At 52.6% G+C, this 115,343-nt stretch carries 87 protein-coding genes (2 of these 87 cut by a window edge); 36 read left to right on the plus strand and 51 right to left on the minus strand.

The features are described from left to right. From FOA19_RS01675 to FOA19_RS01685, 3 genes are all read left to right on the plus strand, one after another. A protein-coding gene (locus tag FOA19_RS01675) for a S8 family peptidase (RefSeq protein ID WP_149089066.1) crosses the window boundary here: on the plus strand, window positions 1–854 show its 3' portion. The gene continues 814 nt to the left of window position 1, outside the view; 854 of the gene's 1,668 nt are visible here — the last part of the coding sequence; the start codon falls outside the window, past its left edge; its stop codon occupies window positions 852–854. A gap of 406 nt (window positions 855–1,260) precedes the next feature. Further along, window positions 1,261–1,554, plus strand: a complete 294-nt coding sequence (locus FOA19_RS01680; RefSeq protein WP_149089067.1) for a hypothetical protein — start codon at window positions 1,261–1,263, stop codon at window positions 1,552–1,554. Window positions 1,555–1,664: 110 nt separating this feature from the next. Continuing rightward, window positions 1,665–2,444 carry a porin family protein gene (locus FOA19_RS01685; RefSeq protein ID WP_149089068.1) on the plus strand — a complete coding sequence of 260 codons (780 nt, stop codon included), beginning with the start codon at window positions 1,665–1,667 and terminating at the stop codon, window positions 2,442–2,444. Between the two features lie 130 nt (window positions 2,445–2,574). Here FOA19_RS01685 and surE read toward each other — a convergent pair whose 3' ends face one another. Then, on the minus strand, window positions 2,575–3,408 hold the full coding sequence (gene surE / locus FOA19_RS01690) for a 5'/3'-nucleotidase SurE (RefSeq protein WP_149089069.1): 834 nt from the start codon (window positions 3,406–3,408) through the stop codon (window positions 2,575–2,577). A 130-nt stretch (window positions 3,409–3,538) separates the two neighbouring features. Here surE and FOA19_RS01695 point away from each other — a divergent pair, with 130 nt between their 5' ends. Continuing rightward, the gene (locus FOA19_RS01695) at window positions 3,539–4,258 is read left to right on the plus strand and encodes a hypothetical protein (RefSeq protein WP_149089070.1); all 720 of its coding nucleotides are present in this window, start codon (window positions 3,539–3,541) and stop codon (window positions 4,256–4,258) included. 144 nt (window positions 4,259–4,402) lie between these two features. Here the strand turns inward: FOA19_RS01695 and FOA19_RS01700 are convergent, their stop codons facing one another. Continuing rightward, window positions 4,403–5,221 (minus strand): pentapeptide repeat-containing protein, encoded by an 819-nt coding sequence (locus FOA19_RS01700; protein ID WP_149089071.1) that lies wholly within the window; start codon window positions 5,219–5,221, stop codon window positions 4,403–4,405. A 196-nt stretch (window positions 5,222–5,417) separates the two neighbouring features. Between FOA19_RS01700 and FOA19_RS01705 the strand changes: the two genes are divergently transcribed. The 7 genes from FOA19_RS01705 (at window position 5,418) to FOA19_RS01735 (ending at window position 12,362) form a co-directional block, all read left to right on the plus strand. Further along, entirely contained in the window at window positions 5,418–5,858 is a 441-nt protein-coding gene (locus FOA19_RS01705) for a DoxX family protein (protein ID WP_149089072.1), read from the plus strand. Between the two features lie 202 nt (window positions 5,859–6,060). After that, the gene (locus tag FOA19_RS01710; RefSeq protein WP_149089073.1) at window positions 6,061–7,812 is read left to right on the plus strand and encodes a M14 family metallopeptidase; all 1,752 of its coding nucleotides are present in this window, start codon (window positions 6,061–6,063) and stop codon (window positions 7,810–7,812) included. A gap of 39 nt (window positions 7,813–7,851) precedes the next feature. Continuing rightward, a complete protein-coding gene (locus tag FOA19_RS01715) occupies window positions 7,852–8,586 on the plus strand; it encodes an MBL fold metallo-hydrolase (protein WP_190300248.1) in 735 nt (244 codons plus the stop codon). 162 nt (window positions 8,587–8,748) lie between these two features. Continuing rightward, the gene (locus tag FOA19_RS01720) at window positions 8,749–9,114 is read left to right on the plus strand and encodes a BlaI/MecI/CopY family transcriptional regulator (RefSeq protein ID WP_149089075.1); all 366 of its coding nucleotides are present in this window, start codon (window positions 8,749–8,751) and stop codon (window positions 9,112–9,114) included. Between the two features lies 1 nt (window position 9,115). Then, on the plus strand, window positions 9,116–10,510 hold the full coding sequence (locus tag FOA19_RS01725) for a M56 family metallopeptidase (protein WP_149089076.1): 1,395 nt from the start codon (window positions 9,116–9,118) through the stop codon (window positions 10,508–10,510). A gap of 176 nt (window positions 10,511–10,686) precedes the next feature. After that, a complete protein-coding gene (locus tag FOA19_RS01730; protein ID WP_149089077.1) occupies window positions 10,687–11,589 on the plus strand; it encodes an ABC transporter ATP-binding protein in 903 nt (300 codons plus the stop codon). Beyond that, entirely contained in the window at window positions 11,586–12,362 is a 777-nt protein-coding gene (locus FOA19_RS01735) for an ABC transporter permease (RefSeq protein WP_149089078.1), read from the plus strand. The genes FOA19_RS01730 and FOA19_RS01735 overlap by 4 nt, the downstream gene beginning before the upstream one ends. Before the next feature lie 117 nt (window positions 12,363–12,479). Here FOA19_RS01735 and FOA19_RS01740 read toward each other — a convergent pair whose 3' ends face one another. The 9 genes from FOA19_RS01740 to FOA19_RS01780 all read right to left on the minus strand — a co-directional run bounded on the left by FOA19_RS01740 (window position 12,480) and on the right by FOA19_RS01780 (window position 22,732). Then, on the minus strand, window positions 12,480–13,181 hold the full coding sequence (locus FOA19_RS01740) for a hypothetical protein (RefSeq protein WP_190300249.1): 702 nt from the start codon (window positions 13,179–13,181) through the stop codon (window positions 12,480–12,482). Between the two features lie 275 nt (window positions 13,182–13,456). Further along, window positions 13,457–14,659, minus strand: coding sequence for a bifunctional 3,4-dihydroxy-2-butanone-4-phosphate synthase/GTP cyclohydrolase II (locus FOA19_RS01745; protein WP_149089080.1), 1,203 nt, complete (start codon window positions 14,657–14,659; stop codon window positions 13,457–13,459). A 383-nt stretch (window positions 14,660–15,042) separates the two neighbouring features. Next, window positions 15,043–16,197, minus strand: a complete 1,155-nt coding sequence (locus tag FOA19_RS01750) for a porin (RefSeq protein WP_149089081.1) — start codon at window positions 16,195–16,197, stop codon at window positions 15,043–15,045. A gap of 243 nt (window positions 16,198–16,440) precedes the next feature. Continuing rightward, the gene (locus FOA19_RS01755; protein WP_149089082.1) at window positions 16,441–17,745 is read right to left on the minus strand and encodes an ammonium transporter; all 1,305 of its coding nucleotides are present in this window, start codon (window positions 17,743–17,745) and stop codon (window positions 16,441–16,443) included. A 64-nt stretch (window positions 17,746–17,809) separates the two neighbouring features. Continuing rightward, complete coding sequence (locus FOA19_RS01760; RefSeq protein ID WP_149089083.1) at window positions 17,810–18,148, minus strand: P-II family nitrogen regulator; 339 nt, start codon at window positions 18,146–18,148, stop codon at window positions 17,810–17,812. Between the two features lie 686 nt (window positions 18,149–18,834). Continuing rightward, window positions 18,835–20,829 (minus strand): DNA primase, encoded by a 1,995-nt coding sequence (dnaG, locus tag FOA19_RS01765; protein WP_149089084.1) that lies wholly within the window; start codon window positions 20,827–20,829, stop codon window positions 18,835–18,837. A 211-nt stretch (window positions 20,830–21,040) separates the two neighbouring features. Then, a complete protein-coding gene (locus tag FOA19_RS01770) occupies window positions 21,041–21,586 on the minus strand; it encodes an META domain-containing protein (RefSeq protein WP_190300250.1) in 546 nt (181 codons plus the stop codon). A 46-nt stretch (window positions 21,587–21,632) separates the two neighbouring features. Continuing rightward, on the minus strand, window positions 21,633–22,103 hold the full coding sequence (locus FOA19_RS01775) for a hypothetical protein (RefSeq protein WP_149089086.1): 471 nt from the start codon (window positions 22,101–22,103) through the stop codon (window positions 21,633–21,635). Window positions 22,104–22,207: 104 nt separating this feature from the next. Next, window positions 22,208–22,732, minus strand: a complete 525-nt coding sequence (locus tag FOA19_RS01780) for an META domain-containing protein (protein WP_149089087.1) — start codon at window positions 22,730–22,732, stop codon at window positions 22,208–22,210. 206 nt (window positions 22,733–22,938) lie between these two features. On the opposite strand from FOA19_RS01780, the gene FOA19_RS01785 reads away from it, so the two are divergent. The 4 genes from FOA19_RS01785 to FOA19_RS01800 all read left to right on the plus strand — a co-directional run bounded on the left by FOA19_RS01785 (window position 22,939) and on the right by FOA19_RS01800 (window position 26,897). Then, window positions 22,939–24,042, plus strand: coding sequence for an Mrp/NBP35 family ATP-binding protein (locus FOA19_RS01785; protein WP_149089088.1), 1,104 nt, complete (start codon window positions 22,939–22,941; stop codon window positions 24,040–24,042). 4 nt (window positions 24,043–24,046) lie between these two features. After that, complete coding sequence (locus FOA19_RS01790) at window positions 24,047–24,316, plus strand: NifU family protein (RefSeq protein WP_149089089.1); 270 nt, start codon at window positions 24,047–24,049, stop codon at window positions 24,314–24,316. 171 nt (window positions 24,317–24,487) lie between these two features. Continuing rightward, window positions 24,488–25,765, plus strand: a complete 1,278-nt coding sequence (gene fahA, locus FOA19_RS01795) for a fumarylacetoacetase (RefSeq protein WP_190300251.1) — start codon at window positions 24,488–24,490, stop codon at window positions 25,763–25,765. Window positions 25,766–26,000: 235 nt separating this feature from the next. Next, window positions 26,001–26,897 (plus strand): flavin reductase family protein, encoded by an 897-nt coding sequence (locus tag FOA19_RS01800; protein WP_223808682.1) that lies wholly within the window; start codon window positions 26,001–26,003, stop codon window positions 26,895–26,897. Window positions 26,898–27,243: 346 nt separating this feature from the next. Here the strand turns inward: FOA19_RS01800 and FOA19_RS01805 are convergent, their stop codons facing one another. The 3 genes from FOA19_RS01805 to porX are packed head-to-tail and all read right to left on the minus strand — an operon-like array spanning window position 27,244 to window position 30,479. Then, entirely contained in the window at window positions 27,244–28,470 is a 1,227-nt protein-coding gene (locus FOA19_RS01805) for an alanine dehydrogenase (RefSeq protein ID WP_149090443.1), read from the minus strand. Beyond that, complete coding sequence (gene tsaE, locus FOA19_RS01810) at window positions 28,448–28,924, minus strand: tRNA (adenosine(37)-N6)-threonylcarbamoyltransferase complex ATPase subunit type 1 TsaE (RefSeq protein WP_149089090.1); 477 nt, start codon at window positions 28,922–28,924, stop codon at window positions 28,448–28,450. The genes FOA19_RS01805 and tsaE overlap by 23 nt, the downstream gene beginning before the upstream one ends. Further along, window positions 28,917–30,479: a T9SS response regulator signal transducer PorX gene (gene porX / locus FOA19_RS01815; protein ID WP_149089091.1), complete on the minus strand. Its 1,563-nt coding sequence runs from the start codon at window positions 30,477–30,479 to the stop codon at window positions 28,917–28,919. Before porX ends, tsaE begins: the two co-directional genes overlap by 8 nt. Before the next feature lie 143 nt (window positions 30,480–30,622). Here porX and FOA19_RS01820 point away from each other — a divergent pair, with 143 nt between their 5' ends. Both FOA19_RS01820 and FOA19_RS01825 read left to right on the plus strand, forming a co-directional pair. Then, window positions 30,623–31,861, plus strand: a complete 1,239-nt coding sequence (locus FOA19_RS01820; RefSeq protein WP_149089092.1) for an HD domain-containing protein — start codon at window positions 30,623–30,625, stop codon at window positions 31,859–31,861. 87 nt (window positions 31,862–31,948) lie between these two features. Continuing rightward, entirely contained in the window at window positions 31,949–32,362 is a 414-nt protein-coding gene (locus tag FOA19_RS01825) for a hypothetical protein (RefSeq protein WP_149089093.1), read from the plus strand. A gap of 321 nt (window positions 32,363–32,683) precedes the next feature. On the opposite strand, the gene FOA19_RS01830 is transcribed toward FOA19_RS01825, so the two are convergent. From FOA19_RS01830 to FOA19_RS01845, 4 genes are read right to left on the minus strand one after another with little or no spacing between them, the layout of a single operon-like run. Then, window positions 32,684–34,237 (minus strand): IPT/TIG domain-containing protein, encoded by a 1,554-nt coding sequence (locus FOA19_RS01830; RefSeq protein ID WP_149089094.1) that lies wholly within the window; start codon window positions 34,235–34,237, stop codon window positions 32,684–32,686. A 23-nt stretch (window positions 34,238–34,260) separates the two neighbouring features. Continuing rightward, window positions 34,261–35,424 carry a glycan-binding surface protein gene (locus tag FOA19_RS01835; protein ID WP_149089095.1) on the minus strand — a complete coding sequence of 388 codons (1,164 nt, stop codon included), beginning with the start codon at window positions 35,422–35,424 and terminating at the stop codon, window positions 34,261–34,263. Window positions 35,425–35,456: 32 nt separating this feature from the next. Beyond that, on the minus strand, window positions 35,457–37,142 hold the full coding sequence (locus FOA19_RS01840; protein ID WP_149089096.1) for a RagB/SusD family nutrient uptake outer membrane protein: 1,686 nt from the start codon (window positions 37,140–37,142) through the stop codon (window positions 35,457–35,459). Between the two features lie 18 nt (window positions 37,143–37,160). After that, the gene (locus FOA19_RS01845; RefSeq protein WP_223808683.1) at window positions 37,161–40,319 is read right to left on the minus strand and encodes a SusC/RagA family TonB-linked outer membrane protein; all 3,159 of its coding nucleotides are present in this window, start codon (window positions 40,317–40,319) and stop codon (window positions 37,161–37,163) included. A gap of 1,592 nt (window positions 40,320–41,911) precedes the next feature. Here FOA19_RS01845 and FOA19_RS01850 point away from each other — a divergent pair. Then, window positions 41,912–43,135, plus strand: a complete 1,224-nt coding sequence (locus FOA19_RS01850) for a glycoside hydrolase family 88 protein (protein ID WP_223808684.1) — start codon at window positions 41,912–41,914, stop codon at window positions 43,133–43,135. A 140-nt stretch (window positions 43,136–43,275) separates the two neighbouring features. Here the strand turns inward: FOA19_RS01850 and FOA19_RS01855 are convergent, their stop codons facing one another. From FOA19_RS01855 to FOA19_RS01900, 10 genes are all read right to left on the minus strand, one after another. Continuing rightward, window positions 43,276–45,507, minus strand: a complete 2,232-nt coding sequence (locus FOA19_RS01855) for a glycoside hydrolase family 3 C-terminal domain-containing protein (protein ID WP_149089098.1) — start codon at window positions 45,505–45,507, stop codon at window positions 43,276–43,278. Between the two features lie 50 nt (window positions 45,508–45,557). Then, on the minus strand, window positions 45,558–48,023 hold the full coding sequence (locus FOA19_RS01860; protein WP_149089099.1) for a T9SS type A sorting domain-containing protein: 2,466 nt from the start codon (window positions 48,021–48,023) through the stop codon (window positions 45,558–45,560). 237 nt (window positions 48,024–48,260) lie between these two features. Then, on the minus strand, window positions 48,261–50,678 hold the full coding sequence (locus tag FOA19_RS01865; RefSeq protein WP_190300252.1) for a glycosyl hydrolase family 95 catalytic domain-containing protein: 2,418 nt from the start codon (window positions 50,676–50,678) through the stop codon (window positions 48,261–48,263). A gap of 123 nt (window positions 50,679–50,801) precedes the next feature. Beyond that, window positions 50,802–51,458 (minus strand): GDSL-type esterase/lipase family protein, encoded by a 657-nt coding sequence (locus FOA19_RS01870; RefSeq protein WP_149089101.1) that lies wholly within the window; start codon window positions 51,456–51,458, stop codon window positions 50,802–50,804. Between the two features lie 85 nt (window positions 51,459–51,543). Continuing rightward, window positions 51,544–53,973, minus strand: coding sequence for a beta-galactosidase GalB (gene galB / locus FOA19_RS01875; protein ID WP_223808685.1), 2,430 nt, complete (start codon window positions 53,971–53,973; stop codon window positions 51,544–51,546). Between the two features lie 140 nt (window positions 53,974–54,113). After that, the gene (locus FOA19_RS01880; protein ID WP_149089102.1) at window positions 54,114–54,971 is read right to left on the minus strand and encodes a hypothetical protein; all 858 of its coding nucleotides are present in this window, start codon (window positions 54,969–54,971) and stop codon (window positions 54,114–54,116) included. Between the two features lie 118 nt (window positions 54,972–55,089). Continuing rightward, window positions 55,090–56,682 carry a RagB/SusD family nutrient uptake outer membrane protein gene (locus FOA19_RS01885; RefSeq protein ID WP_149089103.1) on the minus strand — a complete coding sequence of 531 codons (1,593 nt, stop codon included), beginning with the start codon at window positions 56,680–56,682 and terminating at the stop codon, window positions 55,090–55,092. Window positions 56,683–56,702: 20 nt separating this feature from the next. Beyond that, window positions 56,703–59,777 (minus strand): SusC/RagA family TonB-linked outer membrane protein, encoded by a 3,075-nt coding sequence (locus FOA19_RS01890; protein WP_149089104.1) that lies wholly within the window; start codon window positions 59,775–59,777, stop codon window positions 56,703–56,705. A 46-nt stretch (window positions 59,778–59,823) separates the two neighbouring features. Continuing rightward, the gene (locus tag FOA19_RS01895) at window positions 59,824–62,679 is read right to left on the minus strand and encodes a TIM-barrel domain-containing protein (RefSeq protein WP_149089105.1); all 2,856 of its coding nucleotides are present in this window, start codon (window positions 62,677–62,679) and stop codon (window positions 59,824–59,826) included. Between the two features lie 666 nt (window positions 62,680–63,345). Continuing rightward, window positions 63,346–67,524, minus strand: coding sequence for a hybrid sensor histidine kinase/response regulator transcription factor (locus FOA19_RS01900; RefSeq protein ID WP_190300253.1), 4,179 nt, complete (start codon window positions 67,522–67,524; stop codon window positions 63,346–63,348). 695 nt (window positions 67,525–68,219) lie between these two features. On the opposite strand from FOA19_RS01900, the gene lpxD reads away from it, so the two are divergent. From lpxD to FOA19_RS01920, 4 genes are read left to right on the plus strand one after another with little or no spacing between them, the layout of a single operon-like run. After that, window positions 68,220–69,242: a UDP-3-O-(3-hydroxymyristoyl)glucosamine N-acyltransferase gene (lpxD, locus tag FOA19_RS01905; protein WP_149089107.1), complete on the plus strand. Its 1,023-nt coding sequence runs from the start codon at window positions 68,220–68,222 to the stop codon at window positions 69,240–69,242. A gap of 31 nt (window positions 69,243–69,273) precedes the next feature. Beyond that, complete coding sequence (locus FOA19_RS01910; RefSeq protein WP_149089108.1) at window positions 69,274–70,668, plus strand: bifunctional UDP-3-O-[3-hydroxymyristoyl] N-acetylglucosamine deacetylase/3-hydroxyacyl-ACP dehydratase; 1,395 nt, start codon at window positions 69,274–69,276, stop codon at window positions 70,666–70,668. After that, a complete protein-coding gene (gene lpxA, locus FOA19_RS01915) occupies window positions 70,665–71,456 on the plus strand; it encodes an acyl-ACP--UDP-N-acetylglucosamine O-acyltransferase (protein ID WP_149089109.1) in 792 nt (263 codons plus the stop codon). The genes FOA19_RS01910 and lpxA overlap by 4 nt, the downstream gene beginning before the upstream one ends. Further along, entirely contained in the window at window positions 71,446–72,087 is a 642-nt protein-coding gene (locus FOA19_RS01920; RefSeq protein WP_149089110.1) for an ABC transporter ATP-binding protein, read from the plus strand. The genes lpxA and FOA19_RS01920 overlap by 11 nt, the downstream gene beginning before the upstream one ends. Window positions 72,088–72,367: 280 nt before the next feature. On the opposite strand, the gene FOA19_RS01925 is transcribed toward FOA19_RS01920, so the two are convergent. After that, entirely contained in the window at window positions 72,368–73,651 is a 1,284-nt protein-coding gene (locus tag FOA19_RS01925) for an erythromycin esterase family protein (protein ID WP_149089111.1), read from the minus strand. A 385-nt stretch (window positions 73,652–74,036) separates the two neighbouring features. Then, window positions 74,037–74,783, minus strand: a complete 747-nt coding sequence (locus tag FOA19_RS01930) for a DUF4197 domain-containing protein (RefSeq protein ID WP_149089112.1) — start codon at window positions 74,781–74,783, stop codon at window positions 74,037–74,039. Window positions 74,784–74,854: 71 nt separating this feature from the next. Between FOA19_RS01930 and FOA19_RS01935 the strand changes: the two genes are divergently transcribed. The 3 genes from FOA19_RS01935 (at window position 74,855) to FOA19_RS01945 (ending at window position 78,401) form a co-directional block, all read left to right on the plus strand. Continuing rightward, a complete protein-coding gene (locus FOA19_RS01935) occupies window positions 74,855–76,117 on the plus strand; it encodes a competence/damage-inducible protein A (RefSeq protein WP_149089113.1) in 1,263 nt (420 codons plus the stop codon). Between the two features lie 163 nt (window positions 76,118–76,280). Continuing rightward, the gene (locus FOA19_RS01940; RefSeq protein WP_149089114.1) at window positions 76,281–77,648 is read left to right on the plus strand and encodes a dihydrolipoamide acetyltransferase family protein; all 1,368 of its coding nucleotides are present in this window, start codon (window positions 76,281–76,283) and stop codon (window positions 77,646–77,648) included. A 207-nt stretch (window positions 77,649–77,855) separates the two neighbouring features. Further along, entirely contained in the window at window positions 77,856–78,401 is a 546-nt protein-coding gene (locus FOA19_RS01945; protein WP_149089115.1) for a hypothetical protein, read from the plus strand. Window positions 78,402–78,770: 369 nt separating this feature from the next. Here the strand turns inward: FOA19_RS01945 and FOA19_RS01950 are convergent, their stop codons facing one another. Both FOA19_RS01950 and FOA19_RS01955 read right to left on the minus strand, forming a co-directional pair. Further along, complete coding sequence (locus FOA19_RS01950) at window positions 78,771–81,404, minus strand: valine--tRNA ligase (protein ID WP_149089116.1); 2,634 nt, start codon at window positions 81,402–81,404, stop codon at window positions 78,771–78,773. A 444-nt stretch (window positions 81,405–81,848) separates the two neighbouring features. Beyond that, entirely contained in the window at window positions 81,849–82,199 is a 351-nt protein-coding gene (locus FOA19_RS01955) for a 4Fe-4S binding protein (RefSeq protein WP_149089117.1), read from the minus strand. Between the two features lie 125 nt (window positions 82,200–82,324). On the opposite strand from FOA19_RS01955, the gene FOA19_RS01960 reads away from it, so the two are divergent. Together FOA19_RS01960 and FOA19_RS01965 are read left to right on the plus strand one after the other, a co-directional pair. Continuing rightward, entirely contained in the window at window positions 82,325–83,344 is a 1,020-nt protein-coding gene (locus FOA19_RS01960) for an acyl-CoA reductase (RefSeq protein ID WP_149089118.1), read from the plus strand. A gap of 154 nt (window positions 83,345–83,498) precedes the next feature. Continuing rightward, a complete protein-coding gene (locus tag FOA19_RS01965; RefSeq protein ID WP_149089119.1) occupies window positions 83,499–83,801 on the plus strand; it encodes a hypothetical protein in 303 nt (100 codons plus the stop codon). A 137-nt stretch (window positions 83,802–83,938) separates the two neighbouring features. Here the strand turns inward: FOA19_RS01965 and FOA19_RS01970 are convergent, their stop codons facing one another. The 9 genes from FOA19_RS01970 to FOA19_RS02010 form a co-directional block, all read right to left on the minus strand. Next, window positions 83,939–84,802: a nucleoside phosphorylase gene (locus FOA19_RS01970; protein WP_149089120.1), complete on the minus strand. Its 864-nt coding sequence runs from the start codon at window positions 84,800–84,802 to the stop codon at window positions 83,939–83,941. A 140-nt stretch (window positions 84,803–84,942) separates the two neighbouring features. Continuing rightward, window positions 84,943–85,911: an oxygen-dependent tRNA uridine(34) hydroxylase TrhO gene (gene trhO / locus FOA19_RS01975; RefSeq protein WP_149089121.1), complete on the minus strand. Its 969-nt coding sequence runs from the start codon at window positions 85,909–85,911 to the stop codon at window positions 84,943–84,945. A 172-nt stretch (window positions 85,912–86,083) separates the two neighbouring features. Further along, a complete protein-coding gene (locus FOA19_RS01980) occupies window positions 86,084–86,716 on the minus strand; it encodes a NeuD/PglB/VioB family sugar acetyltransferase (RefSeq protein WP_149089122.1) in 633 nt (210 codons plus the stop codon). A gap of 172 nt (window positions 86,717–86,888) precedes the next feature. Continuing rightward, the gene (locus tag FOA19_RS01985; protein ID WP_149089123.1) at window positions 86,889–87,383 is read right to left on the minus strand and encodes a hypothetical protein; all 495 of its coding nucleotides are present in this window, start codon (window positions 87,381–87,383) and stop codon (window positions 86,889–86,891) included. Window positions 87,384–88,180: 797 nt separating this feature from the next. Then, window positions 88,181–89,482: a DUF2851 family protein gene (locus FOA19_RS01990; RefSeq protein WP_149089124.1), complete on the minus strand. Its 1,302-nt coding sequence runs from the start codon at window positions 89,480–89,482 to the stop codon at window positions 88,181–88,183. Window positions 89,483–89,635: 153 nt separating this feature from the next. Next, window positions 89,636–90,466 (minus strand): orotidine-5'-phosphate decarboxylase, encoded by an 831-nt coding sequence (pyrF, locus tag FOA19_RS01995; RefSeq protein ID WP_149089125.1) that lies wholly within the window; start codon window positions 90,464–90,466, stop codon window positions 89,636–89,638. Between the two features lie 199 nt (window positions 90,467–90,665). Then, window positions 90,666–91,319 carry a LolA family protein gene (locus tag FOA19_RS02000; RefSeq protein WP_149089126.1) on the minus strand — a complete coding sequence of 218 codons (654 nt, stop codon included), beginning with the start codon at window positions 91,317–91,319 and terminating at the stop codon, window positions 90,666–90,668. 37 nt (window positions 91,320–91,356) lie between these two features. Continuing rightward, complete coding sequence (locus FOA19_RS02005; RefSeq protein WP_149089127.1) at window positions 91,357–94,044, minus strand: DNA translocase FtsK; 2,688 nt, start codon at window positions 94,042–94,044, stop codon at window positions 91,357–91,359. 84 nt (window positions 94,045–94,128) lie between these two features. Next, entirely contained in the window at window positions 94,129–95,157 is a 1,029-nt protein-coding gene (locus tag FOA19_RS02010) for a quinone-dependent dihydroorotate dehydrogenase (RefSeq protein WP_149089128.1), read from the minus strand. A gap of 378 nt (window positions 95,158–95,535) precedes the next feature. Here FOA19_RS02010 and FOA19_RS02015 point away from each other — a divergent pair, with 378 nt between their 5' ends. The 4 genes from FOA19_RS02015 to FOA19_RS02030 all read left to right on the plus strand — a co-directional run bounded on the left by FOA19_RS02015 (window position 95,536) and on the right by FOA19_RS02030 (window position 97,531). Beyond that, window positions 95,536–96,069: a GAF domain-containing protein gene (locus tag FOA19_RS02015; RefSeq protein WP_149089129.1), complete on the plus strand. Its 534-nt coding sequence runs from the start codon at window positions 95,536–95,538 to the stop codon at window positions 96,067–96,069. After that, window positions 96,066–96,362 carry a TFIIB-type zinc ribbon-containing protein gene (locus FOA19_RS02020; RefSeq protein WP_149089130.1) on the plus strand — a complete coding sequence of 99 codons (297 nt, stop codon included), beginning with the start codon at window positions 96,066–96,068 and terminating at the stop codon, window positions 96,360–96,362. Before FOA19_RS02015 ends, FOA19_RS02020 begins: the two co-directional genes overlap by 4 nt. After that, window positions 96,335–96,706, plus strand: coding sequence for a hypothetical protein (locus FOA19_RS02025; protein WP_149089131.1), 372 nt, complete (start codon window positions 96,335–96,337; stop codon window positions 96,704–96,706). Before FOA19_RS02020 ends, FOA19_RS02025 begins: the two co-directional genes overlap by 28 nt. A 90-nt stretch (window positions 96,707–96,796) precedes the next feature. Beyond that, window positions 96,797–97,531: a DUF72 domain-containing protein gene (locus FOA19_RS02030; RefSeq protein WP_149089132.1), complete on the plus strand. Its 735-nt coding sequence runs from the start codon at window positions 96,797–96,799 to the stop codon at window positions 97,529–97,531. A gap of 138 nt (window positions 97,532–97,669) precedes the next feature. Here FOA19_RS02030 and FOA19_RS02035 read toward each other — a convergent pair whose 3' ends face one another. Further along, complete coding sequence (locus tag FOA19_RS02035; protein WP_190300254.1) at window positions 97,670–97,822, minus strand: hypothetical protein; 153 nt, start codon at window positions 97,820–97,822, stop codon at window positions 97,670–97,672. A 129-nt stretch (window positions 97,823–97,951) separates the two neighbouring features. After that, the gene (locus FOA19_RS02040) at window positions 97,952–98,986 is read right to left on the minus strand and encodes an LLM class flavin-dependent oxidoreductase (RefSeq protein ID WP_149089134.1); all 1,035 of its coding nucleotides are present in this window, start codon (window positions 98,984–98,986) and stop codon (window positions 97,952–97,954) included. 161 nt (window positions 98,987–99,147) lie between these two features. Between FOA19_RS02040 and FOA19_RS02045 the strand changes: the two genes are divergently transcribed. Next, a complete protein-coding gene (locus FOA19_RS02045; protein ID WP_149089135.1) occupies window positions 99,148–101,661 on the plus strand; it encodes a penicillin-binding protein 1A in 2,514 nt (837 codons plus the stop codon). A gap of 285 nt (window positions 101,662–101,946) precedes the next feature. Here FOA19_RS02045 and folB read toward each other — a convergent pair whose 3' ends face one another. From folB to FOA19_RS02060, 3 genes are read right to left on the minus strand one after another with little or no spacing between them, the layout of a single operon-like run. Then, on the minus strand, window positions 101,947–102,306 hold the full coding sequence (gene folB, locus FOA19_RS02050; protein ID WP_149089136.1) for a dihydroneopterin aldolase: 360 nt from the start codon (window positions 102,304–102,306) through the stop codon (window positions 101,947–101,949). A gap of 12 nt (window positions 102,307–102,318) precedes the next feature. Next, window positions 102,319–103,350 carry a DivIVA domain-containing protein gene (locus FOA19_RS02055; protein WP_149089137.1) on the minus strand — a complete coding sequence of 344 codons (1,032 nt, stop codon included), beginning with the start codon at window positions 103,348–103,350 and terminating at the stop codon, window positions 102,319–102,321. Continuing rightward, window positions 103,347–104,276, minus strand: a complete 930-nt coding sequence (locus tag FOA19_RS02060; RefSeq protein ID WP_149089138.1) for a WD40 repeat domain-containing protein — start codon at window positions 104,274–104,276, stop codon at window positions 103,347–103,349. Before FOA19_RS02060 ends, FOA19_RS02055 begins: the two co-directional genes overlap by 4 nt. 83 nt (window positions 104,277–104,359) lie before the next feature. Here FOA19_RS02060 and FOA19_RS02065 point away from each other — a divergent pair, with 83 nt between their 5' ends. From FOA19_RS02065 to FOA19_RS02080, 4 genes are all read left to right on the plus strand, one after another. Beyond that, entirely contained in the window at window positions 104,360–105,001 is a 642-nt protein-coding gene (locus FOA19_RS02065) for a 4'-phosphopantetheinyl transferase family protein (protein ID WP_149089139.1), read from the plus strand. 61 nt (window positions 105,002–105,062) lie between these two features. Next, entirely contained in the window at window positions 105,063–105,656 is a 594-nt protein-coding gene (locus tag FOA19_RS02070) for a redoxin family protein (RefSeq protein WP_149089140.1), read from the plus strand. 606 nt (window positions 105,657–106,262) lie between these two features. Beyond that, window positions 106,263–106,907, plus strand: a complete 645-nt coding sequence (locus FOA19_RS02075; protein WP_149089141.1) for an O-methyltransferase — start codon at window positions 106,263–106,265, stop codon at window positions 106,905–106,907. A 206-nt stretch (window positions 106,908–107,113) separates the two neighbouring features. After that, window positions 107,114–109,339 carry a LysM peptidoglycan-binding domain-containing protein gene (locus FOA19_RS02080; protein ID WP_149089142.1) on the plus strand — a complete coding sequence of 742 codons (2,226 nt, stop codon included), beginning with the start codon at window positions 107,114–107,116 and terminating at the stop codon, window positions 109,337–109,339. Window positions 109,340–109,990: 651 nt separating this feature from the next. Here FOA19_RS02080 and FOA19_RS02085 read toward each other — a convergent pair. The 5 genes from FOA19_RS02085 to FOA19_RS02105 form a co-directional block, all read right to left on the minus strand. Further along, window positions 109,991–111,334, minus strand: coding sequence for an MFS transporter (locus tag FOA19_RS02085; RefSeq protein WP_223808686.1), 1,344 nt, complete (start codon window positions 111,332–111,334; stop codon window positions 109,991–109,993). A 392-nt stretch (window positions 111,335–111,726) separates the two neighbouring features. Then, window positions 111,727–112,647 (minus strand): bestrophin family protein, encoded by a 921-nt coding sequence (locus FOA19_RS02090; protein WP_149089143.1) that lies wholly within the window; start codon window positions 112,645–112,647, stop codon window positions 111,727–111,729. 53 nt (window positions 112,648–112,700) lie between these two features. After that, complete coding sequence (locus FOA19_RS02095; protein ID WP_149089144.1) at window positions 112,701–113,162, minus strand: hypothetical protein; 462 nt, start codon at window positions 113,160–113,162, stop codon at window positions 112,701–112,703. A gap of 300 nt (window positions 113,163–113,462) precedes the next feature. Beyond that, window positions 113,463–114,848, minus strand: coding sequence for a HAMP domain-containing sensor histidine kinase (locus FOA19_RS02100; protein ID WP_149089145.1), 1,386 nt, complete (start codon window positions 114,846–114,848; stop codon window positions 113,463–113,465). Next, window positions 114,845–115,343: the 3' portion of a response regulator transcription factor gene (locus tag FOA19_RS02105; protein ID WP_149089146.1), read on the minus strand. 194 nt of this gene lie beyond the right edge of the window; the window shows 499 of its 693 coding nt (coding positions 195–693); the start codon falls outside the window, past its right edge — the gene reads right to left on this strand; its stop codon occupies window positions 114,845–114,847. Before FOA19_RS02105 ends, FOA19_RS02100 begins: the two co-directional genes overlap by 4 nt.

The raw sequence follows: 115,343 nt of genomic DNA on the forward strand, positions 1-115,343 counted from the left end.
CGCGGGCCATCATCAACGACAACCCACAATCCATTGCGGATAACAAGTACGGGAACAACGATGTGGTGGGCCCGCGGCCAACCCACGGCACGCCGGTGTCTGGCCTCATTGCGGGGCTGCGCGGCAACAACCTGGGCATTGACGGCATTGCCGAAGACGTGCAGATCATGGCGTTGCGGGCCGTGCCAGAGGGCGATGAGCGGGACAAAGACATCGCGCTGGCCATCAGGTACGCCGTAGACAACGGGGCCAACATCATCAACATGAGCTTCGGGAAGATTATGTCGCCGGAGAAGTCGTTTGTTGACGAGGCCGTGAAATACGCTGAGTCCAAGAACGTGCTGCTGGTGCACGCCGCCGGCAACGAGGCCACCGACAACGACAAAGTGACCCACTACCCCAGCCGCGTGCTCAACGACGGCTCCCAGGTTAAAACCTGGATTGAGGTAGGCGCCTCTTCCCGCATGCTGGGCAAAGATTTTGTGGGCGTGTTCTCCAACTATGGCAAGCAGACGGTTGACCTTTTCGCGCCCGGCGTGGACATTGTCTCCCTGGCCCCCGAGAACAAATACGGCAAAATGGACGGTACCAGTTTCTCCAGCCCTATTGTAAGTGGCGTGGCTGCGTTGGTATGGTCTCACTACCCAGAACTCACAGCGGCGGAACTGAAAGACGTCATCCTGAAATCGGCGACGGTGTACCCCAAAGAAACCGCCCTGTACCCTAACCTGGAAGGCGAATCCCGCAAAAAAGGCCGTTTCGCGGACCTATCCCGCACCGGCGGGTTGGTGAACGCTTATAACGCCCTGGTCCTCGCAGAAAAAACGGTGAACCAGAAAGCTCCCAAAAGCTAAGCCCCTGTCCAGAAAATAATAGCCAAAACAGAACGGCCTCTGATCTTGCAATCAGAGGCCGTTCTGTTTATAGGCCGTTTTTTGAAAGTAAAGCGGAAACAAGGCAACGCTCATAATGTCCATCACCCTGTTGCATAAAGGACAAACTCAGCTTACTTCTTTCCTGGAAAAATTCATTTCTGGTCTAACTTTCTAAAATAGAATCAAGAGCCTAAGGTCCAAACCGCTGGTGCTAGAAAGCTTGTCAATTTACATCCTAGGCTGCTTTAGCAGTCTTGGCTTAACCATACTTTTGCTTACTGGCAACCAGCTCAAAAAAGTTATAAATGCTTTTGTAGAAGAGAACTAAAGAAAGTCTATCTTTGTCTTACGCTCTACTAAACCCAGTAACTTTTATAACTATTGCATGAAACGTATACTCAAAAAAGTCATCAAACCCTTTATGCCTTCTTACGAGGTGGTAACCACTACCTACCAGGTTATCCCAGGTTTGCCTATCACTAAAAGACTATCTACCCACTCTTTTGAGAAAGGGGAATCTAAAGAAGCGAAAGAATTTTACGGCAAAGTGGTTTCCTCTGATTTTACCAAAAAACTGGCACCAGTGGAAGTGCAGCTGCGGGTAGCGGGCATCACGATCAAGAAAGCCCAGTACGGACCTATCGAGAAATTCAACAAAAAGAAAATCGCACAAAGCTAAAACCTTGAATCTCTGATTTGATTTTTCGTTTTCAGCGCCTTTTTCAAATACTAGCCTTGAAATAAATATTCTAAAAGAATAGCCCTTCCCTTCAACGGAGGGCTTTTCTTTTGCATCTGCATTCCCTCACAACTCAGACACAAAGCCATATAAATTATTCTATAAATAAAAGATTTACGCTCCTACTTCTTTCTCTTGCCTTTACCCTTGGATGCGCCTCGGCACAGGTGACCCTTATTCCAAAAGCGGGGGTTACTTTCAGCAGCTATACGTTTGAGCGCTTCCCGGAACAGAGAAACGAAGAAACATATAATCCGGGCATTGTAGCGGGAGTAGCACTAAACCTACCCTCCACTAAACTTCCGTGGTTATCCATTCAGCCTGAGATTAATTACCTGCAAAAGAAACACTCTTACCAAACGTTTGCCACCCTGCCTTTTTATCCTGAGGCGGAAATTTCCTTTATGGAGCAGAAGAAAACGCTTTCATATTTAGAAGTACCCATCTTGGTGAAAGCTACCCTCCAAAATGGGAAATGGTATGGGTACCTGAATGCGGGTCCTTCCGTAAGCTACGCCATTGCAGGTAAATTTGAAACAGGAGACGATAAATCGGAATATAATTTTAGCCAAAGCAATCGGCTGGAATTTAGTGTGCAGGGCGGCGGCGGTTTAGGGTTTACGCTAGGCGGTGGCACGTTGCTTTTAGATGCGCGGTTCAGCTTGGGTTTAACGCACCTTGATAAGGAGTACACTGGACCCATTACCATCAACATTCCGGGTGAGGAAGCTTGGACACCAACCATCCATTTGGACGCTGACCAAAAAAGCCGGGTGCTTAGTTTCACCGTGGGCTATGCGTTTCCTTTATCGGCAATTGCCTCAAAGTAAACAGCTTAGCGCCTAGCAGCCATCCTTATTCTGAACGGAACAATCTGGTGGCATCAAATGGTAGCACCAAACAAAAGGGCCGCTAACTTCAGTTTAGCGGCCCTTTTATTGCAAACAGGTCTAAACCAAATCAGCCCTCGGCGCGGCCGCTTTCCACGGTTTTGGAGCTTCCGGCCGGCTCTGCCTCGGGGTTCAGGTTCCAGTCATTGTTGAGCACCGTGATGGCGTAGTTGGAGGTCATATCAAACTGGCAGGGCACCACCGAGACGTAGTTCTGGGCCAGGGCGGCCTCATCGGTGTCCTCGCCTTTGTCATGGTTCACGAAATTACCAGTGAGCCAGAAATACACCCGGCCCTGCGGGTCTTTGCGCTCGTCAAACTCCTCTTCCCACTTGGCACGGGCCTGCCGGCAGACTTTGATGCCCGCAATGGGTTTGGCTGATTTCTTGGGAAAATTCACGTTCAGGGCCACGCCCGCCGGGATCCCGAACTCCAAGGCTTGGCGCGTGATCAGCTCCACGTATTCCTCGGTGTGCGAAAAGTCAATGTCATGACCGTAGTCGCAGAGCGAGAAGCCAATGGCGGGCAGCCCCTCAATGGCCGCCTCAATGGCCGCCGACATGGTGCCGGAGTACAGCACGCTGATGCTGGAGTTGGAGCCATGGTTGATGCCGCTCACCACCAGGTCTGGCTTGCGGTTCTTGAGCACGTGGTGCTTGGCCAGCTTCACGCAGTCTGCGGGGGTGCCGGAGCACTCGTAAGATTCCACCTCGGCAAAAGCCAGCGATCTGTCTAACCTCAGGGTGTTCCCGATGGTGATGGCGTGTCCCATGCCCGACTGCGGCCCGTCTGGCGCCACTACCACTACCTCTCCTATCTTCTGCATCACCTTCACCAGCGTATGGATACCGGGCGCGGTGATTCCGTCATCGTTAGAAACTAAAATTAAGGGCTTCTTCTCCATAGTCAGTTCATAGTTTGGAGCCAAATTAGTCTGTATACGGGCCATCGCCAAATAGAAACAGCCCAGATTACGTAAACGCTTGTGTTATCTGGGAAGAAACAGTACCTATGTTGTACGAAACCTGAATGCTATGAAAAAGACAATCCTTCTGTTTGGAACGCTGCTGGTGCTGGCGTCCTGCAAGCAAGATGCCTCCAACGCAAACGACAATAATGAGACGCAGCTAGAAGAAGCCGCTGGCGATGTGTCTGTCCAGGCCGGTGAGACAACCCAAAGCCCCGATGGCGCCGCCCCTGCCCCCGCCGTTTCTGAGCCCATGTCTGAAGAACCGCTGCCCGGTGCCCCATCCACGGCCTCCACGCCGCCCTCGGCCGCCAACCCCTTGTTCAACCTGACCCTGCAAAGCGGGCAGGCGGGCCGGGTAAAAATAGGTATGCCCATAGAAGAGTTGAAAAAAGTCTACGGCGAGACCAAGCTCCGGTCCATTGAACACTCCATTGAAGGCAATACCACGGCGGCCTACGAGGTACTGGGCGAACGCCACCGCCCCGACCTGCGCGTGGAACAGGAATGCGCCGGCCAAGCCTGCAAAGTGTCCCGCATCACGGTCCTGAACCCCGCCTTCAAAAGCCAGAGCGGCGTGGGAATTGGCAGCACCTTCAAAGACGTGAAATCTAACTTCAAGATCACCCGCGTGGCCCCCGGCGAGACCGGCTTTGTAGCCATCTCTGAGGATGTTAAAATCAGTTTCGTGCTGGATATGCGCGGCATCCCGTCGCAGCGGTGGGCCAAGATGAAGGTGAACGATGTCCCCAACTCCACCCTCGTTTCCGGGGTGATGCTCTACTAAGATTCTTCTGTAACTTTCAATAAGAGGCCCCGTGAAAGGAACCTACGCTTTGGCAGGTTCCCTTCACGGGGCTTTTGCTTTCCAGCCGTTTTCCGGCTCATTTCCAGAAAACAGGCCTGAAATAGGTCTTCGGCCACAGGCCGATTATCTGGTCATTTCCTCCAGCGCTGCGGCACTGAAAGACTTCTTGTTGAGTGAGGCATACTTTAGGTCCTGACCGCCTTTGAACGAGGCGCCTTTCCACTGCATGGGGTCAGAGAGTTTGGCGTACTTGAAGTTGGCCAGGCGGCTGAATACCGCGTTCTGGAAATTGCCGCCCTGCGGGAAAGAAGCATATTTAAAATCGGCCATTTCCCCGAAGTTGGTGGCTTTGAAGTCTGCCTTGGCAGGAAAGTTCACGTACTTGAAGTTGGCGACCTCGTTGAAATTGGCCTTCATAAAGTCTATCTCCCCGTTGAATTTGCTGTACTTGAAAAGCGCCTCGCGCTGGAATGTGCTGCCGGTAAAAGAGGCATCCTCCTTGAAGACCGAGTATTTGAAGGCGCTGCGTTTCTCAAAGGTGCATTTCTCAAAACGCACGTCTTTCTCAAAATTGGTGTTGTAGACCTCGTCTTTACCGTTCTGCACATTCACCTTGAGGCCATCGCCGTCTATGCTGTTAGGGTTGAAGTAGGCCAGCACGTCGCCCTTGAAGGTGCAGTTGGTAAAAGAAACCGGCGCAGTCACCGTACTGATGTATTCCTTGCTGTCGTATTTGCCGCCTTCGCCCTCCACTTTCTTCAGGGTTTTGTTCTGCAGTTGGGTCAGGTCCAGGTCACCTGTGATGGTGGCGTTCTGGTAAGAAACCACTTCGCCGCGGTTGATCTTGGCCAAAATCTCAGAAGCCGGAACAGAGGTTTGAGCCCAGGCCAGGGCTGGCAACAACAAAAACAAAAACAGCAGGTAATTCAAGCAATTAGACATAGCAATAAGGGTTATATGTTGGGATAAAGGTGAACGTTGCAGACTTCCAAAGCCCGTTTTGCGGCCGGGCACTTTCTACTTCTACAGACCAGAAAAATGCCTTATGGTTGCACCGGGCAAAGCCAACTTTCGCTGTTTTTTGCTTTCTCTCGTAAAACCGATTCAAAAACAGACATCCCCTAATCCGTTTTTACCCATGGCTCCTCTCCGTAATTATTATCCTTACCTACACGCTGGTCTTCTGCTGCTCCGCATCGGCATTGGGTTTATGTTCATTGTGCACGGCTGGCCCAAGATCACCGGCGGCAAGGAAACGTGGGCCATGGTAGGCGGCGCCATGTCAACGCTGGGCATCTCCTCTGGGGCTACTTTCTTCGGGTTCATGGCGGCTTTCGCCGAGACCGTGGGCGGTTTGTTCCTCATGCTGGGCTTCCTTTTCCGGCCTGTAGTGGTGCTGCTGTTCATTACCATGGTCATGGCCACCATCCACCACCTGGCCGCCGGAGAGGGCATCAACGGGGCCTCGCACGCCATAGAGTCCGCCATTCTCTTCCTCAGCCTGCTTTTCATCGGCCCCGGTCGATACAGCCTGGACGAAAAGCTCTTGGGCAACGCCTCCAAAAACCGCCTGTACTAAAAGGACGGGCCATCGGGCCGATTCTTCGTTTCTGGCTCGTTTTTCAAAAATACCTTGAAAACAAACCCTCGGGAAACCGAGGCAGGGACACCTGTTGCCCAAGAATTCCACTGGCTGTAGCACACAAGGCGGCAGTTGGCTTTTCCTTTTCTCCCGCAGAATGGCTAACATTACCCCTTTAATTTACCTCGCGTTACCCCACATGCTCTTAACCCTGTTTGCTACCCTTAGCACCCTGCTGTCCACGGCGCCGGCGCCGGACTGGCGTACCCCCTTTGAGAAAAGCAACCGCAACCAGACCGCCACTTATCAGGAGTGCATTGACTATTACGGCCGCCTGGACCAGGCCTACCCTGAGATACAAATGACGCCCGTGGGCATGACCGATGTAGGCAAACCCCTGCACACCGTGGTCATCTCTACCGATGGCGACTTTGACCCGCAATCCGTCCACCGCAAAGGCAAAACGGTGCTGCTGGTGCAGAACGGCATTCATCCGGGCGAGCCCGAAGGCATTGACGCCACCATGATGTTGGCCCGCGACCTGGTGCAGAACAAGAAACTGCGCGGGCAACTAAACAACACCGTGCTGGTGATCATCCCTATCTACAACGTAGGCGGCGCCCTGAACCGCAACAGCCACACCCGTACCAACCAGAACGGACCCGAGAGTTACGGTTTTAGGGGCAATTCCAGAAATCTAGACTTAAACCGCGATTTCATCAAAGAGGATTCCAAAAACGCCAAGACCTTCGCCACCATCTTCCGGACCTGGGACCCCGAGGTGTTCGTGGACAACCACACCAGCAACGGCGCCGATTACCAGTACACCATGACGCTCATCCCCACGCAGCACAACAAACTGGGCGGCGCGCTGGGCACCTTGCTCAAGCAGCAGATGCTGCCGGCGCTGTACAAAGGCATGGAGAAACGCAAATGGCCGCTGGTGCCCTACGTGAACTCGCGCGGCGAAACACCCGAGACCGGCATCTTCGGCTTCGCCGATCTGCCCCGCTACGCCAGCGGGTACACCACGCTTTTCCAGACGCTGGGCTTCATCCCGGAGACGCACATGCTCAAAGCCTTTGATAAACGCGTGGCTTCTACCTATGACCTCATGCTGGAGTTCCTCGATTATGTGGCCAAAAACGGAAAAGCCATCCAAACCGCCCGCCAGCAGGACCGCGCCGCCCTGCGCACCCAGCAGGAGTTTGTCTTAAACTGGGAACCCGATACCACGCAAGTGGAGACCATCAACTTCAAAGGCTACGAGGCCAAATACAAACCAAGCGAGGTCTCTGGACTGGAGCGCCTGTACTATGACCGCAAAGCCCCGTTCACCCGCCCCGTGAAGTTCTTTGACACCTTCCGGCCTACGCTTTCCGTCACCAAGCCAGTAGCTTATATCATTCCCCAGGCCTGGACCGAGGTCATTGAGCGGCTGCAGCAGAACCAGGTGGAACTGAAGCGCCTGAGCAGAGACACCGTCCTCACCCCCGAGACCTACTACATCACCGACTACAAGACCGGTCAGCGCCCGTACGAAGGCCATTACCTCCATACCGATGTACAGGTCAGAAAAGTGCAGCAGCCTATCCGGTATTTCGCGGGAGATTACGTGGTGTACCTGAACCAGGTGAGCAACCGTTTTCTGGTAGAGACCCTTGAACCGCAAGCGCCGGACTCCTACTTCGCCTGGAACTTCTTTGACTCTATGCTGGGGCAGAAAGAGCATTTCTCGGCGTACGTGTTTGAGGACCTGGCCGCGGAATACCTCAAGAAAGACCCCAAACTGAAAGCCGCCCTGGAAGAAGCCAAAGCGAGAGACCCGGCATTGGCCAAAAGCGCCCAGGCCCAACTCAACTTCGTGTACCGCAACACACCCCACTACGAGAACACCCACCTGCGTTACCCGGTAGCCCGTTGGCAGGGAGGTGCGTTGCCGGTGCAGTAATGCGGTTTCGCGGCAGGTATAAACAAAATGGATGTTCCCATGCAGGCACATATTCTTGAACTCAAGTACCATCACTCAGGAAAAGAAGAAATACTTTACCCCGCGGTACTGCAGGGCAGTTCCCAGTTGGTGCTGGTGGACTGTGGCTACCCAGGTTCACTGCCTTTGCTTGAAACGGCCCTAAAACAGGCAGGCTTCTCCTTGGCTGAATTAACCGGTGTGCTCATCACGCACCATGACATTGACCATGTGGGCGCTTTGCATGCGTTAAAGCAAGAGTATCCTAGGCTTCAGGTCTATTCCTCCGTAACAGAAGCAGCTTACATCAACGGAAGCAAAAAATCTGCCCGGCTGCAACAGGCAGAGGACTTACACCGCACCCTGCCCGAAGACCAGCAAGCCAATTCCCTCGCATTTCAAGAATTTCTGAAGAGCGTGGAGCCAGTAGCGGTAGATTTCACGTTCAAGGGGGAAGAAGAGCCTGATTTTTTTAGCGGCGCCCAGATCATCCATACTCCAGGACACACGCCCGGCCATTTCTCTGTCTACCTGCCGGCTTCCCAAACCTTGATTTCGGGCGATGCCCTGGTTTACGAAGACGGGGAACTGGGAATCGCCAATCCGCAGTACACCCTTGACCTTGCCATGGCGGTGAGCTCTATAAAAAGGCTAGCTGGCCTTGAGATAGCGCAACTCATTTGCTACCACGGAGGAATGGTGCAAGCCGATATCCAGCAGAAGCTGCAGGAACTGATTTCCCAACAGATCGTTTAGCAGCCGTTTTTCTAAAATCAGGGCAAAATCAACGTTGATCAAAAGCCTCTTTCTACCTCTGAAAGGGGCTTTTGCATTTCCTGTAAAAAATATTTCTACGCTGATGCACACTTTATTACGAAAATTTCGTAGAATTACGAAACAGTCGTAAATAATGCAGCTATGGAGAAACTGACACAACAGGAGGAGGACGCCATGCAGGTGATCTGGGAAACCGAGGGCGGGTTCATCAAAGACTTCCTAGACAAACTCGCGGAGCCCAAACCGCCTTACACCACGCTGGCCTCCACGGTGAAGAACCTGGAGAAGAAAGGCTTCGTGCAGGCCGAAAAACTGGGCAACACCTACCGCTACGCCCCACTCATCAAAGCCGAGGAATACAAGAAGAAGTTCATGAAAGGCTTTGTGGGCAACTACTTCCAGAACTCCTACAAAGAGTTGGTGGCTTTCTTCGTGAAAGAGAAGCAGCTCAGTCCGCAGGAACTGAAAGAGATCATGGCCATGATTGAGAACCAAAAATCTGAGTGACATGCCAGCCTTGCTCCTCTATCTTCTGCAAGTGAACGTAGGCCTGGCCTTGTTCTACGCCACCTACCGGCTGGTGCTGCGGCAGACTACCTTCCACCAATGGAACCGGCTGTTTCTGTTGGCAGGCCTCGTGTTGCCCGCTTTGCTCCCGCTCTTTGACCTGTCTAGGTTTTTCAAAGAGAAGCAACAGCTCTACCAGACGCTCCAGAGCTTTTCTACATCCTGGCAGGTACCGCAAACCCAGGCCACGGAAACTCCCGCATTTGATTTCTGGCTCATTCCGGTACTTCTTTTTTGGCTGGGCGTGGGCCTGATGACGGTCCGGTTGGTGGTGCAGATCGCTTCGCTGTATCACATCCACCGGAAATCTGGTCACGCGTCATACCAAGGCATTCCGTATCGGCAGATTGAGGCCGAATTGGCGCCGTTCTCCTTCGGGAAGGCCATCTATTTTAATCCCGGGCAGCACCCGCCCAAAGATTGGCGGCCCATTCTGGAGCATGAGCATACCCACGTGCGGCAGTGGCATACGCTGGACATCCTGCTCATGGAAATCACTACGCTGTTCAACTGGTTTAACCCGGTGGTGTGGCTCCTGCGCAAAGCCCTGAAACAGAACCTGGAGTTTCTCACCGACCAGCAGACCCTGCAAGCCGGCATTGACCGGAAACAGTACCAGTTCTCGCTCCTGCAAACCACGGGGGCGGCCCCGCTTTCCTTTACCTCCTCTTTCAGTTATCCATCCTTAAAACACCGAATCATGATGATGAACAAAACCCCTTCTGGCAAAGCCCAGAAAATCCGTTTCGTGGCGGTTGTTCCCTTGCTGCTCTCGGGGCTGCTCGCCTGCCATGGCATTGCGGGCTCCAGCGAAGAACTGGGAGAAATGCAGCCGCAGGAGATTTCCATAAGTACCTTGCCTTTCCAGAACCAATACGATGCCTTTCTGGAGCGCAATCCTTCGGTCAGGAGGATTACCTGGAGCAACCAGGCCATTCAGGTGCACCTGAAATCTGGGACAAAAGAGCAATACGCCAGCACCCCCGAGGGGATTGCGCAAGCGGAGAAAAAATACGGCACCCTGCCTGTTCCGCCGCCACCGCCACCTGTTCCGGCAGTCCCGGTAGATGTTGCAGCACCTCCTTTGGCTCCAGACGCAGCTTTGGCTCCGCCACCTCCTCCCCCGCCTTTCAACGTGGACATCACTAGGGATTTCAAACAGCGGAACCCAAAGGTGCAGGGATTGAGCATCAGTGAGGAAAGCATTTACGTGGTGTCCAAGTCTGGCGAAGTAGAGAGCTTTGACAATACCCCATCAGGAAGAGCGGCCTTCGAGAAGAAATTTGGCAAATTACCGCCTCCACCGCCGCCGGTTCCAGCAAAGAATGACGAATAACCTGCCTCATTCCTGAACAGCTTTCTGTATTAGCAGCAGTTTTTGGAAAACAGGCCCAAAACAGAGCGCCCACCTGAGTTAGGTGGGCGCTCTGTTTTAAAACAAATTTCCGGCGGGCTCGCATTTCCTCCAAATCCTGATAGCTTTGCAGGACATCCATCACAAGCTACTCCATCTTGGCAGACATTTTAGACATTCAGGGACTGAGCAAGCGCTACGGCGCCGTGCAGGCCCTGGACCAATTAACCATCAAAGTACCCGAGGGCAGCATTTACGGTTTGCTGGGCCCCAATGGCAGCGGAAAAACCACCACCTTAGGCATTGTGCTGGACGTGATCAATGCCAGTGCCGGAACTTACCAGTGGTTTGGGCAGCCTACCTCCAAAAGCACCAAACGCCGCATAGGCGCCCTGCTGGAAACCCCTAACTTCTATCCTTACCTTACCGGCGAAGAGAACCTGCGCATCACCGCCGATGTGAAACGCGTAGACCACGCCCGCATTCCGGGGGTGTTGCAGACCGTGGGGCTGGCCCATCGCCGGGGAGACAAGTTCAAGGGCTACTCGCTGGGGATGAAACAACGCCTGGCCATCGGTGCCGCCCTGCTGGGTGACCCTGAAGTACTGGTGCTGGACGAACCCACGAACGGTCTGGACCCCGAAGGCATTGCCGAAGTGCGGCAGCTGATCATTTCCATCGCGGCTCAGGGAAAAACCATTATTCTGGCCAGTCACCTGCTGGACGAGGTAGAGAAAGTCTGTACCCACATGGCGGTATTGCGCAGCGGCAAGCTTAAGGCCCAAGGCCCCGTTTCTTCTATCATGGCGGCCCATGACCTGGTGTTCATCAGTGGCGGTGCCCCGCTGGATACTTTGCTGCAGATTGCCCGCACCTTGCCCTTCGTGACCGAGGCCCGCCCCGTAAACCAGCAACTGCAACTGACCCTTCGGCCAGAGACCGACAGCTCTGAACTGAACCGCGCCTTCTTCTCCCAAGGCATTGCGCTGGGCCAGTTGGTGGTGCGCAAAAAAAGCCTGGAAAGCCAGTTCCTGGAAATCATCAAAGCCGATTCTGTATGACCTCCCTTTTAAGAATAGAACTCCGTAAACTGCTGCCGTACTCCACGTTCTGGGTGCTGTTGGTGTTGCAGTGCTTTTTACTTTTCATCTTCTTCTACGCCCGCGGCAACGTGATGGTAAACGGGCAGATGGCCGGCGCCGAACTTTACCAGTTCCCCAAGCTGTGGATGCACCTGGCCTACGTCTCCAGTTTCCTTAACCTGATTCCGGGCATTCTCATCATCATCCTCATCTCAGATGAATACGCCTTCCGCACGCTGCGGCAACAGGTGATAGACGGATTCTCTCGTGCCAACCTGGTGCAGGCCAAGTACAGCGTCATCCTTTTACTGGCGGCCCTTCTGGCCCTGTATGTGGTCTTTCTGGGCCTCGGGTTTGGGCTGTACCACCGGCAAGACACCGGCAACGACACTTCCATGTTCTCCAATGTGCAGGCCATCTTCTATTACCTGGTGCAATTGGTAGGATACATGTCCCTGGCCATGTTCATTGCGTTCCTGGTCAGGAAAACCGGCTTGGCCATTATGCTGTTCATGGCATATACCTTGGTGGTAGAAAGGCTTATCCAATGGAAAACTCCGGATCAGATAGACCAATACTTTCCCATGAAAACCCTGGGGGCCCTTACACCTAACCCTCACGCCGAAGTAGAGCAACTGATGCTGGGCGTCACCGAAACTCTTTCGCCTCTGCAGGCCCTGGCACCGGCGATACTGTACGTGACGCTTTTCTGCTTCCTCTCTTACCAACTGCTCCGCTCCCGCGATTTGTAGTTTCGTTTTTAGCCTGTTTCAGGCAAAACACCCCTAAAGCAGAACGCCCCGCTAACCTAGGTTAACGGGGCGTTCTGCTGTTGTAAAATATCCTGCTTACCCTTAAGCGACGGCCTTCTAATCCACGGAGGTGGTTTTCACCTCTGGCTGGGAAATAGCGCCCAGGTAGCTGACAATCTTTGCCAGATCTGGCAGACTGGTGTACTTGAGTTTATTCTGCTTCACGTACTGCTTCATCTGGCTGTTTTTCTTGCCGTAGATTACCTCCAGGTCTTTCTTCACGTTGCGGAGTTCTTTCACTTTGCCGTTGGGCAGCAGAATGAAGAAATTATCCAGCCGTTGGTCTACGTACATGGGGCCGCCTACCGGGTACCTTCCGTAGCCACCGTATGGGTAATAACCGCCACGGTACATCGCATCACGGCTCATGTCGCGGCGGGTCATGGTCTCCCGCTTAAGAAGCCCATAGTTCCCGATCACGATCTGCTCAAAGAAAGCCGGGGCCAGAAAGTCACTGTAGTCATTGCCCAGATTCCAACGCTGGGTCACAAACACGCGGCGGTAGCGTCCGTCATTGTCCAGGGCCTCAAACCCACGGACTGCGATAGGTGAATACGCCACCACGGAGCCGTCTGGCCGGTTCACCCTGATCATATCCTCTGACCGGTGGTAGGTGATTTTCCCGCTGACAGAATCCCCGTTGGCCAAATAGACCCTTCCGGCAGGCCACTCATCTACCAACCCAGAGGACTGCGCCATCGCGTTGGCGGCCCACAGGAACAGCACTACCAAAAGCCCACACGCTTTTCTTACCATCATCTTCATTTCTTTCTATTCCTTCAAATAAAATTATATAAGCTTCTTTAAAAAATATACTTTGAAAAACTGAGAAGGTTGTCTTATTCCCAGTACTTTATAAACGGAAAGACAGGTAATTTCTTGTATGGCTCTCACCAGATAAATAGGACATGTTATCATCGGCGTTGCCGCTTAGCCGGTGTTCAATTAAATATACTTAATAAGGGTAACAATAGAAACCTTGTGTTCTTTAAAAGCAAAAAGGCGGAAGAAAACCCTCCGCCTTTTTGCTTCTTTTACTTTTTCAAGATTAAATGACCTAGCTTATCTCTTTTGGTGGCCAGGTACCGTTGGTTGTGTTCATTGGGCGCAATCTCAATGGGCACCTGCTCCACAATCTGCAGGCCGTACCCTATGAGGCCGGTCCGTTTGCGGGGATTGTTGGACAAGAGCCGCATCTTGGTCACGCCTAGGTCCCGCAGGATTTGGGCACCCACGCCATAGTCCCGCTCATCCGTCCCGAAACCCAGTTGCAGGTTAGCTTCCACAGTATCCAGGCCTTGCTCCTGCAGTTTGTAGGCCTTTAGCTTGTTCAGGAGCCCAATGCCGCGACCTTCCTGGTTCATGTACACGATCACGCCTTTGCCTTCGCGCTCAATAATCTCCATGGCTTTGTGCAGCTGAGGACCACAGTCACAGCGGCAAGACCCGAAGATATCGCCGGTAACGCAGGAAGAATGCACCCGCACCAACACCGGTTCGCCTTCTTCCCAGGTGCCTTTCACCAGGGCAAGGTGTTTGGCGTTGTTGCTGCGCTGGGTGTAGGCGTACAAGTCAAAAGTACCCCAGTCGGTAGGGAGTTCCACGGCAATCTCGCGGTCAATGAGGCTCTCCTTCTGCAGACGGTACGTGATAAGGTCCTTGATGGAGATGAGCTTCAGGTTGAACCGCTCGGCCACTTTCTCCAGATCGGGCATGCGGGCCATGGTTCCGTCTTCGTTCATGATCTCCACCAAAACTCCGGCAGGCGCCAGTCCGGCCAGTTGGGCCAGGTCAACGGCTGCCTCGGTGTGGCCGGCTCTCCTGATCACGCCTTCCTTGCGGGCGCGCAACGGGAAAATGTGGCCCGGTTTGCCCAGGGAAGCCGGGTCGGTCTTCGGATCGGCGAGCGCCAGGATGGTCTTGGCCCTGTCAGAGGCCGAGATGCCCGTGGTGCAGCCGTGTCCCAGCAAATCCACCGATACGGTGAACGGCGTGGCGTGCAGGGCGGTGTTGCGACCGACCATCAGTTCCAGGCCCAGTTCATCGCAGCGTTCCTCGGTGAGAGGCGCGCATATGAGGCCGCGGCCGTGGGTGGCCATAAAGTTGACGATCTCGGGAGTGATTTTCTCAGCGGCACAGATAAAGTCGCCTTCGTTCTCGCGGTCGTCATCGTCTACCACAATCACTACTTTGCCGGCTTTTATATCTTCTATTGCGTCTTCTATTCTATCTAACATGATATTGTCTTCTACTGGAAAGCAAGCCAAACGACCTGCCTGCTTTTGGATGCGCAAAGATAGCGGTTTTTGCATGGTAAAGTTGCGCATCCTTGGGCAGGGCACTACCCCATGATATACTTACCCTGTGTATAACAATCCTGCCTGGGAATTAGTGACGAAGCGGAGAAACTTTCTGGAAGTAAAACGGCTGCTTTGCGTGAAATGGGCAAACTGGACAAAGAAAGCCATTGGCAACAGAGCCCGTTTGTGCGCAAAACAAATGGCGCTTTTAGCCTGATTTGGTAAAACCAGGCCAAAAGCGCCATATCAATGGAAAACGTTTAAAGCGTACTTTTCAGAAAACAGCCCCTTAACAAGATTGGAGAAGCTGCTTGGCGGTTCTAGTTCATAGAAAAGGAGTAAACGAATGCGGCCCCCACAGTGGTCTGGGTTTTCTTGGAGAACTGCCCGGCGGCATTCTCAAAGAACGCGTCTTTGGCTTTGTCAAACCGAACCTCGGGTTTAACCAGGAAATTGCCTCCCGCCAGTTTGATGTTGCCCGTCATGGTATACGAGGTCACTTCCAGCGGCCCAAAATACCTTACGCCTTCTGGGTCTGAAAAATACTCGCCCCTGAAGCCTAGCCCAAACTTGCTGCTGAGCTCATAACTGGCATACAGCGCCCCGCCGCCCCAGGTGGCGTCTATGGACCAGATATCTTCGCTAGACTCCGTATCAGCGCCGGTGTAAAAGGAACCATAGGCGGCATTGAGGCCCAGCTTGAACTTTGGGGTAAGTTGGTACGAGGTGGTGAGGTCAAACAAACTGGTGTAGCTCCCCTTGTTTCCCCCGAAGTTGGACAAAGTGTTGTATTCATCGCCGCCAATCCAGTTCAGGTACATCCCGAAGCCTTCCAGAGGTGTCAGGTGCACCTGCGCGGTCACCGATTTCTGGTCGTTCAGGTCATTGAGGCAATCCCAGCCGTTGATCACGCCCAGCATCAGCCCGAGTTTTGGATTGACCGTGTAGTCCAGCTTGGCCCCAGTGTGGTAGAAAGGCCCGTTCCCGAACAGGTAAGACAAACTGTAGTTGTAGTTGAGCGGGGCATCTATGAGTTCATACCCGATGTGCGTGGCGTACTGCCCCACCGTAAGCCGGAACTTATCCGTGAAATCATAAGAGACGTACGCCTGCTTGATGATCTTGGCCGTGCCGGAATTACCAAAGTTGCACAGGTCGGCGTTGGGCCCAAAGGTGAGGTCTACTACCGCCGTGGCTTTGTCTTTTTTGTAGGTCAGCAAGGTCTGGATCAGCCCCAGCGAGATGTTGTCATGGTACTGGTCAAACACGCGGCCCTGGTTTTTACCTGATTCTGGCCGGTTGAGGTTGTACTGGTAAAAGGCATCTACGTAGCCGCTCAGGTTGAAGGTCCCTTTAGACGGGGTCGGCTCTTCCACAACGGCTTTGAGGGTGTCTACAGAGGAAATTTCCTGGGCAATCGTTATCTTAGCAGCGGCAAAAAACGTTGCCGCTGTAAGCGCGTAAATCTTTCTCATACTGCTTCTGTTAACTGTTAGGAATATTTTAGGAAAGTGTTCACACCAGGCCCGTGGGCAGCACCTCCTCAAATTGCCGTTTGAGGGACGCAGGTTCTACCGCATGGAGACCAGTACTACTAAACAAAGTGAGGAGAAGGGGAACCGTGTTTTGCCAGAAGTAAAAGCAGGGGTAATGTCTAGACCACATTACCTCCTGTTTTTACGATCCATGTCACTGGTTTCTGCTCCGGCTGCCCGCTCTTAGGCAGTAATGGGGGCTCTTTTAGGTAGGTCTGCTTCCAACACCTCTTCTTTTTCTGGCATGCTCATTTCATACCCGGGGCTGTTGATGTCTGGGTAGGCGTGCATTTTATGCTCGTGAATGTCCAGGCCTTCCATTTCTTCTCTTTCGCTTACCCGCAAGCCCATGGTCATCTTTAAAACCCACCACAGCACAAAGGCGAAGGCGAAGGTGAACCCTCCAACGGCTCCAATCCCAATCAACTGGCTGATAAGCTGCGGCGTACCGGCCAGGTTGCCGAAGAAACCCACGGCCAAAGTCCCCCAGATGCCGCACACCAAATGCACCGACAAGGCACCCACCGGATCATCCACCTTTAGTTTGTCAAATACCGTCACCGCAACCACCACCAGGCTACCAGCCACCAGACCAATGATCACCGAGTCTACCACGCCCATCTGGTCTGCGCCGGCGGTGATGCCCACCAAACCTGCCAGGATGCCGTTAAGCACCATGGTAAAGTCACCGGTTTTGAAAAGCAGGTAAGAAAACAGGCAACCTCCCACGGCACCAGCCGCTGCGGCCAAACTGGTCATCACCAACACCCTGGACACCGCCCCTGGAGCCGCCGACAGCACCGATCCGCCGTTGAACCCAAACCAGCCCAACCATAGAATGAAGACACCAATGGTAGCCATGGGAATGCTGTGGCCCGGGATAGGCTTGATTTTGCCGTTCACGTACTTTCCAATTCTTGGTCCCAGCAACAGAATACCGGCCAAAGCTCCCCAGCCGCCCACCGAGTGGACAATGGTAGAACCGGCAAAATCATAGAAGGGCGTAGACAAGGTGTTCAGGAAACCACCGCCCCACTTCCACATGCCTACTATGGGGTAGCAAAGGCCCACAAATACCACTGAGAACACCAGGAACGTAGCCAACTTGATCCTTTCAGCCACGGCTCCAGACACAATGGTAGCGCAAGTGGCGGCAAACATGCCCTGGAAAAGGAAATCGGTCCAGAAGGTATAGCCCGCGTTGTAGGAAGACGTTTCGCCGCCTTCAGGCAGGTTGATTCCCCAGCCAGAGAACCCGAAGACTTTGCCGGCAAAGTCAGCGCCCGGGTACATGAGCGAGAACCCCCACAGGGCGTACATGAGCAAACCTATGGGCGGCATCATGCTGTTCTTGAACAGGATGTTGACGGTGTTCTTTGACCTGGCCAGACCAGATTCTAACGTGGCGAACCCCAGATGCATGACAAACACCAAAAAGATGGAAACCATCATCCAGACATTGTTGATGACAAATAACTCTTGTGACATGGTAAAATGTTTAGGTGAAAAATAGATTTTGATTTTGAAGTTGTTTGGTAAAATGAAGGGTGATCTAGAGGGCCATTTCGCCTATTTCGCCGGTTCTGATCCGGATGACTTCCTCCAGATCCATGATGAAGATTTTGCCGTCGCCCACTTTTCCGGTGGTGGCGATTTTAAGGATGGTGGAAACCACGGGGTCTACCTGGTCATCGGTGGCAATGAGCTCAATCTTGGTCCTGGGAATAAATCCCACGTTGTAGGAGGTGCCTCGGTACACCTGGGAGGAGCCGTGCTCTAACCCGAACCCCTTCACATCATAGGTAGACATGAACGGAATTCCGATCTCGGCTAAGGCTTCGTACACCTCCTCAAATTTGGATGTTCTAATGATTGCTTCAATTTTCTTCATAAGCTTAGCATCTGGTTTTACACTTATTTTCAAAGGGTGTGTTTTCTGACATTTATATAAATCTAAAACAAACCACCTAAAAAACAAGAGGTTAAATCAACCATTCATATACATTTCAACCAAATGCACCTTAAATCATACACCCACACAATTGCAAACCCTAAGCTATTTTGCTTTCATTTTTCTAATAACATCAATAAAACAGGCTGCACCTTTCCCTCTTTTTCACAAAAGGCTTGGTTTACAAAGCATTTATCGACGAATTCTCAAAAAAGGCACTGAAAACAAAAAAGGCTGCCACCCCTTCCTATCAGGAAAAGAAAGTTTCATATTCTTTCAGCGAAAAACAGAGAGCGCCTTCTATCTGATTGTATCCGCTACGGGAAGGTGTAGAAAAGGCCTTGGCCGAACGCAGGCAGTACATGCAAGCCAAGCAAACCCCAACTGAAAAGAAATAATACAAAAAAGCCCTTTGGTTTATGGCTTGTTTCATAGAAACAAGCCATAAACCAAAGGGCTTCCAATTGCAAATAATCCTAAAACTATATAAAAATTGGTTCTTTCGGGCTGAATTTAAAAGTTAAACAGCCTCAGAATTGAATTCATTTGCGGCTTTAGCCCCAACAAGATGAGAACATCATCGTCCTGAGGCCATGTATCCTCATCCAGGCTCAGGCGCCGCCAGGTCATCTGCTCACCACTATGCCCAACAGGTCTGCGATCTGCTTTTCAAACTCCTTCAGGGCTTTGATGGTGCGCAGGGTCTTGTCTAGTTCCTGAGCATCGGTGAGGCGGGGAAGCGTGTCCATCTGGTCTTTGATCATGAGTTGCACGTTGCGCCATTTCAGCCGCAGCACCTCGCGCTCTGACCCGTAGGAAACCAGGTCACTCTCATGGGGCACAATGATTTCATGCACGGCCCAGCCTTTGCTCAACTCATACTTCTCACTGAGCAGATCCACCACCTCGGTGCGGATCTCTTTCTCCTCGTGCTGCATGAACTCTGAGGCAGTGGGCAGGAAGCCTTGCTCCAGTTTGAGGCGGCACAGTTCAAACAGCTTTTTGTAAATAGGGGTCTTAAACTCAATGTCCTCCAGCTCACCCAGCATGAACTGACTGGCGGTGAGGCCTTCCTCCACTTCTTTGTCGGCGTAATTGAGGATGAATCGGATGACCTCGCGCTCGCGGGTGCGCAGCAGATCGTTCTGGCCGGTTTCCTGCTGGTCTTCCTCTTCGTACATGGCGGCCTCCGCGGCAGCAGCGGCCTCTGCTTCGGCGGCCATTTCCTCAAAGGAACCGGGCGCGTAGGAAGCCGGTGCAGAACCGTAAGATGAGGACTGCGACTGTTGGGGCCGAGAGTTCTTCTGCTCAGTGAGGTGAATCTTGTTGTACTCCGAGATAAGCACCTGCTCGTCTATGCCAAACAGAATGCTGCACTGCTTCAGGAACACCGAGCGCTTGATGGCGTCCGGAATCTTGGCGATGGAGACCACCATCTCCCGGATGGCATCGGCTTTCTTGACCGGGTTGTCCTTAGCTTCCTGCGCGTAGAGCTCAGATTTGAAGGAGATAAAGTCCTGGCTGTGTTTGGCCAGGTGCTCTTTAAAAGCGGTGTCGCCTACCTTGCGGATGTACGAGTCTGGGTCATCGCCATCGGGGAACAGGACCACGTTCACGTTCAGGCCACCTTCCAGAATCAAATCGATTCCGCGTAAAGAGGCTTTAATCCCGGCCGGGTCACCATCATACAACACCGTGATGTTTTTGGTGTAGCGCCCGATAAGCTTGATCTGGTTCTCGGTGAGCGAGGTACCCGAGGAAGCCACCACGTTCTCAATGCCGCCTTGGTGCAGCGACAAAACATCCAGGTAACCCTCTACCAGGTAGCAGTTGTCTTCCTGCCGGATGGCCTGCTTGGCCTGGTACATGCCGTACAAGACATCAGACTTGTGGTAGATGGGCGACTCCGGCGAGTTGACGTATTTGGGTGATTTCTTGTCGTTGGTCTTGAGGGTACGCGCGCCAAACCCGATGGTGCGGCCCGACACGTTCTGGATGGGAAACATCACCCGCCCTCGGAAGCGGTCGTACTGCTTGCCTTCTTCCTGCCTCACAATGGTGAGGCCGGTCTCCTCCAGGTATTTTAGCTGGTAGCCTTTCTCCAGGGCCGCTTTGGTGAAATCGTCCCAGGAATCAAGGCTATAGCCCAGCTCAAACTTCTGGATGGTAGCCGCCGAGAGGCCGCGCTGTTTAAAGTACGGTGCGCCTATGCTCTGCCCCTCGTCATGTTTGTGGAGGGCGTTTACGTAGTATTTTTTCGCAAAGTCAGATAAAATGTAGAGGCTGTCGCGCTCGTTTTGGGCCTGCACCGCCGCCGGGCTCTGGTCTTCCTCAATGTCAATGCTGTACTTCTTGGCCAGGTACTTGAGCGCCTCCACGTAGCTGGTGCCCTCTATGTCCATGATAAACTGCACCGAGTTACCGGCCTTGCCGCAACCAAAGCACTTGTAAATGCCCTTGTTAGGCGCTACGCTGAAAGAAGGCGACTTTTCATGGTGGAACGGGCAGCAAGCCCACATGTTCTGGCCCTTCTTCTTCAAACTCACGAAATCACCCACTACCTCCACTATGTCGGCTTGCAGGATGATCTGGTCAACAACTTCTTTCTTTATCAGGGCCATGGGTACTCAGGAAAATAAGGCGGTAGACAAAGATACAGATTTTGGGGTTGGTTTTAGATGGTAAGTACTCCCTGATTGAAGCTGCAGAAGACGATTGCAGGCACCAAAAATCAAAAACGCCAACCTAAAAGGCTGGCGTTAGTCTAATCTGATTTAGCGCCGATTTGGGGAAAACGGCACTAAAACAGCCCTTCTATGAAAAAGCGGATGCTTACCGGGGGAGAGAACAATACTCAGGGGACACAAAAAACAGGCGGGCATTCTGGTAGCGGGAGTGCAAAACCAACTGGTTCCCGTTATTGCTCAAACGCGACAGGTTCACCTCTTCCAGCGCGTTCAGGTATAGGTTCTCTAACTGCATCTGCTCTGGGGTGCCGCCCACTTTAGTGCTGCCCACCTGCCGTACCTCCAACACCTGGTCCTGCGGATCATCAGTGGGTACCACCGGCGCCCCGATGATGGTATACCGCCCAAAATATTGGTTCACCAGCATATCGCCGTTCAAATCATAGGCAAAAGGCTCGTTGGCCTGCTGGTAAGTGGAAATATTGGTAAGGTTCAACCGGATGTTCTGGCCTTCTACCCTGGTGACGCCGCCGCCTTCCTGCGGCAGTTCTATGTACTGCAGAACATAAGAACCAAAGATATCCTTGTCTTCAGGTACCGGATCATCTTTCTCCCAACAGCCGGTGAGTAACACCAGAGACAAAAGCACAGAAGCCAGGCGGGGAAACAGTTTTTGCGCAGAAAGGAACATAGCAGTAGGGTTTGGGATATGAAAAGATAGTTGGGGATAGTGCATTCTACTTTAATGCCGCGATGGCGGCTTCCACCTCGTCTAAAAATGGATGCAGGTATTCTGGCACGTTATGGCGGGTTTTATCAATGAAGAAGTAGCGCACCATGCCCCCTTTGCCAACCTCCAGGTAAATACCGCCGCCATCGGCTGCATCGGGGCTCCCGATGATGGACCTTTCTTCAGACATCAACCTGGCGGGCACCTGGTGCGGTAGGTCTTTCACTTGCTCGTACAAGGCGGCGCTTTTCGGGACAAAATCTCCCTCGTAGGGTTTTCCGCCGGGGTAGCGGTCGCGGGTGTCTTCAAAGAGCGTCATGTTCTCTATCTTGAAAATCTCCACGCAGTTTTCACCGCCGCAAAACCCATAGTAATGCCCAAACACCAGATAATCTGGAGACTCAAATAGGGCGTCCTCCTGCTCCTTACAAGCGGTGAGGGCCAAGAATAGCAGGCAGATGGAAAGAAGTTTCTTCATGGTTTTACCTATCTTTTGTAACGGTCTGGTGAAACAGGAATCAAGTTTTTGCTTGCGCTAAGTTTTCCTTGCAAGGGAAAGATGGTTTCTAAAATGGGCCGGCTTTATTTTCCGCAGGAAGAGGCACCCCTTACAAACACCAACTTCAGATTCTTCTCAGAAGACCACAACGTGAGGATATCGTTCTTTACTTCAAACCTGTCCACGTCTTGTAGCGTCTGCAGGTAGTAACTTTCAAACTGCTTTACATGAGGTGCCGCCGCCACTTCAGTATAACCCAAGTTTACAAAGTCTATCTCACCGCCTTGATTATATAGCGCTTCCTGGGTTACCTGGTAATTCCCCTGGTAAGAATTTTCGGTAAGGTCACCACTCATTTTATATCCCCACATCCGGTCAGACGCTGCCGGTTCCTCCTCTTTGGTAAAGAAAAGATCAGCGCACATACTTAGGTCTGGGGCGGCGAAATTGTTGTAGGCCGCAGGCTCTACCTGTGACAACATCCAGGAGCCTTGCAAAGAAAGGGCAGGGTCGTCAGAAGCGTCAGAACAGCCCCAAAACAGAAGGGAACCCAAAAGAACCAATACGGTTCTTGCATACAAGAAATGAGATTTCAGTAAACGTGTCATAGGGGAATTGAAAAGGTTTATGTTGTAAACCCAAGTTACGCATTTTGCCTTGATGACCCTTCTCCAGCCCCAATGGTTGCACCAGGTTTCCACAAAATTCCATTTCGGCCTTACTTTAAGGAAACCGGCCTTAAAACGGCTTCTGGTAGCTTGTTAAACAGATAGTGTGTATCTTTGTATAAGCGATTTATAGCGCTGCAGAAAGTATGGCAATTACCCAAGAAGACGTATTAAAAGCCCTCAGCTATGTAGAGGAGCCAGATCTGGGCAAGGATCTGGTGACCCTGAACATGATTGAGGACGTGCAAATAAACGGTCTGGACGTGGCCTTCACCGTGATCCTGACTACCCCCGCCTGTCCGCTCAAAGACCTTATCCGGAACGCCTGTATTCGGGCTATCCACACCATGGTAGACAAGGACGCGAACGTGACGGTGAACATGACCTCGCGCGTGACCTCGGCGCGGCAAGACAACCAGGCCCTGCTCAAAGGCGTGAAGAACATCATTGCGGTGGCTTCTGGCAAAGGCGGCGTGGGTAAGTCTACCGTAACCTCTAACTTGGCGGTGGCCCTGGCGCAATCCGGCGCCAAAGTTGGCCTGGTGGATGCCGATATCTCCGGCCCGTCGGTGCCTACCATGTTTGGTGTGGAAGATGCCCGTCCGGCGGTGTACCGCATGCCCGATGGCCGTAACCTCATTGAGCCCATTGAGAAGTACGGCATCAAGCTGATGTCCATCGGGTTCCTGGCTCCGGCCGAGAGCGCGGTGGTGTGGCGCGGTCCTATGGCCAGCTCCGCCTTGAAACAATTCATTACCGAGGTAGACTGGGGCGAACTGGATTATTTGCTCATTGACCTGCCTCCGGGAACCAGCGACATTCACCTGACGTTGGTACAGACAGTACCGGTAACGGGCGCCATCATTGTGACTACCCCGCAGAAAGTGGCCATTGCCGATGCCGTGAAGGGTTTGCAGATGTTCCGGCAGCCGCAGATCAACGTTCCAATCTTAGGATTGGTGGAAAACATGGCGTACTTCACCCCGGCTGAGCTTCCAGAGAATAAATATTATATCTTTGGGCAAGGCGGCGGCCGCGACCTGGCAGAGCGCTACGGTGTTCCGTTCATAGGCGAGGTTCCGTTGGTGCAGAGCATCCGCGAGAGCGGCGACCAAGGCACTCCGCAGATCCTGCAGGAAGGCTCACCCGCCTCGCAGGCGTTTGAGCAGGTGGCTCAGGAAGTGGCCCGGCAGGTATCCGTACGGAATGCCAGCCTGGGCAAAACCAAAGTAGTAGAAATTAAAGCGTAAGATAATGGCAGAGATCGCATTGAAAGAGATTTTACTCCAGCAGGTAGAGCTGGCCCTGGACTCCATTCGCCCGTACCTGAAAACAGACGGCGGCGATGTGAAAGTCCTGGACATCACGGAAGAACGGGTGGTGGTGCTGGAACTGATGGGTGCCTGCGGCTCCTGCCCTATGTCTGCCATGACCTTCAAGGGCGGCATTGAGCAAGCCATCATGCGCGCTGTGCCGGAGATCAAAGGCATCCAGGCCGTGAACCTCACCCCTATGGACGTTTAGGCACTCCGCTTTTACAGATACAAGCCCGCCGGGTACAGATGTTTTTGACGTCTGTACCCGGCGGGCTTTCTGTTTTTAAGGCCTTTTTGCGTAAACGAACTCAAAACGAGAAAGCCGCTTCCCATTTCTCCCAGACTTTTTATCTTTGCCTGACCACCGTTCCCTACCACCATGCTAACCGCCAACGACCCCGCACTGCACTCCTGGATTCAGATTGCCCCCACCAGTGATTTTCAGATCCAGAACCTGCCCTTCGGGATTTTCCAGGCGCAGGACCGAGACTCCAGAGTGGGCGTGGCCATTGGCGAGTATGTGCTGGATGTGTACGTGCTCACGCAGCACGGGCTTTTTGACATGTTGGACGTGGAAGACCCCACCGTGTTCCACCGGCCGTACCTCAACGATTTTATGGCGCTGGGCCGCACCATCTGGCGGCAAGTGCGGGGGCGTATCTCAGAACTCCTGCGCAACGACAACCCCGAGATCAGGGACAACCGAACCCTCATGGCCGAGTGCCTCCTGAAGCAGAAAGACGTGGAGATGCTTATGCCCGTGCGGGTGCCCAACTACACCGATTTCTACTCCAGCATGGAACACGCCACCAACGTGGGCTCCATGTTCCGGGACCCGGCCAACGCGCTGCTCCCCAACTGGAAACACCTGCCGGTAGGTTACCACGGCCGGGCTTCTTCCATCGTGCCCTCGGGCGTACCCATCAGAAGACCCAAAGGCCAGACCAAACCCGCCGATGCCGATCTGCCGGTCTTCGGCCCTACCAAGCAACTGGATTTTGAGTTGGAGATAGCCTTCATCACCGGCCAACCCACCGAACTGGGCACTTCCTTAACTACTTTGGAAGCAGAGGAATACATTTTCGGGTTGGTGTTATTCAATGACTGGAGCGCTAGGGATATTCAGGCTTGGGAATATGTGCCATTGGGCCCGTTTCTGGCCAAGAACTTCGCGTCTTCCATCTCGCCCTGGGTAGTGACGCTTGATGCGTTGGAGCCCTTCCGGGTGCCGGGGCCGGTACAAGACCCAAAAGTTCTCCCGTACCTGGAATACAGCGGCTCCAAGAACCTGGACATTAATCTGGAGGTAACCTTACAGGCCCCTAACCTTCCGGAAGAAACAGTGATTTGCCGGTCTAACTACAAGCACATGTATTGGAACATGAACCAGCAACTGGCGCACCACACCATCAACGGCTGCAACCTGGAAGTAGGCGATCTATACGCCTCCGGTACCATCAGCGGTCCTACGCCAGACTCGTACGGCTCCATGCTGGAACTGACCTGGCGCGGCACCCAACCGCTCCAACTGCCCAATGACTCAGAACGCAAGTTCCTGCATGACGGCGACATCGTGACCATGCATGGCTACGCAGAAAAGAACGGCATCAGGGTAGGTTTCGGAGAAGTACGCACCCAGATTCTGCCTGCCATTTAATTGTGAAGATTTGGGAATTTGAAGATGAGGAAATTTGGCGATTTGAAGATTTGGGAATTTGGAGATGATAAATTATTGAGGTGTCTTTTTTTAACCTGTCTTCATTTCAAATTCAAATTCTCACGTTTCTAAATCAACCAATCGCCTAATCACCACATCATCACATCTTCAAATTCCCACATCTTCAAATCTCTAAATCTCCTCATCTCCATATCCTCAAATTTTCAAATCTGCCTTGAGAACCTTTGACCCTAAAGAAATAGCTACCGGTGAATTCCACAGCCTGATGTTGGGAGCCATCGCGCCGCGACCCATTGCGTTTGCCAGCACCGTAGACAAAGAAGGGAACGTAAACCTGAGTCCGTTCAGCTTTTTCAACTGCTTTGGTTCTAATCCGCCGGTTCTTATTTTCTCGCCTGCACGCCGGGTACGGGACAACACCGGCAAACACACGCTGGACAATGTGCTGGAGACGGACGAAGTGGTCATCAACATCGGAAACTACGCCATTGTAGAGCAGATGTCGTTGGCCAGCACCGAGTATGACAAAGGCGTGAATGAGTTCGTAAAGTCGGGCCTTACCCCTGTGGCCTCAACCATGGTGAAACCGCCCCGCGTAGCCGAGGCTCCGGCTGCTTTTGAGTGCAAGGTATTGGAAGTAAAACCCATCGGGGACAAAGGCGGGGCTGCTAACCTGGTCATCTGCGAAGCCGTTCTCCTGCACGTGCACGAGGAAGTGTTTGGTACCGATGGCAAATCCATTGATCCGTTCAAACTGGATGCTGTGGCCCGACTGGGTGGCAACTGGTACCTCCGTGCGCAGGGCGACTGCTTGTTTGAATTACCCAAGCCCCTCCAAAACCAAGGCATAGGCATAGACCAATTGCCCGCTCACATCCGGCAAAGTCCCGTGCTCACCGGCAATAACCTCGCCCGCTTAGGCAACACCACCTCGTTGCCCACGCAGGAAGAAGTGCAGGCCTTTACCAAAGAACCTCTTTACGCGTACCTCCTTCACAAGCACCATGACAACCCTCAGGAGACCGAAAAGCAAATCCACCTATTAGCCCAACAGTTCCTGGAGGAAGGCCGCGTGACCGAAGCCTGGAAAGCACTTTTAACCCTCTCCTAAAAGGGAATCCCTAATTTCGTTTTGTAGCTATTTTGCCAAAAACATACATAAAGCAGCGTTTACCTCACCAGCGCTAACGCATAGCAAATGTAGGGGCAATCCCTTGTGGTTGCCCTTGCGCAGGCCAAAGCAATAAAGGTTTAGAAACGCAAGGTCGGTAGAAGATTCTTCACTGTAATACAATATAGGCTGAGACGAAAACAGAAAAGGCAACCACAAGGGATTGCCCCTACATTTTCTACCAGTCAAAACCATATAAGCTAAAAAGCTGTTTTGAGGCTCTTTTCTAGAAAGGAGGCCCAAAACAGCTTTTTAGCTTTATGCTCTAAGGTCTAAAATCTATTATCTAATTGCGCACGGCAATCATCAGGCTTAGTTCTTTGTAGCGCATGTTGAATTTTTTGGCGATGGAGGCGTTGGTGAGGCTGCCTTTGTAGATGTAGACGCCGCTGCGGTAATGCTCGTGGGTGAAGAGGGCCTCGTTCACACCGCCGTATTTGGAGATCTCCAGGAACATGGGCGTGAAGATGTTGCTCAGGGCCTTGGTGGCGGTGCGGGGCACGCGAGACGGAATATTGGGCACGCAGTAATGGATCACGTCATACTTGCGGTATACGGGTCGCTTGTGGGTGGTCATCTCGGAGGTTTCAAAGCAGCCGCCTTCGTCAATGCTTACGTCAATGATCACGGAGCCTGGGTTCATCTTGGCCACCACATCCTCTGAGATCATGCAGGGTACCTGGCCATCCTCGGCAATAGCAGCCCCGATGACTACATCGGCATCCTGGATCTCTTTGTGCAGAATGGTATGATCTAGGGTGGAAGTAAACAGCTGGGTGCCTACGTTCTGCTTCAAGCGGCGCAGTTTATACAGATGATCATCAAACACCTTTACCTCGGCGCCCAGACCTAACGCGGCACGGGTAGCGTACTCGGCCACGGTTCCGGCCCCGATGATGACCACCTTGGAGGGCGGCACGCCTGTGATACCGCCTAAAATGACGCCTTTGCCCTCGTTGCTGCTGCTCAGGTACTCGGCGGCGATCAGCATGACGGTGCTGCCGGCAATCTCGCTCATGGCCCGCACTACGGGTTTGGTATCTGATTTATCCTTGAGCAGCTCAAACGAAATGGCGTTGATTTTCTTGCGAGCCAGGGCGTTGATGTATTCTGAGGTCAGGGAGCCTATCTGCAGCGCTGAGATAAGGGTCTGGCCCGGTTTGAAGTAATCCATCTCTGCCAGGGTAGGCGGAGCGATCTTGAGCAGGATATCTGCCTCGTAGACTTCTTTAGTGGAGTAAACGATAACCCCGCCGGCTTCTGAGAACTCGTGGTCTGAGTATTTGGAGGGGGCGCCGGCCCCAGATTCAATCCAGACCTCATGGCCGTGGTCTGTCAACTGCTTCACTGCCTCAGGGGTTAGCCCGATGCGGTTTTCCTGTAAAGAAGACTCCTTGGGGATGCCAATAAAAAGATTCCGCTTGCGGGTTTCTATCGCCAGCATGGACTCCTTAGGCATGAGACCACGCGCCGTAGCTTTGGTCAGGGCCTCAAACCCGGTCTTCTCCGTCATTTCCTCCATCATATACTCTCAAACTAATGATACGCGCCTCTTCGGCTTCTCCGGTTGCAATGGTTACCTCTACCCCCTCCGGGGGCAACAGGTCAGTTACCTTAGACGGCCATTCTATCAGGCAAAGGTGCCCGGAGCTGAAGTACTCCAACGCCCCAATGTCCAATGCCTCGGCCTGGTTTTCGATCCTATAAAAATCAAAATGGTAAATGAGTTCCCCATCGGCTGCCTCGTACTCATTCACGAGGGAAAACGTGGGGCTGCTGACCGGCTCCCGGACTCCTTTCTGGGCGCATATCGCCTTGATAAAGGTGGTTTTACCGGCCGCCATGTCACCTTCAAACAAAATTATCTTTTTTTGTCCGATAAATGACAATAATTCGGCGGCGGCTTGGGGTAAATCCGCTTTTGTGAGAATATTAATAGTTTTCTGGCGCGCTACTGGCTCAGGCATTTTTGGTGGAAAGCGTTATAAATGGAATGATACATTCCTCCAAAGATACGCCGCCGTGCTGGAACGTGTCTTTGTAGTGATTCACGTAGTAGTTGTAGTTATTGGGGTAGGCGAAAAAGTCATCGTTCATGGCGAAGACGTAGGCCGTAGACACGTTGCTCTTGGGCAGGTGGAAACGCTCTGGCTTGCGGCATACCAGCACGTCCTTCTCGGTGAAGCCCAGGTTCTTGCCGTGTTTGTAGCGCAGGTTAGTGTTGGTGTTGCGGTCGCCCACAATCTTGAACGGCTTTTTCACGCGCACGGTACCGTGGTCGGTGGTGATGATGAGACGGCCTTTCTTATCGGCGATGGCTTTGAGCGTGTCAAACAACGGCGAATGCAGGAACCAGGAACGCGTGAGCGAACGATAAGCAGCTTCATCGGCCGCCAGTTCCCGGATCATCTGCATATCAGTACGGGCGTGCGAGAGCATGTCCACGAAGTTGTAGACAATCACGTTCAGCTTATTGTTGTCAAGGTTGCTGAACTTAGACAGAAGCTCCTTTCCGGCCGTGTTGTTCGTGATCTTGTGGTAGCTGAATTTGTCGTTGACCTTGTTCTGCTGGAACTGGATTTGCAGGAAATCCTCCTCGTGCAGGTTCTTGCCTTCCTCCTCATCGTCAGACACCCATAGGTTAGGGTACCGCTTGGCGATATCGGCGGGCAGCATGCCAGAGAAGATGGCGTTCCGGGCGTAAGCGGTGGTGGTAGGCAGGATAGAGTAATACATCTCCTCATGCTCCACGTTGAAGTAATCGGTGATGATGGGCTCCAGGACTTTCCACTGGTCATAGCGGAGGTTGTCTATCAACACAAAGTACACCGGGGTGTCGCTCTCCTTCATCATAGGGAACACGCGGTCCTTAAACAGGCGATGGGACATCAATGGAATTTCATCCGTCTCATCGTTCACCCACTCCTCGTAGTTGTCCATGATGAACTTGGCGAAGTTGGTGTTAGCCTCGTCTTTCTGCATGTTGATGACCTCGGCCATGCTTTTACCCGCAGTATCGGCAATCTCTAGTTCCCAGTACACCAGTTTCTTGTAAACATCGGCCCACTCCTGGTAACTCAGGCGCTCGCCAAAGGCCATGCCCAGGGTCCGGAAATCGCGCTGGTAAGAGCTGTTGGTCCTTTCCTCTACCAAGCGGCGGTTGTCCAGGATCTTCTTTGCGGAAAGCAGGATTTGGTTGGGGTTGATGGGCTTGATGAGGTAATCGGCGATCTTGGAGCCGATGGCCTCTTCCATGATGTGCTCTTCCTCGCTCTTGGTGATCATGACCACGGGGATGGTAGGTCGGGCGGCTTTGATCTCGCCCAAAGCCTCCAGACCGCTCAGGCCAGGCATGTTCTCATCCAGAAAAACAAGGTCATAGGTTTGTTCCTGCACCTTCTCCACGGCATCGGCCCCGCTGTTCACGGGGGTAATGTCGTAACCTCTCTCCGTTAAGAAGAGAATATGGGGCTTGAGAAGGTCAATCTCGTCGTCCGCCCACAAAATAGTATATCTTTGCATGGCTAGTTTTTGGTTTTCATAGCTTGTGTTTAGGCTTGCGCATCCAGCGGCTTTCCCGGCATGTCGCCTTTTCAAGGCGCAATCCGTAGAAATTACATAATGCTACATTTACCGACAACGGACACTACAAGAACTAAGTTATCTTGAATAAGAAAAAAATCTTCAACGATCCGGTTTACGGCTTTATCACGGTTCCGTCAGAGCTGCTGTTTGACATCATCCAACACCCCTACTTCCAGCGCCTGCGCCGGATAAAGCAGCTGGGGTTGACGGAGTTCGTGTACCCTGGGGCATTGCACACCCGTTTCCATCACGCCCTGGGGGCCATGCACCTCATGAACATTGCCCTGCAGAGCCTGAGCAGCAAAGATAACATCATTACCGACAAAGAGTGCGAAGCCTCCATGGCCGCCATCCTGCTGCACGATGTGGGCCACGGCCCTTTCTCCCACGCTTTGGAGACCGCCATTTTTGACCAGGTGCCGCATGAGCAGATTTCACTGCACATCATGGAGCTCTTGAACCAGGAGTTTGACGGACGCCTGCAACTGGCCATTGACATTTTCACCGATAATTACCAACGTCATTTCTTCCACCAACTGGTTTCAAGCCAACTGGACGTGGACCGTTTGGATTACCTGAACCGCGACAGCTTTTACACCGGGGTCTCAGAAGGGAAGATTGGCGCTGACCGGTTGCTGAAGATGCTGAACGTGCACGAAGACCAACTGGTGGTAGAGGAAAAAGGCATTTATTCCATTGAAAGTTTTCTGGTAAGCCGCCGCCTCATGTACTGGCAGGTGTACATGCACAAGACGGTGACCAGTGCCGAGCAGATGGTGATGAAGATCATGCAACGGGCCCGCGAACTAACCCAGCGCGGCATTGACGTGCCCGCCAGCCGGAACCTGCAGTTCTTCCTGCGCGAGAGCCTATCCATGCTGGATTTTGAGCGCGACTCCACCATCATGCCGCGTTTTGTTTCTCTGGATGACTACGATGTCTGGAGTGCCATCAAAGCCTGGGCAGAGCACCCCGACAGCATCCTGAGCTATTTATCCATCTCCCTGCTGGAGCGGAAGCTGTTCAAAATCATGATCTCCCCTACCCCGTTTGACATAGAGTTTTTGGTAGGTGTCCGCGAACTGGCGCAGGAGCACTTTGACATTTCCGCCGATGAGGCGCACTATATGGTAGTGGAAGGCAAGATCAGTAACAACGCCTATGAATCTGGCGGGGAGAACATCAATGTGCTTACCAAGCAGAGCCTGGTGGTGGATGTGGCCAAAGCCTCAGACTTGCCCAACATTCAGGCTCTCAGTAAGAAGGTGGAGAAGTATTACGTGTGCTATCCCAAGGAAATCACCCGCATGAGTCTTTAATCCTTTTATATGTTTCAAGCCGATTTTCGCAGAAACAACCCCAAAACAGACACGAACCCCAACACGCGCATAATCCTTATCTAGTCCATGATCATTTACCAGAGTGGCTTAATCACCCTAGACTATGACCCCGCCACCGATATCCTGTTCATTAATTGGCCCGATGTCCAAGATTTTCTGGTTCCGGAGATTCGGCAGGCACTTCTCATTTTAGTGGACCACATTAAAAGCTATGACATCAAGAACTTGCTAATTGATTCCAGTAGGGCCTCACTGGATATTCCGGGCACCGAGTACAAGGAGGTCATTAAAGAATTTGGGCATAACCTCATGCAGACCCGGTTGGAAAAGATGGCCCGCATTCTCACGCCCAATTCCACCCGTGAAAACAAGGTAGAAGAGGCCCGCCAAGAGCTACGTTTTCCCATCCCACTGCGCACCTTCACTGACTCAAAAGAGGCTTACTCCTGGCTCAAAGGCACCTTGGCAGAACCTGCCTGATTTCCTTCTATCTGTAAAATCTAGTTTTTGCCGCTGCCTGTTTTGGAGCTGTTTTTATAAAACTGGCATCAAAACAGGCAATAGCTTTTATAGGCTATATTCTGAAAAGGAGTGCATCTAACCTGCTAAGCTCTTTCCGAAGGCACAGCTTTACCAGAAATCAGAGGCCAGAACCTTAGGCAATATAGCAGATTTTGGATAGTTCCAATTTCTATATGCTGCTTAAACTTATGATAAGCGTCTATTAAATAAAGGCATAAAAGAAAAGAACCCCTGTGACATTACATCACAGGGGTTCTTTTCTTTTTAAGCTAAATTCTATTAATAGAATCCGATATGATCATAGTAAACAGTTCCAGTCCATCCGGCTGATTGGAACAATACATCATCAATTGTAGCAGGATTTCCTAGGGCAGCCTTAGTGATATTGTAGGTTGTCCATTCGCCTTCCACAATCTTGAATTGGTAGGCAGAAGAATATCCTTGATTGATGACTAAGTTCATGTTCTTACCACCTGTACCAGGAGTTCCGAAAACAGAGAAAGTAATTCCGGTATAATTGGCCATAGATACGCCAGCATCACCATGCAAACGGATAGCGTCATAAGAACCATCATACGTTTTCTTAGCAGCCATTGTACCCTGGCGTACGACATCAGTTACGTTCCAAACACTTGGACCTCCCCAGCCCCAATCACCCCAACCTGCTCTTCTGGCATCATCAAAAAGAGCGAAGGGTAAAGCAGCAAGTGGCGGCAGATTACCTTTGATGTTTAAAACCGGAGTTGTTGAAACTTGGTAGTTCTTATTAGTGATAAGGGTCAACGCTCCTTTTAAAGCATTGGCCGGAACTACCACCACCAGTTGGGTAGCACTTCTACTAACAAACGTTGAAACAGTAGTACCACCAGTGAAAACCACACTCTTCACCAAATCCAGATTAGTACCTGTGATTGTAAGATTTACTCCTGGATCAATTGGGTTAGGAGTCAAGTTAGTGATGTTGGGCAACAGAATGGTAAGGCTTTGAGTGGTTGTCACTTCCTCACCTGAGATGGCCACCAACTTCAGGGTACCGGCAGAGGCGTTGTCAGGAACCATCACTACAATCTGAGTAGGCGATTGACTAACGAAAGTAGCAGTTTTAGCTGTCCCAACTCCGGTAAACACAACTTCTTTCACCAGATCCAGATCTGTACCAGTGATAGTAAGGTTTTCGCCATGTTTTAAAGGACTAGGTGCCAAAGCGGTAACGGCAGGAAGATTAATGTTAATCTCCTGTTCGGTTTCAATCACCATTGGCTCAGTACCACCGGTAAAAAGAGTCAACGAACCTGTTTTGGCACTTAAAGGCACTCTAACCACCAACTCGGTCATTGACTTGCTAACAAAAGTAGTGACAATGCTGTCTTGGAGACTTCCAAACTGAACACTGTCCACCCAGTTTAAGTAATTACCGGTCACGGTGATGTTAGTTCCTGGCTTTGCATTGGCAGTTACCGAAGCAACAGATACAGGCACTTCAAAGCTGAGGACTGTCTTAGAGACAATATCCTCTCCTCCAGAGACCTTAAGGGTTATTTTACCCTCTTCTGCAGCAGTTGGAATTACCAGTTCAATCAGATCAGAAGATTGCGAGGTAAACTGGGTTTTGGCAACGGAGGCACCAACAAACTCAATGGATTCTACCTTGTTAAGGTTATGGCCAATGAATTTGATTTTTTCACCGTGCTTTGCTCCTGTTGGGCCAAAGCTTAATAATTCAACTTGCCCTGAGTTTACTTCATCTTCGTCATCACTACATGACTGCAAGAAACCGAAAGTCGCGAACAAACATACCACTAGTAATACCTTGATATTATAAAAGTTCTTCATACGTCAATTATCAGAAGGTTTCGTTAAGGAATTTCGTTTGGAACTACCCGTAGATTATCCAGCGCAAATTGGGCTTTTGTACCTGGGCCTACAAAATGGAAGGAAACTGCATACCCATTTGGATCATAGGTAAATACATTACCATTCAAATTGTTAGCCGCATAGATATCTTCAAAAGGGATGCTTACTGTTTCCCATTTGTTGCCAGTGTTGATGTTAGGCGACCAGGAATAAGTAGCCTTATCTCTGCCTCCTGGACCAGCGGTACCGAAGTGAATTCTGGCACCATTGTACACTAAAGGTGAAACGGTGTTAATCTCGAACTTAAAGCTGTATTTACCAGGATTAGCAAAAGCATCTGCCGGAATGTTTTTGGTCTTTTGCTTGATGGTACCTTCTCCAACCCAAGCCTCAAACCAGCCACCAGTGCTTTCTTTATCAATGCGCAGGAATTTTCCACTAACTGGTTGCACCTGATCATCACCATTTTTAATGAAAGTGCTTCCATGCCACCAACCATCAAAGTTGGTATCTTCATAATCGGCGATGATGTTGCGGTTGTCACGGAACCAAAAATCTGACTCAGTTTCTCCAAAGTTAGAGCTAACAGTGATGGGGCCTGGCTGCGCACCTTCTGGTACTTTCACCTCAATGGTTTTGAAATCTTTAATTGAAACAATCTCTCCTTCAACGCCACCAGCAAAGGTGACTTTGAGCGGCTCATAAAAGAAATCACCCACAATGGTGGCATTCTCGCCGGTATTCACATACTCGCTCAACATTCTATCAACTCTGGGCTCACTGATGTCCACGGTAAAATCATGCACCAGTTCCTCACCATTCGCAAAGATGATTCTCATCTTGTTAGTGATTTCGGTGGGGATGTTACTAGGAACCCGGGTAATAATGGAGTTGTTGGTGATCAGGGTTGGTGATAAAGATGCCGCTTGGTCATTGATCCAAAGTTCCCGGGCATTGCCCAAGTTCTCCCCAACGATGGCAATCATAGCTCCCTGTCCTGCTTTGGTGATAAGCGAATCAGCAGATGCTGGCCTGGTAACCCTTACATAACTAATCATGGGCTTTCCGCCGTTCGAAAGATCATCATCTTCCGAACAGGCTGAAAACAATCCCGTCATCACAAAAGCAACAAACAGGAATAACAAAGATTTAAATGATGTTCTCATATAGTGTTCTTTTCTATTCTTTCCTAAATGCACTAGTCTTTAAATGTATATGGAACTGCAGGATCTTTCAGGCTTGGCGCTTGGCTTACCTCAGAGGCAGGTAATGGCAGTAAGAAGTTACCAGAGTTGGCAACAGCCATTCTTTCAGCAAACCAAGTTGTTTTTGCAAAAGTCCATCCGGTTGGGTTAGGCATTCTGTCTGGCTTGGCCACAAATAGGCCACGGTCCTGGCTATTGATGATTTCGTAAGCCTTGTTTGGATTGTAATAGTGCAACCTTACCAAGTCATACCATACAATGCTTTCCATGGCAAACTCCTTCACGCGCTCTTCAAAGATATCATCCCAGGTAAGGCCACCTTCCCAAGGGGCAAGACCAGCACGTGTATGCACCTTGTTGAAATACTCCAGTGCGGTTGCATCTGTGGTAGAAGCGTTGTTACCAAGAGCTGCCTCTGCATAGATCAGGTACATCTCGGCCAAACGTAACATATACGTGTTGTTTGGATAACGCTGCTGTGCAGCCTGTCCTCCTACGTCTTTGGCTTTCCCAACTACGTACTTTTTGATGCTGACAAAGTTCTGGTCAGCAGTGGCACCAGGTGCTGGGAAAACAAGGTCCTGCTCAGACTCTTTTCCTGCAGCATCTCTCACGGTTTGGGTAATCTCAGGATATACCGCGCCAGGTAGCATGAAGGTCGCTTTTAAGCGTTGGTCCATAGTGAAACCCGGCTTTGTACCGTTGTCCTGGAGTAAGCCGTCATAAAGGCTCAGCATCCACCAGGAAGCCCCCAAGTCACCGCCCCAGCCGTCACCGTTCGCAATATCATTGCTGTAGGTAATTTGTGAAACCATGGTATTGGCAGAGGCATAGTCAGTAGTAAATACCCATTGTAATTCAAACAATGACTCATTGTTGTTATCATAAGGGTATAAGAACAAATTGGCATAGTTTGGAAGCAAAGATTTACCACTCATGGTGATCACTCTTTGTGAGAATTCTTTGGCTTTATCCAAAAACTCCTGCTTTCTAACACCACCAGTAGACTCTACTCCAGCACGGGTTAAGTAAGTTCTGGCGAGCATACCTTCTGCTGACCATTTGGTAATCCTGCCTGGCTCAACAGCAGATGCCGTTAAATTTTGGGCCGCAAACTGGTAGTCTCTGGTGATGAACTCCCAAACACTCTCTACAGTGTTTCTAACTAAAGTAGCATTCTGCAGAACAGCTATGTTGTCTTCAATGATAGGAACTGCCCCATAGTTAGACACCAAGTGGGTATAAGCAGTGGCCCGCATAAATCTAGCTTCTGCCAATGCATGGTTCTTGATTTCTGGCGAAACCCCTGCCCCTGCATATTTGTTTATGTTGGCGATGGCCATGTTAGCCTGTCCAATAACTACATAGAAGGCACGGTAAGCGGACCCATTGTCTGGGGAAACCGACGTGGTATTGAACAGAGTATGATCTCTATCACCCCATGCTCTGAAAACAGTACCTCCCCGGATGTCTCCCAACTTGAAGTTTGCTTGGTCAATATAATCTTTCCAGACTACACTATACAAAGGTGCGGTAGCAGCCAAAACCTGCTGATCTGTCTGGTAGAAATTTGCATCAACCAGCGTGTCTTGTGGCGGTCTGTCCAAGAATTCTTCAGAGCAACCTGAAAACACAGATAGTGCCGCCAATGCCCCAATAAGGAAATATTTATTTTTCATTTTACTCGCTGTTTAGAATTAGAAATCAATACCGATGTTGAAAGAATATACCGGTGTTAATGGGTAACGTCCGTAATCTACACCAATAGCTGCGTTATCTGCACTTGCATTTGGTCCCACGTAAGAACCAACTTCAGGGTCATATCCAGAGTATCCTGTGATAGTCCAAACGTTCTGTGCGCTTACTCCAAATCTTGCTCCTTTGATGAACTTCTGTCTGGCCAATAAAGTAGATGGCAGATTGTAGCTCAGGGTCACGTTCTTAAGTCTTACAAATGAGCCGTCTTCTACATACTTGTTTGTGTGACGGGAGAAGTTGTTGTTTTTATTTCCACCTGACATCCGTGCTACGTTAGTACCAGGGTTTTCAAGGTAAGGATTGCCATTGGCGTCCATGGCTACTCTCGCATAATCAAAAGCTCCAATGAACAAGTTCCGTCCTAAGTTGATATTGTTAGGGTTGGAGTTCTCACTACGCAGGTAGTTGTAAACATCGTTGCCTACGGTGCTTGTAATTAATACACTTAGGTCAAATCCTTTGTAAGAGAAGGTATTGGTGAAACCAGCGAAGAATTTAGGCCAAGGGTTACCAATGAAGGTTTGGTCTTCTCCGGTGATGATACCATCTCCGTTGATGTCTTTGTATTTCACATCACCTACCCAGATGCTGTTCTCAGCGATTGGGAATTCAACTCCATTGTTGTCAGCTGGCAGGGCGCTAGCCTCGATTTCCTCCAAGCTTTGGAAGATGCCTTCTTCCACATAACCGTAGAACATCCAAGGAGACTCCCCAATGATGGAACGCTGCGTCCAGTTGTTCATCCACCAGTTAATCCGGTCCATGATACCAGTTGGGTTATTGAGGTCTTTGATTCTGGTTTTAAAATGAGAGATGTTGAAGTTAGACTCCCATTTGAACTGACCATTGTCTACGTTGATGGTGTTAAGGGAGAAGCTCCACCCTTTGTTTTGAAGTGAACCTGCGTTTACGGTTGGAGCTGCAATTGAACCGTTACCGTTGGTACCCATGTACCATGGCAATGAGCTTGGCAGGATCAGGTTATCAGTGTTTTTGATATAGTAATCAGCCTCTAACTGCACCCGGTTCTCAAACAAACCTAAAGTAATACCAAAGTTGTCTGTTCTGGTTTCTTCCCACTGGAAGTTAGGGTTTGGATATTTGTTTGGCCGGAAGCTGGTTCCCCAAGGTGATGGACCTGAAGTTAAGGTACCGTAAATGGCACCGCTACCACCTTGGTTACCGGTTAAACCAGTCTCAAAGCGTAATCTAAGGTCATTTACGAGTGGCAAGTTGAAGAACGGCTCTTCCGTAACTCTCCAAGCAAATGACACGGAAGGGAAGTAACCCCATTTGTTTTCAGAACCAAAGTTTACTGAACCATCGGCACGGAAAGCAGCCTGAACGATATAACGGTCATGGAAATTATAGTTGATACGACCTAAGTAAGACTCCATGGCCCAGTCACCGTGACCACCTTCAGTATCGCTTCTAAGTCTATCACCTGCGTTCAGGTCAAGGATTTCGTTTGTGGTGAAACCATCTCTCTGCGCAAAGATCTGCTTCCAAGTAGACTCCTGCGACTCATGGGTAGCCATGATATTGATGTTATGGTTTCCAAACTGCTTCACATATTGGAGCATTTGGTTCCAGTTCCAATAGGTATTGATCTGGTCGCGGTTGTTCAAACGAGCGGTCTCATTCTTCTGGTAGCCAAACTGATAGGTTGGCAGGAAGTAAAGCGAGTTTGAATAGTTCACGTTGGTGTTCAAAGAAGTACGGAAATCCAAGCCTGGCAGAATATGGAAAGCCATGTTCAAACCACCCAAGAACTGTCTTCTGGTCAACTCGTTGGTTGTTAGGTTTGCCAATCCAATAGGGTTTGGCGGCGTGAATTGCTCAGAGGTGTTCTGCGTAGTCACAGTACCCCCACCGTAAGTACCATTCAGGTTTCTTACCGGAATGTGAGGCGGCAACTGGATAGCTCTGGTGATGATGTCGTTCTGGGTGGTGCTTAACTTTTCATTAGTCTGAGAGAAGTTGAAATTAGCGCCAAGATCTAACCACATGCGGGTTTTGTTGTCTATGTTCAAACGAACAGAGGCACGGTCAAATCCTGAACCCAACGCCACACCTGCCTGATCTAAATATTCGCCAGAAAGGTAAAACGTTGTCTTTTCACTACCACCGCTCAAGCTCACTTGGTGCTTTTGCATGGCAGCGCTGTTAAATAACTCATTTTGCCAGCTGGTTCCTTCACCTAACAAAGAAGGATCCAGGAATTCTTCCCGAACTGCACCACCAGCAATAGCTTTGTACTCATTTTCCATCTGCGCATATTGGCGCAAATTCATAACCTCTAATCTAGAAGGTGCGGTCTGCTGACTGTACAGATAAGAGTAGTTCACCTTTACATCACCTGCTTTACCCCGTTTAGTTGTAATCAAAACAACCCCGTTGGTTGCTCTAGATCCATAAATAGCAGTAGCAGAAGGTCCTTGCAGGATCTCCATGCTTTCGATGTCTGAAGGGTTTAAGGTTGAAAGGGGATTGGATCCTCTTGGAGAAACATCTCCTAAAATCTGAACACCATCAATTACGTACAACGGCTCATTAGTACCACTGATAGAGTTTACCCCTCTAATGTTTACAGAGATACCTCCACCAGGAGCACCAGTATTCTGAGTTACATAAACACCAGGGGCACGGCCTTGAATAGCTTGCTCAATGGTAGTGTTTACTGTTTTCTCAATAGCAGCAGCGTTAATAGAGGTCTGAGCACCGGTAAGGTCATTTTTTCTCAGCTCACCATAACCTGTTACTACTACCTCGTTCAGGGTCTGAGCATCTTCTCTCAGACTTACATTAATAGTAGTGTTGTTTCCTACCGGCACTTCTTGAGACACATAGCCAATGAAGGTCACGACCAACACATCGGCATTACCTGCCTCTAAGGAGAAATTTCCGTTTGCATCAGTAGAAGCACCGTTTGTGGTTCCCTTTACTACTACGCTCACGCCTGGCATTCCAGAGTTATCAGATGCCGCGGTCACTTTACCAGTAATTGTCCGTCTGGCAGTCTGGGCCAAACCGTCAAAAGCCTGGGTCAGGATAGCCAATACCATGGCTATCATCATCCAGACTTTCTTAGATTTCAAGACGTAATTACTTTTTTGGTAATCTTTGTCTGAGTATAAGTTTTGAATCATAGGGTAATTTGAATTAGGTAGTAAACATAGTATAGTGGTGAATAATAAAAACTCCCTAGCAGAAGCCTAGTCAGGGAATTATCTGTAACAAGTTATTCCAAACAAATCAAACAGAAGAAGCCTTTACATGCACTACCGGAGGATATAGGGGGAGAACCTCCGTCTGCCTTTCTCTAATTGAGAGAAGCAGTGTGCTTTATAAGATCGCTTTTCCTTTCTTCTTCCAACAACACCTTCCAAGCGATATTCGCATCCATACAAATCTAAGAAGATTTTATGCCGTGGTATAATACTTTTTTATCAATTCTTTGATTGAAAGCAGCGATCTCAACCAAGTTTATACGCCAACGTTGGCATAAAGATAAAAAAACAAAATCCATTTTCATAAATAAAAATAAATCTTTGTTAAAAGTACTGAATTTAGAGATTTCACAATTAAGCAGCGTTTATTTCGAATTTACACAAACAGAGGAAATGGTTTAAGCTTGCCCTCAAAACTACTACACAAGGTAAAACGGTGATATTTTGCTAAGCTATTAGGTAAAAATAAGTGTCAGGCGAACCCATAAACTGGTATTCTTTTATCCTTTTTACCTTTCTAAAGGTTAGTTCCTACTCCTTATGACAAGTGAAACATTCATGAGAAGGTTCCAATTATCCAGTAGGAAACCTTCTTTATTATATGTTCCTACCTTTCAAGGCTAAACGTTTCATAAAAGCAGTGACTTCATGAAGGAAGTAAGCAACACTTAGTAACAAGACATTTCTAAGTCAGCCCTTCTTTTTCTATATCCTAAAACTAGGTATTTCTTTCTTGAAAAGTACCCTTCTATGTTTCAGGGTGAGGTATCAAATGTTAAATCCCTTACTATTTTTTGAAAAAATGGGCCTTTTATTGAAATAAGTGAAGCAAACTAGTACCTGAATCCACTTTTCTCTAACAAGGCAGACAAGCCTTATGTTTACAGATTTTCCTTGCTGGTATTTTTATCATTATAAAATTTTGAAGGACCATATAAAAGAATACACATTTAGTTTTATACATTAAAACATCATCTTCTTTACTATTGTCACATTAAAGAACATCTTTCTGTTATAGATTAAGATCTAAAAGTGCATTATTTTGAAAATTACAATAAATGATATACACCAACCCAGAATACAGTTGGCTTATAGAGGAAGGAACAAGATAGAGCGGCTAATATTCTATAGAAACTTCACTATGGCCAGACTTACATTGGACTATCTTCTACTCAAATCCACACTAACAAGAACAGATACTCACTCCCTATAAGCAGACAGACCATAAGAGAGCCAAAACCAATCATGCCGAATACCAAGAAGGAGCAAATCACCCAGATTCAAGAAGTATAACCCACCTATGAGTTCTCTGCAGGAAGAATTAAAGACATTCCATGTGAGGTGGTGAAGTAACTTAAGGCTTTTGCATTCACATCTTATTGCACAAACCGTAACTTCTATTGTGCTTAGAAACTAAAACCTTATCCTTGCAGATGAATCACCTCCCCTTCTGACCAACTATGCAAACAACTAAGATCTTATTGAAGGCGCTTTTGATGAGCGGGCTCTTTCTGCAGTTTAGCTGTAGTTCTAATAAAACGGCCTCAAAAGGAGCTTCCCAGAAAACAAACATCTCCGCTCAGACTATCTCCGGAATTTACCAGGAGGCTGCCGCGCAATACAAAGTGCTGGCAGCAAAACTTCCGGCCAACAGGTTCCCGAAATCGTATCACGCCTCAAAAGACAGTTTGGAGACCAGCGGCTCGGATTGGTGGTGCAGCGGCTTTTACCCGGGAACGTTGTTTTACCTTTACCAGGCCACCGGCGACAAGCAACTGAACGCAGAGGCCAACCGCATGCTGGAGGCTCTGAAAAAGGAACAGTACAACACGTCCACCCATGACCTGGGTTTTATGATGTACTGCAGTTATGGGAAAGCAAACGAGATAACCCCAAACGCCGCGTACAAAGACATTCTGGTGAACAGCGCCAAATCACTTTCTTCCAGGTTCAATCCCAAAGTAGGAGCCATCAAGTCCTGGGACTCCAATAAAAACGAGTTTCTGGTGATCATTGACAACATGATGAACCTGGAACTGCTGTTCTGGGCCACAAAGGCCACCGGCGATTCTTCTTTCTACAAACTTGCCGTTACCCACGCCAACACCACCCTTAAGAACCACTTCCGGCCAGATTACAGCTCTTACCATGTCATCAATTATGACCCGGCAACGGGAGCGGTGCAACAAAAAAGAACCGCCCAAGGCTACGCCGATGAATCTGCCTGGGCGCGCGGCCAAGCCTGGGGACTGTATGGCTATACCGTCATGTACCGCGAGACCAAAGACCCGCAATACCTGACCCAAGCCACCAACATGGCAGATTTTATGCTGAACCACCCTAACCTACCCGAGGATAAAATCCCTTACTGGGACTTCAATGCCCCCAACATCCCAAACGCCCTTCGGGATGCTTCTGCCGGGGCCATCAACGCAGCCGCCCTGCTGGAACTCTGCCGGTACGCCCCCGAAGCAACGGCCCGTAAGTACTTCAGCGCCGCCGAAACTATCCTCCAGGCTTTGTCCACCGACACCTACCGGGCGGCACCTGGCACGAACGGCGGGTTTATCCTGAAACACGGCGTTGGCCACCTTCCGGCCGGCACAGAAGTAGACACGCCCCTCACCTACGCCGATTACTACTACATAGAAGCCCTGCGCCGCTATCAGGAGTTCATTAAATAGAAATCGGCTTTCTGCAAAGCTTTTGGCTCAACCTAAATCCATTCCCATTTAAAGGCCAATTTTCCAAAAAAAGCCCTAAAACAGAAAGAGCCGCAGTCTACAAGACTGCGGCTCTTTTTATAGTTACAAGCTAATTCAAATTACAAAGTCACTTCTCCCCTTGCCCGGATATCCTTGGAAGAAGATCCGGCCAAGATCTGGAATTTGCCGGGCTCCAGCACCCATCCTTTTTTGGCTTCGTCATAGAACTGGAACGCATCTTTGGCTAGCGTAAGCGTTATGGTCTTTGATTCACCAGGCTTCAGGAAGACTTTTGAGAAGGCCTTGAGTTCTTTCTCCGGCCGCTTCACCGAGGATTGCTCGTCTTTCACGTAAAGCTGCACCACCTCGGCGCCCGCTACTGGCCCGGTGTTTTTCACTTGCAACTGCACTTGCACCGCATCGCCCTGGCGGTTAAGCTTCAGGTCGCTGTAGCCGAAGGTGGTGTAAGACAAACCGTGCCCGAAGGAGAACAGCGGCTCCACTTTGTAGGTGTCAAAATAGCGGTAACCCACAAAGATGTCTTCCTTGTACTCAACGTTCACAGTGTCTTTGTCGCCGGGGTACTGACCCAGGGCGTGCGCGGGTGAGTCCTGCAGTCTTTTAGGGAAGGATACCGGTAACTTACCAGACGGGTTCGTCTCCCCGAAGAGGACTTTGGCCAGGGCCGTGCCGCCTTCCATGCCGGGGTACCAAGCCTGCACCACTGCTTTGGTCTGGCCAATCCATTGGCTCATGTCAATCGGGCCACCGCCGATGAGCACCACCACGGTATTAGGGTTCGCTTTGAGCACGGCAGTCAACAGTTGGTCCTGCGCGAAGGGCATTTTCAGGCTCGGCTTGTCGGCTCCTTCGGCGTCATAGGCGCCGCCGTTCCAGGCATCGGTGTAGCCGTGCGTCCAGCCGCCCACGAAGATTACCCGGTCGGCGCTTTTGGCGGCTTTCACGGCTTCGTCAATCAGGGCTTGGTTTGCTTTTTCGGCGCGGGTCACTTCAAAACCTGGGGCAAAGGTCACGTTCACTCCGGCACCGGCCAGTTTCTGGATACCCTGCAGCGGCGTTACTTCATACGGAGGCAATACCTGCGAGGAACCTCCGCCCATGGCTTGCTTGCGCGTGGCATTGGCACCAATCACGGCAATGGATTTTACGCCCGTTTTTTGCAAAGGCAGCAGATTCCCGTCGTTCTTCAGAAGCACGATGGCTTCCTCGGCAATCCTGCGGGCGGTTTCCTGGTGGGCTTTCGTGCTCAAGGCTCCGGGGGTGCGTTTAGCCCCGATCATGTTGGTATGGGACATCACCCGCAGGATGCGGCGCACCTTCTCGTCAATAAGGGCTTCTTTCACTTGGCCGCTTTTCACCAGCGTGATCACCGTGTCGCCTAACAGGAACTTGTTGTAGTTAATGTTGGGCATCTGCAGTAGATCGGTCCCCATTTCAATATCGGTGCCGTTGTTGATGGCCTCCATGGTGTTCATGACGGCGCCCCAATCGCTTACCACCAGGCCTTTGAAGCCCCATTCTCCTTTCAGGATGTCATTGATGAGGTATTGGTTATGCGTGCAGTACTGGCCTCTGAACTTGTTGTAAGCGCCCATGATGGAGAGCGCGCCGCCCTCGGTGATGGCGGCCTTGAACGCCGGCAGGTACAATTCGCGTAGCGCCCGCTCGCTCATCTCCACGTTCACCTTGGCGCGCTTGATTTCTTGGTTGTTGGCGGCGTAGTGCTTCACGCAGGCGGCCACGCCCTGGCTCTGCACCCCTTTGATATAGCCCACTGCCATCCTTGAGGTCAGATACGGGTCCTCAGATAGGTACTCAAAGTTACGACCGTTCAATGGCGTGCGCATGATGTTCACGCCCGGGCCCAGGATGATGTCCTTGCCCCGCGCTTTCGCCTCGCTGCCCAGCACTTCCCCGAAGGCGTAGCCCAACTCAGGGTTCCAGGTGGCGGCCAGCCCCACACCGGTAGGCAGATACGTAGAAGAATCGTTTCCGGCGTTGTCCAAAGCCCAATCGCGGCCGTGCTCCGGGCGTACACCGTGCGGACCATCGGACATGACCATCTCCGGGATGCCTAGCCGGGGAACTCCGCCCGAGGTAAAGGAAGACACGCCGTGGATCATGTTCACTTTCTCTTCCAGCGTCATTTTTGAAATGAGCTCATTGATTTGGGCCTCGTGGCTCATGTTGATGCCGTTGCCTTCGTTTGAGGATAAAGCACTGGCCTGCGGGTCTGAAGTCTGCACCTTCTCTGAGGTGGAACAGGCTACCGTGAAAGCTACCAGCACCAGACTGCACAGCACTCTGAAACTGGGACGTTTATAGGTCATATTCTGAAAATTGTGGGTAAAAGGTATTCTGATTGATAAGTCTGGGGTTGCTATTGTTTGATGATTTTTATGGTGCTCACCCGGTTCTGGGAGGTGGCCGTGAGCACGTAAAGGCCGCGGGGTAGGGATTTACCTACGGCAGACTGCCCGGTGCTCACTCCTTTCTCCACCAGGCTCCCGGTCACTGTTCTGATTTCGTAGGTGAACCGGTGCGGTGCCTTGATCTTTATTTCCTTTGAGAAAGGATTCGGTCCGTAACTCAGCTCCAGTTTTTGCGCCTCCGCAACGCCACTGACCACCCCGGGCGCATCGCCGTACAGAATGCCCCGGCCTGCGGTAGCCAGGTACACTCTCCCGAACACCCTTGGGTCACCGGTGATGTCATTGATGCCGCCAAATTGGTGTTTTTCATCTGAAATCATGATCCAGGTACCGCCGGCATCATCTGAGCGGAAGAAGCCCAGCTGGTTATTCACTTTGCCTACTATAAACACGGCTGGGTAGGTGTTGCCGTCCTTCGCCTTCCCGAAGCCTACCTTGGTGGCTTCCTGCACATTGTTAAGCTTGGTAAATGAGGCCGCGGAGTTGGAGGAATGGTACAGACCTCCGTTAGGGTTGGTGAGCCACACATCGCCCTCCACCCCGTAGGTGGGGTACACGGTGGCGGCCCAGAACTGCCAGCTTTCCACGGAGGGTAACCCCGTGGCGGCGGCGGTGAAAGAAGCGCCTCCATTGGTACTCACCATTACGCGGTTAGCGCCTGCGTCATACAAATAGAACTTACGGGCGTTTACCCGGTCGGCCATAGGTTTAAGGTCAGATTTGGAGATGCCCGAGGAAGCTGTCCAACTGGTGCCTCTGTTGGTGGAAGAATAGACGGTGCTCACGCCCGCGGGAGCCCACACCAACGTAGCCCCATCGGCAGAAATAGCAATAGAACCTCCGCCAGAAGTGCCAGCCGGTGCACTCCCGAAGGCCGTCCAGGAGGTGCCCCCGTCTGTGGAATAAGCCCCGTATTTGCCGTCTGCGTTGTTTGAGGTCCGGACCATGGTAGCGGGCTGGTTCGCGGCATAGTCAATCCAAGTGTTGGTCCCGAAGCGCGGGGACAACCTTCCGGCCACGGGCGAAACATCCAGGTTATCATGCCGAAAACCGTCTATGTCGCCGATGGCGCTTACCAGTGGCGCGCCGGTTGGTGGGCTGATCAGTTTCAAAGGCACGGTTTCCTCCAGGCCCTTGTTCTGGAAAACCCAGGCAACAGGGCGGTTCTGGGAAGCTTCCTGCAGATTGGTGGTCTGGAAAACGCCGTAACCGGTAATAAACCAAGCCACGTTGGAGTCAAACGGATCAATCTCTATATCGCCTAACCAATGTGGGCTGGAGGCTGCGGCATACGGAGCCGAGGTGTGGTCCCGGGTACCGGTTCCCAGAGCCGCTTTCCAGGAGGCACCACCGTCGGTACTGCGGTAAATTTCATCGTTGGGCCACCAGCGGTTTAGGGTAGACACAATCAAGGTATTGGGTTGTTGGGCATCTAGGCTGAGCCCGGCAAAACCTCCCTGGCCGGCGGGCAGGGTTAGGTCGGTCCAGGCGCCGGTGGCAGGGTTGAATTTCCGAACGGCTCCTGCGGTAGCACCGTTTGGCCCCGGGCTGTTGGCATACGTCACGAAAAGCGTTCCGTCAGCAGCAATCTCGGCGTGGTGCGGCATGTAGTTGGTGTTCTGGCCGGGCACCGCTTCCCAGGTAGAACCACCATTGGTGCTTCGGTACAGGTTGGTGCTGCCCATCCGGAGGACGCCCACGTAGAGAATCTGAGTAGCTGAACCACTGGAGCCACTGCGCTTGTCGAACAAAACGAACCCGATTCCCCCACTGCCACTAGCAGTAGTGGCCACCGGAAAACTGCTCACCTTGCTCCAGGCCGCGCCCGAATTGGTGCTGCGCCAGAGCCCGTCGGTGGTGGTGCCCAGGTAAAGGGTGCTGCCCAGGTTAGGGTCTACCTGCAACCGCTCGCCCGTGGAGCGGCCATCCTCGTTTCCGCCCAGTTTTACAGAAAGGTTGGTTCTGGTCCAGGTGGCGCCCCGGTCTGAGGAAGCCATGATGGCCCCGGTTCCTGCCCAGGATTGGGAATAAAGCCCGGTGGCCAGATACACTTTCTCTGGGTTAGAAGGGTCCAAGGCCACACTCAACACCCCCATGTGGTTTTCATCGGCGCGGGTAAGGTGATCGGTAATCGGAATCCACACCCTGGCGGTGGCATCCCACCGGAAAGCGCCGCCCACATCGGTGCGGGCGTACAGCAGGTTTCTTTCCGTGGGGTGGTACACCAAGCCCGTGACAAAACCGCCGCCGTTGATCTGCACGCTTTTCCAGCGGTACACCTCCGGGGCCTGGGCCCGCACGGAGAAATAAGAAAGACTCAGGCAAAGCAGCAACAAGCCTTTCCTTACCTTTTTGAGAAGGGCTTTTCCTTTATAAGCTGATGCGGCAACTTGGTAAGCGTACAGGTGGGCCATACTCTCTTTTTAGGGGTGAAAAATAATGACAGGTTTACTTGTGCGAGGTTCCCATCTCCTGTTTAAGGCCTGATTTCGGGAAAACAGCCCTAAACAGGAGAGTGAAACTTTGAAGATAAAAGTAGCACCACCCCGCCAGACCGGAATGCCTCGTTTGTTTCTGATACCTACTCTAAATGTTAATGATCCAGAAAGGATTTCCTTGAAGAGAAAAGCCCGCTGGTTTTAAGCCCGTTTTTAAGGATTTGCCCTGAAAACCAGCCGCACCTCTTTGTTGGCGGGTAAATCCACGTTAGAAGTTCTTTCCCCCTTGGTGGCTTTGGCGCCCGAAACCAGTTGCATGTTTTTAGGTGCTTGCAGCGTGATGGTTTGCTTTCTAGGAGCCTGCAACACCACGGTAGCCTCCTGTTGGCTCCAGGCCAGGCTTTTCACTTCCACACCGCCGCGCAAGAGCAAACCAGAAATGGTGCCGGTTTGCCAGGCCTCCGGCACCGCCGGGAGCAGTTTCACCACACCCGGTTCTGAGTACACCAACGCCCGCATGATCACCGAGGGGTACCCGCCGCTCAAGTCCATATTGAACAGAGAACCGGGGTTATGGTACGTGCCCAACCCGTTGGTCCAGTAAAAGCGCGAGAGCCAGTCAATCAGTTGGGCGGTGGTGGGCGCATCTTCCAGGTTGGCGGTGACAAAGGCCAACTGCGCCATCCCGAAGACCATTTCTCCGCCGTTTTCTTTGTAGCGGAACTTCATTTTCTCTTCCACCACCTTGCGCGCTCCCGCCAGCAGTTGAGGGTTGTTTTTGAAATCAGGGTCTACCTGGTCATAGAGGCTGTACAGGTGCGAGATGTGCCGGTGTTGGTGGTTGTTCTGCAAACCGGGCCAAAGCCATTCTTTCAGGGAGCTGGCCTCGTCCACTTCGTAGGCGGGCATTTTAGTGAGCATTTCCTGCCAAATTTTCACCTGCGCTTTATCGGTTTTCAACTCCTTTGCCGCGGCAATACAGTTTCTGAGCAGTTGCTTGGCAATCATCACGTCCATGGTGGCGTTGATGCTGGCCTGCGATTTGAAGTTAGCCGGGTTGTTCTCAGGAGAGTACGAGGGGTTGAATAAGTATTTGCCGTCTTGACCTGTTTTCAGAAAATCCTCATAAAACAGCGCCGATTCTTTCATGAAGGGATACGCCCGCTCTTTCAGGAATTTCCGGTCACCGGTGTGCAGCCAATAGTCGTTGTAGAAACTGGCGGTCCAACCGGCGCCTCCGGTCCAGAGGCTGAGGCACCAGATAGGGTCAAAGTGGTTGTCCCAGCCGTGGCTGCTGGTGTGCGAGGGCACATGGATGCCGCGCGTCCCGAACATCTTTTTGGCGTTGTCTTTATAGAACTGCAGGCGCTTGTCATGGTAATCAAAGTAGGCGTGCATGAGTTCGGGCACTCGGCTGGTAAGCAGCGCCGAGATGGCGACTTCCACGTTTCCGTCATGGGTAAAATCTGATGACCAGGCCGGCGACCAGGTACCGCCCCAGATGCCCTGCAGGTTAGGCGGATTAATGCCGGTGGCCGAGATGATGTTATAACGGGCTGCATCAAACTGCTTTTCAATAATGGCGGGTGCCACCTGGCCGGTTTTGGTTTTCAGGTTCAGCGCCTCGGTGTACAGGTCCGCATCGGCTCCGCCGCCTAAATCCAGCTTCACTCTATTGAACAACTCGCCGTGCACGTTGCGATGGCGCGTCACCAAAGCCTGGTAATCTGCGGGCAAAGAAGCCAAATGCTTTTTGATCTGGTCTACCTGTGACTGGGCGTAGTTGTAGTTGGCGTTGATCTTGATGAACACCAGCACTTCATCGGCATTCTGGACGATGAACTCATTGCCTTCGGTGCGCGAGCTGCCGCCTTTCACCTCTACCCGGCCCACGCCTTCGTAGCCCTCCAGACTGCCCGGCCAGCGTTTCTTGTAGGCACTGCGGTAGGTTAGCCACTTATTGTCGGTGGCACCTGTGTTCACGTTCTCCACAGTACGGTTGATCTGCTCCCACTGCGTCCATTCCACGGGTCGGCGGGCGAAGGACAGGCGGCCGGTGATTTTGCCGGTACCTTTAATGGAGATGACCACCGCGCTATCGGGGCGGGAGACGAACAGGCGACGCTGGTAGGTGCCCTTGGCATCGGTCCAGGTGACGTTAGCCTCGCCGGTTTCAAAGTCCACGGTGCGCACGTACTTCTGCACGTTGGACGGCTCCATCTGCAGGCGCACGTCAAACGCGGGCACGTACGGGTTAGACCACAGGTGTCCGCCGTAGCCTTCTTTCATGCTCTGCTTCACCGGCACCTTGGCGGCCTCCTCCCCTTTGCCGGCCAGAATGAGCGCGCGAATCTCGTCTAATCGGCTGGCTTGGTCAATGGGTGGCTTGGGTTCAGTAGCGGGCAGGTACAGCTGAGCCTGGTTCAGGATGATGGTCTCGTCGTGCGGGTTGCCCATGACCATGGCGCCCATGGCCCCGTTTCCGCTGAGTAACGCATGCTCCCAACTAGGCGCCGGCAGCCAACTCGCGAAGCCTTTTTTAGGCTGACTGAAAAGATCCGTCTGGCCCGAGGCCGTGAAAGCCCCTCCCGTAAAAAGTAAAACCAGCAATAGAACGTAACGGTACGGCATTGAGAAGTGGAATACGGTATGGAATAAGTTTGAATAGAGACAACCCGATTTTTGCAGCAGGTTTGTGCTATGACAAGGCATGTATTTCGGGCCTGATTTTACCAAAACTGGCCTGAATTGGAGTTATCGGTTGGCAGTCTTCTGGGCTTTGATCTTCAGGCCTTTGAATACCTCCTGGGCCAGCAGCGCCGCGCCGGCATCGTTGGGGTGGATTCCGTCATAGGTCAGCTCGGGTTTGCCCAGAAAAGGAGTGTACAGGTCAATGGTCTTGGCCTTGGTTTTCTTGGCCACTTTCTTCACCGCCGGCAGAATCTCGTTCTTTACTACGGGCTCGTTGATGCCCCACTTGGTTTCAAACACCGGCAACGGGTTGCACACGTACACTTTGGGTTTAGAGGCCAGTTTCTTGAAAGAGGTCACAAACTGGATGTAATCCGGCACGAACTCATCTTTGAACTTCCAGTTCTGGGGCTTGGAGTCGTTGGTACCCAGTTTGATGATCACAATATCGGGGTTCCAGGCCAGGGCTTCCTGGTATTTGCTTTCGTTCCAGAACGGGAAATCGCCTTTCTTGAGCAACGTGCGTCCGCCCAAACCGTAGTTGCGCACCTCGTAGGCATCGCCCAGCAACTGTTGCAATACAACAGGGTACGGCTGCTTCAGCCCATGGCCTTCGGTGATGCTGTTGCCCACGCAGGCCACCTTGATTTTGTTCTGCGCCGTGGCCCCGAAGCACACCAACAGCACCAGCAGAAAGAAGAACGATACTTGTTTTTTCATGTAATATAGCATTGATAAGACCACATTTTCCCCTCTATTTTAAGGCTAATTCTTCAGAATCAGGCTTAAAACAGAGGGTTGTCTTTTACTTTTTCAGTTGGATGGTCACGGTAGCCGGGGCAAGTCCTTCAGAAGTGGCCGTCAGTTTCACGGTGCCGGCTTCTTCCTGCGCCTGCAGGATGGCCAGGCAGAGCCCGTTGAACGCTTTGCGGTGGTTTGCTTTGAACGACTCCATGCTGGTTTGCAGGCCATTGTCCACGCCCGCGAGGGTTGCCTTTCCGTCTATGGTAAAGTGAACCAGGTTATCGGCGCGGGGCACCAGGTTGCCGTCTTTGTCTAGGATCTTCACCGTCACGAAGGACAGGTCCTTGCCATCGGCGGAGATTTGGGTGCGGTCGGCCTCCAGCACGATTTTGGCCGGAGCCCCGGCGGTCTTAATTTCCTTCGTGAGGACTTCCTTGCCGCCCGCGCGGGATACCGCTCTCAAGGTCCCCGGCTGGAAAGGCAGGCGCCACCTCACGTGCAGGTCATCGCCTTGTTTCTTCTTCACGCCCACCGATTTCCCGTTCAGGAACAGCTCCACCTCATCGGCGTTGTTGTAGTAGGCCATCACATCCACGGTCTTGCCGGGCTCCCAGTTCCAGTGCGGGAAAACGTGCAGCACGGGCTTGTTTGTCCACTCACTTTGGTACATATAATACACGTCTTTGGGGAAACCGGCCAAATCCACAATCCCGAAGTAAGAGCTACGGGCCGGCCAGGTGTACGGCGTGGGCTCCCCCAGGTAATCGAAGCCGGTCCAGATGTACTGTCCAGACAGATAGGCGTGCTTTTTCATGATCTTCCAGGTCTCCTCGTGGGTAGAACCCCAGGGCGTGCTTACGTTGTCATACGCCGATACAGTGAGGTCTTTGTTGCCCGTGGTGAAAGGCAGATCCCACCGGATAGGCCAGCGGCGAAGGCTGTCTGCCGGCATGTCATAGTGCCCGCGCGTCATGAGCGCCGATACGGTCTCCGTTGCGATGAATTTCTGCCCAGGAAAGGTCTGCGGAAACTTCTCAAAGTCCTGGTGGTGGTAGTTGAACCCGAATAAATCCAAAGCCCCAGACTTATAGATGGTGTTGTTGGGGTTCGGCTCATTGATGCCCACCGTGACCGGACGTGTGGTGTCCAGGTTCTTCACGATGCTTACCAGTTCTTTGGCAATGGTGGTTCCCTCCGGGGCCCACTGTTCCGGTATCTCATTGCCGATGCTCCAGATAAACACGCTGGGATGGTTGCGGTCGCGCTTGATGAAATTCTCCAGATCGCGTTTGTGCCACTGGTCCCAGGCCAGGCTGTAGTCATACTTGCTTTTTTCTTTCTTCCACATGTCAAAGGACTCGTCCATGACAATGAAGCCCATTTTGTCGCAGAGGTCCAGCAGCTCAGGGGCCGGTGGGTTGTGCGAGGTCCGGATGCCGTTCACGCCCATGCCTTTCATGATCTCCAGTTGCCGCTCCAGCGCCCGCACGTTGATGGCCGCGCCCAAAGCACCCAGGTCATGGTGGTTACAGACCCCGTTGATCTTCATGGGCTTACCGTTGAGGGTAAAACCGGTCTTCGCATCGAAATTGAAGGTCCTGATGCCCAGCGGCGTCTCAAAGTTGTCTACCACTTTGCCGTTCTGCTCCACCAGCGTCACCACTTTGTACAGGTACGGATTCTCCACCGACCATAGCTTGGGATTAGTCACCGTCAGGTCCTGTTTCACCTCCGTAACGTCGTTCTGCAAGGCTACTTTCTCCGAGGCCGTACGGGCGACTTCCTTGCCCTGGGCATCCACCACCAGCGTGCGCAAGGTGATGTCTCCGCTCTGCTTTTTGGCATTTCTGATGCTGGTAGTGATGTTTACCGTAGCGGCTTGCTCCGATACCTGCGGCGTGGTCACAAACGTGCCCCACTGGTCTACGTGCACCGGGTTGGTTTTCACCAACCACACGTTGCGGTAAATGCCAGACCCTGAGTACCAGCGCGAATTGGGCTGCTGGGCGTTGTCTACCTTTACGGCTACCACGTTCTGCTCCTGCCCGTATTTCAGGTGCGGCGTGATGTCATACCGGAAAGAGATATACCCGTAAGGTCTTTTGCCCAGGTACTGACCATTGACCCAAACCTCAGAATTGGTGTAAACGCCGTCAAAGTCCAGGTAAACCAGTTTGTCTTTGTCCTTTGCGTCTACGGTGAAGGTTTTGCGGTACCAACCGATGCCGCCGGGCAAAGCCCCGCCGCCGGCGCCCGCCGGGTTCTTCTCATCAAATTTGCCTTCCACGCTCCAGTCATGGGGCACGCTCAGTTTGCGCCATTGGCTGTCATTGAAAGTGGTTTCCTTGGCACTGGCATTGTCGCCTAAGTTGAAGGACCAGTTTTTGGTAAAATCAGCGCGTTCCCTTACCAAAGTATCCGTGGAAGTACAGGCTCCTAACGTCAATAGCGTGATAAGCAGGGTATGAAGGTGCAGTTTTTGCCGCATCATGTTTGTGGAGGTAGATAATGGGTGAATTGGTTTAAAAAGAAATCGGCTGGAGACCACCAGCTTTACAGATGTTCACCAGCCGATTCTGCTTTTTGCCCTTCAATCTCATGAGGGACAAGGATTCAAAGTACTCTCAGACCTTATGGCTTAGGCACGAAGTTGTACACCAGCAAGGCAGGTCCTTCGCAGGAGCCTTTACGCAGCACCGCCAACTGCATGGAGTTCTCGGTCAAAGTCAGCAATCTGATGTTGCCCCAATCGGCAACGCAGGCATCACGACCGGCATCATGCAGAATAGAAGCACCGGTAAGGGTTAAGGTTTTCTTGGCCGCATCCAGGAAGTACGTACCCGTCTCGGTGCCTTTGCCAGGGATCATGGTGTGGTTCGCCGTTACGGTAGCGCCGCCTTTCAGGCTGAAGGTCATGGTGCCGTAGTCACCGTACGGCATCAGCCAGGAATTGCCTTTGTAGTCTGGGTTCCAGTTCCAGCAGTCTCCGCCGGCTTTGGTACATACGCCTTCCCATCCGGTGTCTGTGCCATAGAAGTACATAGGACCATCAAAGTGGTGGGCGTCAATGTCAAGGATCCAGGTTTTCTCGTTGCCCGGTCCGCCGGAAAGAGCGGTCCACAGCGGGTCATTCACGTAGTTGAGGTTGTTCTGGGTAACCTTGATGGTTTTAGCCGGAAGCTCCACAATTCCGCCACCGGTCACCGCCGAGAATTTGATGGTGTAGTCACCGGCAAAAGCGTATCTAACGGTGTCAATGGTGCGGGTAGACCGGCCGGTCTGGTAATCCCACATGGAGATGGTCTCCGGGGTTTCGTTGATCAGGATGACCGTGTTCCCACCTGGGTCCAAAGACAGATCCTGAACCACCTTAATGGAAACATCAGAGGGCGACAGCATGGCCCCCAGTTCATGGTCATCGTCCTGGCAGGCAGATAAACCGAAAGCCCCCAGCAGGATGAGTGATAAGAATGATTTTAACTTTTTCATCTGTATGATTTTAGATTGTCAGAAGAAACTTTCCGGCCTGATTCCAAGGGCCCATTTAGAGCACGTTTTTAGAAAATCAGGCCGAAAACCCTTATTTTTTATGCCTATCTTCTTGCCCTTACCAACCTGGGTTTTGCTTCAGGACTCCGTTAGATAAAGTTATCTGGGTATACGGAATCTGCTGCAATCCCTGGGTTTCTCTTACCTTGTTTGCCGCAATCACCTTGGCCACCGGAGACCCGGCGTTTAGTAAAGTGGTGCTTTCCGCGATGGCGTTCGCTGCCACGTCTATGCCCTGGCGAAGCAGATCCCAGTACCGGATTCCCTCATTGGCGAACTCTAACCGGCGTTCTGCCATGATCGCAGCTTTTGACACGGCTATTGGCGTGACGTTTTCTTTGTAGGCCCGCTTTCTCACCAGGTCAAAATAGCTTTGGGCATTGGGGCTTCCCAACTCAGCGGCCATGAGCAGCACATCGGCAAAACGGATGGCAACATAGTCTTGGAACTGCCCGATCATGAAGTTCACCGCGCCATTCTCCACGGGAATGCTGTTGCCTTGCTCATCCACCATGGGGCTGTACTTCTTGTTGTAATAGCCGGTGTACTCCCGTTGCTTTCCTTGGTTCGCGAAGTTGATGTTCTCATCTGCGATGGAAATAATGGAAGCCGCTTTACGGGTATCATTGGTACTGAAAGCAGTCCACAGTTTTGGGTTAACCGTGCCACCACCCCAACCGTTTCCGTACGGGTAGCTGAATTGCTCGCGCATGCCCAGCATCACCATCCAGTGGTTTCCGTCGGTGTTTCCGTTGTAATCGCTGGTGTAGGTGTACTTCACGGCAAAAACCGTTTCCTTGTTGTCTTCGCCGGCATAGTTGGCCACCGACGCGGCTGGCCACAGGTTGGCGAAATCATCTACCAGTCCGTGCCCGCTGTTGGAGATCACATCCTCCAGATACGCCAGAGCCTGGGCCTGAGATACGGTACCCACTAAATCCGACTTACCGTAGTAGCCGGTGTAATACAGGTACACCCGGCCAATCAGAGACTCTGCGGCCCATTTGGTTACCCGGCCCTTGTTACCCGCTGCTTGCGCGGCATAATTCGTAGCCGGCAGGTTCTCAGCGGCAAACTTCAGGTCCTCGGCAATCAGTTTGTACACCTCGTCTGGGGTAGCCTGGGGCACGTTTTCGGTGGTAGGAGCGATCACCAACGGGATATTGCCCCACAGGCGCACCATGTCAAAGTACAGGAAAGCCCGTAGGTATCTGGCTTCTGCCTCATAGGCCATTCTCAGCTGCTCACTTCCGGTCCAGTTGATCTGGTCCATCTTCCCAATGAGGGTATTGCACCGGAAAACCGCCTCGTAATAGGCGGCCCAGTTAGCCCCAAACAGGTTCTGGTCGGCGGGAGAGCGGGTTCTGTCAAACTCATCCAGCATCTGGTACCCGAATCCGTCTGAGGCGCCGGTTCCCCCGAAGGCATTGTCTGACATTATCTCTGCGGCCACCGGTAAACTCACTCCCTCTGACCAGATGATCTGTAAGCCATCATAGCAGCCTACCAGCGCCCTGAAGGCATCTTCTGGGGTTCTAAAGTAGTTTGTATCGGTTACGTTGGTGATGGGGTCAACCTCCAGGAAACTATCCTTACATGCACCTAAGGATAAGACGCCCGCCAAGAGAATTGCTTTGCTTATATTTTTCATTTCTATGAACCTCCTTGGAATTAGAATTTAATGTTTGTGCCTACCAAAACAGTTCTGGGGCGTGGGTAATACCCTAAGTCTACCCCGCTGGCGAAACCGTTGCTGTATCCAATCTCCGGATCCATTCCCTCATACTTGGTGAAAGTGAACAGATTCTGAACAGAGGCATATACCCGCACCTGGCGCAAATAGCTTTTATTGATCAGTTTTCCGAAATCATATCCAAGGGAAATGTTGCTGATTCTCAGGAAATCGCCGTCATGGATGTACAGGTCTGAGAAGGTTGCCCAGTTTCTGTTGTCAGTGGTCACGCGGGGCATGGTGTTGGAAGACCCCGGTCCATGCCACCGGTCCAGGATAGCCGTGGTAAAGTTTGGATACTGGCTGGCCTGGTTGCGGTAAGACTGCACCAACTGGTTTCCGGCCACGCCTGAGGCTAACAAAGAGAAGTCAAACCCTTTGTAGTTGGCAGACAGGTTGATCCCGAAGGTATAGTCAGGGTTTGGATTCCCGATCTGGGTTCTGTCTGCGTTGTCAATCACGCCGTCGCCGTTCAGGTCCACGAAACGCACATCGCCTGGCTGGGCAGTGGGCTGGATCAGGGTGCCTTCAGCGCCTCTGTAGGCGGCTACGTCTGCCTCGGTCTGGAAAATACCATCCGTTTTCAAGCCCCAGAAATACCCGATTGGATAGCCGTTCTGCGCTCTGTAGAATTCCAGGGAGTTGTCAAACAACACGTTCGGATCGCCGTGGATGATCTGGTCATTGGTTGGGATTTCGCGCACGCGGTTCTTGTTGTAGGCACCGTTAACGCCAATGCTGTAGTTGAAGCCTCCTACGTTGCTGTTGTACGCCAACGCTAACTCCACCCCGGTGTTTTTCACATCGCCTCCGTTGATGAAGGGAGCATCGGCTCCGGCCGTGGCCAGAATTGGCGCTCTGATCAACCAATCCTTGGTGGTTTTGTCATACCAGTCAAAGTTCACGCTCAGTTTGCCGGCCAGGAAGTTGGCATCAAACCCCACGTTCGTTTGCTCTGAGGTCTCCCACTTCACATCATCATTGCCCAATCTGCTGATATAAGCACCTGGGGTAAGTACTCCTTCTTTATCACCGAAAATGTAGTTGGTGTTGGCAAATGTCACCAAAGACACAAACTGGTAAGGATCAATGTTCTGGCTACCTACCTGGCCCCAACTGGCGCGAACTTTAAAGTAATCCAGCCAATCTCCGGCGCCATCAGCAAAGGTCTCGTTTGTTACCACCCAACCGGCAGAGATGGACGGGAAGTATCCCCAGCGTCTGTTTCTCCCGAATCTGGCCGAGCCGTCGGCCCGGAAAGTAGCGTTGATCAGGTAGGTTTCTTTGAAGTTGTAGTTGAATCTACCAAAGTAAGACATCCTTCTGTCCTGGGCCCAAGGCTCACCGGTGAGGTCAATGGTAGTACCGTCGGTGTTAGACGCGTTGGTCAGGTAGGCGTGTTCCAGGTCACTCAACACCAGGTTGATGTTGCTGCCGGAAAGTTGGGCTCCGTCGCTTCTAAAAGCAGAAGTACCCGCCATCACCTCAAAGTTGTGGTTTGTGTTGACGTTGAAGTTATAGGTCAAGAGGTTATCCCAGATAAGGGATTGGCCTTTGCCCTGGAATTGGTTTACCCGTGAGTTGTTGTTGAAGGCATAGATAGACAACTTGTAGAGAGGCGTGAAAGACCGGCTTTCACTGGCGTTATAGTCTATCCCGAAGCTGGTTCTGAATCTCAGGTTTTTGATGGGCTCTAACACCAGATACACATCTCCCAACAATCGCTGGTTGTTTCTGCGGTTCTGGTTGTCATACACCAACTGCGCGTAGGGGTTGGCTTCGCCGTTGAACCAGGTAGAGTTGCTGTTGTCAAAGAAGTTACCCTCTTCATCATATACTGGTACAAAAGGGCTGGTATTGAAGGCCCCGCGCAGAGAGTTGTTGTACTGGTTCCCTACCCTGATCCCGTTTCTCCTGATGTAAGAGAACGTCAAATGCTCGCCAAACTTCAGGATATCCTTGTAGAAGCTGTGCTCAGAGTTAAACCGGAAGTTGTAGCGCTCATAGTTGGACAGGTTTTTCCCGCCTACAATCCCTTCTTGCCCGGTGTAAGACAAGGCCGTAGAGAAAGTAGTCATATCTGTACCGCCTGTAGCACCTAAAGAGTAGTTCTGCGTCACGGCATCTTTCACGAAGATCTGGTCAATCCAGTCGGTACCCTCTCCCATGGCTGCGATTTGCTCATTGGTGAAGGCGGGCAGTCTGCCGGAGTTCACGTTGGCTTCGTTCATGATGGTGGCATACTCCCGTGAATTAAGCATCTCCTGTTTTCTGCCCAGGTTCTGAAGCCCGGTGTAAGAGTCAAAGGTGATTTGCGCAGGTTGTCCTTTCTTGCCAGTTCTGGTGGTAATCAATACTACCCCGTTGGCCGCCTGCGATCCGTAGATCGCCGCAGAGGCTGCGTCTTTCAGCACATCAATAGACTGGATATCGGCGGGGTTCAGGTAAGAGATATCACCGGTTAACACGCCATCCACCACATACAAGGGGCTGGCGTTGCCAATGGTACCCAGACCCCGAATCACCACGCGCATGCTTTCGCCGGGCTGCCCCGATGTGGAAGAAATCTGCACCCCGGAGGCTTGCCCTTGTAAGGCCTGCAGAGGATCTGTGGTGCTTTGCTTCTGGATGTCATCCCCTTTCACTTGGGCGGTGGCACCGGTCACCAGTTTCTTCTGCTGCACCCCGTACCCAACCACCACTACCTCTTCCAAGGCTTTGGCATCGGTCCTCAACACAATGTTCACTTGCGGGCGGCCATTCACGGCTACCTCTTGCGTGACAAACCCAATATAGGTAACCACCAGGGTTTCATTTCCGGTGGGCAGGCTCAGTTGGAAGTTTCCATCCACGTCTGTACCCGTAGCCAGGGTGGCGTTGCCTTTCACACTAACGGTGGCTCCAATAACAGCCCCTCCGTCTTCCTGGGACGTGACTCTGCCCCTGACGGTTTGTTGGGCAAAGGCTACCCCGCACAAACAGAGCAACCAAGTAAGCAGTAGGTATTTTCTCATAGGTAAAAGAATGACGTGAATAATTTAGTATAGGATCAGGTAAGGATTATTTCAGTTTTACAGAGGTCGCGTTTCCGGCGTAAGCGATGGTGGCATCTGCCTTGCCGTCAAAAGCCAGAGCTTTGGCTTTGCCCGGTTGCACAAACACCACGTTGAAGGTGCGCTTCTGCAGCATGCCGTTGAACTCGCCCTGGCGCTTGCCCACCGTCAAGGTTTTAGAGGCTTCGTTGTAGGTGATGGGAATGGTAGCGAACTTGCCTTTCTCGTAGTTGTAGTTGGTGTTCTCGTCTTCGTAGAGCTCAAAGGAAGCGTCTTTGCCACCGTACACATAAAGGGTGATGGTCTCAGCGGGCTTCTCAGTGGTGTATTGCAGCTCTGGCCCGAATGGAAGAATAGAGCCTTCTTTCACGTACAGCGGCAGGCGTTCATACGGGGCTGCAGCCGTGATTTGCTGCCCGCCTTTCTGGTAGGTTCCGTCATACAGGCTGTACCACCCGGTGTTGGCAGGCAGGTACAGTTTGCGGCTGGTGGCCTTTGCTTCGTGCACCGGATTCACCAGCAGGCTTGGGCCAAACATGAACTGGTCATTGATATTGAGCACGTTTTTATCCGTCCCGAAGTCCATCACCAGCGGACGCATGATGGTGCCGTTCTTATGGTACACTTGCCCGGTAAGCGAGTAGATGTAAGGCATTAAGCGGTAACGCAGCTTGTTGTAGTACACAATAGACTGGTAGGCTTTGTGGTCATCTGGCGCGATGTTGTACACTTCCCGGAACGGAAACTGCCCATGTGAACGGTACAGCGGCGTAAAGGTGCCGTACTGGTACCAGCGGGTGTTCAGCTCGCGCCATTCTTCCTGGGCCTGCGGCGTCATAGGTCCGCGGTCATATTTGTTCTCCACGAAGAACCCTCCAATGTCGGTGGTCCAGTAAGGCAGGCCAGACAGGGAGAAGTTTAGACCAGCCGGAATCTGGCGGCCCATTTCCTCGAAGGTAGCGGCGATGTCACCACTCCAGGTGGCCGCCCCGTAGTGCTGTAATCCGCCAAAAGCTGAGCGGGTCAGGATGAAGACGCGGTCATTAGGATTGGTGCCGCGTTGGCCTTCATAGATGCCTTTGTTGTGCTGCAGTACGTAGGCGTTAAAGTATTTCTCAGCCGAGCCCAGGTACGTGGGGTTCATGAGCGCTTTGCGGTGCTCAATAGAGGAGTTGGAAAGGATATCTGGCTCAGAAGCATCCTGCCACCAGGCGTCAATGCCCATTTTGTAGAGCTTTTCGTTAATCAGGTTCCAAAACATACGGCGACCCTCAGGGTTGAAGGCATCATAGAAGGTAGACACGTAGCCTTTGCCAATCCAGTCTCTGATCTGCTCGTTGATGCTGGCTTTGTAGAGCAGGCCCTTTTGATCAAACTGTTTGTAGGCCTCAATGCCCTCGTAGAACTTAGGCCAGGTGGAGATCATGATCTTGGCGTTGTTCGCGTGCACCTCGTTGATCATGCCTTGTGGATCTGGAAAGCGGGTTTTATCAAATTCCTGGCTGCCCCACTGGTCTTCTTTCCAGTAAGACCAGTCCTGCACGATGTTGTCCAAACCTATTTTCCGCTTGCGGAATTCTTTCACCACGTCCAGTAACTCCTGTTGGGTTTTGTAGCGCTCACGGCTCTGCCAGAAACCCATGGCCCACTTAGGCATCACCTGGGCTTTGCCGGTCAGGTCGCGGTAGCCGCTCACCACCTCGTCTAGGTTCTTACCATACACAAAGTAGTAAGCCATTTTATTTCCGGCCTCGGAAGAGAACGCGATCTTGTTCAAGTCTTCCGCCGATTGCGGTGTGAGGTAGCGGAGCGCCAGGTAAGACACATTGCCGTCTGGGTTCCACTCAATCTTGAAGGCGTGTTTCTTGCCCTTTTGCAGCGGCGCCTTGAACACCGACATGCCCGGGTTCCAGGCTTCGCGCCAGCGGTCCAGCAGCAGTTTGTTGTCTACCCAAACCTTCACGTAGCCAGAAGAAGGCATCTCAAAACGGTGGTCGCCGGTGGCGTCGCTCTCAATAAAACCTTCCCAGGTCATGAGGCCACCCTCCAAGGAGTAACCTGCGGGATATTTTTTCTGGTCTTCCAGAAACTCATAGGTGATCTCTGACTCCTGCCGCACGATGGGCGCTTTCCCGGTCTTTTTATCAAAAGCGTAGGTAGCGGTGAGGCCGCCGGCTTTCTGGTCTTTGCCGTAAAGTTTCAGTTTGGAAAGCTGCTGGTAAGGGCGCACATCCCCAAACTTGGTGATGGAGTTGTTGTCCCACAGAATGCCGTAGTTTTTGCTGGACACCAGGAACGGCACCACGGCCACCGAGTTGTACTGTGTAAGGTCAATCTGCCAGCCTCTATAGTTCATAAGGCCAGTCTGGTGCTGCCCCAGGCCATAAAACGCCTCGTCTTTGTCCACGCTGAAGGCTTTCTTCAACCGGTAGCTCTGCTCGTTGTCCAGTTTCACCGGCGCGAAGGCCTGCTGTCCCTGGTTGCTTTCCTGCAACAGCACTTTGCCGTTTTTATCGAAGAAAGAAACCGCCCCGGTCTCGGCGCCTACCTCCACCCGCAGGTCTTTGGTATTCAACACCAGGGTCTTGCCTTTCTCTTGGAATTGCCAATCGGTTTTCACGTTTTTGTTTTCCAGTACCATGAGGCTGGGCTCGGGGGAGAATTTCGCCTCTGGCGTGGCCTGCACCTGCACAATGTTGTCTGCCACCACGCGTAACTGCACGTACTGCGGATCACCGCTGGATTTCTGGTCCAGCTTCACAAGCACCCCATCGGCCAGTTTTTGGTAGTTCTTCACCGCCGGCTCCTTAAAGGAAAACAGCGTGGCGACAAGGGCAAAACAAAGCGTGTTTCTAAGCTTCATTAGATAATTGGTAAAGGTTGATGTGTGATCATTCTGGCCAACAATCGCCTATGATTGGCGGCTCTAAATGACCCAGAAATTAACAGGATGAAGGTAAGGAAGGCCTCAGGAGGGCATATGTATCAAATGTTTCCTATCTATGTTGCATCCGTTAACAAATGAAAAAACCGCATTTTTTGCGTTTAAAAGCAGGTTTATTTTTACAAAATGTTAACAAACCCAACACGTAGCCCTTTTGACCGCCGTTTATGGCTCGTTTTCAGAAAAGGAGTCTATAAAGAAGAGGGGAATCCCCAAAGCAGTAGGGTCCACCTGATGCGGAGGTAAAATCGGGCTTCTATTTTGAAGTCGTTTTTCAGAAAGAAGACCTGAAACGAATAATTGCCGGGTGGCTGAATTGGAAATGATGGCTTAACACGTTTGGCAAGGCAGCTTGCAGCACCATCGGGCACTACGAGGTCTTTTGAGCAGGCGGTAAGGCGGAGATAGGTGGAACATCCCTTATAACTTAAGATGATGCCCGGCAATGGGACGTGAATTGGCTGTAAGCGGAAATGACGATTTAGGGCTTCTTTTTAGAAACGAAGCCCAAAGCAACCTCCGGCAAATCTGAAGCTGCCGGATAGTAGCGAATGCCAAGGGAAGAATTTCTGGCTGAAAGGAATATTAGGTGATGGGGTGCGACTGTTTGCTCTCGGCGTAGACGGAGGGCAGCATGTGATAGGCCTCCTTGAAGTATTTGGAAAAGTAGCGGGGATTGTTGAAACCTACGGCGTAGGCGACCTCGGCTACGGTGAGCTGGCTTTTCTCCAAGAGTTGGGCCGCGCGCTCCAGCCTTATCTTCCGGATAAACTCCATCGGCGACTGGCCTGTGAGCGCCACAATCTTCTTGTAGAGGTACACCCGGCTCATACCTAATTCCCGCGCCATGAGTTCTACCGAAAATTCCGCGCAGTCAATGTTTTCCTCCACCACCCTGATGGCTTTCTGGATGAGCTTATCATCCAGGGAAACAATGTCAATGGCGCTGGTCTGCACGCTGATCTTCTTCCCGTAGGCCTTTTGCATCAGCTGGCACTGCGAGATGAGGTTGGTCATGCGCGAGAGCAGCAACTCAAAATTGAAAGGCTTGGTGATGTAGTCGTTGGCGCCAATGCCCAGGCCTTTGAGTTTCTGTTCCTCGGCGGTTTGGGCGGTTAACAGAATGAACGGGATGTGCGAGGTGCGGGCGTCTGACTTGATCTTCTTGCAGAACTCAATGCCGTTCAGCTCAGGCATCATGAGATCGCTCACAATAAGGTCTGGCAGGCAGGACAACGCCTTCTGCCAACCTTCCTTGCCGTTTTTGGCCTCCAGTACGGTAAAATGAGCGCTCAGACTCTCCTTTAGGTAAGTCCTGAAATCCTCGCTGTCTTCCACCAGCAACACCACCAACTCATTCTCAGGCGCGTCTTCTGCGGCGCGTTTCGGCACCTCGGGTTTGGTAACCAGTGCCGGTACCACCTCTTCTGGCAGGTCTGCCTCTGAGCCTTCGATAATAGAACCGGTGACTTTGATGGGCAGGGTGACGGTAAAGCAACTGCCCTGGCCCGGTTCACTCTGCACCTTGATCATGCCGCCGTGGATTTTCACAAACTCGCGGGTAATGGACAAGCCAATGCCGCTGCCCTGGTTCACGAGATTATCGGGCACGTCTTCCCGGAAGAAACGGTCAAAGATCTTCTCCTGGTTTTCTTTGGAAATGCCTATGCCGGTATCAGAAACTTTGATCTCCAGCAGGTGCAAGCCCTCTGAAGCAGAATCGTTCTCATGACAGTTTACCTCTACTTTGATGTTTCCGTTCTCCGGCGTGAACTTGAAAGCGTTGGACAAGAGGTTGAACAGGATCTTGCCCAGCTTATCCATATCAAAAGAGGCGTGCAGTTCCTGGATGCTGCTTTCAAAAGACAGGTGCACGTGGTTTTTCTCAGACAAATCTGAGAAGGAATACACCGCCTCTTTGATGAACTTGACAATGTTGCCGTGCGAAGGCGCAAAAGCCACTTCCTCTACCTCCAGTTTGCGGAAATCAAGCAGTTGGTTCACCAGGTACAGCAGGCGTTTGGCGTTGCGGTTAATCATCTGGAACTGCCGCGTTTGCTGTTCGTCTTGTGAGCCGGCCAGCAATTTCTCCAATGGTGCCAGAATCAACGTGAGTGGCGTGCGCAGCTCATGGCTGATGTTGGTGAAGAACTTGATTTTCATGAGGTGCAGCTCGCGCATGTGCTTTACCTCGCGCCGTTCGCGGTCCAGTTCAAACTTCTGGTTCGCCTTCTGCTTCTCCACCCGGCGCACCACCATCAGGGCCAGGAAAGCAAACAGGAAATAGCACACATAGGCCACGTCTGAGCGCCAGAAGGGCACCTGCACTTCAATGTCCAGACTGATGCCTTCCTTGTTCCAGATGCCGTCATTGTTGGCGGCCTTCACCATCAACTGGTACTCGCCGGGGTCCAAGTTGGTGTAGGTGATGCGGCGGTTGTCGCCATCGGTGGTGTGCCACTCTTTGTCAAAGCCCTCCAGTTTGTACTGGTACTTGTTTTTCTCTGAATGGAAGAAGTTGAGCGCGGCAAACTCCACGGTAAACATGTTCTGGTCATGCTGGAGCGTGATCTGGGCTCCATCAGTTAAGGCCTGGGGCAGAATAACACTGCCGCCTACCTCCTCGCCCACCTTCAGGCTCTTGCTGAACAGCTGGAAATCGGTGAAGACGATGTTGGGGATGACTTTATTGGTGGTGAGCTCCCGGGGCTGGAAGATGTTGAACCCGTTGGGCCCGCCGAAGACCACCTCGCCCTGGCGGGTGAGGAAAGCAGCGTTTTCATTAAAGACCTTGCCCTGCAGCCCGTCAGACTCATCAAAGGTGCGCACCACAAACGACAAATCCGCCGCCTGCCGGCCAGAGATTTCAAGTTTTGAGATACCGTTGGGCGTACTGATCCAGAGGTGGTGGTTCCGGTCTTCCAGGATGTTGAGGATGATGTTGTCCGGCAGTCCGTTTTCTTTGGTGAACAGCCGGAAAGAGTTGGTTTTGGGATTGAACAGGTTCAAGCCCTCGTTCGTGCCCACCCACATCTGCTGGCGGCTGTCCTGGAAAATACTGAGCACGGCGTTGCTGCTCAGGCTTTTCGGGTTTTGGGGATCGTTTTGGTATTTGACCAGTTTTTTAGAATTCAAGTCCAAAACCTCCACGCCAATATCCCCGCCAACCCAGAGCCGACCTTTTTGGTCCTGGGCAATGGCGGCCACGTAAAGTGCGTCAATGCCCGGCTGATTCGCCGCCCGATGGTATGGGTAGAATTTACCGGTGCCGGGGTCCAGCTGTTGCAGGCCGCCCCGCATGGAGCCCACCCAAATGCGGTTCTGGTTGTCCTGGAACAGTTCCCACACGTTGTCATGGGACAGGCTGAACGTATCCTGCTCTTTGTGCCTGTAGCGGATGAATTTCTGGCCGTCAAACTTGTTGAGGCCGCCCAGGTACGTGCCCACCCAAAGGTTTTGGTCTTTGTCCAGCAAGAGGCTTACCACCACGTTGCTGCTGAGGCTGCCGGGGTCCTTGGGGTTGTGCTGGTAGCGGGTGTACTGGTTTGTGCTGCGGTTCCAGTACAGGAGTCCGCCGCCGTTCGTACCCATCCAGAGGTTACCCTGCGGGTCTTCCACAAACCGGTTAATGTCATCATAAGGCAAGCTGCCTTTCACTAAGATCTGGTTCTGGTGGTGCTGGAACCGGAGCAGGTTTTTATGGTAGTAGTTGACGCCCTGTTTGTAGGTACCCAGCCAGATGATGCCTTCGCGGTCTTTGTAGATAGAGATAAGGCTGTTGTGCGAGAGGCTGTTTTCTATTTCGGGGCAGTTTTGGACAAATTGCACCGAAAAGTCTTTTTTATCCACGATGTTGATGCCGCCGTGGTCCGTGGCAAGCCAGAGTTTGCCGTCTTCGTTTTCCACAATGCCGCGCACCAGGTTGGAGTTCAGCTTTATCTGGGGAGCGTTTTCATGGAACTGACTGAAGGTCTTGGTGGCAGGCCGGTACAGCAAAGCCCCGATGCTCTCAGAAAGGGAATACAGCCACAGGTCGCCAGTGCGGTCAATGGTCATCCCGTAACTCATGGCCTGACCTTTAAACCTCTCCTGCAAGCCTTTCTCCACCGCTTCCAAAGCCAGGGTTTTCCCGTTCCGTTTCTCCAGCAGGCCAGAAGTGTGCAGAATCCAGAGGTCGCCTTGCGGCGTGAAAGCGAGGGCGTCAATTAGGTGGGAATTCCCCGTTGTCGGTTTAGCCCCAGCCAACGGCACAGGCGTGGAGGTTTTTGCCTTAGGAGTATATCTGGTGAGCCCGTGGCCGGTTTGCAGAAACCAGAAATTACCGGTCTTGTCCTGCACAATGTCCTCCACCGGGGCTTGTGGCAGCGCGTATTTATTCAGCAGCGGCGCATAGTTACGCTCAAACCGGTCTTCCTGCGGATGGTAAACCGTGATGCCTTTCTGGGAGGTGACCCAGATGTTCCCCTCGGGGTCTTCAAAAAGTTTGCTGATGCTGTTGTCCCTGAGGGAAGCCGTGGACCGGGAGTTGTGCCGGAAAACCTTGACCCCGTACCCATCAAAGCGGTTGAGCCCCGCCGAGGTCCCGATCCAGATATAGCCTTGGCTGTCTTTTAGGAAACAGTTGACCTGATTATGGGAGAGTCCGTTGTTCACGTCCAGGTGCAGGAACCGACGTTGGTCATCGGCTGGGCTGGCGAACACGGGTTCTACGTTGGCCAATAAAGCTAAGGCAAAGACAATATGTAAAAGAAAGCGTATTGACATACTTGTTACTTCACCTTTGGGAACACCGCGTCCCATTAAAAACCAACCCTCCTGGGAACACAGAAACTGGTACTGCATTCTTTATAATTCACCTGGGCTTTGAAGATGTTGGCCGTTCACCCTTTCCATAACGGCTTCCTGGGGATGAGCAGACTGCAAACAATTCTCAAATCCCATGCAAGATAAGATATTTAATAAAAAACCAGAGGATTTCCTTTTAAAACCTCAATTACAAACCACATCCCCTATCTCTCTTTATCAAAAATGCAACAAGCTACAATAGCCTTTCTTCAAGAACAATTCCTTCCTAACCTACAAAGTATTACGCTGAAAGCCTGCGCTACAACAAGCCGTTTCACCTCATCAGTTATCTCAAATCCGTTTCAGGCTGATTTTTGTAAAACGGGCGTTAAACCTATTGTTAACCTTTGGTTATCTTTCCTGTTCTATGTATGTCAGCAGCGTACTTAACCAAAGTTCACTCAGGGATTTATGATTCATTTTTCAGGCACTGCTCTACACCTAATCTGCGTATTAGACCTGTTTTTCACAAATCGGTTTTAAAACAGAATGGAGCCATTTAGAATAGCTGAGCACGATTTTTGTACTTATCCCCAAAGACCATGACAGGGCCTTGTGCAGCCCAATCCGGTGAAGGTGTCTTCGTTTAAAAATTGTTTCCTTAACTTTGCCCAATGGAATTCACGGTACAACAGATTGCTGATTTACTCCAGGGCCAGGTGCACGGAGACGGTAACGCCACGGTAAACCGGTTGGCGAAGATTGAAGAAGGCGCTCCGGGCTCTCTTTCTTTTCTGTCCAACGCCAAGTATGAGCACTATCTGTACTCAACAGGCGCCACGGCCGTGATAGTGGCCAAAACCTTGGAAATCAAGCAGCCAGTTTCCGCCAACCTTATTCTGGTGGATGACCCTTACTCCTCTTTCTCCACTCTTTTGGAAGTGTATCAGCAGGCAGTGGCCGCCGCCCGTACCGGCGTGGAAGAACCCTGTTTCATAGGCGAGAACTCCACCATTGGCGAGCGCCATTACCGCGGCGCTTTCTCCTATATCGGCAAAAACTGCAAAATTGGAAACGGGGTGCACATTTATCCGCAGGTATACATTGGCGACAACGTCACCATTGGAGACAACACCGTGCTGTTCGCCGGGGCCAAGATCTATGCCGACTGCGTCATTGGCGCGTCCTGCACCATCCATGCGGGCGCCGTGATCGGTAGCGACGGGTTCGGGTTTGCCCCGCAGAAAGACGGTTCCTACAAAGCCATTCCGCAGATCGGGAACGTGGTACTGGAAGACCACGTGCGTATTGGCGCCAACACCACGGTTGACTGCGCCACCATGGGTTCCACCATCATCAGAACGGGCAGCAAGATTGACAACCTGGTGCAAGTAGCCCATAACGTGGAGATCGGTCGCCATACGGTGGTGGCTGCGCAGACGGCTTTTGCCGGTTCGTCTAAGGTGGGGAACTATTGTACTATTGCCGGCCAGGTGGGCGTTGTAGGGCATATCAGCATTGCAGACAAAACCATTGTAGGAGCCAAATCCGGCATCTCCAAAAACATAAAAGAAGAAGGGACTTTCGTGCAGGGAGCGCCCGCCTTTGACTATAAACAGAATCTTAGGGCCATGGCCGTTTTCCGGAAACTCCCCGAGTTACAGAAACAGGTAGAGGAACTCAGAGAAAAGCTTTAACTTTAGCCCCTCTTTACCTATTTAGTGCTTCATGAACGATAAACAGCATACCATAAAGGCGCCGGTAACGGTATCCGGGATTGGATTGCATACAGGAGTGGTGTCAAACATGACGTTTTTGCCCGCTCCCATCAACCACGGGTATAAATTCCAGCGCATTGATTTGCCAGAACAACCTATTGTAGACGCCGATGTAGACAACGTGGTGGACCTCTCCCGCGGAACTACCATTGAACAGAACGGCGCCCGGGTAAATACAGTGGAGCACGTTTTAGCCGCATTGGTGGGGCTGGAGATTGACAACGTCCTGATTCAGATTGATGGCCCGGAGCCTCCCATCATGGACGGTTCCTCTATCCTTTTTGTGAAGCCATTGCTGGAAGTGGGTTTGGAGGAGCAGAACGCCCTGCGTAACTTCTTTGAGGTGCCGGAGGAAATCATGTTCCGCGACGGTTCCCGCGAGACCGAGATCGCGATCCTTCCCCTGGACGATTACCGCGTGACCGTGATGGTGGATTACCACTCGCCGGTTCTGGGTTCTCAGCACGCCTCTCTTACTGATCTTCGACAGTTCAAAGACGAGATTGCCTCTTGCCGCACCTTCTGCTTTTTGCACGAGTTGGAAATGCTTTTCAAACAGAACCTCATCAAAGGCGGCGATCTGAGCAATGCCATTGTGGTGGTAGACCGTGTGGTGGAAGAAAACGAATTAGATTACTTGTCTGACCTTCTCAAAAAGCCCAAAGTGGCCGTGAAGAAGGAAGGCATTCTGAATAACGTAGACCTGCGCTACAAAAACGAGCCTGCCCGCCATAAACTGCTGGACCTGATTGGGGACTTAGCTTTGGTGGGTCGTCCGTTAAAAGGTCAGATTCTAGCCGCTCGGCCGGGGCACGCGTCTAACGTGGCCTTCGCCAAGAAGATCAAGAAATATATCAAAGAGTCTGCGGTGAAGAACGTGCCGGTGTACGACCCTAAGAAGGCTCCGGTGATGGACATCAACCGCATTGAGCAGACGCTGCCGCACCGTTACCCTTTCCTGCTGATTGATAAGATCATCCACCTGGATGAAACCACCGTGACCGGCGTGAAGAACGTGACCATGAACGAGTCTTTCTTCCAGGGTCACTTTCCGGGCAATCCGGTGATGCCGGGCGTAATCCTGATTGAGGCCATGGCCCAAACTGGCGGGATTTATGTACTGAGTACCGTTCCGGACCCAGAGAACTACTGGACCTACTTCATGGGCGTGGACAAATGCCGTTTCCGCCGCAAAGTAGTACCCGGAGATACCATTATTTTTAAATGCGAACTGTTGGCGCCTATTAAACGCGGCATTGCCAGAATGCAAGGCCAGGCCTACGTGGCCGGGCAATTGGTGATGGAGGCCGAGATGTTAGCAAGTATCGTAAGAAAAGACGCATGAACCAGCCACTAGCTTACATCCACCCAGAAGCCAAAATCGCCACCAACGTAGTAGTGGAGCCTTTTACCACCATCTCTAAAAACGTGGAGATTGGCGAAGGCACCTGGATTGGCCCTAATGTGACCATTATGGAAGGTGCGCGCATCGGGAAGAACTGCCAGATTTTCCCGGGTGCGGTGATCTCGGCCCCGCCGCAGGACCTGAAGTACAAAGGCGAGCCGTCTACGGTGTCCATCGGGGACAATACCATCATCAGGGAATGCGTGACGTTGAACCGCGGCACCGCGCTGGACAAGAACACCACCGCTATCGGCTCCAACTGCCTCATCATGGCCTACGTGCACGTGGCGCATGACTGCATCATTGGCAACAACGTGATTGTGGCCAACGGCGTGCAGCTGGCTGGCCACATTGTGATCCATGACCACGTGTTCATTGGCGGCACCTCGGCGGTGCACCAGTTCGTGAGCATCGGGGCGCATGCTATGGTATCCGGGGGTTCTCTGGTGCGCAAAGATGTGCCACCGTTCATCAAAGCGGCCCGTGAGCCTTTGTCCTACGCTGGGGTGAACTCTATTGGCCTGCGCCGCAGAGGTTTCTCTAACGAGCAGATCAACGACATCCAGCAGATTTACCGCATCCTCTTCATGAGCGGGCTGAACACAGCCTCGGCGGTGGAGAAGATTGAGATTGATTTGGCGCCTAGTACAGAGCGTGATGAGATTGTGAACTTTGTGCGCAACTCTGGCCGAGGCATTATCAAAGGTTACCAGCGAGATGCAGATTAAGCTTTCCTCTTTAGGCAAGCGTTATAATTACGAGTGGATTTTCCGGAATCTGTCCTATGAGTTTGTCTCGGGTAAGGCGTATGCCGTGCTGGGGCACAATGGGTCCGGGAAATCCACTTTGCTTTCTATCTTGAGCGGTTTCCAGTTGCCTACCGAGGGTTCTGTTTCCTATTCAGTAGCTAACAAAGCGTTACCGGTAGAAGAGTTGTACCGATATCTTTCCATGGCTGCCCCGTACCAGGACCTGCTGGAGGAATTCACCCTGGAGGAGATGATCCAGTTCCATACCCGCTTCAAGCAACTGCGCAGCATCACGCCCCAACAGCTCCCCGATCTGCTGCAACTGCAGGCCGCCAAACACAAACTGGTCCGGGATTTCTCCTCGGGCATGCGCCAGCGCCTGAAACTAGGCCTCGCGCTGTACTCAGACACCCCGCTCCTGCTCCTGGACGAGCCCACCACCAACCTGGACCAAGCTGGTGTGGCCTGGTACCTGGAGCACCTGGAACGAAACCGCCAAAACCGCCTAGTCATCATCGGATCCAACGTACCCCACGAGTACAGCTTCTGCGACGAGCAACTGCCCATCAACGAGTTCCACTACAAAGCCGCGGAACGAAAAAGGCTGTAACATGCCATTGCGTTTAGGGGCTGTTTTGGAGAAAATGGCTCCAAAACTTATAAACATAGGTTAATGTAGGGGCAATCCCTTGTGGTTGCCATATTGCAAGGGCAATCGTAAAGGGCAACCACAAGGGATTGCCCCTACACGGCACCCATTTTCAACTTCTTTTTGAAAAACCAGCCACAAAACGCCTGACATGAAAAAAGCCACCTAATCGGTGGCTTTCCCATATATGTAGTAAGATGGCGCTAGTACTCCTATAAAAACAGCCTGACGGCCGGATTGTTTACTCGTTTGCCGGATACATTTCTGGTGGTTCTTTCTCTTTGGTTTTGACGATAAACGGACGCAACGCCTCGGTCTCATCAAGGTACAAGAAGGCGTCGTAGCGCTCCGGGATGATGGTGGGCACGTAGTTGCCATACTTCTCGCGGTTGGGGTCATACACTACCCCGATGGCCCGATGGTCTAGTTGCTGGCGCACTTCGCTTATCTCACGCAGTTCCCGGGAGAGCAACAGTTTGTCAGTGGCGCCCAGGTTGTGCAGCCAGTCTTCCCAAGAGCCTTTGCGGGCAGGCGGCACGTCCATCTTCTTCATGGGTGCGCCCCAGGAATCACCCGCGATCACGGAACCTTCATATGACCCGAAACCAGCCAGGTACACGTTCTCTCTCCCGTATTGCTCGCGAGCTAACTGCCCTATGTTCACCATGCCGGCGCGGGCCATGTCGGTGAAGCGGGCATCTCCTACGTGGGTGTTATGTTCCCAGATAATCGCTTTAGAGTCTGGTCCGTGGAATTCCAGCAGGCGGTTGAGGGTCTCCATCATGTGGTTGTCGCGCACGTTCCAGGAGTTGCCGCCACCGCGCACCATGGCTTTGTAATAGCGCTCGGCGTTCACGGCCACCAGGGCGTTCTGCTCAGCATCGAAAACTGCCTCGGCGTTGGAGGGTTCTCCTCTTTCGCGTTTCCCCAGTTCCTGCAGCATGGAAAGCACCTCGTCTTCGCAGTCTTCAGAGACGTAGGCTACCGCCCGAGCGTACTCCTGCGGGTCTGAGCTGTAAGGCTCGAAGCATTTGAAGGCTTCTTTGGCCGCCTTTACTGCATGACCACCATCCTTCTTCTCCAGGTATTTCATGATTTGCTGCAGCGAGCCCCAGAGACTGTAGACATCTAAGCCATAGAAACCAATCTTGTTTGTGTTAGGACGATCATTATTCTCCTTCAGCCACTCCACCAAGGCCGCCACTTCCCAGTTGCCCCACATCCAGGTAGGCCAGCGGTTGAAATGCTTGAGCACATCAGACACTTTGGTGCCGGGTTTGCAGTAACCTCTGATGAACTTGTTGATCTGGTAGCAATCTGGCCAGTCGCCTTCCACCGCAATGAAGGTGAAGCCTTTCTCCTCTATCAGGCGCTTAGAAATAGCGGTGCGCCAGGCGTAATACTCCGAGGTGCCGTGCGAGGCCTCCCCCAGCATTACAATGCGGGCATCACCAATATCGTTCAGCAGAATATCTAGGTCAGCTTTGTTCTCCAGCCGGTGGTACGGCAGTTTTGAATAAGTCATGGATAATAGGGGAAAAATGAACTCCCTGCCTTTTACCCCTCATGCATTGGGAAAGTTTACCCGTTTTAAGCCTATTTTTTCAAAAAAGAGCCAAAATCTGTTTCAGGTCAGAACACCCCTCTTAGAATAACCTAATTACAGCGCCTCCATCTGCCACTGACTTTGAGTTGTGTCACTATTTCTAAAACTTGACAGAACTGAATTCTTGAGCATTTGGCTTATTATCAACCTTCTACTTATTCTATAAATGACCTCCAACTGCCCCTTCAGAATACGAACCCTCGCTTACCGGGAAGGCTAAGTAATTGGCTTTCTTTTGGTAAACGGCACAAAAAAGGGAAGCTATATCAGATACAGCTTCCCTTTTCTAGTGATTTAGTACAACTTATTGCCTTGACCCGAACACCCGCTTCAGGAGCTCAGTAGTACGGGCGATGGGGTTCTCTCTAATGTTGGCCTCTTCCTGGGCAACCAAGGTAAACAGGCCGTCAATGGCTTTCTGGGTAGCGTAAGACTCCAGGTTAGGATCGGCTTTCTTCACCAGAGGGATCTTGTTATAGCGGTTCACCAGTTCAGAGTAATATTTGGTGGCGTTCACTTTGTCCAGCGAGTTGCGCATGATGGGGCTGAAGGCACTGGTCAGTTGGCTGGTGGTGGTGCGTTTCAGGTATTGGGTAGCGGCATCGCGCTCGCCGCGCAGGATGTTCCAGACATCACTGAAGGTTAATTGCTTAATGGCGTTGAGGAAAATAGGGGCGGCACTTTTGGCAGCATCCTCGGCGCCGCGGTTCAGGGTAAGCACGAATTTATCCACCTCAGCACCCAGCCCGAGGGTACGCAAGGTGTTCTCAACGCGCTGCACATCTGGCGGAAATGGAATCCGGATGAGGCTGCTTTTGTAGAAACCATCGGTTTGCGAAGCCTGCGTAGCGCCTTTGTTGATGCCCTGGGAAAGCGCCTGTTTCAAGCCAGAGGCCACCTCCGTCTGGGTAAGGGCTCCGTTTTGTCCTGTTTGGCCGGTTTGCTGGGCCACCGTGCCCAAGGCTTGTTCAATCTGCGCGGTAGTGCAGGAGGTGAAACCGATTAAAATGAAGCTACCCAAAACAAATATCGGGGAGACAAGTTTCTTCATACGTGCGTACATGTTTATTACTTTTGATCAACGATGTTCAACAGGGCCTACGCATAAATCAAGCCAAATAAATGGAAAAGGAAATATCGGCAGAAATCATGACCATCGGCGATGAGCTGTTGTACGGTCAGGTCATTGACACCAACTCTGCCTGGCTAGGGCAGGAACTGGGCAAGATAGGCATCAGGGTAAAGCAGATCACCAGCATCTCAGACAACCCAAACGCCATTACGGATGCCCTCACCCAAGCCATCTCCCGCGCCGATGTGGTCCTGATCACCGGTGGCCTGGGTCCCACCAAAGACGACCTCACCAAGCACACCCTGACCCGCTACTTCAACACCGACCTGCAACTGCACCAACCCTCGTTGGATGACGTGGAGGAAATCTTCAGGAAGTATAACCGTCCCATGCTGGAGGTAAACCGACAGCAGGCCTTTCTGCCGGCTACGTGTACGCCCGTCCGCAACGTGCTGGGCACCGCGCCGGGCATGCTGTTCCAGGAACAAAACACGGTAATCGTTTCCATGCCGGGCGTGCCGTTTGAGATGAAGCGCATGGTCACCGATACCGTTTTGCCGTACCTGCAACAGCATTATGCGCTGCCGCAGATCATCCATAGTGTGGTGCAGACCATTGGCATAGGAGAGTCTTTTCTCTCGGAAACCATCGCTGATTGGGAAGACAACTTGCCAGCCAATATAAAGCTGGCGTACCTTCCCCACTTAGCCGGCGTGCGCCTCCGCCTCACCGGGTTTTCTAAGGACGGGCAAGACCTGGAAGCCCAACTCCAGGAACAGGTAGACAAGTTAACCGCGCTCATCCCAGACCACATCTTTGCCTACGGCGAAGTTCCTCTGGAAGAAGCCATCGGTCACCTCCTGAAGGAACGGAACCTGACCATCTCCACCGCAGAGAGCTGCACCGGCGGCTTGGTGGCCCACAAACTTACCAGCGTACCTGGCAGTTCATCGTACTTCCTGGGCAGCGTAGTGGCTTACAGCAATGAGGTGAAGAAAGCGCAGTTAGGCGTTTCAGCCGAAACCTTGGAGCAGCATGGCGCGGTGAGCGAAGAAACGGTATGCGCCATGGCCCAGGGCGTGCGCCAGCTCCTGAAAACCGACATCGGGATTTCCACCAGCGGCATTGCCGGTCCGGACGGCGGCACCCCTGATAAACCCGTAGGCACCATCTGGATCGCCTACGCCGATGCCCACCAAACCGTGGCCCGCAAAATTAACTACAACAAGACGCGCCAACTCAATATTGAGTACACTACGCTGCAAGTCCTGGACCTAGTGAGGCAAAGTTTGCGTCGGCGGGTTGAGGAATAAGCAAAAAAGCCTAAATTTGCCTAACAACAGTTAGGTTCCGAGAACCGCTTACGGCTTTCCAGTGATTATTCGCTGTTTTTCTGTAACATTGCACCAACCGGCTCCCTGTCCTGACTGCGGTATTCTGATCTCATACTCTCAAAAAACTGACATACTCTTATCTATGGCTCTTGTAGAAATGGTGATGCCCAAAATGGGCGAAAGTATCATGGAAGGCACCGTGCTTAAATGGTTGAAGCAAGTGGGCGATACCATTGAGCAAGACGAGTCTGTGCTGGAAGTAGCCACCGATAAAGTAGACACGGAAGTGCCTGCCATCCAGGGCGGCGTACTGAAGGAGATTCTGGTACAAGAGGGCCAGGTAGTAGCCGTAGGCGCTCCTATTGCCATCATCAGCACCGGCGGCGATGACCAGCCTGTCACCACCGCCCCGGCTCAGCAGGAAGCCCAGGCCAGCGCGGAACCAGTAGCCCAACCTGCCGAGGCACCGCAGGCCGCAGCGCATGCCACCCAACGCCTGGAGCAACCCGCCTCCGGCCGATTCTACTCTCCTTTGGTGCTCAACATCGCCCGCGAGGAAGGCATTGGCATGCAGGAACTGGAGTACATTCCGGGTACCGGAAAAGAGGGCCGCGTGTCTAAAAAAGATATCCTTGATTACGTAGCCAGTCGCCAGAACGGAACGGCTCCTGCTGCCCAACCGGCCGCTGCGCCAGCGCCACAGGTACAGGCACCCCAACCGCAAGCCACCCCGCAACCACAGGCTGCTCCGGTAGCGCCTGCGGCCCAGGTTTCTACCGCTCCGGCCCAGTCATACAGCGGCAACGTGGAAATCATTGAGATGGACCGCATGCGCAAGATGATCTCCCAGCGCATGGTGGACAGCAAGCGCATCTCGCCGCACGTGACTTCCTTTGTGGAGGCCGATGTAACCAACATTGTCAACTGGCGGAACAAAACCAAAGACGCCTACAAGAAGCGCGAAGGCGAAAACCTCACCTTTACGCCTATCTTTATTGAGGCCATCGTGAAAGCCATCAAAGACTTCCCGATGATCAACGTAAGCGTAGACGGCGACAGAATCATCAAGAAGCGCGACATCAACATTGGCGTGGCCGTGGCCTTGCCATCCGGTAACCTGATTGTGCCCGTAATCCACAACGCCGACCAGATGAACCTGAACGGCATCTCCAAGCGCCTGAACGACCTGGCCAACCGGGCCCGTATCAACAAATTGACGCCGGCTGACCTAGCGGACCCCACTTACACCATCTCCAACGTGGGGTCTTTTGGGAACGTGATGGGCACGCCTATCATCATGCAGCCGCAAGTAGCGATCATGGCCGTAGGCGCGATCAAAAAGAAGCCTGCCGTAATTGAGACCCCGGAGGGAGACTTGATCGGGATCCGTCAATTCATGTTCCTGTCTCACTCGTATGACCACCGTGTGGTAGATGGCTCTCTGGGAGGCATGTTCGTGCGCCGCGTAGCCGATTACCTAGAAGCCTTCGACCCGAACACCAGCATCTAATTTGAATATTTGTAGATTGGGAGATTTGAAAATGATCTTCCCGTTTGAAAAGCCTCTCCCCTGCCGGAGGGGCTTTTTTGTACCCTTTGTTTTAGACCTGATTTGCCGAAAACAAGCCTGAAACAGAAAAGCACAACCTGCTTCTATAGAATATAGTAAAAGTCTTATCTTGCCGAAGCCAGATTTTTACTGGCCCGCACCCGATTTATGAAAAACGCCCTACTTCTACTTGTTATCGCATTTCTGCTGTTTCTGGCCATCTTCTTCTATTGGAGGCAAAGCCAGGCCGAAAGCCAGTTAGCCATGGCCAACGAGAAAATCACGAGTCTGGAGCAACAGGTCCGTCGCTTTACCCACAACGTTCCCGCCGAACCAGTTGCCCCTACCCAATCTGAGCAGCCAGAGCTAACCACTACCCCGGACACCGAGGAGAAAGTAACGCCCCCTGAATCCACTTCGTTTGAGGAAGAGATTGGCACCCTCAGCGAAAAAGATCTGCAGCGCCTGAAACAGAAAGGCCTCAAAAACCCGGAGGCAGACCTCATGAATGACCTCATGCGCAAGCAGAAAAGCCTGCTAACAACCCAAGGCTCCGTGGGCGGCACCATGGCTATCCAAGACGTCCGTATCCTCAACGACCGACACGCGCTCGCCTACTTTGAAGACGGTCATAATGGCGGCTATCTACTTCTCCGTTATGCGGTGAATAACGGTGCCATCACCTGGACCAGATTAGACACTTCTACCTTGTAGCGTTTAGAGGCTGTTTTAAAGAATAGGCTCAAAAAGGAACCACGCTTGATTCCAGCCGCTGGTGCGTCAACTAAGCGCAGATTCTCCCCTTGAGGGGAGCGTAGAGGGGTGTTTACACAGGAGAGCACGCATTGCTGATTTACATTACCTTGTCAACTTGCTTTACCTTTTCTTATCCGGATACTTACTTCTTACAATTGGGAATGCCATGATCGGCAGAGGTAAAAACCCCTACTTATCTCCCCTTGAGAGGAGAATTTGTGCTTAACTATTGCCTTTACAGATCATTGTATCTTCAAGCTTCCAACCTAAAAACAAGAACGGCTGCCCTTTTTAGAGCAGCCGTTCTTGTTTCATCAGATATCACCTTTATTCAGTTGGAAGCGCAGCAAGGCTTTGCTCCAAGGCAGCAATCTTAGCTTCGGCATCGGAACGCTTCTTGCGCTCGGCGTTGATGACCGCTTCTGGGGCGCCGCTTACAAAGCGCTCATTGCTCAGCTTTTTGTCTACGCTCGCCAGGAATCCTTTGGTGTAGTCCAGCTCCTTCAGGATGCGTTCGCGTTCGGCGGCGGCGTCAATGTTGCCCTCCATCGGGATGAAGAACTCAGCGCTTTCTACCACGAAGGACAAGGCGTTGTCCAGCGGCTGTTCGGTTTCCTGAATTTCGCTGAGGTTCGCCAGTTTGCTTACCAAAGTCTCATAACCGGCTATGGCGCTTTTGCCATCCGCTAACCGCACGTACAGCGCTAGCTTTTTAGCTGGGGAGATGTTCTTGCTGTTGCGTTGGTTCCGGATCTGGCCAACCACGTTGAGTACGTATTCAGTCTGTTTTAGCAAATCTGGCTCAATTCTGCCTTTTTCTGGCCAGGTTGCTACTACCAGGCAATCTTTCGGCGCGCGTTCTTTCATGGAGTTCCAGATTTCCTCGGTGATGAACGGCATAAACGGATGCAGCACTTTCATCAGTTTCTCCAAGAATTCATACGTCGCCTTCAAGGTAGCCGCATCAATAGGTGACCCAAAGGCTGGTTTAATCATCTCCAGGTAATTGGAGCAGAAATCGTCCCACACCAGTTTGTACACGGTGAGCAAGGCATCCGAAATCCGGAATTTGTCAAAGTGGTCTTCCAGCACGTTCAGCGCCTCGTTGAACTTAGAGTCAAACCACTTGATGGCTTTCTCGTTCGGATTCTCCAAAGTCTCGTCTACTTCCCAGCCGTTAATCAACCGGAAGGCGTTCCAGATTTTGTTGCTGAAGTTACGACCTTGCTCGCAGAGTTTCTCGTCAAACAACAGGTCATTACCCGCCGGTGAGCTGAAGAGCATGCCCGCGCGAACGCCATCGGCGCCGTACTGCTCAATCAGGTTCAATGGGTCTGGTGAGTTACCCAATGACTTGGACATCTTGCGGCCCTGCGCGTCACGCACGATACCGGTGAGGTATACGTTCTGGAACGGCAGTTCTTTGCGGAACTCGTAGCCAGCCATAATCATACGCGCTACCCAGAAGAACAGGATCTCCGGGGCCGTTACTAGGTCATTGGTTGGGTAATAATACAGGATGTCTTCGTTGTCCGGGTCTTTGAAACCATCGAACACCGAGATTGGCCACAGCCACGAAGAGAACCAGGTATCCAACACATCTTCGTCTTGGCGAAGGTCTGTCAATTGCAGTTCCGGGTTTCCGGTTTTGGTGCGGGCTTCTTCCAACGCTTCCTCAGCGGTGCGGGCTACTACAAATGTGCCATCGGGCAGGTAGTAGGCCGGAATCTGCTGTCCCCACCACAGTTGGCGCGAGATACACCAGTCGTGCACGTTCTCCATCCAGGAACGGTACATGTTCTTGAATTTGGCCGGGTGCAGCTTGATGGTGTCGTTCATCACATTCTCCAGCGCTGGCTTGGCCATTTCGTCCATTTTGCACCACCACTGCATAGACAGCTTCGGCTCTATCACGGCATCAGTACGTTCAGAGAAACCTACGTTGGATACGGAGTCTTCTACTTTCTCCAACAGGCCCTGGGCATCCAGATCCTTCGTGATTTTCTTGCGCACCACGAAACGGTCCTCGCCTACGTAAAGGCCGGCGCGCTCGTGGATGGTTCCGTTGTCGTTGAGCACGTCAATGCTGGGCAGGTTGTGCTTCAGGCCCAGTTCGTAGTCATTGATGTCGTGCGCTGGCGTCACTTTCAGCACCCCGGTTCCGAACTCACGGTCTACGTACTCATCAAAGATGATGGGGATGGCGCGGTTCACCAATGGAATAATGGCCCTTTTGCCAGCCAAGTGCTTGTAGCGCTCGTCCTCAGGGTGCACGCAGATGGCTACGTCGCCCATGATGGTTTCGGGGCGCTTGGTAGCTACGGTCAGCACTTCGTCAGAACCTTCCACGCCATAGCGCAGGTAGTACAGTTTGCCGTTTACCTGTTTGAAGTTTACTTCCTCATCAGACAGCGCGGTCATCCCTTGCGGGTCCCAGTTCACCATTCGTACGCCGCGGTAAATCTGCCCTTTGCGGTACAAGTCCACAAAAACTTGGATAACGGCATCGGTCAGGTCTGGCTCCATGGTGAAACGGGTGCGGTCCCAGTCGCAGGAGGCGCCAAGTTTCTTTAATTGCTCCAGAATGATGCCGCCGTATTTCTCTTTCCACTCAAAAGCGTACTGCAGAAACTCCTCGCGGGTAAGGTCACTTTTATTGATGCCTTTTTCCTTCAGCATGGCTACCACGCGGGCCTCCGTCGCGATGGACGCGTGATCGGTTCCTGCTACCCACAAGGCTTCTTTGCCCTGCATACGGGCCCGGCGCACCAGCACATCCTGGATGGTGTTGTTGAGCATGTGGCCCATGTGCAGCACGCCCGTTACGTTGGGCGGCGGAATCACCACGGTGTAAGGCTGCTTTCTAGGGTTCGGTTTGGACTTGAAAAAGCCGCGCTCCAGCCAAGTGGCGTACCACTTGTCTTCTACTTCTTTGGGGTTATAGGTCTTCGGAATCGACATCTTGGGTAAGGTGCTAATGTGTTAAATGTGCTGATGTGCTATCCTAGCAGAACCGGCACACGTCACGTGTACCTGCAAAAATAGCAAATTAGCCGATGTGAGATATCAGTTATTGGTCGGCTCTCCGGGAAAGCTCCTGATTTCAGGCGGTTTTCGGGAAAACAGGGAAGAAACGGCGCTGGTGGAGACACTCGTAGGACCTTCGGACATTACGAGGTCTTCTTCCGCTGGCGCAAGCTTGTAGCTCATATCCGCACGTATTCCCAATTCTTTTCATAAAATCAGCTACAGAAATTAAGCAATGCGTGTGGACACGAGCGGGACGCTCGCGCCAGCGAACAACTTCTTTACTCCCGTTTAGAGGCGTTTTTCAGAAAACAGCCTTAGAAGCCTAGCAACAAAAAACCCGCACGAGGCGGGTTCCTGAATAGCTTTTGGGAAAGATTAGCTTGCGGCGTGCAACCACTCTTTCTTGGCTAACAAGGCTTCCTCGGTCTCGCGGTAATCCGGGTCATCGACGCAGCAGTCTACGGGGCAGACCGCGGCGCACTGGGGCTCCTCATGGAAACCGCAGCACTCGGTGCACTTGTCAGAGACTATGTAATAGAATTCGTCAGAGATAGGGGGTTGCGGGGCTTTGCCGTCTACCGTTTCTCCACCGTCAATTTCTACCTTGGTCAGAGACGTACCATCTCCCCATGTCCACTGTACACCACCTTCATAGATAGCCGTGTTGGGGCACTCCGGCTCACATGCGCCGCAGTTGATACACTCATCCGTGATCATTATTGCCATAATCGTATCTCCTGTTTCTTTTTAGTAATTTTGCACCCATTATCAGGTACGCCATCCCGCGCGCAAAAGTAATACGTAGCGCGCATTGTATCAAACGTTTCTCACGCATCCACTGTTACCCCTTCATGCTAACTTTAGAAAATAGACTTTCCGCATTCATAAAATTAGGCGATTACCTCCGGAATCTTCCGCTGGAGGAACGCGAATACCTGGCCCGGCGGGCCGGGCAGCACAATAACTTCTTTGACTTACCTAATGTATCTGCCGCGTTGGAAGGAATTGCCAGCATGCTGGAAGAAGACCAACTGACTAACTGGGTTGCCCGCTATGACTTGCCTCAGGTAAATGAAAACCCGAAGAAAGTAGGCGTGGTGATGGCCGGCAACATTCCGGCGGTGGGTTTCCATGACGCGCTGTGCATTCTGCTGGCCGGCCACATTCTGCAGGCAAAACCCAGTTCCGATGACCCTTTCCTGATGCCTCACCTGTTGAACAAGTTGACCGAGATTGAGCCTGGTTTCCAGGAGCAGATCCAATTGGTGATGATGCTGAAGGAGTCAGATGCCATTATCGCCACCGGTTCAGACAACACCGCCCGTTATTTTGAATACTACTTTGCCAAGCGCCCGCACATCATCCGGAAGAACCGCACCAGCGTGGCTGTGCTCACCGGGAAAGAGACCAAAGAAGAACTGACTGCCCTTGGCGATGACATTCTGCGCTACTACGGCCTAGGTTGCCGCAACGTGGCCAAGGCGTTTGTGCCCGCTGAGTACGACTTCACGCCGTTCTTTGAGGCCATGGAGTACAAGAAAGAGGTTGTGAACCACCACAAATACCAGAACAACTACGACTACAACAAGTCTATTTACCTGGTGAATGGCGTGCCGCACCTGGACAACGGTTTCCTGATGGTGACCGAAAGCCAGCAACTGGTCTCCCCTATCTCGGTGCTGTTTTATGAAACGTACGCGAACGATCAGGAACTGGAGCAGAAGCTGGAAACCATCCAGGAAAAGCTGCAGTGCGTGGTTTCCCAAGAAGCGCTTTGGCCCAACAGCTATGCCTTCGGGCAGGCGCAGTGCCCATCGGTAAGTGATTACGCCGATGGCGTGGACACCATGGCATTCCTGAAGAGCCTGTAAGATATTTTAGGGCTATTTTTCAGAAAATAGCCCTAAAACACCATTTTGGGCACAGGTAACTGTTTTTACATAGACTTATTGTGTTAAATACCGTTTGTAGATGTAAGAAATTCTTTCTTCATTGGTCCACAGACTAACACCAAACACGCGTACCATGGAAAATAACACCGTGCTCCATTACCAGCTTATAGAGAAGGAAAGCATCCCGCAATTACAGTTCGGCACTGAAGATGTTTTGTCGGACAAAGAATCTAAAGTAAGACGCCAAGTTGATTTAGAACGCGCCAGTCGCCTGGGCAATGGCTACCAGGGGAAAGTGGAAATCACCTTCCAGGTGGCCTCCGGCGAAGTTCTTCGGGTACAGACCACCATCTGGCAATCAGACAAAGAATATACCACCATCAAGTCTGGCGTCACTTTGCCCACCCACGCAATTTTAGGGGTGGAATTCTTCTAGTAATCGGCCTGAATACTTCAATTTCAGAAGGAAGCCACTCCTACACGACGGCTTTGCCCTGACAGCATCTTTAAAGCCTTGAAACGCGTCGGCCTTTGGTACAAACCAAAGGCCGACGCGTTTCAAGGCTCTTTCTGTTAAATGCGGTCCAACACCTTCACGATGAGGTCATCAATGACCTGGTCTGCGTTATGGGCGAACTGGTGGGTGATGCGGTTGGCCACAATGGCGTTGAGGGAAAGGACCTCGTGGCCCAGCAACCGGCCCAGGCTGTAGATACCGGCGGTCTCCATCTCGAAGTTGGTGAACCGCACATCCTCAAACCTAAAGGCACTCAGCTTTTGGATGACTTCTTCAATTTTAGGCTGTAATCGCAGCAACCGGCCCTGTGGTCCATAGAAACCCGGACACGTGATGGTGTTCCCGTGGAGCATGTCTCCGCCAATCTGCTCGCGCAGGATGTCTGAGCCTTTGGCACAGTACGGGAGAAAGCCGATGCCTAAAGCCAGCTGCATGTTCACCGCTATTTCGGTTTCGTACCCTGTTTCCATGAGCGGATAGAACTGCATGAGCGTGTCCAGCCCCAGCGCGTATTCCGTGGCCAGGTGGCTGCCCAGCGGCACATCTTCCTGCAAGGCGCCGGAAGTACCTATGCGCACAATCTTGAGAGAAATCCGGTCCTCATTTTCCAACGGCTCTCGGCTCACGAAATCCACGTTCACCAAAGCGTCCAACTCGTTCAGCACGATGTCAATGTTATCCGTCCCGATGCCGGTGGACACCACCGAGATCCGTTTGCCTTTGTAATAGCCGGTGTGGGTCACAAACTCGCGCTTGGCCACTTCCACCTCAATGGAATCAAAATGGCGGCTCACGCGGACTACGCGGTCCTGGTCACCCACCGTGATAATGGTATCGGAGATCTGCTCAGGCAGCAGGTTCAGGTGATAGATGCTGCCATCGGCGTTCAGGATTAATTCAGATTCTGGGATACGGGCCATGGTTTCATAGTTTTAGGTGGAACAAGGAGCTTATTCTAGAGGCGTGCTCTTTTAGGCTATCGCCGAAGGTAAATAAAAAAGGCGCCGCCTGGTTGCCTTGCAGCAACTGGCGGCGCCTTTCCTTTTAAAATGCTTATCGCTTAAACGGCCTTTGGTGCCTCCGTCTTGCGGCGGTTCAAGCCTTTGTACGGGTTGTAGCCGTTCGTGTTCTTCTGGTAATAGCCGGTGCCGTCGTACGGGCGCTTGTCTGGGTGTTCCTGGCAGGTGGTGGAGCAGGCGCCCTCCATCTTGGTGCCGCAGCTCTCGCAGATAGGCACGTGCAGGTTACAGTGCGGATTGGCGCAGTTCACCATTCGGGCCGAGGGCGTCTCGCACACGTGGCAGCGGGAAATCACTACGGGGTTCACGGTGTTCACATCCACGGCCACGCGGTTGTCAAACACGTAACATTTGCCCTCGAAATCCTCGCCGCCAGCTTCCATGCCGTACTTGATGATGCCGCCGTGCAGCTGGTACACGTTCTCGAAGCCTTTCTCCAGCAGGAACGCACTCGCTTTCTCGCACTTGATGCCGCCGGTGCAATACGTCAGGATTTTCTTGCCTTCGTACTTTTCCTTCAGCTCATCAATCTTCTCGGGAAACTCCCGGAAATTCTCAATATCCAGGGTGACGGCGTTCTTGAACTTGCCCATACTGTGCTCATAATCTGAGCGCACGTCCAGCACCACCACATCGTCCTGGTCTTTCATGTCTTTGAACTCCTGCGGCGAAAGATGCACCCCGGTACGTTCGGTTGGGTCGATGTTGCGAAGACCCGCATGCACGATCTCAGGCTTGTGGCGCACGTGCAGTTTGGTGAAAGCGTGTTCATCGGCGTAGTCCACCTTAAAGTCGATGCCAGCAAACCTCGGATCGGCTTTCACGGCGGCCATGTAGGCCTCGCAGTCTTCTACCAAGCCAGAAACGGTGCCGTTCAATCCCTCCGGCGCCACGATGATGCGGCCTAACAAATTGAGGTTAAGACACAGCAGGTGGTGCTCCTCGCGGAACAACTCGGGGTTCTCAATCTTGGTGTAATGGTAATAGAGTAGGATACTGTACTTTTTCATACGGCTTAGTTTCAGACTAAGTGTTGACAATGTGCTAATTGATGAATGTGCTGATGTGCTAATTTTTAGCAACACCAGCATTTGTCTTTTGGTGCGAATTTAAGAAAAACAGCCCGGAAACGGAAAATGACAACTATCAGTCCTGAGTTCTGAGTCTAGCATCCTGAGTTTATTAAACAGGCTTAGCCGGATTCCCGAAGACGGTTTGCTTCGCGGCAACATCGGCCACCACTACGGCACCGGCCCCTACCCGTGCGTTCTTGCCTATTTTCACCCCTGATACGATCACCGCTCCGGTCCCAATGAAGGCACCCTCGGCGATGGTCACCCCGGCATTCACCATAGCGCCGGAGCCAAGCTGCACGTGGTCTTCCAGAACGGCGTTGGCATCCACCACGGCGCGCGCACCAATGATGCAGTTGTCGCCCAGTTTGGCATTGGAGTTCACGATGGCCCCGGCCTGAATGAAGTTTCCGTAACCCAGCCAGGCATGCTCAGAAACGTAGCTGAATTTATGGATGGCGTTTACCGGTACCACTTTGTAGTCTTCCTTCAGCATTTTGGTCATGCTCTTACGGGCGGCAGAATCCTCGGCGGCCACAAACACATCGCACTTCTTGCCCAAAAGCTTGAGGATGTTCTCATCCTCGGTATTGCCCATGACAGTGATTTCGTTCACCTCCTTCTGCTGCAAGGCCACCTGGTCATCCAAGAAACAGTACACCACAACATCGTTGCTTTGGAAGGCGTCCAGCGCCAAAACACCCATCTCCTGGGCACCTAATATGATAACGGGATTTTGCATAAGCTTCTTTTCTTTATTGAGGTTGTTCTACGGGTACTTCCCGCATAAAACCGATGTCCTTCCTTCTAAGTCCTGAAAGGGAGGCTTGATAATTTCCGTTTTAATCCCGATTTAAGGAAAAAGGGTTCAAAACAAACGCACCTGCAAAAATAGGGAAAGAAAACGGAATAGGTTAACCCTTACGGTTTCGCAACTGATCCAACCAACCAGGCACAGGTCCCCAGGCAATGATCAACAGGTAAAAAAATGGAAGTAACGGCGCCCGGTACCGGTGCAAAGAACCCAAGTTAGGCGTGGGCAACGTTATCAATACCGCCGAGATGAAGAAGAACACCAGCAACACCGCCAGAAAAGACGGCAAAGCCGGTAAATGCCTCTGCCGAAGCAAATGGACAATGGTCAGCAAAATCAACAGACCCAACACTAGATTCTCCAACCCCACCAATTTATAGAACAACGGCGCCGGCTCCCAAAGAAAAGGCCTAGTGAGCATCTGGAAGACAGCGGAGGGTGCATGGGCCGCTACTGACCATAGGGTGGGCTGCAGATCTGGGAAGGACAAAAGCGGACTAGCGGAATCTGAGGCAGCTACAATGTTCCGGTAATTCCAGAGAATATGCTCAACAAAAAAATCTAGGTTGAACGTAGGATGTGCAAAGGATGCCACAAAGGCTAAAACACCAAGAATTCCACACCAAATAAGAAATCGTCGTGTTTTAGAGCGGAGGTTGGGGAACTGCCGTGTCACCAATTTAGTGACTAGCAGTGCCCCTAGGATCACCAGCAAAACAGCCGCAAGAAAAAATTTTATTCGCCACAGCAAGTAAATCACAGGCACATACAGAAGAAATTTTTTCACTGCCTCCATAGAATTGGTGGCATTAAATAGCTGAAGAAACAAACCAACCGTTAGGCAAAGACTCCCCATGAACAAGGAATCCTTCACAACCCCGCTAGTCCAGAACACCACCGAAGGGAACAAAAGAAATACTACGGCTGCCGAGGTACCATATGCCGGATAATACTTTTGAATTTGCTTTACTAGGAACCAGCATCCCCAGAAATTAAATAAGGATAAGTAGAGACTGCTGCCCCAGTAAGAACTGCCAGTCAGGAAATAAAGCAGGCTTAACAGCTTTACAAAAAAGAAGGAGTTGGAGTACTGAGGCCACTTGGCAAACCCAATGGGGATGTCTCCTATTTCATTGAACAAGAGCAACCGTAGATATTGGCTCCCGTTGAGCTCGGCCGCTTCTTTCACCTTAATAGCCTGCTTATGGTAAACCCAGGTATCCCCTCCTCCCAAATACGCTAGATATAGATATCCCAACAGCAGGCCCGCTGCTAACTTCAAGCCTAAACCAACCCAAAAGAACGTTTTCAGACTTTCAGAGTGCCGGGCATCGCGCCACAGCAGGTAAACAAGGAAAAGGAAAACCGGGAAGTGCAGCCAGTGCTGAAGGTTCATGCAGTAGGAAGGTTCTGTTTCATCAGGCGGTGCCCAATGACGCAATGTACGCATTTCCGGGGAGCGCAGTATGTTTGGTACAATCCTAACAAAGCCTGGGAGTCACTCGCGCAGGTGTGCGGGAAGCCTAAACCAGAGTACAGGCGGGTGACTTTGTTCTGCTCCTTCCCCAGGCTCTCCAGCAACTCTACCGCTTTCTCCTGGTAGGCCACGTTGTCCATCCGGCGACTGTAGGCCATCAGCAAAGGTGCTACCACATTGATGAGCAGCCCTTGGATGCTTTCTTCACCGATGGTGGCAAATGGCTGCGCAGATGGTCTTCCGGGAGCGTAATGCTGCTGCCAATAAAGGGGAGGAGCCTGCCGGAAAAAGCGGAAATAATCTTCTTTGTTCTCACAGGCCACCATGCCAGACCAAAGATGCGGTTGTGCTTGCAACACCGCCAAAAATTGCCCTAATCTTACCGCCGGAAAATTAGAAGGCCGCAGCCGCAGAAAATTCCAGGCGGCGGGTGGCAAAGGCTTCGGCAGGGTATGTTTTTGGCTGAGGTAGTGGTATTCTTTGGTCAAATCCAGTAGATAAGCTTCCGGCTCCTGCCCTCCCTTTGTCTTCAACATACCTGCCTGACCTAGCAACAATGCCTCCAACTGCTTGGGAGAAGATCGGTAACGGTTAACTAAGTTCAATGGCAGTACCTGCGTGAGCCGCAAGAAGCCCTCTTGGTTAACCTTGAACCCGAAGCCAGCGGCCAAGGTCTGGTAAACGGTGGTTTCCCAATCCTGGCGGTTCTGCACCAAACGCTCCAAGACCAGTTTTGCCTTGGCCTCCAGCCGTGCCAGCAGCGTGCGGTCCATCATCGCGGATTTATAGAGGCGGTCTACTTCCATAGCTTGAGCTGCACAGGGAATTTCCTCTTTGCTCCAGGTCAGTTCCTGGTACTTCGCCTGCAGGGGCAAAGCTATCTTTCCCTGTAGTTCCAGGGTGGGCATGGGTGTCCCCTCCTCCCGCCACACCATTTCCTCTTCTTCCCATACCACGTGCAGAATCACCTGGTTGTATTTGTCGTCATGTTGGTGCTGGTGCCGGCGCCAGTCTGAGGCTTTCACGTGGATTTCCACGCTGCCCACCCACTCTGTGTCCCCAATTTTGAGGCGGGCGCCGGTGAAGTCGGGACCAGCGTCTGAGCGGTTGTAAAAACCGGGGTGCAAGACCAGCAACTCCTCGCCCGCCGAGGTGCGCAGCTGTTCCTTCCGGAAGTATTGGTAGCGCCAGATGTAGTGCAGGAAATCTTCTTTCATAGAAAACCGGAACAGCCTTTCAAACCTTCTGTGTACATACGCAGAAAGATTACAAAGGCTGTTCCGGTTGAAATTGGTACTCCGCTGATTCTAAGCCGTTTTCCTAAAATCGGCTTTAAAACAAACCAGCGGCGCCGGATAGGTTATAACAGGTTAGCGGGGTAGGTACTCGTTCAGGTAGCGGTCCATTTCTTGCTGCACGGCCAAAGCGGCGGCGCGGGCTTTCTCCGCGAAATCCTCGCCCTGGGAAGCGTAGATGATCTGGCGGGCCGAGTTCACCAACAGGCCACACTGCTTGTTCATGCCGTAGCGGGAAACCTCTCCCAAATCACCGCCCTGGGCGCCCACGCCGGGTACCAGCAGGAAGTGGTCTGGCGCAATCTCCCTTACCCGCTCAATGTAATCGTGGCGGGTGGCGCCTATGACGTACATCATGTTATCGGCGGTGGCCCAGGCCTGGCTGTTCTGGATGACTTTCTCAAACATGAAGTACGATTTGCCCTCAGACACCACGCTCAGCATCTGGAAATCGTCGTGGCCGGGATTGGAGGTGAGCGCCAGCAAAATCACCCATTTGTTGGGGAACTGCAGAAACGGGGTCACGGAGTCTACGCCCATGTACGGAGCCACGGTGAGCGAGTCAAAGGTCAGTTGGTCAAAGAAGGCGCGAGCGTAAAGCTCTGAGGTATTGCCGATGTCGCCGCGCTTGGCATCGGCGATGGTGAAAATATCCTTGGGAATTACCTCCAGCGTACGCGCCAGACTTACCCAGCCCTTGGGGCCGTGCGCCTCGTAAAACGCGATATTGGGTTTATAGGCCACGCACAGGTCTGACGTGGCTTCAATGATTTGGCGGTTGAACTCAAAGATGGGGTCTTCCAGTTGGAGCAGGTGCGGCGGTATCTTCTTGATGTCTGTGTCCAGCCCAATGCATAGGTAAGATCGTTTGCGCTGGATCTGGTCAAAAAGTTCTTGTCTGGTCATGGGGCAATACAGTAGGTTACCACAAAGCTAAAGTGTTTTCTTATTGTTTTGGGGAAAAGCGGCAAAAAATGGACGCCCTGTGGAGAGCACCATGGAATGTGTTTAAAAGCCGATTTCTGCAAAATGGCCTAAAAACGAAGAAGGCTCCCGCTTTTCAGCAGGAGCCTTCCCATTTAATCTTGTTCCTTGCTATAAGGTACTATCTCAAGTCTACCACCTTCAGGCCTTTGTACTTGGTTCTGTTAAAGACGAAAGTATTGGCGTCTACCGGCGGGTTAGGCGTGAACTTGTTGATCTTGTAAGAGTAACGGTTTCCGTTTTTGCGGAACATCTTCCAGGACTTTAAGGAGTTGTCCTTCTTGCTGATGTGCAGCCGCACTTTAAACACCTGGTTACTGCGGTCCTCGGGGGTAAGGTCAATCACGTGCACGGCCTCGCCGCCTTCTTTTTCCTCGCCGGCATACACGTAACGGTAGCCTTTTTTGTAAAGCGAGTAGATCTGGTTCGGCGTCAGTTCCTGCTCATCGGGGTCATTGTCAGAGATGGTCACCTCCCCTTCCTTCTTCATGATGGTCCAGATGGTGGCGCCGTTGTTGATGATTTCCTGCCCGGCCACGGCCAAACGGTATTTATTGCCAGAGACGGTGATATCACCGGAGATGGATTCTTTGGCCTTCGCCGAGGGGCTTTCTATGGTTTGGGTGAACCCCACCTTGAACGCGTTCATGGCCTGATATTTCTTGCTCATGGCATCCAGGATCTTCTCCGCCTGCGGGTCTTTCTGCACGTTCTGCGCCTGGGCTACTTGAACCACCGTCAGAAGGGCGAGCAGAAATGAAAAGTATCGTTTCATGGTTTTTCTTTAAGTTAAGGTAACTGCAATTGTTTGCTTACGGTTGCATGTTATTCAATAACTGTTCCAAACTGTACTCATCCGGAATTAAAACTTCGCGGGCCTTACTGCCTTCAAACGGACCCACCACGCCGGCGGCCTCTAACTGGTCAATCAAGCGGCCAGCCCGGTTATAACCCAGTTTCAGACGGCGCTGCAAAAGCGAAGTACTTCCCTGCTGGTGCGTGACCACAATGCGGGCAGCCTCTTCAAACATCGCGTCTTTGTTGCTAGGGTCAAACTCAGCTTTCTCGTTGCCGCTCTCGTCGCCCAGGAACTCCGGCAACAGATAAGCATCTGAATAGCCCTGCTGCTCGCCAATGAAATCACAGATGCGGTCTACCTCTGGGGTATCCACAAACGCGCACTGCACTCTGATCAGGTCTGAACCCAAGGAGAACAACATATCACCCTGGCCAATCAACTGGTCGGCGCCGCCGGTATCCAGGATGGTGCGGGAGTCAATCTTAGACGTTACTTTGAAAGAGATCCGCGCCGGGAAGTTGGCTTTGATGATACCCGTGATCACGTTCACCGATGGACGCTGCGTGGCTACCACCAAGTGAATACCGATAGCCCGGGCCAGCTGCGCCAGACGCGCGATAGGCGTTTCCACCTCTTTACCCGCCGTCATCATCAAGTCGGCCAACTCGTCAATCACCAGCACGATGTACGGCATGAACTTGTGGCCTTTCTTAGGGTTCAGACGGCGCTCCACAAACTTAAGGTTGTATTCCTTCAGGTTCCGGCAACCGGCGTTTTTCAAGAGATCATAGCGCTGGTCCATCTCCATACAGAGCGAGTTCAGCGTGTTTACTACCTTTTTGGTATCGGTGATGATGGCTTCGTCAGTGTCGGGCAGTTTGGCCAGGAAGTGCCGCTCAATCTTATTGAACAGTGATAATTCCACCTTCTTAGGGTCAACCAACACAAACTTCAATTGCGAAGGATGGCGCTTGTACAGCAGCGAGGTCAAGATCGCGTTCAGACCTACCGATTTACCTTGACCCGTGGCCCCCGCCATAAGTAAGTGGGGCATTTTGGCCAAATCAGTAATAAACACCTCGTTGGTGATGGTTTTCCCGAAGGCGATGGGCAGTTCCATCTCGCTCTTCATGAACTTCTCGGTGCTCAGGATGGCCTTGATGGGCACCATCTCCTTTTTCTTGTTCGGCACCTCAATCCCGATGGTTCCTTTGCCCGGAATTGGGGCAATGATCCGGATTCCCAAGGCGGCTAAACTCAGGGCGATGTCATCTTCCAAGCTCTTAATCTTGGAAATCCGCACGCCGGCCTCCGGTACGATCTCGTACAGCGTCACAGTTGGCCCGATGGTCGCTTTGATGCTGGCAATCCCGATGTTGTAGTTCCCGAGGGTTTCTACAATGCGGTCTTTGTTGGCTTCCAGTTCTTCCTTGGTTACCTGTACTTTGGCCACGCCGTAGTCGGTGAGCAGGTCGATGGAAGGGTATTGATAACGCGGCAGGTCCAGCGTAGGGTCATAGTTTTCACTCACCGCCACATCGGCCTCTTCTTCCTCCAAATCTACATTGGCAATGGCCAGTTCTACTTCTTCCTCGGGTTCTTCCAACAGCACGTCATCGTCCTGCTCTACTTCCAGGGCCAGCGGCACGGAAGCCAAAGGCACGGCGGCTCTTGGCGTCACCGGTAACTCGTTCACGGAGAACAAATCTTCCTGCGGCTCTTCCAGTTCTTCCTCGTCATACTCCTCGTCGTCCTGGTCGTCATAGAACTCCTCGTCCTGGGGTTGCTCCTCCTCGTACTCCTCTTCCTCATCATCCGGTTCTTCCTGCTTTACCAGAAAAGGGGCCGGAAACGCCGGTTCTTCCTCCTGGGGCTCAAACGTACCAGAGGGGTTGGTAAGATGGTTCATGCCCGCCGAAGGCGAAGCGTATACGCCAGTTTCAGGTCTATTATCCACGGCCGCCATAGCGGGCTTGGGCGCTGCAGTCTCCGTTTTAGGGAATCTTGGCCGGCCCAGCGTGGTGATGTTGAAGAAGAACATGACAAAGGCGATGAGCGCGAAGCCCATCAGAAGGCCGGTTCCCCAGCCCAAAAGGCTCTGCAGCCACAGCGCGGTCTCGTAGCCGATGCCGCCGCTCATGAAGCCGTACGTATCCGTAGCTTGGTTCAGGAGAACCAGGTAACCCGCGGTCACGCAACCCCACAGCAATCCGAAAAGGCACAGAGTGACCACAGAGGAAAGGGTGATGGACGTGCGGCGGAAAACGATTTTGTACCCGATGTAGAACACCACCGGCACAAAGAAGAACGAGGCGACCCCGAACCAGCGGTTGATGAAGTAATCAGAGATCCAGGCGCCAAAGAGACCCAGCCAGTTCTCAGACTCCAGCCCGGCGGCTTTCACATCCTCGGGGGTCACAGACTCCACAATGCTCTGGTCGGCGGTGCCGGTGAACAGGAACGAGACGAACGCGATGGTGAGGTACAGCGAGGACAGCAGGAAGAAAAACCCGATGAACAGCTGCAGCCGGCGGTCTTTTAGAAAGTTGAAGGATAACTGGGGGGTGGGAAGCGACTTCTTGGGTTTGGCCTCTTTGGGGGCTTTATTTTCGGTCTTTCCTTTTGGTTCATTCTGAATCCTGGGCGCATTCTTAGGCCGCGGACCAGTCCCTACATCCCGTTTATATGTGTTCGTTGCCATGCTGTCTCCAAACTTCAAATCTACACTATTCCGTTCAATAAGCCTTGAACAATTTACCAGTATATGGTTTTCAAAATATAGTATTTACCTGAGTAACCGCTCGTTAATCTGCCTTATCAATCCGGGCCCTTCGTAAATGAAACCGGTGTATAATTGCACCAAATCGGCCCCGGCCGAAAGCTTCTCCAGCGCATCCTCGGGGGTCATGATGCCGCCCACGCCCACAATCCTGATCTCCTGGGGCAGTTGCTGCCGCAGGTACCGAATGACTTGGGTAGAGGCGCTGGTCAAGGGTTTGCCGCTCAGGCCGCCGGCCCCAATCTCAGTGATGCGCTGGCCCGAGGTCTGCAACCCCTCCCGGCTGATGGTGGTGTTCGTCCCGATGACGCCGGAAAGCTGGGTCTGCGCCGCAATCTCCACAATATCATCTAACTGGGCCAGGTTCAGATCGGGGGCGATTTTCAAGAGCAGCGGCTTTGGTTTGGCTTTGCCCTGGTTGCGGTTCTGTAGGTTGCTCAAGAGGTCGCGCAGCGGTTCCTTTTCCTGTAACGCGCGCAGGTCGGGCGTATTGGGCGAGCTCACGTTCACCACAAAATAATCTACCACGTCATACAGGGCGTCAAAGCAGTAGAGGTAATCCTGCAGGGCCTGCTCATTAGGCGTGACCTTGTTCTTGCCGATGTTGCCGCCCACGATCACGTTGCTTTTGCGGCTGCGCAGACGCTCCACGGCCTGGTCTACGCCTTCGTTGTTGAAGCCCATACGGTTGATGATGGCCCCGTCCTGCGGAAGGCGGAACAGGCGCGGCTTGGGATTGCCCGTCTGCGCCTTGGGCGTGAGCGTGCCTATCTCAATGAACCCGAAACCCAGCTGGGCGTACTCGTCAATCATGCGGGCGTCTTTGTCAAAACCGGCCGCTAAACCCACCGGGTTAGGAAACGTGAGCCCGAAGACTTTCCTCTCCAGCCGTTTATCTGTTACCTGGAACACGCCCCGGCTGAGGGATTTGGCCAGCGGCAGCTGAAAACCGGTCTTCAGCGCCGAGGTGGTCAGGTGGTGCACCTTCTCGGGGTCTAACTGGAAAAGTAACGGACGGATGATTTTTTTGTACACGGCAAAAGGGGTTTAGGCAAAGATAAAAAATAGCCTGCTACCGGTGTCAATTAAATGCGCTTATCTGCCGCCGCGTTTTCTGGCTGAAAAAACAAAACAGGTACAATTCCGGAGTACCGGGCCTTGCCCCACCATAGCCCCGCTCCATTCCCGTGGCCAGATGCAAGCTCTATGCGGCTTTTAGGTCCTTTTTCTGTAAACGGCTCCAAAACAACAGCCTAGCGCATTTTAGGACAATTCTAAACTGCTTTCACCAGTCCCGGAATCCCCCTTTCAGAGCCTTGGTTTTTACTTCAATTTTCAGGTCCTGATTCTAAGAAAATCAGCGGTAAAGGCACGGCTTTTGCTTTTCTAGAACTGTACCTAAACGGCTTGAAGATGTTAGAGACTTGGAACCCCAGATTGGAAGTTGTTTGGACCGCCGACGACAAAGTGGTGTTGGACACTGCGGTCTTGCTCAGCCAGAACGTAAACCAGGCTTCCTATGTATCTGATGTGCTTTTGTTTCTGTACCAGCACTCGGCCGCCGATGTGATTATGATTTGCCAGAAATCTAGCCCTACCAGGGAGATGAAGATTCTGCGCATGCTGTATCAGGGCCAGGTGCTTCCTATGAAGGCTTCTTACCCCATAGACGGAACGCCCTGTGCCAATGTGAACCGCCATGGGGTACTGTATTTCGCCTCGGGCGTGCGGGACCGCTTTCCTTTGGATAATTATTTGCGCAATTACGGGATTGAGAGTTACTTTGGGGCACCGCTTATGAACTCCGCCGATGAACTGACGGGCGTAGTGGCCCTGTTGCACAAGAAATCGCTTCCTAACCCTTACCTCCTGGAATTGTTGCTCACTATTCTTTCCCCCTCGCTTGAGTCGCTGCTGGAAAGGCTTGCCCCCCAGGCCACTGCATGAGCGCCAGCAAAAAATGCCCGCACTGTGGCCAATGGTCTGGCTGGCAGCAGAACCCCACCGACCGCTGCGAACACTGCCAGGGTTTGCTGGACCCCGGAGCCTTTGACCGGCAACAGGCCCAAGTGGCGCGGCAGGCCGAAGAGAAAAAGCACTTCACGGTAGATTTCATCCAGATAAACCACAACGACCCGCCTTTCACCAAATTCTACAAAAGCATCGGGCTTGGTTTTCAGTTGGCTTTCGTGAGCATCGTTTCCTTTATCTTATGGCTTCTCGCCTTGCTGGCCGGTTAACCTGGGGCACTTTCACGCCTTTGTTCTGCGGGCTGGCCACTATTTACGTGGCGCACCGCACCGCGGCCTGGCTTCAGTTTCCCCGCCCCTTCTGGCTCAGGTCCTACCTGGATGACCTTCTTTGCCTGCCCCTTTTACTCACCGTTACTTTATTTCTCATGCGGATGCTGTACGGCCCGCAGGTGCGCTTCACCAAATACCACATCGGGTTTGTGGTGGCGTATGTCTCCCTGGTCTTCGAGCTGCTCTTACCCCGTTACATGGAGCGCTACACCAGTGATCTGTTGGATGTGGTCCTTTACGCCCTGGGCGGATGGTTTTTCCACCGGTTCTTGAACAAATAGCCCTCACTTGCTTTTAACCCGATTTTAGAAAAAGGCGCCCAAAACGCTGCTTCCTCCAACCTGCCTCCACGGCTGCGTATAAGAAGGGCTATGCAGGAAAAAGGCACCATGTACATCGGCACCTCGGGGTGGCACTACAACCATTGGAAAGGAAATTTCTATCCGGCGGGCGTCACCGCTAAACAGTTCACGGAGTATTACCTCCGCTTCTTCCAAACGGTGGAGATCAACAACTCTTTCTACCGATTGCCCTCCCCAGAGACCTTTGCGGCCTGGCGCAACAGCGTGCCCCCAGATTTTCTGTTCTCTGTAAAAGCCAGCCGATTTATCACGCACATGAAGAAGCTCAAAGATTCGCAGCAGAGCCTCTCGCAGTTCCTGGGCAACGCGCAGGCCCTGGAGGAGAAATTGGGTCCCATTCTGTTCCAGTTGCCGCCCGCCTGGAAACTAAACCTGGAGCGCTTCCAGGACTTTCTCAAAGCCCTGCCGCCGTACCACCGCTATACCTTTGAGTTCCGGGACCAAACCTGGTACCACCCAGAGGTGAATTCCCTGCTGCAACAGTACAATTGCGCTTTCTGCATCTATGACCTGGCCGGCCACCTGTCGCCACGGGAGGTCACCGCCGATTTCGTGTACGTGCGCCTCCACGGCCCCGAAGGCAAATACAACGGCAGCTACGCAGAAAGCGCGCTTCAGTCCTGGGCGAGCCATTGCCGCACCTGGGCTGCTGAAGGAAAAGATGTATTCGTGTACTTTGACAACGACATAAACGGCCACGCTCCCGTCAACGCCCTGCGTCTGCAGGAACTGGTGCGGGCGTAAGCGATGGTGTTTTGAGGTTGTTTTGTGGAAAATCGGGCTAAAAGGAAGTGCTTCTTGGCAAGAACCCGGATTCACATTAGCAATGGGAAAGCTGCCTCTCCACAAGTCAGGAAAGGAAATCCGGATAATCAGAATCTACTATTCCCGGACGAGGAGGTAGGTGGTGGCCAGAATGGCGTTCTGCCGGGTACCCTCGTCAATGCCGGGGCTCAATTGGGTAGATACAGACTGTATCTGGAACCCATTTTCCAGGAATTGCGCCACCTGGTTTGTAGTGTCATTAGAGGACATTTGGTTGTTTCCCGGTTTAGGGTACTCTACTCTGCTTAAGACTGTAATCACCCGCTGCTCCATAAACTTCTTCCCAGGTGGTTAAATCCCAGTCTGGCAAAGCTACGGAATAGAAATGGAGGGCACTAATTATTGGCCGGCACGGGGTTCCAGTCCGTACGCCTCGGCCAGCAATTCATAGCTGCGCAGGCGGTCTTTGAAGTCATAGGTGATGGTGACCACCACAATCTCGTCCACGTGGTAGGCCTCGGCCAGGGCGTCTAGTTTGGCTTTTACCTGGGCAGGGGTGCCGGCCACAATGCGCTGGCGGTTGTATTGGATGTGGGCCAGTTCGCTTTCCTCCAGGTCTTCATAGAACGCTTTGGCTTTCTCCAGCGAGGGTACGCCGGCGGCTTTGCCCTGCCGGATGTGCAGCATGAGCATGTCCATGGAAAGCTGCAGTTCCTCGGCTTTCTCCTGGGTATCGGCGCAAAGCACAAAAATCCCGAAGTTGCCGGCGGGTTTCTTGAGCAGGGCCGAGGGCGTGAACCGGGCCTGGTAGTTGCGCATCATCTCGGGTCCTTCCTTGGGGTTGATGAAGTGCGCGAAGGAGAACCCCATGCCAAAGTGGGCCGCAAAAACGCCGCTCTGCCCGCTGGAGCTCAAAAGCCAGCGCTCTGGCGTGGTGGCCGAGCGGGGCGTCACCTTCACCTCGGCGGCCTCGGTGCCGTTGAGACCGTCCTGCAGGTAGCGGTCCAGGTCAATGAGTTGGGTCACGAAATCCTGCTCGTTGAACTGGTTGTAGGGGTTGAGCAGGGCGGCGGTTTTGCGGTCGGTGCCGGGGGCGCGGCCAATGCCCAGGTCAATGCGGTTGGGGTACAGGGCTTCCAGCAGCCGGAAATTCTGGGCCACTTTCAAGGCGCTGTAATGGGGTAGCATCACGCCACCCGAGCCCACGCGCAAGTGCTGCGTATGTGCCGCCAGGTACGGAATCAACACCTCGGGCGAGGGGCCCGCCAGGCCCAGGGAGTTGTGGTGCTCAGAAACCCAATAGCGCGTGTAGCCCAGTTTATCGGCTAGTTGGGCCAATTCCAGCGTTTCCTGCAGGGCTTGTTCTGGGGTGCCACCCTCCCGTACCGGTGACTGGTCCAGCACACTCAATTTTATCTTTTTAGCTTCTGCCATCTGGTTTTCTTGGGTTGTGAATTATTTGCCGGTGGGTGACCTGTGATCGGCTTTCCTTCTGTTTTACGGCCAATTTGCGTAAACTGCCCCAAAACGGTGAAACCTTGGCAGTATCCTTGAGGTAAGCATAGCCTTTGCCGCCGTTTATACGTTCTTAGCGCATGCCCTTTTTCAACTCTTACTTTGGAAGCTTCTCAGACTGGATCAACACCCGACGCAAGCGCTGGATTGCCCGCCATGGGCATAAACTGAGCCTGAGCTTCTGGCGATCTTTGGACCGGAAAGGCTGGCTCCGCGTTCTGACCAAAGGGGCTTTATCCGTGCTGCTGTTGCTGTTCGTGTTCTACCTGGCCGTTTATTTCGGGGTGTTCGGGTGGCTTCCTACCAAGCGACAACTCAAAGCCGTGCAGAACAACATGCCCTCTGAGGTCTACACCGCCGACAGCGTGCTCATAGGCCGTTACTTCATCCAGGACCGCACCAACGTGGCCTATGACAAGATTGCCGAGCCCGCCATCAAAGCCCTCATCGCCACCGAGGACGTGCGCTTCTACGAACACGATGGCGTGGATTACCGAAGCCTGGCCCGCGTGCTCATCAAAAGTCTGCTTTTACAGGAAGAAAGCTCCGGCGGGGGTAGTACCCTCAGTCAGCAGTTGGCCAAGAACCTGTTCCCGCGCAAAAGCCTGGGGTACCTTTCCATGCCCGTGAACAAGCTGCGCGAAGCCATTTTGGCCCGCCGTTTTGAGGCCATTTATACCAAAGAAGAGATATTGGGTCTGTACCTGAACACCGTGCCCATGGGCGGAAACGTGTACGGCATTGAATCCGCGGCACGGCGTTTCTTCAATACCTCGGCAGATTCGCTCAAGACCGAGGAGGCGGCCGTGCTCATAGGCCTGCTCAAGGGCACCACCTATTACCACCCCAAGCTGTACCCCGAGCGATCTTTGCAGCGGCGCAACGTGGTGCTGGCCCAAATGGCCAAGTACGGCTATCTCACCCCGGCCCAGAAAGACTCCCTGCAGAAACGTCCGCTGAAACTCAGGTACAACCCTTATTCCCACCATAGCGGCTTGGCGGCTTATTTCAGGGAACACCTGCGCCAGGAACTGGGCCAGTGGGCGGCCCGGCAGAAAGACAAAGAAGGCGATCCGTATAACCTCTACACCGATGGCCTCAAGATTTACACCACCATTGACAGCCGCATGCAGCGTCACGCCGAGTTAGCCCTGCGGCAGCGCATGAAATCACTGCAGGTGGAGTTTGACAAGCACTGGTCAAAAAAAGCTCCCTGGACAGGCCAGCCCGATATCCTGAAAGCGGCCAAGGAACGGTCGCTCCGTTACCGGCGCCACAAAGCCGCAGGTCTTTCTGAGGAGGAGATTACCGAGATTTTCAACACGCCGCGCAAAATGCAGGTGTTCCGGTGGCGGGGCGAGGTCACCCGCACCATAAGTCCCATGGATTCGCTGCGCCACTACCTGCGTTACCTGAACGCTGGTTTTGTGGCCATGGAACCCAACAGCGGCTACGTGCGGGCCTGGGTAGGCGGTATCAGCCACAATTACTTCCAGTACGACCACGTGCGCTCCCGCCGGCAGGTGGGCTCCACGTTCAAGCCGCTGGTGTACGCCACCGCCATAGAAAAAGGCATTGCCCCTTGCTCCTATTTCTCCAATGACCGCCGCGTCTTCCCGGAGTATGAGAACTGGTCACCCCGGAACGCAGATGAGCAGTACGGCGGATCTTACTCCATGCTGGGCGCCCTCACTCATTCCGTCAACACGGTATCGGTGAACGTGGCGCTGCAGGCCGGTTTGCCCAGTGTAATCCAGACCGCGCATAGCCTGGGCATTACCGGTGAGTTGCCTACCACGCCCTCTTTGGCCCTGGGCACCGCCGATGCCAGCCTCCTGGAGATGGTGGCTGCCTACGCGGCGCTGGCCAACGGCGGCTACCAGATAAAGCCCCGCTACCTGCTCCGGATCACCGACCGGCAAGGCAACGTGCTCTTTGATCAAACCAACCCGAACGGGCAGGGTCAGCACGTGCTCTCCAGCCAAACCACCGCTTTGCTGCGCCCAATGCTGGAGAACGTGGTCAACGAGGGTACCGGCCGCCGGCTCCGCAGCGATTTTCGCCTGACCATGGACATCGCTGGTAAAACCGGCACCACCCAATCACACGCCGATGGCTGGTTCATCGGGTTTACCCCCGATCTGGTGGCCGGCTCCTGGGTAGGCGGAGAAGACCGGCGCATCCGGTTCAGAGACTTGGAACAAGGGGGTGGCGCCAATACCGCGCTGCCCATTTGGGGCGCCTTCTTCCAGCGTCTGGGTCAGGACCGGGCCTTCCGCCGCTACTCCTACAGCCAGTTCGCTCCTTTGCCGCCGCACCTGCGCAGCTATCTCAATTGCCCACCTTACCAAGGCCCCATTGTGGAGGCTCCTATGGTGGAGGAAGAAGACAGAGGAATTGATGAGTTCTTCAAAAGAAGCGGCCGCAAGCTGAAAGATTTGTTCAAACGCAAAGACAAACGGGACAAAGACAGAGAGAAGGAAAGGGAGAAAGAAAGAGACCGCGAAAAAGACTGGCAGAAGGAGCTGGAGAAAGAACTTGAGAAAAGAAGGGACAAAGGAAATGGCCGAGGCCGCTGGAGACGGGAGGATTGATGTCAAGATTTGGAGATGTGAAGATTGGGAAATAGCCAGAGGTACCAAAGAGATGCTCCCCCCTGGAAAGAGAAAGCTAGTACTGTTTTACGCTGATGTGATGTAGGGGCAATCCCTTGTGGTTGCCCTCTTCAGTCGCAGAAGCAGAGGGCAACCACAAGGGATTGCCCCTACAAACTCAAAACAAAAACGCCTCACCCGTTTGCAACCGGTGAGGCGTTTTTGTTTGTGTATCGTTTTCAGGCGGATTTCTCAAAACAAGGCCTTAAACGGCAATCAGATACTTTAAGCCTTGTTCTTCTCCAGCGTGACTTTGGCTTTGTGGCAGATGCCGCCTAGCGGTGGGTTGAACTTGGAGACGCTTACCTTGACCTGCTGCACAAAGGGGAACTCTTGGTACACGCCTTCAATGATGCGGTGGCCCAAGTGCTCCAGCAAGCGGGCGGGTGAGCCCATTTCATGGAGGACCACTTTGTAGAGCTTCTCGTAGTTCACCGTCTCGTCCAGGTTGTCTGAGGCGGCGGCGGCGTGCAGGTCCGTCTGGATGTAGAGATCCACACCGTACTTGTTGCCTATTTTCTGTTCCTCGTCATAAAACCCGTGGAAAGCGAAAAACTCCATGCCTTCCAGTGCAATCTGCCCCATCAATAAACAGAACTAGATCTCGTCAAAGAAAGAACCGCCGCCGGCTGCTACCGCTGGGGCAGGCTTGGCCTGGCTTGTTCCCGGAGGCTGAACCTCTGGTTTTTCTGGTAGCGGATTCTCACGCTCTGGCTCTGGCTCTTCAATTGGCGAAGGAGTTGGGGCTGGCGGAATATCTGGTTTCGGCTCTTCCCTTCTAGGCGGGTCAATAGACGGCGTAGGGATATGCGGCGGCACGATCTCGGGGGTACGAGGGTGCACATCCGGGGCCGGGTTAGGCGTATGCACCGGCGGGATGGTGCCGGGTGTAGACGGGATAGACTCGCGGCTTCCGCCACCGCCTATTTCGTATCCGTCTGCCTGCGGTTGGTCTATGAAAGCTGAAGCTGGGATAGTGGCCTGCTTAGGCGCCGGGGCTACAGCGGGTATGGGTGTTGTTGCGAATGCGTTCATGGCTGTATCTTTTTCGTCATCGGGCCGCTGCGCTTTGATTTGGGCGGCTCTTTGTAAGATACTCGCAAGTGAGGCTTTAGGTTTTGACCTGGTTTTCTCTACCTTGTCCAGAGCGTCTGAGGCCAGGTTCTGCAGGTCGCGCACCATGTTCTCCAGATAGTCTTCCAGGCGCAGATAGTCCTGCTCCAGGTTCTTCACCTCGGCGTGCATTTCTGCTACGGTTTTGTCGGCTTGCATGTAGGCACTTTCCAGTACGCTGCGGGCTTTCTGGCGAGCGGCTTCCAGTACCTGGTCGGCTTTGAGTTGGGCCTCACGCACCTGCAGGTCAGCGGCTTTGGTGGCCTGCTCCACAATGCTGGTGCTGGTGTCCTCGGCGGTCTTGAGGGTTTTGTAGAGTGATGATTCCACCTCGCGCAGTTTCTGGACTTCGCGGCCGGCCACTTCCAACTTCACGCGCAGGTCTTTGTTCTCGTCCTGCAACTTCTCCCACTGCTGAGACAAGGTAAGTAAGAACGCCTGCACCTCTTCTTTGTCCAAGCCCCTAAACGCCTTCTCAAACGTCTTCTGTCTGATTTCTAACGGTGTAATCTTCATATTTCCTTCAAGGTTAACGCCCAAACCGCAATGCTGCGGTCATCACTACACGAAACTAACTGATTCCAATGAGCCGACCAAAACAATTTGTTCACTGACGTACCGTGGCCGGCGTGCCGGGCTTTGTCAATCACTTTCAATAATTTGAACGTCTGGGCATCCCACACCTTCACGCTTTTATCCATGCTGCAGGTGGCAAAAAGCCGCCCGTTGGGGCTGAATGAGATATGGTTGAGGGTGAACAGGTGCGCGATGATACTAGTGTGTTCCTGGTATTCCTTCTCTGTGTCCCAGACCCGCAGATGGGCATCGCGGCTGCCGCTGAGCAGGTACTGGCCCTCTGGCGTGTACGCCAGCGTGAACACCGATCCGGTATGGCCTTCTAACGTCCTCTTCACTTCTAGCGTCTCCTGGTCCAGAATTAAAATGCGGAAGTCACTCAGGCCCAGCGCCAGTTCTGGTTTACCAGGGTGCACCGCCACGCAGCGTACGCTTTTCTCCCCAAACAGCAACACCTTAGCCACCTGCAAGTTCTTTAAATCTACCACCACCAGAGAACCATCGCCCAGCGCCAGGTAGGCCTGCTGCCGCTCCCAGGAATACTGGATGTCAAAGATGGCGGCGGTTGGCAAGGGAATGGTTTTCACGATGGCTTTCGCGTGCAGGTCCAGAATCTCCAGGCTGTTGTGGTTGTGGCCGATGAGGAGCCAGTCTTTCTCCGGCAGGTATTTGAGCGCGTACACGCTGGAACTCACCCGGGCCACCAGTTCGCCATGCTCGGGGTTGGTCAGGTCCCATTGCACCACCATGCCATCGGCCCCGGCCGAGAAAAACTTCTGGGGCTCAGGCGCGCGTTCCAGGGTGTACACGCAGTCGCGGTGACCGGTGAGGGTGGTGATTTTCTGAACCTGGAAGGGACTGGCCATGAGTTACGGGAAAAGGGACGGAAGGTATTTTTGCCTAAATTTACCAAAATCAGCCTGAAAACAGTTTCCGTCCTTTTGCCTCTATGCCCCTCATCCAGCACAAACCCATCGCTTCTGCTTCACTTCTAGGCCTTTGGCAGGTAGAGGAAACCATAGAAGAATTGCGCGCGCAACTGCTTTGCCTACGGCCCAACCACGAAATTCCGGCGTTCAAACCCGAGTCCCGTACAAAGGAATGGCTTGCGGCGCGCGTCCTGGCCTATGGGTTGCTGGAAAAGCTGTCGGCCCCCGAGATGTATCTGCAGACCCAGGAATCGGGCGGACCGGTTTGCACGGATGCTGCCTGGCACGTGTCGCTCACGCACTCGGGCCCGTGGGTGGGGGCGCTGGTTTCCAGGATGCACCAAGTTGGCATAGATATTGAAATGATCGGCAATAAGGCGCCCCGGCTGGCCCCGCGCTTCCTGAACGAGGAAGAATTGGCCGCTTCGGCAGAAGACCCGGAAAAAGTGCACCTTTACTGGAGCGCGAAGGAAACGCTCTACAAAGTATACCGCAACCGCAGGCTTGATTTCCAGGAGAATCTACTTTTGCAGGACTTCGAACGGAAACCAGCGGGAACTTTCGCCGGAAGGGTGGTCACCGATGCATTTGACCAGAACTATGAGGTGCACTATGAAACGCACCCAAATTTTGTGCTCACCTACGTGGTGGCCCCCAGATAGATTAAACGGACTTCTGCGTTTCATGATAAACCCAGAAGCCTTTACCTTGAACCAAGAAACTATGAAAACATACGTTACTTTCCTCCTGGCGCTGCTCCTAAGCAGTGCAGCCTTTGCCCAAAGCGGCTACCGAATTGGTGCCAAAGTAGACAATTTCACGTTGAAAGATGCCCAAAACCAGGCCGTGGAGCTGTCCAACTTCAAGGATGCGCCCTTGCTGGTGGTGGTGTTCACCAGCGTGAACTGCCCTTACGCCAAACTCTACGAGAACCGCCTGCAGAACCTTTCCCAGAGCTATGCCGGCAAAGGCGCGAAGTTTGTGTACGTGAATACCAACATCGGGCTGGAGGAAGGCGGACAGGCCGCCAAACCGCAACCAGATCGCCCCAGCACTGAGAAATTCCCTTACCTCATTGACGAAGGACAGCAACTGAGCAAGCAGTTTGGGGCCACCAAAGCGCCTGAGGTGTTCGTGCTGCAGAACTCAGCCGATGGGTTCTACCTCCGCTACAAAGGTGCCATTGATGATAATCCGCAGGCCGAGAACTTCGTAAAGCAGCGCCACCTGGCCAGCGCCTTAGATGCCTTACTGGCGGGTCATTCCGTGGCCAACTCAGAGAACCGCGCCACCGGCTGTTCCATCAAGCGCTTCTAAGAGAATGCTGTTTCGGGCTTGTTTTTGCGAAAAAGAGCTTAGAACAGAAGTCATCAAAAGCCTGTCCAACTTGTGGCAGGCTTTTCTTTTTGCCGGAGGATAGCTGTTCACATTGTACGCTTTGTATTAGCGTCCGCCGTTGGTGTTATTGCCAACAACTCAAACTCCTGTCAGCCACCGAGTCAGGGCAACCATAAGGGATTGCCCCTACATTTGGCCTTTCAATTATCCTTTATCTCTGGTTCAAGTTTTCAACTTGGACCTACCATGGCGGCAGTTTGAAACTGCCATGAAGCGCCAGTTTCAAAAGGAGTGTTTCCTGAACGGGCATTGCAAAAAGAGACTTTTTGTTCAGATCCTCTCTTTGAGGCTGCCGCCTCACTGAAGTTGCAAACTTCAGCCCATTATGGGTCCAAGTTAGAAACTTGAACCAGTTCTATTTTAAATGCTTATTGGCATAAGAACTAAACGGCTCCGCTTATCGGTAGGAATTTAAGGTAGGTTATGCTTTTGACCCGCTTTTCAGAAAATAGCCCTAAAACCAGACTTCTAAGATTCCGCGGGTTTACCTTTGCCCTTCTTAATTCTCAATTTATACTTACCAACATGGATTTTCTGGACCCAGACCTGCACGCGTACGCAGAAGCCCATACCACGCCCGAGACGCCCCTCCTCCACCGGCTGAACCGCGAGACGCACCTGAACGTGATGAAACCGCGCATGCTCTCGGGGCATTTGCAGGGGCGCACGCTGGCCATGTTCTCGCAGATGATGTGTCCGCGTCGTATCCTGGAAATAGGCACCTACACCGGTTACTCAGCGCTTTGCTTGGCTGAGGGGTTGGCCGAGGACGGCGTGCTGCACACCATTGACGTGAACGATGAGCTGGAAGACATGGTGCGGAAGTACATCGCGGAGGCAGGGCTGGAGGAGAAAATCCAGCTGCACATCGGGCAGGCCGCTGAGGTGATTCCGACTCTGAATGAAGTTTGGGACCTAGTGTTCATCGACGCCGACAAGAAAAGCAACGGCCTGTATTTTGACATGATCATAGATCGTGTGCGGCCCGGCGGCTTCATCCTCACGGATAATGTGCTCTGGAGCGGCAAAGTGGTAGAGAAATTCCGGCCTAAACTGGACAAGGACACGGAGTTGGTGCTGGAGTTCAACCGCAAGGTACACGAAGACCCACGGGTAGAAAACCTGCTGCTGCCCATCAGAGACGGCATTCTGGTGGCCCGAAAAAAGTAATCCACAACTTGTGGACAACCCCGTGGAAAAGGGGGTGGATAAATTTTTACCCTCCCCTTCCTTCCATTCCCCTCCCAAAATCGCCTACTTTGTACAGAGCCTACTGGTACAACTGGCTACCCAATAGTCACTTAAGCTACGGTAATTCCAGTTTTACAAGAACATAGGTTTTCTCCTATTCTTTTATCAATTCCCACGATAATCAGATGAAAAAATCATTATCGCTCCTGTTACTCAGCCTGTTATGCTGGGTAGCGCAAGCCCAAAGCCCGGTAGTTCCCAACAATATGTACTTCGCAGACATCCACCTGCAGATCAAGGATGATGCCCGCGCAGACATCCAGAAAGTAGTGGATGCCCTCACCAAGCACCCCGGCTACTTCCAGAAGAAAGTAGAACTGGCCGATGCCTATTTCCCGTTTGTGGAGCAGGCCCTGAAAGAAGAAGGCGTGCCCGCCGATTTCAAATACCTTGTTTTGCAGGAAAGCGGCCTGGTCTCTGATGCCGTTTCTACTTCCAACGCCGTGGGTTTCTGGCAGTTCAAGGAAGGATCGGCCACGGAACTGGGCATTAAGGTGAACAGCAACGTGGACGAGCGCAAGCACATCATTGCCTCCAGCCACGGCGCGGCCCGCTACATGCTGCGCAGCAATGCTTACTACAAAAACTGGTTCAACACCCTGCTTTCCTATTACCAGGGCCTCAACGGCACCAAAGCCCTGACCAAAACCTCAGACATCGGGGTGAAGAGAATGGAAGTGACGAGCCAGACAAACAAATACTTGCTCACGTTCCTGGCCCACAAAGTGGCCTATGAAAACGCCATCGGGAAGAACCCCAACCCTACCATTACCCTGCAACCGGTAAAAGCCACACCCGGCCAAACCTTGACTGAAATTGCCATGGCCGCCCAAGCCGATGCCGCCGAGGTGGAGCGTTATAACAAATGGCTCATGGCCTCCACGGTACCCGCTGATAAAGAGTACACCGTGATGGTGCCGTACGTTTCAGGTGCCCAGCGCCCGGTACTGGCCCAGGCCGCCGGACCGGTAAGAAAATCCAATACTGCCAGAACCGCCTCAGTAGGCAAGCCACAGGACAGCGTGAGCCGGATCAAAGGATTCTTCCAGACCCTCAAGGCCAAGCTGAACAACACGTATGAGCCAAGATCAGTGGTAGCCCAACCCGGTGACACCCAAGAGATGCTGGCCCTGCAAGGCAATATCTCCACCGGCAAATTCCAGCGCGTGAACGACCTGCAGCCATCAGACCCGATTGTGGCCGGCAAACCGTACTACCTGCAAGCCAAACGCGGCAAAGCCAAAGGCACCGAGTACCACGTAGCGCAGCGCGGCGAGACCATGCATGACATCTCCCAGAAATACGCCATCAAGCTGAACAAGCTCTTTTCTAAAAACCGCATGCAGAAAACAGAGGCCCTAGAACCAGGCCGCGTGGTTTGGCTGCAGGAAACCAGACCTACCAGCATTCCGGTGGAGATTAGACCTTTGGAAGACGAAGCCGCCCCTGCCACGCAGGTAGTGGCCCAAAGCACAACTTCTTCCACCCAGCCGACTGTTTCTGCCCCAGTTGCTACCACCCCAAGAACCACTGCTACCCCTAAGCCAGGCGCTATCAGTGTGGAAGTAGACGACCCTAGCGCGCCTCCTTATGTGAAGAAGACTCCTAAGGACGAGGTAGCCACGGCCACCTACCCAGCCAAAACACCGGTGACCACAAACAAACCAGCCCCGGCCATTGAACGCAGAGCCCCGGAAGAAGCCGTGATCTCTGATGTGAAAGTAACCGCTGCTCAGCCTGCCGCTATGCCAATCCCGGCCTCCGGCACACACGTGGTAGAGAAAGGCGAGACCTTGTATTCCATTGCCCGTAAGTACGGCATCCCGGTAAAAGACCTGCTGGCCTGGAACAACCTGGATGGCAGCGCTCCGCTGGGCCTGGGCGTAGAACTTACCCTGACCGGCTCCACCACAGCGTCTGCTACTGCGGCCGCCACTACTGCTCCTGTAAAAGCGACCCCAGCAGCAACTGGCACTGCCTCCGCCGCGGAACACACCGTAACCCCAGGCGAGACGCTGTACGCCATCTCCCGCAAGTACGGTGTATCGGTGCCGGACTTGCAGACCTGGAACAACCTGGGTACCGGTTCCATCGCCATCGGGCAGAAACTGGTGGTAGCTGCCCCAAGCGCGGCGGCTCCTGCCTCTGCCACCACCGTGGTACCTACCGATAGCACCGCCGCCGCTCCAGCCGCTACCCAAACCATTACCCACAAAGTAGCCCCCGGCGAGTCTATGTATGGCATCTCCAAAAAATACGGCGTGACCATTCAGCAGATCCAGGAATGGAACAACAAAACTGACTACAACGTGTCCGTAGGCGAGAGCCTGATGATCAAACCGAAACAATAGGCTGCTCCTTTTACAGCCCTAAAACAGAGAGAGCCCACAAATTGTGGGCTCTCTCTGTTTTAGGGCTGTTTTGTCAAAAGTAGGTGGTAATCGCTGGTCAGAAGTTTATTGCTCCATCAAACCAAGGAGAATTTTTGAGGCTCTTGCCTCATGGCAGTTGCAAACTGCCGGTCATTGTGGATCCAAGTCACAGACTTGAACTAGGTAAAGTTAACCCACCCCTACCCCTCCGAGGAGGGGAATAAAACTTGCAAATGGTTCCCTCCTTAGCAAACGTGAGGCGGGGCATATCACTGTCTCAAAAAGTAAAGCCTTTGGCCAAATGCACCAATTCCAGCCTTTCGGTTGAGCGCCTTGTCAGGTTCCGGTGCCGTAAGGCATTGCGACTGAAAGGAGCAAAGGAAGCTGGCGCAGCGCGAGGCCGGAAGGCGGGGCCTCGCGGCCGTGAGCGCACGGAGCCCAGCTATGAAACAACCCAGCTTATGCACCCACGCAAACAGCAGCGCCCCGCCAGCACAACCAGACTACGAATCCACAAAAATCAGCAAACGAAATCTGCTTGTATAAACATCCCCCTTCAAAAGAGAAATCTTCTCAAATAAAGCGTCAGTTATAGATCTAAATTTCAAAAAACGTCCTAAAAACCTCAGCTTACATTTTCCCTCCCTCCGGTGGAGAAGAAAGCCCGGACGCCGTCTGCAACCCATTGGCGATCTCAGGCAAGATGCCCAGCCGCTGATAGATAGGACGAACCAACTGCCGTGATCTGGGAAGGCTCAAGACGAAAGGCACAATGCTCAACAGGCAGACAATGCCGCAGCCCAGTAAGGTGTAGCTCACCCCTATCCGCTCCGCGAGCCAGCCGGCCAATAGACTCCCAATCGGGGCCATGCCCATAAATGCCATGGAATAGAAACTCATGACCCGGCCGCGTTTGTCTTCGTCTACAATGGTCTGGATGAGGGTGTTGCTGGAGGCCATGCGCAGGATCATGCCCAAGCCCACCACAAAGATGCTGACCATGGCTAAAAACAAAGTAGTGGTGAAGGCGAAGGCCGTTAACCCGATACCGAACAGCACCGAGGCAAAGATAATGACGCGGGCCAGCCCCAGCACCGATTTGCGGGAGGCCAAGTAAAGGGCACCAAGCAAAGCACCTACCCCGGAAGCCCCCATCAGCAGGCCCAGCGTACTGGCGTTCCCGTGCAGGACATCACGGGCGAAGGCAGGCATGAGCACCGTGAAAGGCATCCCGAAGAGGCTGAGCGTGGCAATGAGCAGCAGGATATCGCGGATGGGCGCAAACCCGAAGGCGTAGGTAAAGCCCTCCCGCAGGGATTTCAGCACCTGGGTATCCTGCCGCTGGCGTTCCATCTTGGGTACCCGCATCAGGAGCAGGGAAGTCAGGACGGCCAGGTAACTGATGGCGTTGGCCAGAAAACACATCCCCTCGCCTACGGTGGCAATGATTCCGCCGGCCACGGAAGGACCCACCAATCGGGCCATATTGAACATAGAGGAGTTGAGGGCGATGGCGTTGCTCATGTCCTCGCGTTTCTCTACCAGTTGCACCACAAAAGACTGCCGCGCGCTCATGTCAAAAGCGTTCACAATTCCGGCAAAAACGCCTAATGCCAGAATGTAGGGGATGGTAACGGTATTGGTGAGCACCAACGTGGCGAGGGTACTGGCCTCCAGCAGAAAAAGGAATTGTGTGAGCAGCAGCACCCGGTGCCGGTCAAAGCGGTCTGAAATGACGCCGGCAAACGGCCCCAGCAGAAACGAGGGAATCTGGTTCGCGAAACTGACCATGCCCAAAAGGAAAACAGAATCGGTGAGGCGGTAAACGAGCCAGCTCATGGCAATCTGCTGCATCCAGGTCCCGATGAGCGAGATGCTTTGCCCCATGAAAAAGAGGCGGTAATTGCGGTACTTCAGGGCCCGGAACATGCCGCCCAGGCGCGAAGGTTTATCGGTGGTAAGGGTTTCTTCCATGTAATCACAGCCCTTCAAGGCCGTGTCTGTGTACGAGAAGAACCCACCGCAGAGTTGAAATTTATCCGCTGAAATGTCAGCTTAAAAACTCCCGTTTCTGATCTGTTTTCCTGAAATCGTTGCTAAAAAGGCGTATTTGGCACTCCTCCTTTCCCAAAACCCAGAAGGCTACTGACCTAGAAATCAGAAGCCTGAAGGAACATTTGGCGATAAAGGAAATTTCCTAGATAACCCTTCATACTTGCGGCAGACTGAAAAAAGGAGGAACCTGTTTAGGGGCTGTTTCTAAGAAAACAGCTCCTAAACAGGTTCCTCTTATCGGCTTGGCTTACCACTTAAACTGTGCCCTATTTGGACAACCAAACCCAAGGATAGTAGTCTCAGGATAAAGGCTATAGAATGTAGAAGCGGGCCACGTGGTCCTGCGGCTTGGGGATCTCCGCTTCTTTGAATTCGCGCATCATCTGCTTTAGGTCACGGTCAATGGTCTGGGCGATGGACGTCACCGGGGTATCGGTGGGTTTGTTTTCAAACGGATCCTGCAGGTGGATGGCCATTTTCTCGATGAGCAGGAAAGAAGACGCCACGGCTACCACAAACGGCACCATCATCACCCCGAAATCATTGATCACCCCAAAGGGCAGCAACAGGATGAACAGCAACAAGGCCAGGTGCGTGTAAAGGCTGTAGGTAGCCGGAAAAACGGTTTTCTTGATGCGTTCGCAGCCGCCCATGGCATTCACCAGGCGGGTTAAGGTACGGTCTAGTTCCACCTGCTGGTATTCATTTACCCAGCCTTCTTTGTAGGCGCGCCGCAGGTCTTCGCCGTGCAGTTCCATCAAACCCACGGGTTTGTTCGTGTAGTCCTGCAGATTGGCCAGTTGCTCGGGCATCAGCAGTTTCTCTACGTCTTTGATGGGGCAAAGGTCCCGCAGTGACTGTCCCAGGCTGTAGCACCAGGCAATCTGCCGTTTCACAAACATTTCCTTGAAATAAAGCGCCTCCACGGAGTTATAGGGCGTATCCACGAAGTTGAGGACCTGCCGGGTGAGGGTGCGGGAATCGTTCACGATGGCGCCCCACAGGGTACGGGCCTCCCACCAGCGGTCGTAGGCCTGGTTTGACCTGAACGCCAGCAGCAACGACAAAATGGTACCCAACATGGTAGGCACCGCAATGGGAATGGAGATTCTGGTAAAGTGCAGGTTCACATAGGCTACGGCCACTACCAGGGCGTAAACAAAGACCATTAACACCTCTACTTTGATCTTCCCGAACACATATCTAATGGGGATATTCTTCTTCAGCAACATGGCATTCTAGTAAGTAAGGTTGAAAATTAACTGGGGCCAAAAGCAGGAGGTGCTTACCCGGCTTTCTCCAGCACCTGTACCGCTTTTGGCACCCGGGGCGCCACCGCAATCACCGGCAATCCGCATTTCTCCAAGAAAAGCATGGGGTTCTGGCTCAGCTTGCCCAGCGCCTGGTGCCGAAAGTTGGCCGGCACAGCAATGAAGCTGATCTCATTGGCGTTGAGAAAGTTCTTGAAGGCCGCCATGGTGGTGCCATAGAACCAGGTATGCTCAATGGCTTGCACCCAATCCCCCTCCTGTTGCGCCTGGCGGCAAAGGCTGGTGAAACGCGAAGAAACCAGCTCTTCCTCCTTGGTTCGGCGCGAGAGCATGAGCAGTTCCGTAATAGAGCTGGACAACCCGAAGGCATGGAAGAAAATGACCTTGAGCGGCAGCCCCGGAAAGATCTCGGAGAGTTCAGGAAGGCAGTGGAGAGAATCTGCCTTGAAATTGGAAGGTATTAACACGTGGATCATGGCCGTAGGTAAATTTGCGATTGATGTACCCAAACCTACGGGGCCCACATTAGGCTACTATAAGAGCCAAATTAAAATGCCATTAGAATGAATTCACGATTTTAACTTCATTCTCACTCGATTGATTATCAGTGATTTAATTATTTAAAAACCACAGCTAAAAGCCTAAAAACAGCAAAACAAATACCGTGAAGAAGGGCTTTTCAGGAGGAGATGAGAACGGAAGTGCGACAGGCTTTTAACCTGTTTTAAGAAAAACGCCTTATAAACGACCGCAGGCTTGCGCCGAAAAAACGGTATTTAAGAAAACACGGAGGCGGGCGCCACGGGCAGTAAGATGCGCATCTCGGTGCCGGCGCCCTCGCGGGTGGAAATCCCGATACTGCCCCGGTGCAACCGGATGATGTTAAGCGCCAAAGGCAACCCCACGCCATGCCCCTCAAAATCGGTGGTATTGGAGGCCCTGAAAAAGGGCACGAACACGTACGGCAGTTCCTCCTCTGGGATGCCGATGCCTTTGTCCTGCACCACCACCGTGATAGTGTCCCTCTCGGGTTGGAGCCGCACGGCCACCTCCTGGTTGTGGGAGTATTTACAGGCGTTCATCATGATGTTGCTGAGGGCCAGTTTAAGCAGGTTCTCATTGCCCTGCACCTGTAAGAGCCGCTCATCCTCGGGCAACTGATCATAGTCCAACCGGATGTTGTTGCCAGGGTAAAGCTGGTCTGCCGAGGCTTTTACGAGCCAGAGCAACTCATCCATGCGCAGCAGCTCCCAGTTCTGCTTTTTGCCGTCAAAGCCGCTTTGGGCCATACCCAGCAAACTCGTCAGGATGTCGCGCAAGACCTGGGCCTCCTGCAGAATCACCTCCACTGATTGACGCTGTTCCTGGGAAAGCCCAGGCGAGGCCAGGGTGAGTTCCGCCTCGCCTTTGATAATGGTCAGGGGGGTTCTCAGTTCATGGGAGGCGTTGCTCACAAAGTTGTTCTGGGTTTCAAAAGCGGTCTCCAGGCGGGTGAGCATGTCATTGAAGGTCTCGGCCAGTTCGGTGAGCTCGTCTTTGTTGTCGCTCAGCGGCAGCCGCAGGTTCAGGTTCTCGGCGGTGATGCCCTGCACGTTTTTGATGATGTCGCGCACGGGCTTGAAGGTGTGCCAGGTAAAGCGGCGGCCAATGAGGTACACGATCACCACCAGAATGAGAAAACCAGCCACCAGAACGTTGGAGAGTTTGGTCACTTCCTGCAGCCAATATGGCTCATAGGCAGAAACCGCCACCAGGTACGTCTTGCCCCTGGCCTGCTGCAACTGCCCGGCGTAGAACGTGTGGTCTTTCCGGAACCGGGCGCTCTGGTTGTCCAGGACCTCTTCCACAAACTCAGGCGGCAATCCGCCCAGGTTTACTTTCGCCAGGGAGTTTCCGGCCGGCATCTCCACCAGGTACGTTTTCTCGTCTTTGAGCTTCTCCAGGTATTCCTGGCGCAGTTGGCGAATCTTCTGCCGGTCGGTGACCGAGGTATTGGTCTGCAGGTGTAGGTCGGCGGCAATGTTCACCCGGGTCTCTAGGCGTTTGTAAAAATCCTCAAAGGCATAGTGGTCTATGATGCCGTACATGAACCCACTGAAAAGCAGCACCACCAGCGAGGTGAGGATAGAAAACAGCAGCGTGGCCCGGGTCTGGATGTTCATGCCTCGGCTCCTACTTTGAGCACATACCCCATGCCTATGATGGTGTGAATGAGCTTGGGCTCAAACTGTTTGTCAATCTTTTTGCGGAGGTAGTTGATGTACACGTCTACCACGTTGGTGCCCAGGTTGAAATCTATGTCCCAGACATTCTCCAGAATCTCGATCCTGGACAGCACCAGGTCTTGCCGCTGCACCAGAAACTCCAGCAGGCGGTACTCGGTGGCCGTGAGGGTGATGGCTTTTCCGGCGCGGGTAACGGTTTTGCTTTGGGTGTTAATTTCCAGATTGGCCACGGTTACTAGGTGCTTGGTGGAGGTCCCGTTCTGGATGCGGCGGGTAAGCGTTCTGATGCGGGCGCCCAGTTCCCCGAAGTTGAAAGGCTTGACCAGGTAATCATCGGCACCACTGTCCAGGCCGGTCACAATGTTCTCCGGCGAGTCCAGGGCGGTGAGCATGAGAATGGGCGTGTCCAGTTCTCCTTCCCTCAGTCTTTTG

Origin of the sequence: Rufibacter hautae (genome assembly GCF_008271695.1) — a bacterium.
Lineage (GTDB): Bacteria > Bacteroidota > Bacteroidia > Cytophagales > Hymenobacteraceae > Nibribacter > Nibribacter hautae.

What these genes read in the sequence shown, in the direction of transcription:
- FOA19_RS01680 (WP_149089067.1), top strand. Translation starts at nt 1,261, where the DNA reads ATGAAACGTATACTCAAAAAAGTCATCAAACCCTTTATGCCTTCTTAC.
- surE (WP_149089069.1), bottom strand. Translation starts at nt 3,408, where the DNA reads ATGGAGAAGAAGCCCTTAATTTTAGTTTCTAACGATGACGGAATCACC.
- FOA19_RS01695 (WP_149089070.1), top strand. Translation starts at nt 3,539, where the DNA reads ATGAAAAAGACAATCCTTCTGTTTGGAACGCTGCTGGTGCTGGCGTCC.
- FOA19_RS01700 (WP_149089071.1), bottom strand. Translation starts at nt 5,221, where the DNA reads ATGTCTAATTGCTTGAATTACCTGCTGTTTTTGTTTTTGTTGTTGCCA.
- FOA19_RS01705 (WP_149089072.1), top strand. Translation starts at nt 5,418, where the DNA reads ATGGCTCCTCTCCGTAATTATTATCCTTACCTACACGCTGGTCTTCTG.
- FOA19_RS01710 (WP_149089073.1), top strand. Translation starts at nt 6,061, where the DNA reads ATGCTCTTAACCCTGTTTGCTACCCTTAGCACCCTGCTGTCCACGGCG.
- FOA19_RS01715 (WP_190300248.1), top strand. Translation starts at nt 7,852, where the DNA reads ATGCAGGCACATATTCTTGAACTCAAGTACCATCACTCAGGAAAAGAA.
- FOA19_RS01720 (WP_149089075.1), top strand. Translation starts at nt 8,749, where the DNA reads ATGGAGAAACTGACACAACAGGAGGAGGACGCCATGCAGGTGATCTGG.
- FOA19_RS01725 (WP_149089076.1), top strand. Translation starts at nt 9,116, where the DNA reads ATGCCAGCCTTGCTCCTCTATCTTCTGCAAGTGAACGTAGGCCTGGCC.
- FOA19_RS01735 (WP_149089078.1), top strand. Translation starts at nt 11,586, where the DNA reads ATGACCTCCCTTTTAAGAATAGAACTCCGTAAACTGCTGCCGTACTCC.
- FOA19_RS01740 (WP_190300249.1), bottom strand. Translation starts at nt 13,181, where the DNA reads ATGATGGTAAGAAAAGCGTGTGGGCTTTTGGTAGTGCTGTTCCTGTGG.
- FOA19_RS01745 (WP_149089080.1), bottom strand. Translation starts at nt 14,659, where the DNA reads ATGTTAGATAGAATAGAAGACGCAATAGAAGATATAAAAGCCGGCAAA.
- FOA19_RS01750 (WP_149089081.1), bottom strand. Translation starts at nt 16,197, where the DNA reads ATGAGAAAGATTTACGCGCTTACAGCGGCAACGTTTTTTGCCGCTGCT.
- FOA19_RS01755 (WP_149089082.1), bottom strand. Translation starts at nt 17,745, where the DNA reads ATGTCACAAGAGTTATTTGTCATCAACAATGTCTGGATGATGGTTTCC.
- FOA19_RS01760 (WP_149089083.1), bottom strand. Translation starts at nt 18,148, where the DNA reads ATGAAGAAAATTGAAGCAATCATTAGAACATCCAAATTTGAGGAGGTG.
- dnaG (WP_149089084.1), bottom strand. Translation starts at nt 20,829, where the DNA reads ATGGCCCTGATAAAGAAAGAAGTTGTTGACCAGATCATCCTGCAAGCC.
- FOA19_RS01770 (WP_190300250.1), bottom strand. Translation starts at nt 21,586, where the DNA reads ATGTTCCTTTCTGCGCAAAAACTGTTTCCCCGCCTGGCTTCTGTGCTT.
- FOA19_RS01775 (WP_149089086.1), bottom strand. Translation starts at nt 22,103, where the DNA reads ATGAAGAAACTTCTTTCCATCTGCCTGCTATTCTTGGCCCTCACCGCT.
- FOA19_RS01780 (WP_149089087.1), bottom strand. Translation starts at nt 22,732, where the DNA reads ATGACACGTTTACTGAAATCTCATTTCTTGTATGCAAGAACCGTATTG.
- FOA19_RS01785 (WP_149089088.1), top strand. Translation starts at nt 22,939, where the DNA reads ATGGCAATTACCCAAGAAGACGTATTAAAAGCCCTCAGCTATGTAGAG.
- FOA19_RS01790 (WP_149089089.1), top strand. Translation starts at nt 24,047, where the DNA reads ATGGCAGAGATCGCATTGAAAGAGATTTTACTCCAGCAGGTAGAGCTG.
- fahA (WP_190300251.1), top strand. Translation starts at nt 24,488, where the DNA reads ATGCTAACCGCCAACGACCCCGCACTGCACTCCTGGATTCAGATTGCC.
- FOA19_RS01805 (WP_149090443.1), bottom strand. Translation starts at nt 28,470, where the DNA reads ATGACGGAGAAGACCGGGTTTGAGGCCCTGACCAAAGCTACGGCGCGT.
- tsaE (WP_149089090.1), bottom strand. Translation starts at nt 28,924, where the DNA reads ATGCCTGAGCCAGTAGCGCGCCAGAAAACTATTAATATTCTCACAAAA.
- porX (WP_149089091.1), bottom strand. Translation starts at nt 30,479, where the DNA reads ATGCAAAGATATACTATTTTGTGGGCGGACGACGAGATTGACCTTCTC.
- FOA19_RS01825 (WP_149089093.1), top strand. Translation starts at nt 31,949, where the DNA reads ATGATCATTTACCAGAGTGGCTTAATCACCCTAGACTATGACCCCGCC.
- FOA19_RS01830 (WP_149089094.1), bottom strand. Translation starts at nt 34,237, where the DNA reads ATGAAGAACTTTTATAATATCAAGGTATTACTAGTGGTATGTTTGTTC.
- FOA19_RS01835 (WP_149089095.1), bottom strand. Translation starts at nt 35,424, where the DNA reads ATGAGAACATCATTTAAATCTTTGTTATTCCTGTTTGTTGCTTTTGTG.
- FOA19_RS01840 (WP_149089096.1), bottom strand. Translation starts at nt 37,142, where the DNA reads ATGAAAAATAAATATTTCCTTATTGGGGCATTGGCGGCACTATCTGTG.
- FOA19_RS01850 (WP_223808684.1), top strand. Translation starts at nt 41,912, where the DNA reads ATGCAAACAACTAAGATCTTATTGAAGGCGCTTTTGATGAGCGGGCTC.
- FOA19_RS01855 (WP_149089098.1), bottom strand. Translation starts at nt 45,507, where the DNA reads ATGACCTATAAACGTCCCAGTTTCAGAGTGCTGTGCAGTCTGGTGCTG.
- FOA19_RS01860 (WP_149089099.1), bottom strand. Translation starts at nt 48,023, where the DNA reads ATGGCCCACCTGTACGCTTACCAAGTTGCCGCATCAGCTTATAAAGGA.
- FOA19_RS01865 (WP_190300252.1), bottom strand. Translation starts at nt 50,678, where the DNA reads ATGCCGTACCGTTACGTTCTATTGCTGGTTTTACTTTTTACGGGAGGG.
- FOA19_RS01870 (WP_149089101.1), bottom strand. Translation starts at nt 51,458, where the DNA reads ATGAAAAAACAAGTATCGTTCTTCTTTCTGCTGGTGCTGTTGGTGTGC.
- galB (WP_223808685.1), bottom strand. Translation starts at nt 53,973, where the DNA reads ATGATGCGGCAAAAACTGCACCTTCATACCCTGCTTATCACGCTATTG.
- FOA19_RS01880 (WP_149089102.1), bottom strand. Translation starts at nt 54,971, where the DNA reads ATGAAAAAGTTAAAATCATTCTTATCACTCATCCTGCTGGGGGCTTTC.
- FOA19_RS01885 (WP_149089103.1), bottom strand. Translation starts at nt 56,682, where the DNA reads ATGAAAAATATAAGCAAAGCAATTCTCTTGGCGGGCGTCTTATCCTTA.
- FOA19_RS01890 (WP_149089104.1), bottom strand. Translation starts at nt 59,777, where the DNA reads ATGAGAAAATACCTACTGCTTACTTGGTTGCTCTGTTTGTGCGGGGTA.
- FOA19_RS01895 (WP_149089105.1), bottom strand. Translation starts at nt 62,679, where the DNA reads ATGAAGCTTAGAAACACGCTTTGTTTTGCCCTTGTCGCCACGCTGTTT.
- FOA19_RS01900 (WP_190300253.1), bottom strand. Translation starts at nt 67,524, where the DNA reads ATGTCAATACGCTTTCTTTTACATATTGTCTTTGCCTTAGCTTTATTG.
- lpxD (WP_149089107.1), top strand. Translation starts at nt 68,220, where the DNA reads ATGGAATTCACGGTACAACAGATTGCTGATTTACTCCAGGGCCAGGTG.
- FOA19_RS01910 (WP_149089108.1), top strand. Translation starts at nt 69,274, where the DNA reads ATGAACGATAAACAGCATACCATAAAGGCGCCGGTAACGGTATCCGGG.
- lpxA (WP_149089109.1), top strand. Translation starts at nt 70,665, where the DNA reads ATGAACCAGCCACTAGCTTACATCCACCCAGAAGCCAAAATCGCCACC.
- FOA19_RS01920 (WP_149089110.1), top strand. Translation starts at nt 71,446, where the DNA reads ATGCAGATTAAGCTTTCCTCTTTAGGCAAGCGTTATAATTACGAGTGG.
- FOA19_RS01925 (WP_149089111.1), bottom strand. Translation starts at nt 73,651, where the DNA reads ATGACTTATTCAAAACTGCCGTACCACCGGCTGGAGAACAAAGCTGAC.
- FOA19_RS01930 (WP_149089112.1), bottom strand. Translation starts at nt 74,783, where the DNA reads ATGAAGAAACTTGTCTCCCCGATATTTGTTTTGGGTAGCTTCATTTTA.
- FOA19_RS01935 (WP_149089113.1), top strand. Translation starts at nt 74,855, where the DNA reads ATGGAAAAGGAAATATCGGCAGAAATCATGACCATCGGCGATGAGCTG.
- FOA19_RS01940 (WP_149089114.1), top strand. Translation starts at nt 76,281, where the DNA reads ATGGCTCTTGTAGAAATGGTGATGCCCAAAATGGGCGAAAGTATCATG.
- FOA19_RS01945 (WP_149089115.1), top strand. Translation starts at nt 77,856, where the DNA reads ATGAAAAACGCCCTACTTCTACTTGTTATCGCATTTCTGCTGTTTCTG.
- FOA19_RS01950 (WP_149089116.1), bottom strand. Translation starts at nt 81,404, where the DNA reads ATGTCGATTCCGAAGACCTATAACCCCAAAGAAGTAGAAGACAAGTGG.
- FOA19_RS01955 (WP_149089117.1), bottom strand. Translation starts at nt 82,199, where the DNA reads ATGGCAATAATGATCACGGATGAGTGTATCAACTGCGGCGCATGTGAG.
- FOA19_RS01960 (WP_149089118.1), top strand. Translation starts at nt 82,325, where the DNA reads ATGCTAACTTTAGAAAATAGACTTTCCGCATTCATAAAATTAGGCGAT.
- FOA19_RS01965 (WP_149089119.1), top strand. Translation starts at nt 83,499, where the DNA reads ATGGAAAATAACACCGTGCTCCATTACCAGCTTATAGAGAAGGAAAGC.
- FOA19_RS01970 (WP_149089120.1), bottom strand. Translation starts at nt 84,802, where the DNA reads ATGGCCCGTATCCCAGAATCTGAATTAATCCTGAACGCCGATGGCAGC.
- trhO (WP_149089121.1), bottom strand. Translation starts at nt 85,911, where the DNA reads ATGAAAAAGTACAGTATCCTACTCTATTACCATTACACCAAGATTGAG.
- FOA19_RS01980 (WP_149089122.1), bottom strand. Translation starts at nt 86,716, where the DNA reads ATGCAAAATCCCGTTATCATATTAGGTGCCCAGGAGATGGGTGTTTTG.
- FOA19_RS01990 (WP_149089124.1), bottom strand. Translation starts at nt 89,482, where the DNA reads ATGAAAGAAGATTTCCTGCACTACATCTGGCGCTACCAATACTTCCGG.
- pyrF (WP_149089125.1), bottom strand. Translation starts at nt 90,466, where the DNA reads ATGACCAGACAAGAACTTTTTGACCAGATCCAGCGCAAACGATCTTAC.
- FOA19_RS02000 (WP_149089126.1), bottom strand. Translation starts at nt 91,319, where the DNA reads ATGAAACGATACTTTTCATTTCTGCTCGCCCTTCTGACGGTGGTTCAA.
- FOA19_RS02005 (WP_149089127.1), bottom strand. Translation starts at nt 94,044, where the DNA reads ATGGCAACGAACACATATAAACGGGATGTAGGGACTGGTCCGCGGCCT.
- FOA19_RS02015 (WP_149089129.1), top strand. Translation starts at nt 95,536, where the DNA reads ATGTTAGAGACTTGGAACCCCAGATTGGAAGTTGTTTGGACCGCCGAC.
- FOA19_RS02020 (WP_149089130.1), top strand. Translation starts at nt 96,066, where the DNA reads ATGAGCGCCAGCAAAAAATGCCCGCACTGTGGCCAATGGTCTGGCTGG.
- FOA19_RS02025 (WP_149089131.1), top strand. Translation starts at nt 96,335, where the DNA reads ATGGCTTCTCGCCTTGCTGGCCGGTTAACCTGGGGCACTTTCACGCCT.
- FOA19_RS02030 (WP_149089132.1), top strand. Translation starts at nt 96,797, where the DNA reads ATGCAGGAAAAAGGCACCATGTACATCGGCACCTCGGGGTGGCACTAC.
- FOA19_RS02035 (WP_190300254.1), bottom strand. Translation starts at nt 97,822, where the DNA reads ATGTCCTCTAATGACACTACAAACCAGGTGGCGCAATTCCTGGAAAAT.
- FOA19_RS02040 (WP_149089134.1), bottom strand. Translation starts at nt 98,986, where the DNA reads ATGGCAGAAGCTAAAAAGATAAAATTGAGTGTGCTGGACCAGTCACCG.
- FOA19_RS02045 (WP_149089135.1), top strand. Translation starts at nt 99,148, where the DNA reads ATGCCCTTTTTCAACTCTTACTTTGGAAGCTTCTCAGACTGGATCAAC.
- folB (WP_149089136.1), bottom strand. Translation starts at nt 102,306, where the DNA reads ATGGGGCAGATTGCACTGGAAGGCATGGAGTTTTTCGCTTTCCACGGG.
- FOA19_RS02055 (WP_149089137.1), bottom strand. Translation starts at nt 103,350, where the DNA reads ATGAAGATTACACCGTTAGAAATCAGACAGAAGACGTTTGAGAAGGCG.
- FOA19_RS02060 (WP_149089138.1), bottom strand. Translation starts at nt 104,276, where the DNA reads ATGGCCAGTCCCTTCCAGGTTCAGAAAATCACCACCCTCACCGGTCAC.
- FOA19_RS02065 (WP_149089139.1), top strand. Translation starts at nt 104,360, where the DNA reads ATGCCCCTCATCCAGCACAAACCCATCGCTTCTGCTTCACTTCTAGGC.
- FOA19_RS02070 (WP_149089140.1), top strand. Translation starts at nt 105,063, where the DNA reads ATGAAAACATACGTTACTTTCCTCCTGGCGCTGCTCCTAAGCAGTGCA.
- FOA19_RS02075 (WP_149089141.1), top strand. Translation starts at nt 106,263, where the DNA reads ATGGATTTTCTGGACCCAGACCTGCACGCGTACGCAGAAGCCCATACC.
- FOA19_RS02080 (WP_149089142.1), top strand. Translation starts at nt 107,114, where the DNA reads ATGAAAAAATCATTATCGCTCCTGTTACTCAGCCTGTTATGCTGGGTA.
- FOA19_RS02085 (WP_223808686.1), bottom strand. Translation starts at nt 111,334, where the DNA reads ATGGAAGAAACCCTTACCACCGATAAACCTTCGCGCCTGGGCGGCATG.
- FOA19_RS02090 (WP_149089143.1), bottom strand. Translation starts at nt 112,647, where the DNA reads ATGTTGCTGAAGAAGAATATCCCCATTAGATATGTGTTCGGGAAGATC.
- FOA19_RS02095 (WP_149089144.1), bottom strand. Translation starts at nt 113,162, where the DNA reads ATGATCCACGTGTTAATACCTTCCAATTTCAAGGCAGATTCTCTCCAC.
- FOA19_RS02100 (WP_149089145.1), bottom strand. Translation starts at nt 114,848, where the DNA reads ATGAACATCCAGACCCGGGCCACGCTGCTGTTTTCTATCCTCACCTCG.